Origin of the sequence: Martinezella calliandrae (assembly GCF_030272695.1) — a bacterium.
Lineage (GTDB): Bacteria > Pseudomonadota > Alphaproteobacteria > Rhizobiales > Rhizobiaceae > Rhizobium > Rhizobium calliandrae.
The window spans coordinates 1-115,343 of the sequence record NZ_JARFYN010000011.1 but is presented as its reverse complement, the minus strand read 5'-3'; the positions used below and the strand labels follow the sequence as shown (position 1 = coordinate 115,343).

Annotated in this window: 100 protein-coding genes and 10 pseudogenes (1 of these 110 running past the window's edge); 46 read left to right on the top strand and 64 right to left on the bottom strand. The window is 59.2% G+C overall.

The window, feature by feature from the left end; all coding sequences use genetic code 11:
- A protein-coding gene (locus tag PY650_RS11215) for an efflux RND transporter permease subunit (protein ID WP_285879287.1) crosses the window boundary here: on the top strand, positions 1-2,101 show its 3' portion. Its footprint begins 1,025 nt before the window's first position; the window shows 2,101 of its 3,126 coding nt (coding positions 1,026-3,126); the start codon falls outside the window, past its left edge; its stop codon occupies positions 2,099-2,101.
- Between the two features lie 509 nt (positions 2,102-2,610).
- Here the strand turns inward: PY650_RS11215 and PY650_RS11210 are convergent.
- Positions 2,611-2,715, bottom strand: a pseudogene (locus PY650_RS11210) (inositol 2-dehydrogenase); the annotation flags it as partial.
- A 107-nt stretch (positions 2,716-2,822) separates the two neighbouring features.
- Here PY650_RS11210 and PY650_RS11205 point away from each other — a divergent pair.
- Positions 2,823-3,269 (top strand): helix-turn-helix domain-containing protein, encoded by a 447-nt coding sequence (locus PY650_RS11205; RefSeq protein WP_432761517.1) that lies wholly within the window; start codon positions 2,823-2,825, stop codon positions 3,267-3,269.
- A gap of 15 nt (positions 3,270-3,284) precedes the next feature.
- On the opposite strand, the gene PY650_RS11200 is transcribed toward PY650_RS11205, so the two are convergent.
- The 19 genes from PY650_RS11200 to PY650_RS11110 form a co-directional block, all read right to left on the bottom strand.
- Positions 3,285-3,425: a hypothetical protein gene (locus PY650_RS11200; protein ID WP_285879284.1), complete on the bottom strand. Its 141-nt coding sequence runs from the start codon at positions 3,423-3,425 to the stop codon at positions 3,285-3,287.
- A gap of 250 nt (positions 3,426-3,675) precedes the next feature.
- Positions 3,676-4,827, bottom strand: a complete 1,152-nt coding sequence (locus PY650_RS11195) for an ABC transporter permease (protein ID WP_285879283.1) — start codon at positions 4,825-4,827, stop codon at positions 3,676-3,678.
- Positions 4,824-6,041, bottom strand: a complete 1,218-nt coding sequence (locus PY650_RS11190; RefSeq protein WP_285879282.1) for an ABC transporter permease — start codon at positions 6,039-6,041, stop codon at positions 4,824-4,826. Before PY650_RS11190 ends, PY650_RS11195 begins: the two co-directional genes overlap by 4 nt.
- A gap of 1 nt (position 6,042) precedes the next feature.
- Positions 6,043-7,023: an HlyD family secretion protein gene (locus tag PY650_RS11185; protein WP_285879281.1), complete on the bottom strand. Its 981-nt coding sequence runs from the start codon at positions 7,021-7,023 to the stop codon at positions 6,043-6,045.
- A 119-nt stretch (positions 7,024-7,142) separates the two neighbouring features.
- Positions 7,143-8,138: a cytochrome d ubiquinol oxidase subunit II gene (gene cydB / locus PY650_RS11180; RefSeq protein ID WP_285879280.1), complete on the bottom strand. Its 996-nt coding sequence runs from the start codon at positions 8,136-8,138 to the stop codon at positions 7,143-7,145.
- Positions 8,138-9,553 carry a cytochrome ubiquinol oxidase subunit I gene (locus PY650_RS11175; RefSeq protein WP_285879279.1) on the bottom strand — a complete coding sequence of 472 codons (1,416 nt, stop codon included), beginning with the start codon at positions 9,551-9,553 and terminating at the stop codon, positions 8,138-8,140. The genes cydB and PY650_RS11175 overlap by 1 nt, the downstream gene beginning before the upstream one ends.
- Positions 9,554-9,900: 347 nt before the next feature.
- Complete coding sequence (locus PY650_RS11170) at positions 9,901-12,768, bottom strand: ATP-binding protein (RefSeq protein WP_285879278.1); 2,868 nt, start codon at positions 12,766-12,768, stop codon at positions 9,901-9,903.
- 232 nt (positions 12,769-13,000) lie between these two features.
- Complete coding sequence (locus PY650_RS11165) at positions 13,001-15,859, bottom strand: ATP-binding protein (protein ID WP_285879277.1); 2,859 nt, start codon at positions 15,857-15,859, stop codon at positions 13,001-13,003.
- 486 nt (positions 15,860-16,345) lie between these two features.
- Entirely contained in the window at positions 16,346-16,891 is a 546-nt protein-coding gene (locus tag PY650_RS11160) for a helix-turn-helix domain-containing protein (RefSeq protein ID WP_285879276.1), read from the bottom strand.
- Between the two features lie 167 nt (positions 16,892-17,058).
- On the bottom strand, positions 17,059-17,859 hold the full coding sequence (locus PY650_RS11155; protein ID WP_285879275.1) for an acetoacetate decarboxylase family protein: 801 nt from the start codon (positions 17,857-17,859) through the stop codon (positions 17,059-17,061).
- Positions 17,860-18,032: 173 nt separating this feature from the next.
- Positions 18,033-18,821 (bottom strand): acetoacetate decarboxylase family protein, encoded by a 789-nt coding sequence (locus PY650_RS11150; protein ID WP_285879273.1) that lies wholly within the window; start codon positions 18,819-18,821, stop codon positions 18,033-18,035.
- A gap of 133 nt (positions 18,822-18,954) precedes the next feature.
- Positions 18,955-20,607, bottom strand: a complete 1,653-nt coding sequence (locus PY650_RS11145) for a fatty acid--CoA ligase (RefSeq protein ID WP_285879272.1) — start codon at positions 20,605-20,607, stop codon at positions 18,955-18,957.
- A gap of 36 nt (positions 20,608-20,643) precedes the next feature.
- A complete protein-coding gene (locus tag PY650_RS11140) occupies positions 20,644-21,594 on the bottom strand; it encodes a 3-hydroxyacyl-CoA dehydrogenase NAD-binding domain-containing protein (RefSeq protein ID WP_285879270.1) in 951 nt (316 codons plus the stop codon).
- 2 nt (positions 21,595-21,596) lie between these two features.
- Positions 21,597-22,532 carry an SMP-30/gluconolactonase/LRE family protein gene (locus tag PY650_RS11135; RefSeq protein ID WP_285879268.1) on the bottom strand — a complete coding sequence of 312 codons (936 nt, stop codon included), beginning with the start codon at positions 22,530-22,532 and terminating at the stop codon, positions 21,597-21,599.
- 78 nt (positions 22,533-22,610) lie between these two features.
- Positions 22,611-23,405 (bottom strand): enoyl-CoA hydratase, encoded by a 795-nt coding sequence (locus PY650_RS11130; protein WP_285879265.1) that lies wholly within the window; start codon positions 23,403-23,405, stop codon positions 22,611-22,613.
- 52 nt (positions 23,406-23,457) lie between these two features.
- Positions 23,458-24,684, bottom strand: coding sequence for a CaiB/BaiF CoA transferase family protein (locus PY650_RS11125; protein WP_285879263.1), 1,227 nt, complete (start codon positions 24,682-24,684; stop codon positions 23,458-23,460).
- Positions 24,685-24,723: 39 nt separating this feature from the next.
- Positions 24,724-25,527: an enoyl-CoA hydratase-related protein gene (locus PY650_RS11120; RefSeq protein WP_037115670.1), complete on the bottom strand. Its 804-nt coding sequence runs from the start codon at positions 25,525-25,527 to the stop codon at positions 24,724-24,726.
- Positions 25,528-25,596: 69 nt separating this feature from the next.
- Positions 25,597-26,811 carry an acyl-CoA dehydrogenase family protein gene (locus PY650_RS11115; protein WP_285879260.1) on the bottom strand — a complete coding sequence of 405 codons (1,215 nt, stop codon included), beginning with the start codon at positions 26,809-26,811 and terminating at the stop codon, positions 25,597-25,599.
- Between the two features lie 485 nt (positions 26,812-27,296).
- A complete protein-coding gene (locus PY650_RS11110) occupies positions 27,297-28,637 on the bottom strand; it encodes an NAD(P)/FAD-dependent oxidoreductase (protein WP_285879259.1) in 1,341 nt (446 codons plus the stop codon).
- Positions 28,638-28,828: 191 nt separating this feature from the next.
- Between PY650_RS11110 and PY650_RS11105 the strand changes: the two are divergent.
- Positions 28,829-30,227: pseudogene (locus PY650_RS11105) on the top strand (ISKra4 family transposase).
- 248 nt (positions 30,228-30,475) lie between these two features.
- On the opposite strand, the gene PY650_RS11100 reads toward PY650_RS11105, so the two are convergent.
- Positions 30,476-31,129: a glutathione S-transferase gene (locus tag PY650_RS11100; RefSeq protein ID WP_285879258.1), complete on the bottom strand. Its 654-nt coding sequence runs from the start codon at positions 31,127-31,129 to the stop codon at positions 30,476-30,478.
- A gap of 115 nt (positions 31,130-31,244) precedes the next feature.
- Between PY650_RS11100 and PY650_RS11095 the strand changes: the two genes are divergently transcribed.
- Both PY650_RS11095 and PY650_RS11090 read left to right on the top strand, forming a co-directional pair.
- Entirely contained in the window at positions 31,245-32,450 is a 1,206-nt protein-coding gene (locus tag PY650_RS11095; protein ID WP_285879257.1) for a polyhydroxyalkanoate depolymerase, read from the top strand.
- A gap of 448 nt (positions 32,451-32,898) precedes the next feature.
- Positions 32,899-33,198 carry a hypothetical protein gene (locus PY650_RS11090; RefSeq protein ID WP_285879256.1) on the top strand — a complete coding sequence of 100 codons (300 nt, stop codon included), beginning with the start codon at positions 32,899-32,901 and terminating at the stop codon, positions 33,196-33,198.
- Between the two features lie 1,456 nt (positions 33,199-34,654).
- Here PY650_RS11090 and repC (PY650_RS11085) read toward each other — a convergent pair.
- Positions 34,655-35,723 (bottom strand): annotated as a pseudogene (repC, locus tag PY650_RS11085) (plasmid replication protein RepC).
- A 366-nt stretch (positions 35,724-36,089) separates the two neighbouring features.
- Between repC (PY650_RS11085) and PY650_RS11080 the strand changes: the two are divergent.
- The 3 genes and pseudogenes from PY650_RS11080 to PY650_RS11070 all read left to right on the top strand — a co-directional run.
- A complete protein-coding gene (locus tag PY650_RS11080; RefSeq protein ID WP_285879255.1) occupies positions 36,090-36,356 on the top strand; it encodes a type II toxin-antitoxin system ParD family antitoxin in 267 nt (88 codons plus the stop codon).
- Complete coding sequence (locus PY650_RS11075; RefSeq protein WP_285879254.1) at positions 36,353-36,649, top strand: type II toxin-antitoxin system RelE/ParE family toxin; 297 nt, start codon at positions 36,353-36,355, stop codon at positions 36,647-36,649. The genes PY650_RS11080 and PY650_RS11075 overlap by 4 nt, the downstream gene beginning before the upstream one ends.
- Before the next feature lie 110 nt (positions 36,650-36,759).
- A pseudogene (locus PY650_RS11070) lies at positions 36,760-37,160 on the top strand (plasmid pRiA4b ORF-3 family protein); the annotation flags it as partial.
- 118 nt (positions 37,161-37,278) lie between these two features.
- On the opposite strand, the gene PY650_RS11065 reads toward PY650_RS11070, so the two are convergent.
- From PY650_RS11065 to PY650_RS11055, 3 genes and pseudogenes are all read right to left on the bottom strand, one after another.
- The gene (locus PY650_RS11065; protein WP_285879252.1) at positions 37,279-38,451 is read right to left on the bottom strand and encodes a Fic family protein; all 1,173 of its coding nucleotides are present in this window, start codon (positions 38,449-38,451) and stop codon (positions 37,279-37,281) included.
- 187 nt (positions 38,452-38,638) lie between these two features.
- Positions 38,639-38,932, bottom strand: a pseudogene (locus tag PY650_RS11060) (helix-turn-helix domain-containing protein); the annotation flags it as partial.
- Positions 38,933-38,955: 23 nt separating this feature from the next.
- Positions 38,956-40,356 carry an ISKra4 family transposase gene (locus tag PY650_RS11055; protein WP_285879251.1) on the bottom strand — a complete coding sequence of 467 codons (1,401 nt, stop codon included), beginning with the start codon at positions 40,354-40,356 and terminating at the stop codon, positions 38,956-38,958.
- Positions 40,357-40,497: 141 nt separating this feature from the next.
- On the opposite strand from PY650_RS11055, the gene PY650_RS11050 reads away from it, so the two are divergent.
- Positions 40,498-41,304: a tyrosine-type recombinase/integrase gene (locus PY650_RS11050; protein ID WP_285879249.1), complete on the top strand. Its 807-nt coding sequence runs from the start codon at positions 40,498-40,500 to the stop codon at positions 41,302-41,304.
- Here the strand turns inward: PY650_RS11050 and PY650_RS11045 are convergent.
- A complete protein-coding gene (locus tag PY650_RS11045; protein WP_285879248.1) occupies positions 41,285-42,022 on the bottom strand; it encodes a plasmid pRiA4b ORF-3 family protein in 738 nt (245 codons plus the stop codon). The two genes, PY650_RS11050 and PY650_RS11045, sit on opposite strands and share 20 nt — an antisense overlap.
- Before the next feature lie 224 nt (positions 42,023-42,246).
- Between PY650_RS11045 and PY650_RS11040 the strand changes: the two genes are divergently transcribed.
- A complete protein-coding gene (locus PY650_RS11040) occupies positions 42,247-43,230 on the top strand; it encodes a hypothetical protein (RefSeq protein ID WP_285879247.1) in 984 nt (327 codons plus the stop codon).
- Between the two features lie 183 nt (positions 43,231-43,413).
- On the opposite strand, the gene PY650_RS11035 is transcribed toward PY650_RS11040, so the two are convergent.
- The 3 genes from PY650_RS11035 to PY650_RS11025 form a co-directional block, all read right to left on the bottom strand.
- Positions 43,414-43,620: an IS1096 element passenger TnpR family protein gene (locus PY650_RS11035; RefSeq protein WP_285879246.1), complete on the bottom strand. Its 207-nt coding sequence runs from the start codon at positions 43,618-43,620 to the stop codon at positions 43,414-43,416.
- A gap of 131 nt (positions 43,621-43,751) precedes the next feature.
- Entirely contained in the window at positions 43,752-44,033 is a 282-nt protein-coding gene (locus PY650_RS11030; protein WP_285879245.1) for a helix-turn-helix domain-containing protein, read from the bottom strand.
- A gap of 13 nt (positions 44,034-44,046) precedes the next feature.
- Positions 44,047-44,358 carry a type II toxin-antitoxin system RelE/ParE family toxin gene (locus PY650_RS11025; RefSeq protein ID WP_285879334.1) on the bottom strand — a complete coding sequence of 104 codons (312 nt, stop codon included), beginning with the start codon at positions 44,356-44,358 and terminating at the stop codon, positions 44,047-44,049.
- Between the two features lie 228 nt (positions 44,359-44,586).
- On the opposite strand from PY650_RS11025, the gene PY650_RS37680 reads away from it, so the two are divergent.
- Positions 44,587-44,865: a recombinase family protein gene (locus PY650_RS37680; RefSeq protein WP_490390927.1), complete on the top strand. Its 279-nt coding sequence runs from the start codon at positions 44,587-44,589 to the stop codon at positions 44,863-44,865.
- On the top strand, positions 44,801-45,232 hold the full coding sequence (locus tag PY650_RS11020; protein ID WP_490390926.1) for a recombinase family protein: 432 nt from the start codon (positions 44,801-44,803) through the stop codon (positions 45,230-45,232). Before PY650_RS37680 ends, PY650_RS11020 begins: the two co-directional genes overlap by 65 nt.
- Positions 45,233-45,259: 27 nt before the next feature.
- Here PY650_RS11020 and PY650_RS11015 read toward each other — a convergent pair.
- From PY650_RS11015 to PY650_RS10975, 9 genes and pseudogenes are all read right to left on the bottom strand, one after another.
- Positions 45,260-45,934: pseudogene (locus PY650_RS11015) on the bottom strand (adenine nucleotide alpha hydrolase family protein); the annotation flags it as partial.
- Positions 45,919-46,149: pseudogene (locus tag PY650_RS11010) on the bottom strand (transposase family protein); the annotation flags it as partial. The pseudogenes PY650_RS11010 and PY650_RS11015, both read right to left, overlap by 16 nt.
- Positions 46,150-46,323: 174 nt before the next feature.
- Positions 46,324-46,797 (bottom strand): MarR family winged helix-turn-helix transcriptional regulator, encoded by a 474-nt coding sequence (locus PY650_RS11005; RefSeq protein ID WP_285879244.1) that lies wholly within the window; start codon positions 46,795-46,797, stop codon positions 46,324-46,326.
- A 161-nt stretch (positions 46,798-46,958) separates the two neighbouring features.
- A pseudogene (locus PY650_RS11000) lies at positions 46,959-48,271 on the bottom strand (MFS transporter).
- 152 nt (positions 48,272-48,423) lie between these two features.
- Positions 48,424-49,455, bottom strand: a complete 1,032-nt coding sequence (locus PY650_RS10995; RefSeq protein WP_285879243.1) for a 2,5-dihydroxypyridine 5,6-dioxygenase NicX family protein — start codon at positions 49,453-49,455, stop codon at positions 48,424-48,426.
- 42 nt (positions 49,456-49,497) lie between these two features.
- Entirely contained in the window at positions 49,498-50,139 is a 642-nt protein-coding gene (locus tag PY650_RS10990; RefSeq protein ID WP_285879242.1) for an N-carbamoylsarcosine amidohydrolase, read from the bottom strand.
- Between the two features lie 11 nt (positions 50,140-50,150).
- Entirely contained in the window at positions 50,151-50,903 is a 753-nt protein-coding gene (locus PY650_RS10985; protein WP_285879241.1) for a maleate cis-trans isomerase family protein, read from the bottom strand.
- Positions 50,904-50,974: 71 nt separating this feature from the next.
- Positions 50,975-51,775, bottom strand: coding sequence for an alpha/beta fold hydrolase (locus PY650_RS10980; RefSeq protein WP_285879240.1), 801 nt, complete (start codon positions 51,773-51,775; stop codon positions 50,975-50,977).
- Positions 51,772-52,908 (bottom strand): FAD-dependent monooxygenase, encoded by a 1,137-nt coding sequence (locus tag PY650_RS10975; RefSeq protein ID WP_285879239.1) that lies wholly within the window; start codon positions 52,906-52,908, stop codon positions 51,772-51,774. Before PY650_RS10975 ends, PY650_RS10980 begins: the two co-directional genes overlap by 4 nt.
- A 227-nt stretch (positions 52,909-53,135) precedes the next feature.
- Between PY650_RS10975 and PY650_RS10970 the strand changes: the two genes are divergently transcribed.
- The 13 genes and pseudogenes from PY650_RS10970 to PY650_RS10910 all read left to right on the top strand — a co-directional run bounded on the left by PY650_RS10970 (position 53,136) and on the right by PY650_RS10910 (position 72,463).
- On the top strand, positions 53,136-53,267 hold the full coding sequence (locus PY650_RS10970) for a hypothetical protein (protein WP_285879238.1): 132 nt from the start codon (positions 53,136-53,138) through the stop codon (positions 53,265-53,267).
- Positions 53,264-53,788: a (2Fe-2S)-binding protein gene (locus tag PY650_RS10965; protein ID WP_285879236.1), complete on the top strand. Its 525-nt coding sequence runs from the start codon at positions 53,264-53,266 to the stop codon at positions 53,786-53,788. The genes PY650_RS10970 and PY650_RS10965 overlap by 4 nt, the downstream gene beginning before the upstream one ends.
- Positions 53,785-57,333 (top strand): molybdopterin cofactor-binding domain-containing protein, encoded by a 3,549-nt coding sequence (locus PY650_RS10960; RefSeq protein ID WP_285879235.1) that lies wholly within the window; start codon positions 53,785-53,787, stop codon positions 57,331-57,333. The genes PY650_RS10965 and PY650_RS10960 overlap by 4 nt, the downstream gene beginning before the upstream one ends.
- A gap of 10 nt (positions 57,334-57,343) precedes the next feature.
- Positions 57,344-60,046 (top strand): carbohydrate-binding protein, encoded by a 2,703-nt coding sequence (locus PY650_RS10955; RefSeq protein ID WP_285879234.1) that lies wholly within the window; start codon positions 57,344-57,346, stop codon positions 60,044-60,046.
- Positions 60,047-60,051: 5 nt separating this feature from the next.
- Positions 60,052-62,280: an MGH1-like glycoside hydrolase domain-containing protein gene (locus PY650_RS10950; protein ID WP_285879233.1), complete on the top strand. Its 2,229-nt coding sequence runs from the start codon at positions 60,052-60,054 to the stop codon at positions 62,278-62,280.
- Between the two features lie 373 nt (positions 62,281-62,653).
- On the top strand, positions 62,654-63,730 hold the full coding sequence (locus tag PY650_RS10945) for an ABC transporter substrate-binding protein (protein WP_285879232.1): 1,077 nt from the start codon (positions 62,654-62,656) through the stop codon (positions 63,728-63,730).
- Positions 63,720-64,634, top strand: a complete 915-nt coding sequence (locus PY650_RS10940) for an ABC transporter permease (RefSeq protein ID WP_285879231.1) — start codon at positions 63,720-63,722, stop codon at positions 64,632-64,634. The genes PY650_RS10945 and PY650_RS10940 overlap by 11 nt, the downstream gene beginning before the upstream one ends.
- A 15-nt stretch (positions 64,635-64,649) precedes the next feature.
- Positions 64,650-65,429, top strand: coding sequence for an ABC transporter permease (locus PY650_RS10935; protein WP_285879230.1), 780 nt, complete (start codon positions 64,650-64,652; stop codon positions 65,427-65,429).
- On the top strand, positions 65,416-66,465 hold the full coding sequence (locus tag PY650_RS10930) for an ABC transporter ATP-binding protein (protein ID WP_285879229.1): 1,050 nt from the start codon (positions 65,416-65,418) through the stop codon (positions 66,463-66,465). The genes PY650_RS10935 and PY650_RS10930 overlap by 14 nt, the downstream gene beginning before the upstream one ends.
- A 2-nt stretch (positions 66,466-66,467) precedes the next feature.
- Positions 66,468-67,060 (top strand): annotated as a pseudogene (locus PY650_RS10925) (cysteine hydrolase family protein).
- 52 nt (positions 67,061-67,112) lie between these two features.
- Complete coding sequence (locus PY650_RS10920; protein ID WP_432761514.1) at positions 67,113-67,592, top strand: MarR family winged helix-turn-helix transcriptional regulator; 480 nt, start codon at positions 67,113-67,115, stop codon at positions 67,590-67,592.
- Between the two features lie 51 nt (positions 67,593-67,643).
- Positions 67,644-70,004 carry a beta-glucosidase family protein gene (locus PY650_RS10915; protein WP_285879228.1) on the top strand — a complete coding sequence of 787 codons (2,361 nt, stop codon included), beginning with the start codon at positions 67,644-67,646 and terminating at the stop codon, positions 70,002-70,004.
- Positions 70,005-70,729: 725 nt separating this feature from the next.
- Positions 70,730-72,463, top strand: coding sequence for a COG3904 family protein (locus PY650_RS10910; protein ID WP_285879227.1), 1,734 nt, complete (start codon positions 70,730-70,732; stop codon positions 72,461-72,463).
- Positions 72,464-72,554: 91 nt separating this feature from the next.
- Here PY650_RS10910 and PY650_RS10905 read toward each other — a convergent pair whose 3' ends face one another.
- Entirely contained in the window at positions 72,555-73,424 is an 870-nt protein-coding gene (locus PY650_RS10905; protein ID WP_285879225.1) for a hypothetical protein, read from the bottom strand.
- Positions 73,425-73,591: 167 nt separating this feature from the next.
- On the opposite strand from PY650_RS10905, the gene PY650_RS10900 reads away from it, so the two are divergent.
- The 6 genes from PY650_RS10900 to PY650_RS10875 all read left to right on the top strand — a co-directional run bounded on the left by PY650_RS10900 (position 73,592) and on the right by PY650_RS10875 (position 77,694).
- Positions 73,592-74,074 carry a hypothetical protein gene (locus tag PY650_RS10900; RefSeq protein WP_285879224.1) on the top strand — a complete coding sequence of 161 codons (483 nt, stop codon included), beginning with the start codon at positions 73,592-73,594 and terminating at the stop codon, positions 74,072-74,074.
- Between the two features lie 294 nt (positions 74,075-74,368).
- Positions 74,369-74,608, top strand: coding sequence for a type II toxin-antitoxin system Phd/YefM family antitoxin (locus PY650_RS10895; RefSeq protein ID WP_285879223.1), 240 nt, complete (start codon positions 74,369-74,371; stop codon positions 74,606-74,608).
- Positions 74,608-75,027, top strand: a complete 420-nt coding sequence (locus tag PY650_RS10890; RefSeq protein ID WP_285879222.1) for a type II toxin-antitoxin system VapC family toxin — start codon at positions 74,608-74,610, stop codon at positions 75,025-75,027. Before PY650_RS10895 ends, PY650_RS10890 begins: the two co-directional genes overlap by 1 nt.
- Before the next feature lie 55 nt (positions 75,028-75,082).
- Entirely contained in the window at positions 75,083-76,228 is a 1,146-nt protein-coding gene (locus PY650_RS10885) for a site-specific integrase (protein WP_285879221.1), read from the top strand.
- Positions 76,229-76,610: 382 nt separating this feature from the next.
- Positions 76,611-77,171: a Pr6Pr family membrane protein gene (locus PY650_RS10880; protein WP_285879220.1), complete on the top strand. Its 561-nt coding sequence runs from the start codon at positions 76,611-76,613 to the stop codon at positions 77,169-77,171.
- A gap of 319 nt (positions 77,172-77,490) precedes the next feature.
- The gene (locus tag PY650_RS10875) at positions 77,491-77,694 is read left to right on the top strand and encodes a cold-shock protein (protein WP_285879219.1); all 204 of its coding nucleotides are present in this window, start codon (positions 77,491-77,493) and stop codon (positions 77,692-77,694) included.
- A gap of 867 nt (positions 77,695-78,561) precedes the next feature.
- Here the strand turns inward: PY650_RS10875 and repC (PY650_RS10870) are convergent.
- The 3 genes from repC (PY650_RS10870) to repA all read right to left on the bottom strand — a co-directional run bounded on the left by repC (PY650_RS10870) (position 78,562) and on the right by repA (position 82,138).
- Complete coding sequence (gene repC / locus PY650_RS10870) at positions 78,562-79,776, bottom strand: plasmid replication protein RepC (protein ID WP_285879218.1); 1,215 nt, start codon at positions 79,774-79,776, stop codon at positions 78,562-78,564.
- A gap of 155 nt (positions 79,777-79,931) precedes the next feature.
- Positions 79,932-80,927 carry a plasmid partitioning protein RepB gene (repB, locus tag PY650_RS10865; RefSeq protein WP_285879217.1) on the bottom strand — a complete coding sequence of 332 codons (996 nt, stop codon included), beginning with the start codon at positions 80,925-80,927 and terminating at the stop codon, positions 79,932-79,934.
- On the bottom strand, positions 80,924-82,138 hold the full coding sequence (gene repA / locus PY650_RS10860; protein WP_285879331.1) for a plasmid partitioning protein RepA: 1,215 nt from the start codon (positions 82,136-82,138) through the stop codon (positions 80,924-80,926). The genes repB and repA overlap by 4 nt, the downstream gene beginning before the upstream one ends.
- Positions 82,139-82,749: 611 nt before the next feature.
- Between repA and traI the strand changes: the two genes are divergently transcribed.
- The 12 genes from traI (at position 82,750) to PY650_RS10800 (ending at position 93,625) form a co-directional block, all read left to right on the top strand.
- Positions 82,750-83,373, top strand: a complete 624-nt coding sequence (gene traI, locus PY650_RS10855) for an acyl-homoserine-lactone synthase (RefSeq protein WP_285879216.1) — start codon at positions 82,750-82,752, stop codon at positions 83,371-83,373.
- 1 nt (position 83,374) lies between these two features.
- Positions 83,375-84,346 carry a P-type conjugative transfer ATPase TrbB gene (trbB, locus tag PY650_RS10850; protein WP_285879215.1) on the top strand — a complete coding sequence of 324 codons (972 nt, stop codon included), beginning with the start codon at positions 83,375-83,377 and terminating at the stop codon, positions 84,344-84,346.
- Complete coding sequence (locus tag PY650_RS10845; RefSeq protein ID WP_285879214.1) at positions 84,336-84,707, top strand: TrbC/VirB2 family protein; 372 nt, start codon at positions 84,336-84,338, stop codon at positions 84,705-84,707. The genes trbB and PY650_RS10845 overlap by 11 nt, the downstream gene beginning before the upstream one ends.
- Positions 84,700-84,999 (top strand): conjugal transfer protein TrbD, encoded by a 300-nt coding sequence (locus PY650_RS10840; RefSeq protein WP_285879213.1) that lies wholly within the window; start codon positions 84,700-84,702, stop codon positions 84,997-84,999. Before PY650_RS10845 ends, PY650_RS10840 begins: the two co-directional genes overlap by 8 nt.
- A 10-nt stretch (positions 85,000-85,009) precedes the next feature.
- Complete coding sequence (locus PY650_RS10835) at positions 85,010-87,466, top strand: conjugal transfer protein TrbE (RefSeq protein ID WP_285879212.1); 2,457 nt, start codon at positions 85,010-85,012, stop codon at positions 87,464-87,466.
- 31 nt (positions 87,467-87,497) lie between these two features.
- Positions 87,498-88,238, top strand: a complete 741-nt coding sequence (gene trbJ / locus PY650_RS10830) for a P-type conjugative transfer protein TrbJ (protein ID WP_432761516.1) — start codon at positions 87,498-87,500, stop codon at positions 88,236-88,238.
- Positions 88,239-88,294: 56 nt separating this feature from the next.
- Positions 88,295-89,476: a P-type conjugative transfer protein TrbL gene (gene trbL / locus PY650_RS10825; protein ID WP_285879208.1), complete on the top strand. Its 1,182-nt coding sequence runs from the start codon at positions 88,295-88,297 to the stop codon at positions 89,474-89,476.
- 11 nt (positions 89,477-89,487) lie between these two features.
- Complete coding sequence (locus tag PY650_RS10820; protein WP_285879207.1) at positions 89,488-90,150, top strand: conjugal transfer protein TrbF; 663 nt, start codon at positions 89,488-89,490, stop codon at positions 90,148-90,150.
- Positions 90,151-90,164: 14 nt separating this feature from the next.
- A complete protein-coding gene (gene trbG, locus PY650_RS10815; RefSeq protein ID WP_285879206.1) occupies positions 90,165-90,977 on the top strand; it encodes a P-type conjugative transfer protein TrbG in 813 nt (270 codons plus the stop codon).
- 3 nt (positions 90,978-90,980) lie between these two features.
- Positions 90,981-91,418, top strand: a complete 438-nt coding sequence (locus PY650_RS10810; protein WP_285879205.1) for a lipoprotein — start codon at positions 90,981-90,983, stop codon at positions 91,416-91,418.
- Positions 91,419-91,428: 10 nt separating this feature from the next.
- The gene (gene trbI / locus PY650_RS10805) at positions 91,429-92,733 is read left to right on the top strand and encodes an IncP-type conjugal transfer protein TrbI (RefSeq protein ID WP_285879204.1); all 1,305 of its coding nucleotides are present in this window, start codon (positions 91,429-91,431) and stop codon (positions 92,731-92,733) included.
- Positions 92,734-92,923: 190 nt separating this feature from the next.
- On the top strand, positions 92,924-93,625 hold the full coding sequence (locus tag PY650_RS10800) for an autoinducer binding domain-containing protein (protein ID WP_285879203.1): 702 nt from the start codon (positions 92,924-92,926) through the stop codon (positions 93,623-93,625).
- A gap of 4 nt (positions 93,626-93,629) precedes the next feature.
- Here PY650_RS10800 and PY650_RS10795 read toward each other — a convergent pair whose 3' ends face one another.
- Entirely contained in the window at positions 93,630-93,965 is a 336-nt protein-coding gene (locus tag PY650_RS10795; RefSeq protein ID WP_285879202.1) for a transcriptional repressor TraM, read from the bottom strand.
- 109 nt (positions 93,966-94,074) lie between these two features.
- Between PY650_RS10795 and PY650_RS10790 the strand changes: the two genes are divergently transcribed.
- Complete coding sequence (locus tag PY650_RS10790; protein WP_285879201.1) at positions 94,075-94,299, top strand: helix-turn-helix domain-containing protein; 225 nt, start codon at positions 94,075-94,077, stop codon at positions 94,297-94,299.
- A gap of 112 nt (positions 94,300-94,411) precedes the next feature.
- Here PY650_RS10790 and PY650_RS10785 read toward each other — a convergent pair whose 3' ends face one another.
- The 8 genes from PY650_RS10785 to PY650_RS10745 form a co-directional block, all read right to left on the bottom strand.
- Positions 94,412-94,534, bottom strand: coding sequence for a type II toxin-antitoxin system RelE/ParE family toxin (locus tag PY650_RS10785; RefSeq protein WP_285879200.1), 123 nt, complete (start codon positions 94,532-94,534; stop codon positions 94,412-94,414).
- Between the two features lie 157 nt (positions 94,535-94,691).
- On the bottom strand, positions 94,692-94,952 hold the full coding sequence (locus tag PY650_RS10780) for a type II toxin-antitoxin system ParD family antitoxin (RefSeq protein WP_285879199.1): 261 nt from the start codon (positions 94,950-94,952) through the stop codon (positions 94,692-94,694).
- A gap of 82 nt (positions 94,953-95,034) precedes the next feature.
- Positions 95,035-95,646 carry a TraH family protein gene (locus PY650_RS10775; RefSeq protein ID WP_285879198.1) on the bottom strand — a complete coding sequence of 204 codons (612 nt, stop codon included), beginning with the start codon at positions 95,644-95,646 and terminating at the stop codon, positions 95,035-95,037.
- A gap of 12 nt (positions 95,647-95,658) precedes the next feature.
- Positions 95,659-96,828, bottom strand: coding sequence for a conjugal transfer protein TraB (locus PY650_RS10770; RefSeq protein ID WP_285879197.1), 1,170 nt, complete (start codon positions 96,826-96,828; stop codon positions 95,659-95,661).
- Positions 96,818-97,384 (bottom strand): conjugative transfer signal peptidase TraF, encoded by a 567-nt coding sequence (gene traF, locus PY650_RS10765; protein WP_285879196.1) that lies wholly within the window; start codon positions 97,382-97,384, stop codon positions 96,818-96,820. The genes PY650_RS10770 and traF overlap by 11 nt, the downstream gene beginning before the upstream one ends.
- Positions 97,381-97,851, bottom strand: a complete 471-nt coding sequence (locus PY650_RS10760) for a hypothetical protein (RefSeq protein WP_285879195.1) — start codon at positions 97,849-97,851, stop codon at positions 97,381-97,383. Before PY650_RS10760 ends, traF begins: the two co-directional genes overlap by 4 nt.
- Before the next feature lie 272 nt (positions 97,852-98,123).
- A complete protein-coding gene (locus PY650_RS10755; protein WP_285879194.1) occupies positions 98,124-100,685 on the bottom strand; it encodes a GcvT family protein in 2,562 nt (853 codons plus the stop codon).
- Between the two features lie 510 nt (positions 100,686-101,195).
- Entirely contained in the window at positions 101,196-102,629 is a 1,434-nt protein-coding gene (locus PY650_RS10745) for an adenylate/guanylate cyclase domain-containing protein (RefSeq protein ID WP_285879193.1), read from the bottom strand.
- Between the two features lie 222 nt (positions 102,630-102,851).
- Here PY650_RS10745 and PY650_RS10740 point away from each other — a divergent pair.
- Positions 102,852-102,966, top strand: a pseudogene (locus PY650_RS10740) (amino acid ABC transporter ATP-binding protein); the annotation flags it as partial.
- 145 nt (positions 102,967-103,111) lie between these two features.
- On the opposite strand, the gene PY650_RS10735 reads toward PY650_RS10740, so the two are convergent.
- The 13 genes from PY650_RS10735 to PY650_RS10675 all read right to left on the bottom strand — a co-directional run bounded on the left by PY650_RS10735 (position 103,112) and on the right by PY650_RS10675 (position 114,909).
- The gene (locus tag PY650_RS10735; protein ID WP_285879192.1) at positions 103,112-104,107 is read right to left on the bottom strand and encodes a dihydroxyacetone kinase subunit DhaK; all 996 of its coding nucleotides are present in this window, start codon (positions 104,105-104,107) and stop codon (positions 103,112-103,114) included.
- Positions 104,108-104,168: 61 nt separating this feature from the next.
- Positions 104,169-104,579, bottom strand: a complete 411-nt coding sequence (locus PY650_RS10730; RefSeq protein WP_285879190.1) for a hypothetical protein — start codon at positions 104,577-104,579, stop codon at positions 104,169-104,171.
- A gap of 1 nt (position 104,580) precedes the next feature.
- The gene (locus PY650_RS10725; protein ID WP_285879189.1) at positions 104,581-106,188 is read right to left on the bottom strand and encodes a putative PEP-binding protein; all 1,608 of its coding nucleotides are present in this window, start codon (positions 106,186-106,188) and stop codon (positions 104,581-104,583) included.
- Positions 106,172-106,516 (bottom strand): HPr family phosphocarrier protein, encoded by a 345-nt coding sequence (locus tag PY650_RS10720; protein WP_285879187.1) that lies wholly within the window; start codon positions 106,514-106,516, stop codon positions 106,172-106,174. The genes PY650_RS10725 and PY650_RS10720 overlap by 17 nt, the downstream gene beginning before the upstream one ends.
- Entirely contained in the window at positions 106,516-106,914 is a 399-nt protein-coding gene (dhaM, locus tag PY650_RS10715; RefSeq protein ID WP_285879186.1) for a dihydroxyacetone kinase phosphoryl donor subunit DhaM, read from the bottom strand. Before dhaM ends, PY650_RS10720 begins: the two co-directional genes overlap by 1 nt.
- Complete coding sequence (gene dhaL, locus PY650_RS10710) at positions 106,911-107,525, bottom strand: dihydroxyacetone kinase subunit DhaL (protein WP_285879184.1); 615 nt, start codon at positions 107,523-107,525, stop codon at positions 106,911-106,913. Before dhaL ends, dhaM begins: the two co-directional genes overlap by 4 nt.
- A 31-nt stretch (positions 107,526-107,556) precedes the next feature.
- Positions 107,557-109,197 (bottom strand): dihydroxyacetone kinase subunit DhaK, encoded by a 1,641-nt coding sequence (locus PY650_RS10705; protein WP_285879182.1) that lies wholly within the window; start codon positions 109,195-109,197, stop codon positions 107,557-107,559.
- A 56-nt stretch (positions 109,198-109,253) separates the two neighbouring features.
- Positions 109,254-110,261: an ABC transporter ATP-binding protein gene (locus PY650_RS10700; RefSeq protein ID WP_285879180.1), complete on the bottom strand. Its 1,008-nt coding sequence runs from the start codon at positions 110,259-110,261 to the stop codon at positions 109,254-109,256.
- The gene (locus PY650_RS10695) at positions 110,254-111,351 is read right to left on the bottom strand and encodes an ABC transporter ATP-binding protein (protein WP_285879179.1); all 1,098 of its coding nucleotides are present in this window, start codon (positions 111,349-111,351) and stop codon (positions 110,254-110,256) included. The genes PY650_RS10700 and PY650_RS10695 overlap by 8 nt, the downstream gene beginning before the upstream one ends.
- Before the next feature lie 3 nt (positions 111,352-111,354).
- Entirely contained in the window at positions 111,355-111,567 is a 213-nt protein-coding gene (locus PY650_RS10690; protein ID WP_285879178.1) for a hypothetical protein, read from the bottom strand.
- On the bottom strand, positions 111,564-112,517 hold the full coding sequence (locus PY650_RS10685; RefSeq protein ID WP_285879177.1) for a carbohydrate ABC transporter permease: 954 nt from the start codon (positions 112,515-112,517) through the stop codon (positions 111,564-111,566). The genes PY650_RS10690 and PY650_RS10685 overlap by 4 nt, the downstream gene beginning before the upstream one ends.
- Positions 112,514-113,482: a carbohydrate ABC transporter permease gene (locus tag PY650_RS10680; protein WP_285879176.1), complete on the bottom strand. Its 969-nt coding sequence runs from the start codon at positions 113,480-113,482 to the stop codon at positions 112,514-112,516. Before PY650_RS10680 ends, PY650_RS10685 begins: the two co-directional genes overlap by 4 nt.
- 101 nt (positions 113,483-113,583) lie before the next feature.
- A complete protein-coding gene (locus tag PY650_RS10675; RefSeq protein WP_285879175.1) occupies positions 113,584-114,909 on the bottom strand; it encodes an ABC transporter substrate-binding protein in 1,326 nt (441 codons plus the stop codon).
- A 204-nt stretch (positions 114,910-115,113) separates the two neighbouring features.
- Between PY650_RS10675 and PY650_RS10670 the strand changes: the two genes are divergently transcribed.
- Positions 115,114-115,248: a hypothetical protein gene (locus PY650_RS10670; RefSeq protein ID WP_285879174.1), complete on the top strand. Its 135-nt coding sequence runs from the start codon at positions 115,114-115,116 to the stop codon at positions 115,246-115,248.
- Positions 115,249-115,343 lie beyond the last annotated feature (95 nt).

Sequence of the window (115,343 nt, the reverse complement as noted above, 5' to 3'; positions counted from 1 at the left end):
TGTGGCGCTGGGCGTGGTGCTGTTCATCAGTTTCATCAGCCTGGGCTGGAGAAGCGGCATTATCGTCGCAGCAGCCATCCCGCTGACCCTTGCCATCGTCTTTGTCGTGATGACAATGACTGACCGCGTCTTCGACCGGATTACACTCGGCGCACTCATCCTCTCGCTCGGCTTGTTGGTGGACGACGCCATCATCGCCATCGAGATCATGGTGGTGAAGCTCGAGGAAGGAATGGACCGCGTTCACGCCGCCGCCTACGCCTGGAGCCATACCGCAGCGCCGATGCTGTCCGGCACTCTGGTCACTATTGTCGGCTTCATGCCGGTCGGCTTTGCCCGCTCCAGCGCCGGTGAATATGCCGGCAATATCTTCTGGATCGTCGGTTTTGCGCTGATTGCCTCGTGGCTGGTTGCCGTGGTCTTTACCCCCTATCTCGGTGTCAAGCTGCTGCCCGATATCAAGCCTGTTGAAGGCGGCCATCACGCCATCTACGACACGCCGAACTATCGCCGGCTGCGTCGCCTGATTGGCTGGTCGGTTCGCCACAAGTTCGCGGTCGCGTCCGTGGTGCTGGTGATGTTCCTGAGCGCTGGGGCTGGCATGGGTTTCGTCAAGAAGCAGTTCTTCCCGACGTCGGACCGCCCGGAGCTGTTGGTCGAGGTTCAGATGCCGGAGGGCACAAGCATCGAGGCCACCCAGCGCACGACGAAGAAGGTCGAGGACTACCTGAGAAGCCAACCGGAAGCCAAGATCGTTAGCTCCTATATCGGGCAGGGCGCACCGCGCTTCTTCTTCTCCTATGCGCCGGAATTGCCGGATGCGTCGTTTGCCAAGATCGTCGTGCTGACGCCGAGCCCGGAAGCCCGCGACGAACTGAAGCTGCGCGTGCGTGACAAGATTGCCGATGGGCTCGCACCGGAAGGACGCATCCGCGTCACGCAGCTGGTCTTTGGTCCCTACTCCCAGTTTCCGGTGGCATTCCGGGTGATGGGACCGGATCAGCAGCAGGTCTCGGACATTGCCGACAAGGTCATGACCGTGATGCGCAGCAACCCGCATGCCCGCACCATCAACCGCGACTGGGGTGAGCGTGTCAGCTCTGTGAAGTTCGTCTTCGATCAGGAACGTCTGAAGCTAATTGGTCTTTCCCCGGTGCAGGCCGCCCAGCAGCTGCAATTCCTGCTGACCGGTGTGACCGTCACCGATGTGCGTGAAGACATTCGCTCGGTGGATGTCGTTGCCCGCAGCGAGGGCAAGGAGCGGCTCGATCCGGCCCGGCTGGGTGACTTCACACTCGTAACGGCGGATGGTAAGCCGATCCCGCTCGACCAGATTGGTCATACGGAAATTGTGCAGGAAGACCCGATCCTGAAGCGGCGCGACCGCACACCGACCGTTATCGTTCGCAGCGACGTACAAGAAGGCATGCAGCCGCCGGATGTCTCGGCCGAAATCAGCAAGGCCTTGCAGCCGATCATGCAATCCCTGCCGAACGGCTACCGGATCGAAGTGGGCGCGGATGTCGAGGAATCCAACAAGGCCAATGTAGCGCTAGTCAAGATCTTCCCGATCATGATCTTGCTCACCATGCTGGTGATCATGATCCAGGTCCGGTCCTTCTCCGGCATGGCCATGGTTCTTTTGACCGCCCCGCTCGGACTTCTGGGTGCCGTTCCGACCTTGCTGTTCTTTAACCAGCCTTTCGGCTTCAACGCCATCCTTGCCCTGATTGGCCTTTCCGGCATCCTGATGCGTAACACGCTCATCCTGATGGAGCAGATCAAGGACAATATCGCCGCCGGGCTGGATGATTATCATGCCGTCGTGGAGGCAACCGTGCAGCGGTCGCGTCCCGTCATCTTGACCGCACTCGCAGCCGTGCTCGCCTTCATTCCGCTGACGCAATCCGTCTTCTGGGGTGCGCTTGCCTACACCCTGATTGGCGGTACCGCCGTCGGCACGGTCATCATCCTGATGTTCCTGCCGGCACTCTACGCCATCTGGTACCGGGTAAAGCCAACAGAACCGGCCCGGCATGCGAACATCGAGACGGAGGAAACAGAAGAAGGGAGCGAAACCCCGCACGCCGCCGCAGCATAAGACGAGCAGTCGATAAAGAAGCAGGCCCCGAACCATTCGGGGCCTTTCGCATGTCCAAAGCGAGTTGATGTGGACGCATCTCCAGCGCCTGGATCAAGCGGCTGCGGGAGAGCACCCGGAAAATAATGCTGGCATTCTCGGGGCAGAGTTTGATCGGTTACGCTGGACCTCCCGGCCCGGCAATTCCACAACTCACGAGGAGACTGCACATGAGCACTATAAACATCATTGGATCAGGCGGCATGGCCGCGGAACGACAGCGGATGCTCATCACGTCACCTCAACACTGCTGGGAAAGACGATATGCCGCTTGGCGATCAGGTATTTCAGTTCCTGAAATGTCGCGGGAGGATGATTGTCTCTATCCTGTTCCAATGGCCTTCACCTTACAAAGAGCCGGTGTTCGGCCGTTTCGGCGCGACCGGATAGGTATTAAGGGCGGCATGGCCTCCTCGGTGGCGATGCGCCAATGTGAGGACATCGGCGCATCGCATTTGTTGGCAGAATTACTAGTCGACCTGCATGGGCCCGCCCGTCTGCCAGCTCACGGTGGCCGCCTCCACCAGCTTCTGGGCGTGAAGTCCGTCAAGCCCACCGGGCCGCACAGACCGATTAAGTGCAAAGCGACAAATCCCATAATTCGATTGCAACTCGCGAATATTTTCAGTTGTTGCAGTTAACGGCTACAGGCATTGTCTTAGCCAAGATAGAAGATGTAGCCATAGCCAGCCAAATCGTTCACTTCGCTGGACTGTCGGATCGCGATCGCAAAACAACGTCGCCGCTGCCGAAACTCGGCGCGGGCGACAGGCTGGAACTTCACGTTCGTCGTGAAGGCGGGAAAGAGCAGACCCTCTCGATACCGCCGTCGGCCGCCGCGGCAGTTGAGGCGCTTTTGGCGCACATGCTGCGCGGCGAACATGTTGCAGTGCTGGCCGAAGACAAAGAACTGAGCCCGACCGAGGCGGCAGCTATTCTCCGTATCTCACGTCCCCTCGTCGTCCTACGCATGGATCGCGGCGATCTGCCATTCCGCTACGTGGGCAAACACCGCCGCGCTCTTCTAAAGGACGTGCTCGAGCTAAAATCTAGGCTTGACGTTCGTCAAGCGGCGCTTGACGCCCTTGCCGAAGACACCGAGGACTTGATCGAGACCCATGGCCTCTAAACCGCCTGTCGTTTCTTAGATGCCTGCGTCCTCTATCCCTTTCGTCTGCGGAATATCCTGATCCAGTGCGCCTTCGATGGCTTGGTCGACGCGCGCTGGACCGACGATATTCATGGCGAGTGGATGCGGAATCTTGCTGCCAACGGGGTTGCCCATTGAACGCCTGGAGCTCAGCCGCGACCGTATGAATGCCGTCCTTCCGGATGCGGACCTAGTGAGTTATCGGCCGTAGATCGAGGATCTTGAACTACCCGACCCGGACGATCGGCATGTGCTCGCCGCTGCGATTGCAGGAAAAGCCTCTTTCATCGTCAGGATCGGTCCAAAAAGCAATATTCATGGCGCTATCGTCTCGTCTTCCGCTGGCCGTGACGTCGAATCCTCCCATAGCTCCGCGTGGGCGCTGTCATGACGCGACCATTGACTGCCTGCTCCTGCTTTCGAGCAGGATCGCGATTGCTGTGTAAACAGCCGCCAGCGTCCACAATATCAAGAAGGGTTGGCGAACATCCGGAATGGAGGCGCCCATCTGTGCGACAGCAACCATCCCGTTTATTGCTGAGGTGCTTGGTAGCAATGTTGCCACGACATGCAGGAAGGGGGGGATTGCTTCTGTCGGCCAGGAAAAGCCCGCCAGAAACAAGAACGGTATCCCCAGGGAAGCCGATACCAGTTGCACGGTCAGCGGATCCCGAAACAGGCCGGCAAGCACCAAACCCAAGGCGCTGACGGCTAGCGCGAAAGGCAGGGCGAAGATGAATATCGGGAGCGGCGCTCCCAGGCGCGGAATATTGTAGAGATAGGGGAGCGCGATCAAATAGAACGACATGATGAAGGCTTCGAGGATCAGATAGGCGAGCAGCTTCCCGGCAACGACTGCCACGGGGCCTCCCGATGCCGCAATTTCGGCGCTGAGTTCATCGTTTCTGTAGGTGCCGAGCAACCCGACGCCAATCAAGAGTGTCTGCTGAAGAATTAGAACGAAGGCGGCGGGGAGGATATAGGTTGCATAGCCACCCTGAGGGTTAAAGAGCGTCACCGCTGTCAACGGCATTGGGTCCGCAGCCGCCGAGGCAAGCACAGGATCCACCCCGGCGGCAATGAGCCTCGCCGTCTCTACTTCAGCACCCATGGTACGGGCGACGGCCGTCACGCCACCGGATAAGCGCTGATAGATCAGGAAGTAGCTGGCATCGATATAGAGCGCGATCGGGGATTGGCGACGATGCAGCAAATCCCGCTCGAAATACTGCGGGATAACCAGCACGCCATAGAGATTGCGTCGGTAGATATCTTGCGTTGCGCTGGCTTGGTCGGGAAAGACGGCGCGGATAGCGACGTCGGCTGAGGCGTCCACGCGTCGGGCAAGTTCGCGGCTGCTATCTGTCCCGTCGAGGTCGACGACCGCGATCGGCACATCCCGCAGTGCCTCGGTGCGATAGGGCTGAGGATAAAACCCCGCGTAAATCACCGATGCGACAATGAGGACCGCAAAAGCCGGCTTCAGCGAGAAAATACGCGCCACTTCGATACGGCAGACTATCAGGACCGCCTTCATTCCGGAGCTCCATCGGCTGCAGCTTGCTGAGTGGGATGAGGCTGCCGACGTACGCGAATCCCATCCAGTTTCAGGGCGGTGAGGCTCGCAGACAGCAGCATCATGAAAAGAAGGACGGCAATCGGCGTCCAGGAGAGATAGAGCGGCGTCCCTCTTATGGTTTGATCGATGCGCGCCATCAGATACCAGGTGCCTGGGATCATCTGCCCCCAGTAATAGGCAAAGGCGTTCATGCCGATCCTTGGAAACCCGATCCCCATGAAGCCGAAGGCCGGCGCCATGAGCAAGGTGCCGATGCTGATGGCGCTTGCCATTGGCCGAAGCAGCAAGGCAAGCAGCACGCCGATGAACTGGTCGGCAAGGATAAAGAGGATTCCGGCCAGTATCAGCAGATAGCGATTGCCGCGTAAGGGCATGCCGAGGACGCTGAAAAGGACCCAGTCGGCGATGCCGAGGACCACCAAGAAAAGCAATGTGTAGGGCAAGATCTTGCCAGCCATCGCCGGCCATAAGCCGCCGCCCAGACGCCTCAGAAGGCGGAGACGATGGGAGGTCTCGACGTCAAGCCCTACGGCATAAGCCATCGTCGTCACGACGATAACCTGCAGGACGCTCGGCAGCAAAGCAGCAAGCAGAAAATGTGCGTAGTTGAGCGTCGGGTTGAACAGCGGATTGACCTGGACAGGGATCGGCGCCAGCGCGGCTTGCGCCGCCTCCAGCGGCTGCCCCTCCGCCGTGCGCAGCGAAAGGCGAATGCCCGCGGCGACCGCCGGGACAGCTGAATTGACGCCGCGCAATACGAGGTTGCCCGATGTCATCGCTTGTGTGTTGTAGAAGAAGACGACTTCTGGCCGGCGTCCGCCATAGACGTCGCGCTCGAGGTTTCGTGGCAGCATCAATAGACCGCGTACATCGCCCGACAGGATCAGTTGCCGGCCTTCGGCAAGATCGCTCACACGACGCGCAACGCCCGTATCCGGTGTCGCATCGACCGTGCGGATGATCGTCCTCGAAAGATCCGTGCCGTCCAGATCGAGCACCGCGATCGGCAGCCGCGTGGCAAGCCCGGCGCTGAAAACGACGGCAAGCACTCCCATCAGCAACAGTGGCAGGACGGTGGTGAGGAACAGTAGGAGTCGCCGGCGCGAGAACCGGTCAAATTCCCTTCTGAAAACAACGAGGAAGCCGGGGCGCAGCCGCCCTTTCGCCATCATCTCAATGCCCCGCGGGTGGCCAGGACGCGATCACACTCATGCCGGGGCGCAAGCCCGGCACGGGGTTGACCGGGTTCGCCCGCACCTCGAAGGTACGCAGGTCGAAGTCGCCGGTCGCTCGCGTGGCTCGCCAGGTCGCATACTGGCCCTGCGCATTGATCGTCGTGACCTTAACGGGGATCTTCGCGTCGCCCATGGCCGGCACCGTCACATCGAATCCATCACCGACTTTCAGGCCCTTCAGCAGGTCCTCGCGCAAATTAAACGTGAACCACGGGTTCTCCAGGTCGATCAGCGAAAATAGCGGGGCACCCGCCGAGAAATTCTCACCGAGTTCGGCCACGCGCGTCGTCACCTGGCCGGAGATCGGTGCGTGGATGGTCAATTCCGAAATGTCGACCTGTTGCTGGTTGAGTGAGGATCTTGCCCGCTCGACCTGGGTCGCCGCCAGCGCCTTTTCCTCCTGGCTGGCTCCTGCGACGGCGAGGTCGAGGTTGGCTTCAGCCGACTCGCGCTTGCGGATCGCGGCTTCGAGGTTACGCGTCGTTTCGTCCACGCGTGATTGCGAAGAGGCGCCTGTCGTGATCAGCTTTGCCTGACGATCGAAATCCTCCTGGTAAAGCGTGACGTCGGCGGCGGCGGCGGCCAGTTCGGCCTTCCGGGCGGCAATAGTTTCAGGCCGGGTGCTGTTAACCCGGACAAGATCCGCTTCAGCGACGGCAAGAGCAGCCTCGGCCATATGCAGCCCCGCGACGAGCTGTGGGCTCTCGAGTACCGCGATTACAGCGCCGCCTTGGACATTGTCACCGACATCGGCGTTGAGTGTTGCAATCCGTCCGGAAACACGCGGGCTGATATCGACCCGATTGGCCGACACTTCACCTTGAACGACAAGTGGCGGCGGTCTCGTCGCAAACCAGAGAAGCACGCCGAGGCCTGAAAGCAAGGCTAGCCCGATGATGATGCGGATGATCCTGGCCATGTCTGCTGCCCCTGGCGGATGTGGTTGCGATATCCGGATTCTGACGTTGCTCAAGCGTCGGTGCATGATGCGCCCATTGCTCGCTTGTCAACGGGCATTCTCTACAACCATCAAGACGTTCATTTTTTATTCATCTCCGTCTTTGGAGGTGGCGGAATCTTTCTAAACACGCTGTAGTTGATCGCGGTATGAATCAGCGTCAGCGGGAATACGAAGAGGCCAACGCCCCAGAACATGAAAGCGAGGCTCGAATGGGGCGCTGCGGCCGCGTCGATCGTGATCGAGAACGGGATCATGTACGGCCAGAAGGAGATGGCGAGCGTCGCGAACGCTGCGGCGAAAATCAGGGAGACCATCGGGAATGGTACGCGGTCGCTCCGACGCTGAATGCCGGTGGCCAGCCTGATCGCGGCCACTGCCCCGACCGCGGGAAAGACGAGGAGAAAGGGCCGCTCGACCCACCGGTCCATGATACGGAGGTCTTTGAGAAGCGCGAAGGCGAACACAGCGAGCAGGAACACGAACAGCCCAATCGACAGGCGAGGAATGAAGCGATGGGAAAGATCTCGGACCTCACCGTCGCATTTTCGCACAAGCCAACTCGCGCCCAGCAGGCAATAGCCGACACAAAGGCCGATGCCGCAGAGTATCGAGAAGGTGCTCAACCAACCGAACTCTCCGCCGGAATAGCGGCCATTGGCGATGGGAACACCCTCAACCAACGCACCGACGGTCACGCCCTGCATGAAGGCGGCAACGAGCGAACCCACGGCAAAGCTCGCATCCCAAAGCCACCGCCAGCGACGCGTTCTGTGCCGGAATTCGAAGGCCACCCCGCGCAGGATCAGCCCAGCAAGCATGAAGAGAAGCGGCAGGTAGAAGGCAGACAGAAGGGTCGCATAGGCGACCGGGAAAGCGCCCCAGAGCACCACGCCGATGGCGACGAGCCAAGTTTCGTTGCCATCCCAGACCGGGGCGATCGCGTTCATCATCGCGTTGCGGTTCGCATCGCTGGCTGCTCCGGCACTGAGTATCCCGACGCCAAGATCGAATCCGTCGAGGAGCACGTAGAGCAGCGTGACAACGGCGAGAAAGGCGACCCAATAGAGGACCATTATGATTCTCCGTCGGCGAAGCGGCGCACATCCGCCAAGGTCGAGGGATCGACCACAGACATCGGACGATTCGGTACGGCATTAGCCGGTGGCAGCGCAAGTCTGCCGACGGGACCGACGCGGAGCAGTCGATAGATATAGAGGACGCCGAAAGAGAAGATGAAGAGATAGATCGCGCAGAAGACGATGAGCGATATTGCCGCCGTACGCGTCGTCAGGAATGGCGTCAACGCATCCGCGGTGCGCAAAACACCGTAGACGGTCCATGGCTGACGGCCGACCTCTGCGGTAAACCAGCCCGTAAGGATGGCGATATACGGCAAGGGGAAACTGAGAAAAGTGCACCAGAGCAGCACGCGACTTTGCTCAATGCGATTCTTGACGCTGAGATAGGTGCCAAGCCAGGCAAGCAACAGCATGACCATCCCACAACCAACCATGATGCGGAATGCGAAGAACGTGATTACGACAGGCGGCCGGTCCTCAGCCGGAAATTCGGTCAGGCCGACTTCCTTCGAGCTGAAGCTCATGCTGCCGAACAGGCTTCCAAGGACCGGGATGGATATCTCATAGCGATTGGCTTCCGCACGCTCGTCAGGAATGGCGATCAGCACTTCGCTGGCGGGCTGCTCGGCGTGCCAGCGACCTTCGATCGCAGCAAACTTGGCTGGCTGCCTGTTGTGGACGTAATCGCCTGTGAGGTGGCCGAAGAAGAGCTGCAACGGCATCAGGACGGCCGCGAGATAAAGGCCCATGCGGAGCATGACACGGGCTTCGGCATGGAATTCGCGACGCAGCAGGTACCAGGCTCCCGTGGCGGCAACGCAGGACGCGCCGGTCAAATACGAAGCGAGCAGCATGTGCGGGAAGCGCACCCAGACGACCGGGCTGAAGATGATCGCGCTCCAGTCGGTCGGCGCAAAAGCGCCATTCTGGACGGCATAGCCGACTGGCACCTGCATCCAGCTGTTGTTGACCATGATCCAGAAGGCGGAGAAAGTGGTGCCGACAGCGACCATGACAGTCGAGAACAGATAGAACCATGGGGTCACGCGCTGCCGGCCGAACAGGAGCACACCAAAGAAGCTCGCCTCGAGGGCAAATGCCGTGAAAGTCTCATAGGTCAGGAGCGGTCCCTGGATCGGTCCCGAAAGGCGTGAGAGCTCGCTCCAATTGGTGCCGAACTCAAAAGCCATGACGATGCCGGACACCACGCCCAGTCCGAAAGCGATGCCGAAAATCTTCAGCCAGAACTCGAACACAGTGCGGTAGGCCGGCCGGTCGGTCGCCAGATGGAGCGCCTCGAGCACGGCCAGCCAGGCGGCCAATCCGATCGTGAAGGACGGGAAGACGATGTGGAACGAGATCGTGAAGGCGAACTGTAGTCTCGACAGCAGCAATGCCGTAAGTTCCATCGCTCGCTCCTGTCGCCGCTGATTGATCTCTGCCAGGCCACGATCGCGCTTGGCGCTGGCGGCCCTTCGGCACATGAAAGCCGGTTCATATGTGCGAGGCTACTGGCGCGGCCGACGCATGTCTTTCCTGCGTCTGCTGTCACTTTGACAGTTCTTGCGGGATCAGGATTCACGCAGGACATCGGCCGGTAGTGAAGAGTGTGCAGTTGACGCCGCCTGCAGGACGCCGTGGATGGCGGTTATCAGACCGGAGGCGGATTATCGAGCATTGCGCGTGCCTGGATGAGTTCAGGAGTACCGAAGACTTCGGGGAACCGACTGTAAACCGGCCTGACCAGATCGCGCGCCTATTCGACGGCCAATGCCGACAGGAGAGCTTTTGCCTCGAGCAAGTCCGGAGTTGCAAAGCCTTCGCGGAATTGCCCGTAGGCCCGCAGGAGCAACTCGCGAGCTTCGACCACCCGACCACCCCCCTGCCAGAGCCGTGCCAGGTTGGTCGCGGCTCTCAATTCCCATAACAGTGCGCCGTGATTGCGGGCCAAGTCCAGTGAGCGGAGGAACAGGTCTTGTGCAATTTCGTCGGAGCCTGCACCTCGGCTGATCTCACCTTTGATCCGAAGAAGTTCGGGCAAATACCAGACCTCTTCATGGAATTCACAATACGCGATTGCCTGGTCCACGGTGTGAAGAGCCTCGGTGATTTCTCCCAGGCTTGACTGACCCTCTGCGAGTGCGCCCAGGAAGTGCGGATATGGCGGGGTGACGACCTTCGTTTCAACATTGCCGAAAGCACTCCGCACCAACCGCACGCCTTCCTCCGTCTCGCCCCGCATGAGGTGGAAGACGCCACGGTAGCCGCGTCCTTCAGCTTGCCAAAATGACAATCCTTGCATCACTGCACGTTCCAACAATAAGATGAACCGCTCAGCTGCCGCAAGGTCACGGGCGAACAATGCAACCGGACACGCTTTTGCAAGAACGTTGCACTGGGTGGTGGCGTGATCGATAGTCAGCGCTTCGGCCACGCCTCGTTCGAGCATTTCCATTGCCTGTTCTGGCAAGCCCTGAATGCAGAGTACCCGTGCAAGAGTGACTCGTGCCGTTACCCAGGGATCGAATTGGAAACGAGCAATGTTGTCATATCGAAGTGCGTCATCCTGCAAGGCAAGCATGCGCTCGATGTGACGGCGAGCAGCCGCGTGATCGCCGATATAGTGTCGGACAAATCCTGTCATGCGCTCGCCGATGGCGATATCCACCGGATCGCCAGATCGAGAAGCCAGGCTTCGAAATCTTTCGGCGAGGGATAACGATTCGCGAAATTCTGCGTTAATATTCCGATCGGACCAAAGCCCCCAGAGGACGCGCAGCTGATAGTCGTCATCGCCCACCGCCTCCGCGATCGCGAGGGCCTTTCGGAGGCACGTTGCGGCTTCTGGTGCTGCGCCCTTTGTGAGCATAGCGGCGAAGCCAAGCGCTCCATAGAGCTTCATTTCAAGTGGCCCATCGACAGCTCTCTCCGGCCCCAGAACCCCGAGCGCTTGCTTCACCCGCGAGCCGCACTCCGCGACCAATGAGAGACGCATCCATAGCGGAATCGCGGCAACAACCAGTTCGATGCCGAGCTCCGTATTGCCTGTCGGCGAGAAGGCCCAATCAAGTGCCGAGCGCACGTTGTCAATTTCCTGGGCGTAGCGAGCCAAGTGTTCGGTCGAGGCCGACTCAGAGGCGATCGGAGTGGCGCTACTGACCTTCAGCATCTGGATTGAATAGTTCGCATGCCGGGTCGCAATCGAGCGGTGCTCACCGCTGGCAACCAGTTTTTCCAACGCATAGGCGCGCGTCGTATCGAGCAGTCGGTAGGATGCTCCCCAGGAGTCGATGCGGGCTCCGATCAGCGACTTCTCAACGAGATTGCCCAACGCATCAGTGGCGTCTGGCTGGCTAGTGCCGTCTTGCTGCGCCACCGCCAGCGCTGCTTCCAGCGTGAAGCGCCCCACAAAGATCGCCACGCGCCTCAGAATGGCGCGTTCGATTTCGGAAAGGAGGTCGTGGCTCCAGTCCAGCGTCGCCCTCAACGTCTGGTGCCGTGGACTTGCCGCTCGTCGACCGAGCTTCAGTAGGTCGAGGCGTAAGGCCAGCTTTGCCGCAATATCGCGCACGCCGAAGATTGCAGCCCTGCCGGCGGCGAGTTCGATCGCCAGCGGGATGCCGTCGAGCCTGCGGCAGATTTCCGCCACAAATGCAGCACCACCCGAGCCGAGCGCAAGGTCGACGCCGCGCGCGCCGACCCGCTCCATAAACAGCCGTGTAGCCGGATAGGAAAGGATCTCGTCCGCAGTCTGATCAGGTTGTTCGGGCGGGCAGTCCAAGGGTTGAAGTCGGAAGACCTGCTCTCCGACGGTTTGTAACGCCTCCCGGCTGGTGGCCAGCACGTGGATGTCGGGCGCATGTTGACATATGCGGTCTGCGATCTTGGCGATCTCTTCGATGAGATGCTCGCAACTGTCGAGGAGAAGGAGAGCCCTGCGTGAGTGCAAAAACTCAAGCAATGCGTCTTCGGGATCGCCGGGCTGCGCAACAAGCCCGATTGTGGAGGCCATGGCGGCGATGACCTGGTCCTTGCTTCTGAGCACCGAGAGGTCAAGGAAAAACACTGCGCCCGCGAAGTCGATCAGCGCAGCTTGTCCCACGGCCAGGGCGACGGTGGTCTTGCCAATGCCACCTGCGCCGAGGATTGTGATCAAACGCTCCGCCCCGAGGCGGCTGCGAATTTGCAGGACGACGTCGTCACGACCGATCATCATCCCATCGAGCGGCGCCGGCAGATTCGAACTTCGGACAAGTGCATTCGTCGTGTCGGCTCCAGCTTGCTCACGCGTTACAGGTTCGACAAAGGAGTAGCCTCGCCCCTGCACATTTATGATGTATTTGCGACCAAATTGCCCAGTGCCCAGCACCTTGCGCAACGCCGACAAATGAACGCGCAAGCTGCCTTCCTCAACGTTCACGTCCGGCCATACCTTGGCAATAAGTTCGTCCTTGCCGACAGTCTCGCCCGCCCGATCGATGAGGGTTACAAGAATGTCGAACGCCCTTGCCCCGAGCGGAATTGCTTCGTCTGCCTTCTTGAGAGAGCGCTCGCTCAGGTTTAGCTCGAACGGGCCGAACAAAACTCTAGCGACGCTCCGTGACTCCGGCTGCTCAATAGCCATGACCAGCCCACCAAGGCCTGAGCGACGACTTCGCTTTCCGTCCGGCGGAATGGGCTCCCACCCATCAGTGTCAATCGAAACCTTGCCAGACATCAACCGAAGCGCGTCCTGTTTCTTTGTGATTGCGAATGCATTGTGCCGCTGCAAGGCCCTGCCTGGCGCATGGCATCGTAACGACCATGCAACGCCCTAGAACCACGACATCCGCATATTATGCGCTATGAACCGCAAATTATCCGCTATTAAAATGTACCAAGTTGTGGTGCTCATCGCGGAGCATTTCCCATGCCAGAATGAGATCAGGGGTGCCAAAACCTTCGGAGAATCGATTGTAAATAGGCCCGATCAGATCGCGCGCCCGCTGTACCTCGCCGTTGCCGATCCAGATTCGGGCGAGTTGCAAGGCTGCTCTCAATTCGTATGAAAGCGTCGATTGCTTCCGGGCCTCGGCTATCGACCTCTGAAGATACTCTTCCGCCAACTTGAGATCCGGCGCGTCCCCGTAAATGAATATCATGGCTTTCGTCAGAAGCAGCGCCGGCAGGTGGATGAGCATGTTGACCCGGCGATAGCCGGCGATCACGTCGTCGACGAGAGCCAACGCTTCTGCCCGCTCGTTCTGTTTTGCCAGGCAGAGTGCGAGTTCCACGGCGAAGTCAGACACCAGCATCTTGTAACGCCGGACCGCGAGGCTCTCCAAGGTGTCGCGCAAATACCGCATTCCCTCCGATGTACGGCCAGTTCGCAGCAGGTGCAGGCCCTTCAGCCCATGGGCTACTGTGCGATAGGGGCCGAAGGATGTCTTGTCGGCGATGTACTCGAACTTTACGAGATTGCGCTCGATCTTCTGTAGATCGTCGATCCAGAAATACAGCGACATCATCATGCCGAGTGCACTGATCAGCGTGATCGGGTGCTCCGAGCTGTCCGCTTCCTCCACGGTCGTTTCCGCATAGCACACGGCACGATCGAGATTGCCGGCCAACCAGTGCGAGCGCGTGAGGCACATGAGCGACTGGGATCGCGGGTAGAACATATATTGGCCGGCAATTGACGGCGGCTCGTGCGGCAGGTCGCGTAGCGCCTGTTCGAGATGCTTCTGCGCCAGCAGATGGTCGCCGGCAAGATAGTAGGCCGTTCCGAGCATGCAGTCGGCAATGGCAGCATCGTCCTGGTTTCCGGTTTTCGCCGCGACAGCCTCGCCCCGACGAGCAACATCGAAGGCGCCGGCGACGTCAGCGAGATGCAGGGAATACATCGACAACCCGCTGAGCAGACGCAATTGCTGGGGCGCGTCGCCGCACCGCTCGGCAAGACCCAGCGCCGTATAGAAGGCAGCGCGGATTTTCTTGCTATCTCCATAGATCAACATCAACGACAAGGCAAACGACGCATGAATTTCCACCTGATGCTGCAGGTCGCATTCCGGGGACATTCGATCGATTGCCCTCTCCATCCAGTCTCGACACTCGGCAAGGAGCGGCATGGACAGAAATAACGGCCCGGCGGCGGCGGCCAGTCGGATGGCCAATGCGTCGCTGCCGCGGGGACCGAAGCTCCAGTCGAGGGCGGCCCGGATATTGCCGAGATAGTCCTTGTAGAGCTGCGTATTCTTCCAGGCGGTGCAATCGGCCTTCAACTGATCGATCGAATAGTTCGCGTGTCGGTCGGCGATCTCGTCAAGTTCGCCGCTGTCGACCAGCTTTTCCAGGGCATAGGCGCGCGTGGTATCGAGCAGCCGATAGGATGCTCCGGGTGCGTCGATGCGGGCTTCGATCAGCGACTTCTCCACGAGGCTGGCCACAAGGTCGATGTTGTCCGTCCGGCTCACGCCTTCCCGCTCCGCCATTGTCAGCGCCGCCTCCAGCGTGAAGGGCCCAACGAAGATCGCCAGGCGGCGCAGAACCGCACGCTCGGCCTCGGAAAGCAGGTCATGGCTCCAGTCCAGCGTCGCTCTCAGCGTCTGGTGCCGCCGATTTGCCGTTCGTCGGCTGAGTTTCTGCAGGTCGAGATGCGAGGCCAGCCTCAACGCAGTGTCCCGAATTCCAAAAACTGCCGCCCTTCTGGCGGCCAGCTCAATCGCCAGTGGGATGCCGTCGAGCCGGCGGCAGATCTCGGCCAAGAACGGGGGATCGTCCGGACCGAGGGCAAGCTCGACACCGCGTGCGCTCACTCGCTCCATGAACAGCCGTGCGGCCGGATAGGAAAGAACCTCGTCGGCAGTCTGCCCGGCTTGCTCTGGCGGGCAATCCAGCGGCTGAAGCCGTAAGACGCGCTCGCCGGCGATCTGCAGCGCCTCGCGGCTGGTGGCCAGCAAATGCATGTCCGGCGCACATTGACATATGCGGTCGGCGATCTCGGCCGCCTCGTCAATGAGATGCTCGCAGCTGTCGAGAATAAGAAGAGCTCTTCGGGAGCGCAGGAACTCCAGCAATGCTTCTTCCGGATCGCCGGGCTGCGCAACAGACCCCATCGTGGACGCGATGGCAGCGACAATCTGGTCCCCGCTCCTCAGCACCGAGAGATCGACGAAAAACACTGCGCCTGCGAAATCGGGCGACGCTGCATGTCCAACGGCCGAAGCGACCGTGGTCTTGCCGATCCCGCCTGTGCCCAGGATGGTGATCAACCGCTCCGACATCAGGCGGTTGCAGATCTGCTGGACGACGTCGTCACGACCGATCATGCCGCGATAGGCGGCAGGCAGGTTCGAAAGCCTGGCAGGGCTTCGCTTATGGTCTACGCTTTCCTGGCGCGTGACAGGCCCAACAAAGGAATAGCCCCGACCCTGCACGTTGGTGATGTACCTGCGACCGAATTGTCCGTCGCCCAGCGCCTTGCGCAACGCCGACAGATGAACGCGCAGGCTGCCTTCCTCGACGGTCACGTCTGGCCATACCTTGGCAATCAGCTCGTGCTTACCGACAACCTCACCGGCTCGCTCGATGAGCGTCAAAAGAATGTCAAACGCCCGTGTCCCCAGCGGAATTGCCTCGTCCGCCTTCTTGAGAGAACGCTCGCCCAGATTCAGTTCGAACGGGCCGAACAAAATTCTAGTCGCGCTCAGTGATCCTGACTGCTCAATCGCCATTTGTCCCACCGAGACCTAAGCGATATGCCCGCCGCGCACTCGGCTCAACAGGCGCATACCGTAATTGGGTGTCGATCAAAATTTTCCCGGGCCACCACCTCGTGAACCTCCGAACCACGGGATCACCTTGTTGAAGCGTCGGCAATCAATCTCGGCACCAAGGCAAAGACATTGCTCGATTTGTCTCGCGCCGCATGGCCCCGCCCAAATGCGGACGATGCGTCTGGCGACACGGGAAGAAGCCGACGGGCGAGCACCTACACAGTAGGTGCTCATTCCAAAGGCAATTGTCAACTTGGAATCGCCGCTGTGCTGCATCGTAAATTTGCATGCCTTGAAGCCAAACCAGGCGATTGGCGAGACGACCGGCATTTTTCGACTTGCTGCACGACAAGACACAGTAAGGCATTCCTCGAATTATGAGCGATTCCACATAATGCGCATGCGCTCGCGGCGCGGAAGGGCCGTGGATAGGTATCAGCGGAGTCATAGGATTTCACGTTCGCGCCGCCATCGGGATGGGCTTTGGCCAAAAGCCTTCCTGAAGAGCTTGCACAAATGTCCCTGGTCAGAAAACCCGACACTCAGCGAAATCTCGCTCAGCGAAGCCGAACTGGTCAGCATGAGACGGCAAGCTTCCTCAAGCCTTCGCCTGATCAGGAAAGCATGCGGCGGTTCTCCGAAAGCTTGCTTGAAGGCGCGTGAGAAGTGCGCCGTGCTGCGTTGCGCGACAGCACTCAGGTCACTCGCATGGATGGTCTGGTCCAGATTGCTGTCAATGAACGATCGGATGCGGACCATCTGCCATCCCGCAAGTCCACCCGTCGCGGAGCTCTTGGCGCCCGATCGGCGCTCCATCTCCGATTGCAGGATGAATTGTGCGGTGGTCAGCGACGACTTGGTCGCCTCCCGATCATGCTCGATCTCGCTTTTTGCTGCCTCGAGAAGCAGCATGAGGCTGTTCGCCACAAAACCAAATTCGAGATCGGTTGGAGACGAAACATCTGAAGCCTCGTTGTAGGGTCTTTCCATATCGCACCTCGACGAATACCGGAATCCGGATGTCGGGGAGGATGCTCTGAAAGACCCGGTCTGGCTTGTTAAGAGGTGTTCTGAAGTGTTAATCGCTCAGTCCCGGCGTTGTTGAGTACGCAAAGATTTAAGCCGAGAACGCGGGCAGAACGGCCACTCCACCGGCCTCAAGCCGAATGATCTTCGAGTATCCTGAGGTCGGTGACCGAGTAGGACAGAGAACAGCGAAATCCCGATTCGATCGCGACCGGCGCGAGAACATGCAACTCCTCGCCTCGCGCCTCTGGAAGATTCAATTCACCGTCACCGATCCATGCCTCGGCAACGGTTGGGTTGTCGGTGATCAACATCGTCAGCTCGTTGACGGCTGGCCTGTCCCGATAACCGGCTGCCAGGCGCGGGAAGTATCGCAGCAAGACGGTAGGGCGACCGAAAAGCGACAATCTGTCTTCGGCGGGCTTCCGCAGGGTGATGCGGGCCTCTGCCAGGCGCTGCCCGTGCGCCGAAAGGCTGGCCCCAAACCTAGCGCCGGGCATCAACGGTGCAGCCGCGGGGCTCGCGGCCGCATAGGTCCGTGTTTGGAAAATGCTGCCCATCTTCCTCGGAAACCCCTGGGTCCAGCCTCGCGCCAGGGCGGCGTCGTTGTCGACAAAGACATAGGGACACCATCTCACCGGCATATCCCGATACATGGCGTCGAGCAGCACGAAAGCCTCGCGATACTGATAGCGGGCGGGGTCGAGATATTCGTCATCCTGCGCCGTGAACTGCCATTCCAGGAACATCATCACCGCGCGGCCGTTCGACTTCGAATCGGGAGAGAGCCCGGGCGGCAGGGTTGCGGCTACGGCGCCCGGATCGGCCCAGAATTCCACCCCCATCGCATCGCCGGAATAGTGCCAGGGCGGCGGCGGAGTTAAGGCCGCCTGACCGAATGGCGACTTCGGAAGGGTAAAGCCCTTGAGCATTTTCGTCTCCATTAAACTTCAAACTGCTTTGCGAGCTGACCGGGACCGGCCGCGCTTGGATTTGATTGGCCCGCGTCGGGTTGGTCGTTTTTGGCAGATCAGAGGAACTGACCATGACGCGACATTGCATGTAATTGCCGCGACTATTTCTCAACTCCAAGCAACGAACGCTGCTAGACGGTCAAGTCCGACAAGATCGCGCAATCCGCGATTGAATACGAAAACGAACACCGAACGCCACGCCCAACCTTGATTGGCGCAAGAATGTCGAGCTCTTCGCCAAGCGTCTCGGGAAAAGCGAGAGCGCCTTCGCCGATCCAGATATTTGTGAACACCATATTTTCCGAAATAGGGCGAACGAGCTCATCGACAGCGGACGTTTGGCGCCCGCCCGCCGAAAACCGCGGAAAGTAGCGTCGCGTCACGATCGGGCGATCCAAAAGGCCGGCAAGATCATCCGATCTTTCCCGCAAGGTGATATGTGCCTGCGCCAACAACTGCCCATGGGCGGAAACGCACGCAGCAAACCTGCTGTTGTTGGCGAGCGGCGGGGAGGCGGCAAACGTACGGGTCTGGTGGACGGAACCGAGTTTCTCCGGATAGCCGCAGACCCAGCCGCGTATCAGTGCCGCATCATTGTCGACATAGGCATAGGGGCACCAGGCAACGGGTGCCCCTTGCCATATAGCATCCAGGAGAACGAGGAAGCCGCGGCTCTGGTAGCGGCCCGGATCGAGATGTTCCTCGTTCCGGGCTGTGAACTGGTAGTCCATGAAGATCGCCACGGAATGGCCTTTGGTCTTCGCATCCGGCTCGATTCCCTCAGGAAGAACATCGGTCGACAGATCCGGGTCACTCCAGTATTCCACGGCCAGAACGTCACCGGCAAAATGCCACGGCGGCGGCGGCGTCAGGGCAGCGGCCCCCAAAGGCGACCGCGGGACTACAAAACCTTTCAACATTTCAAGGTCCTCGCGGCAGGCAGCCATCTAGGCCGATATCGCGCGAAAGGTTAGAGTGAAAAGCGTCCGCCTGCTTGTACGGATATGCTACAGTTTACCTCGTGCGAGCTTGGGCCGGAAATTGCATAACTGGCTAAATTTTTTCGTATTCTTCCCTGAGCTGCTTCTTGTCGAACTTGCCGACGCTTGTCTTCGGAAGTGATTCAACGAACAGGATCTTGTCCGGGATCCCGTATTTCGAAATCACTCCGGCATCGGCGAAGGCTTTGAGATGCGCCTTCAATTGCGCGTCGGTAACATCGGCGCCGGTCCGGCGGTCCCTGACAACGAGCGCCAGCGGCCGTTCGCCCCATTGGTCGTCCTTGACGCCGATGACGGCGGCTTCCGATACGCTCTGGCATTGCGACAGCAGGTCTTCGATCTGCAACGACGACACCCATTCACCGCCGGTCTTGATGACATCCTTGATGCGATCGACGATGCGCAGGTAGCCGTCCGGCTCGACGACGCCGATGTCGTCGGTATGCATGTAGCCGCCAGCCCACAACCGCTCGGACGCTTCGGCGTTGTCGACATAGCCTTGCGTCAGCCACGGCGCTCGTACGACGATCTCGCCTCTACTCTTGCCGTCAGCGGGTACCTCGCTCAGATTCGCGTCGACCAAGCGGAGATCCACCAGCGGCGCCGCGAGACCGGCTTTGGTTCGGATACTTGTCTGTTTTTCGGAGTCGCCTGTCAGGTCCGTGGATCTCACCTGCGCCAGACAGAGTAGCGGAGCGCTCTCCGACATCCCATAGCCGGCAAAGACGTCGACGCCCAGTGCAAGCGCCTGCCTAGCGAGCGCCGTCGGCAGTTCCGAGCCCCCGATCACCATTTTCAATCCGGAGAGATCGGTGTTGGCCGCCGTCGCCGCACCAAGCAGCCTTTGCAGGAGCGTGGGGACGCAATGGGTGAAGGTTACGCCTTCGGTTTTGATCAGCTTGAGGAGAAAAGCGGGATCATAACGACCCGGATACACCTGCTTGACGCCGGCGAGCGTCGCCGTCCATGGAAGCCCCCAGGCATGCGCATGAAACATCGGGGTGATCGGCATGTAGACATCGTCGCGGCAGAACCGACCTTGCTTCGCGGCAGCGCCGAGAAAAGCCATCTCGGCCAGCGAATGTAGAACCAATTGTCGATGACTGAAGGAGACGCCCTTCGGCGGACCCGATGTCCCGGTCGTGTAGAACGTGGTGGCAATCGTGTTCTCGTCGAAGTCCGGGAAATCATGGCCGGTTGACGCGCCGGCGAGCAGATCCTCGTATTCGCCGGCGAGTGTCAGCCCGCCGGTCTGGGGCGGCACCCGGTCCGACATCAGGATCAACAGTTTTACCCTGGGCAACTGCTTAGTGATGCCTTCCAGCATTGGCACGAAATCATCGTTGACGAGCAGCACCGACGCGCCGCCGTGATTGATCGTATAGGCGATCTGTTCTGGCGACAGACGCACGTTGACCGTCTGCAGGACGGCACCCATCATCGGAACGGCAAAGTAAGCCTCCAGGAAGCGGTTGCTGTCCCAGTCGAGCACGCCGACGGTATCGCCGGCGCCCACTCCGAGGCTGGCGAGGCCGGACGCCAGCCGCCCGACGCGCTCGCGCAGCCGACGATAGGTGAGACGCCGGATGTCGCGATAGACGATCTCCTGATCGGGCGCCTGCATCAGGGTCGTATGCCACAGCTGCTTTATCAGCAGCGGATATTGGTAGGCGGAACTGGCGACGTGCATGGATTTTCCGGTCATCACGACATCCTTGGAGAAATGTTCAACCGATTTCGGCTAAGCCCTTGCTTCGGCCTTGGCACGCAATTCGATGAGCCCGAGCAGGACCTCGTCGCGCTCCGCGGCCAGGTCGTTGATCGAGCGCGAGCCCACCTCTGCATGAACGCCGTCGATCAGCTTCTGCTGCAACTCCGGCGTCAATTCCGGTGTGCCGAGAACCTTCCACCAGGCGGTCATCGGCCCGGTGAACTGATGCAGGAAATGCTCCATACCGCCCTGGCCACCACCGAGATGATTGAGCAGGACCTGACCCATGATGCCCCAGCGCAATCCGGGGCCCCAGCAGACCGCTGTGTCGACGTCGGCAACGCTGACCACGCCCTCGCCGACCAGGTGATACACCTCGCGAGCGAGCGCCGCTTGCAGCCGGTTGGCGACATGTCCGGGCACTTCCTTGTGAAGGCGCACGGTCTTTTTGCCCAGAGAGGCATAAAATTCGGCAGTGCGCTGGATCGTCGCCTCGGACGTCTTCGCCCCGCCGACGATTTCGACGAGCGGAACCAGATGCGGCGGATTGAAAGGATGGGCGATGACGCAGCGCTCGGGATGGAACGGGCAAGCGGACTGGATCTCGCTCATAGTCAGACCGGACGAGCTCGACGCGATGATCGTCTCGAAGGGTAGCAATTCATCGAGTTGAGCGTAGAGCTTCTTCTTGAAGTCGATGCGCTCGGGTCCATTTTCCTGCACCAGATCGGCGCCCTTCACGGCCTTGGCCAAATCCGCCGTGAAGATCAGCCGCATCGGCGACGCCCCGGGCGCCAGGCCCAACCTTTCGAGCGCGGGCCAAACCGCGTGAACAAAATCCCTCAACGAGGCTTCGGCACCGGGAGCTATGTCCGTCGCCACGACATCGAGGCCCTTGGCCAGGAAAAGCGCCGCCCAGCTCGCGCCGATGACGCCCGTACCGATGATTGTGATCTGAGTGATCGGCTTGTTGCCAGCCATGGTTATTTCTCCTTTGAAGGGATTTCGACGTATGCGACGCCCGACAGATTGCCTTGGGCGAAGAGAAATGGACGCATTTCGGAGCCGTCGAGCTTTGCGGTATAGACGGAGCCGCCGAGGTCGGTCACAAACATCCGATTGCCGGGCACGTCCAGCGCGATGCCGATGCCTTCCATCAGGTCGCCGGCGATGATCTCGGGTTCGTGTCCCGGCGCATCGACCGAGGCACGGTTGACGGTATTGCCGAGCGGAGGGTTGCCGCGATCGGTCCAATAAAGGACCCGGCTTTCCAGATCGAGTTCGAGGTCGATCGGTTCTGGCAGCCCGTCCAACCATGTTTCGATGTCGGTTCGGCTGGCGGCGTTCTCGCCTTTGGGTACGTCAATGCCAGCTCGAAAGATGCGGCCTAGGCTGGCATTATCGGGCCCCTTCTGCGTCCAGTAGATCTGCCCGCGCTTGGGATCGACGGTAATCCCGACGCACCACTTCGTCGCGTCGCGGCTGTCATCTTCGCCTTCGCCAGTCTTGACCAGCGTCTCGATATTCGTGCCGTCGAGATTTGCGCGCATCACCCGCATGCCCTCGCGGTCGCACCAATAAAGCTTGCCGCTGCGCTTCTCCAGATGAATCTGCTTTGGCGTGTGCGTGATGCCCTGAGGAACAATGAACTTGCGATTGCCGCCGTCGAGGTCGGCCCGCTCGATGGTGCCGTCGTTGAGGTTGGGCACGCCCATATTGGTCCAGTAGATATGGCCGGCTTCGACATCGACCACGACGCCATCAGGAAGATGGCAGCCGTTGGCAATCACCTTCTTATCGGAGCCGTCCGGTTTCATCGAATGGATACGCCCTCCGCTCAGTTCGAGCACGAACAGCCGCCCGACCGCGCCCTTTTGGCCGGATACTGGTTTAGACTTCGTCGCGACATCGTCAGTCATAGCTTTTTCCTTTCTGAGATCAGGTCTCAATGTGTCTCTGCTCCAGCGACATCGCCGATGTCACCCGGCGGCGGCCTGCTACTTGGCCGCTGCGATTCTTCTGGTTTTGGTGAAATCAGCCGGGCGCTTTTCCAGGAAGGCGGTCAGTGCTTCCTTCGCCTCGTCCGAACGGACCTGGACGCTGAATGCCTCATTCTCGGCCTTCATTGCCGTCCTGATGTGCTCGACAAACGGCTGCTTCAGAAGCCGCTTGGAGGCTTGCAGCGCCCCAGCCGGCTTGGCTGCCAGATGCCTTGCCGTCTCAGTTGCCACCGCGAGCAGGGTTTCATGGGGTACGACTTCGGTGACCAATCCCAATTCGTGAGCCCGTCCGGCGTCGAACGACGATCCCAGCAGGATCAAGTCAGAGGCGCGAAGGTGCCCGATCGCCTGCGGCAGAAGGCATGACGACCCAAACTCAGGCACCACGCCGATATTGACGAAGGGCATCTGGAACCTGGTTTTTTCTGCCGCGTAGACAAAGTCGCAATGCAACAGCATTGTGGTTCCACCTCCGATCGCGACTCCGTGAACCGCTGCGATCAAGGGCTTTTCGAAATCCACCAGCGCATTCATGAGGCGGGCCTGCGGAGATTCTCCCGCGCCAGGAGGATTCTGTAGAAAGTCCTTCACATCATTGCCCGCGGCAAAGGCTTCGCCGGCGCCGTGCCAGAGCACGACGCGGACGCTCTCATCCTCGGCCGCCTGATTAAAGATGTCCGCGAGCTTCACATACATGCTCGACGTCATCGCATTCATCTTTTCCGGGCGGTTCAGTTCAACACGAAGCACGCCTTCGGAATGTTCGACAACTATATCGTCCATCGTCTTCATCTCTCCGTTCCCCAGCAATGGGGGTAAGATTAAGGGGCTCTAGTGGCTCCCTCTATGCGGCGTGTCCTCGGGCATTCGGAATGGTGCCGCTGGCGTGCAACCCTTCAATCTCCTTCGGCCCGAAGCCGAGTTGATGGAGGATTTCCTCGCTGTGCTCGCCAAGCTCCGGAGCGCGTCGCGCCGGTACCTTGGCAACACCGTGAATGTTGAGGGGACTGCTAACCGTGAAATCGAGATGGCCGCCGGCGCCTTCGAGCGGCACGACGATATCGTTCGCCTTGAGCTGCGGATCCTTGGCCACCTCTGCGGGGGAATGCACGACGCCGAAGGTAAGATGACCCTTCTCGAAAAGATCGTGCCAATGGGCCATTGGCCGTGCGGCGAATGTTTCGTCCAGGATAGCCGTCAACTGGACGGAATTCGCCGCCTGCTTGGCCGGATCGGCAAATCGGGCGTCGGATATTAGGTCCGGGCGGCCAATCCCGTTGGCGAACGCCGGCCATTTGTCGGGCGTCAGCACTATCAAGAACCAGACATCGTCCTGGGCACGATAGACGTTGAGGGTGGCGTTGGGCGGATTGGCGCGATCGTGCAGCGGATAGAAAGTCGCGTCCGCGAGCGCCGCCTGGTTATAGACCGCGCAGGCCCAGACACCGGAGGCAAGCAGGGATGTCGTGACATACGAACCTTTTCCGGTCTTTTCCCGTCGATAGAGCGCGGTAACGATCGCGGAATAGAGGCTGACTGCCGTTGAATGATCGCCGCTGCCGGCAACCGGCAGCGTCGGCGGGGCGCCGGCATCGCGCGTCATCGACAAGAGCCCGCTTCTTGCCCAATAGGCGGTGATATCAAACCCCGGAATCTGCGCGTCGGGTCCATTGTCGCCATAGCCGGTGACGTCGGCATAGATCAGGCGCGGATTCCACGGGGAGACATCCTCATAGCCGAGCTTTAGTTTTTCGCGCGCGGGGTGCGGCGTATTCACGATCACCACGTCTGCCCACTCGACCAGCCGCCGCAGGACCTGGCTCGCCTCGGGCGATTTCAGATCGAGCGCCAATCCGCGCTTGTTGCGATTGTTGAGATGCCATGGATAATTGTCCTTGGCGCGAGGCTGCGGCGGGACCTTGTATCCGATACGCCAAGTGTCGCCGGTGGGCGGCTCAACCTTGATGACATCGGCGCCGAAGTCGGACAGGATCACCGCTGCACCTGGACCGGCGATGAAGCTCGCCAGGTCAACCACCTTTAGTCCGGAGAAAATGTTGTCGCTTGCCATGGGGGCATCCTTTCTGAATTGCCGTATGCGTCGGGTTTTTCACCGTCCGCGGAACTGCGGCAGGCGCTTTTCGAGGAAGGCGGTCGTGCCCTCCTTCTTGTCCTCGGTTGCGGCGCAGAGCCCGAAATAGGAGGCCTCGAGCAGCAGCCCTTCGTTTTGGCTTGTCTCCATCCCCATATTGGCCGCCTCGAGCGCGAGCTTGACGGCAATGGGGGCGTTTGATGCAATGTTCTGTAGGATTGCCTCGGCGCGGGTGATCAGCTCGGCAGGCGGAACGATCTCGTTGACCAGCCCGATCCGATACGCTTCCTGTGCAGTGATCATCTCGCCAGAGAGGATAAGATGAAGCGCCCTCCCCTTGCCGACCAGCCGCGGCAGACGTTGCGTGCCGCCACCGCCGGGGACCAATCCGAGCTTGACTTCCGGCTGGCCGAACCTGGCGGACTCCACGGCGATCCTGATGGTGCACGCCATCGCGGTCTCGCAGCCGCCACCCAGCGCAAAGCCATTCACGGCGGCGATGACCGGCTTGCCAAGGCTCTCGATAGTATCCAGGACTCCCTGGCCAAAGCGGCTGGACTGCTCAGCCTCGAAGGCCGTGACCTGCGCGAGTTCGCTTATGTCGGCACCGGCGATGAAAGCCTTGTCGCCGGCACCTGTCAGAATGACGCCGCGTATGGCGGCATCGTCGCGGGCGTCCTCGAAGGCCTTTCGCAAGTCCGACCATGTCGGCGTATTCAGGGCGTTGAGGACTTTCGGCCGGTTGACAGTGACATAGGCAGTGCTGCCTTTCTTCTCATAGAGGACGTTTGCGAGCGTCAGGCCCGCGTTTTCCGAAGCCATGATGATAAAACTCCTGTTCAGGGAAGGGGGCGAGCCACGGTGGGAGGCGGACCGGTGGCTCGCCATTGCTCACACGAATGCACCAAGCCCGGTGATGGCTTTACCGACGATCAGATTCTGCATCTGATAGGTGCCCTCGTATGAGTAGAGCGCTTCGGCGTCCGAGAAGAAGCGCGCGACATTGTAGTCGGTGACGATGCCGTTGCCACCGAGCAGCTCTCGGCCCCACGAAACCGTTTCGCGCGACTTTGCCGTGCAGAACGCCTTCGCCAACGAGGCGTGATGATCGGCGAGCTTGCCCTCGTCGTCCATCTGCGCCAGGCGGACCATCAGGCATTGGCAGGCGGTGACGTTCGCGAGCATTTTGGCAAGGATATCCTGCACCATCTGGAACGAAGCGATCGGCTTGCCGAACTGCAGGCGTTCCTGCGTGTACTTCAATGTTGCCTCGAAAGCACCCATCTGGATACCGGTCGAGGCCCAGCCGACCATGTAGCGCGTCATCCTGAGCACGCGCGCGGTATCGCGGAACGAATTGCCGCCCTGCAGTCGGTTCTCTTCCGATATCCGCACGTCTTTCAACGTGATCACGCCATTCTGGACGACCTTGAGCGCGATCTTGTGCTCGATCTTCTCGACACTGAATCCGGGCGTCGTCTTGTTCTCGACGATGAAGCCCTTCACCTGGTTGTCGGCGATGTCACGCGCCCAGATGATCGAAACGTCACACCACGTCGCATTGCCGATCCAACGCTTCTCACCATTGAGTACCCAGGTGTCGCCCTCGCGCTTGGCGGTCGTGGTCAGCCCGCCGCTCGTTCCCGAACCGACCAGCGGTTCAGTGAGGCCGAAGCAGCCGATCTTTTCCCAACGCGCCATTGGCGGCAGCCACTTCTGCTTCTGCTCTTCCGATCCGTCGAGATAGATAGACCCCATTGCCAGGCCGCTATGCACACCAAAGAAGGTGCAGAACGAGGCGTCGACGCGGGCTAGCTCCATTGCGACAAAGCCGAAGAGCTTCTGGCTGCCGCCGGCGCATTCGTAGCCCTCATACCCCAAGCCGCCCAAGCCCAGTTCCTTGAACGAAGGCAGCAGTTCGAAAGGAAACGCGTCCTCCGACCAGTACTTGTTGATAATCGGCTGGACCTTGGTTTCCATATAGGTCCGCACTTTTTTGACGATCGCCATTTCGTTGGCAGTCAGGACGTCGGCCAGTTGGTAGAAGTCGCTGTTCGGCGCGGGTAAGGGCTTCGCTTGCCTGTTTTCCATGGTTGCGAGTGCCATTCTCGTTCTCCTGCTCGATATTTCTCGATTTCTCGAAATGAGTACGAGGATGACTATGGCTCCCGTCTGCACTTTCTTCTTGGCGAACTCTGCGGCAGGGAGGACGTCCGTGCCTTATTCATTTTCGCCTTCGAGCATCCGTTCACTCAGCGGGGAAATGAACGTGAGGGCCATCGGGGTGCATTCGTTGACGACTTCAAAGACTTGACCTCCATAAGGCTGCCGTGCGGCTGCCGACGATATTGCAGTGACCGCTTATGGAGGTGACGATTTTAGGTACACCGTCGATTGCCTGCCAACTCCTAACCAAGCGGGTGATCGCGCAAGGTGAAAGGTATCCGAAACTTTCCCCTTCCCTCGGCCTGACGACAAAACCCGCGCGGCGGAGCAGCGCGGGTGATGACCAAGAAGTTTTAACCGTTACGTCACATTCGATCAGCGGCATGATCGTGGTGCGAGGTTGTCACTCACTCGTGCCAAACGGATCATGGCGCGATTGTTTGTTTTGCCGTGACCGCAACGTTCGGGGATTGTGGCGCTTCCGAAATCAGCCGCGAGCTGCGCTGGCCAGTCAGGTACGACCATAGCCATTGCGATTGAACTCTCCAGCGGTTCTGCATCTGCGGCAGCGCCATCAGGTGGATGAAAACCCATACAAGCCAGGTGAGGAAGCCACTCATTCTCAGATGACCAGCCTCCAGGATGGCGTAGTTCCTGCCGACGACCGCCATGTTGCCCTTGTCTCGGTACCGGAATGGGCGCTTTGGTTCGCGCCCCCTGATCTGATCGGCGATTAGGCGTCCAACATAACGCCCCTGCTGGATGGCCGCCTGCGCGACGCCGGGCACGGGTCGCCCGTCCTGCTGTATGGACGCGGTGTCGCCAGTGACGAATACATATGGCCAGCCGTGCAGATTGAGGAAAGGCTCGACCAATGCCCTGCCCGCCCGGTCGGTCTTGACATCGAGCAGCTTGATGATCGGCGATGCCGCTACGCCTGCTGTCCACAAAACGGTCGCGCTTTCAATCCTTTTTCCGCCTGCGATGACGCCGTGTGCATCGACGTTCTCGACCTTGACGCCGGTCATCACCGTCACGCCGATCCTCGCAAGGTGGCGGGCGGCCCTTTCTGACAAGGATGGAGCAAAGCTCGGAAGTACCCGATCGCCGCCCTCGAGCAGGGTAATCGTGCTCATTGCCGGATCGATCTGCCTGAAATTTCTGCGCAGCGTGACACGCACCATGTCTGCAAGCGACGCCGCGAGCTCGACGCCTGTGGGTCCGGCGCCAACGAGCACAAAGTTCATGTAGCGAGCGCGCTCGTTTTCATCATCGGTCGCCTCGGCCATTTCAAAGGCGCTCAGGATCTTCGTGCGGATCGTCTCGGCGTCCGCGAGATTCTTGAGCCCAGGTGCATAAGCCGCGAATTCGTCATGACCAAAATAGCTCGGGCGCATGCCTGTGGCAACCACGAGGAAATCGAACCGCACCTCGCGAACGCCAATCCCGGGACTGACGACTTCAACCGTGCGACGGTTTAGGTCGACGCCGACGACCTCGCCCAGCGCCACATTCAGATTGGCTTGCTTCGCCTCAACCTGCCGGATCGGCGCGGCGATCTCAGACGGCGCCAGCACTGCGGTCGCCACCTGGTAAAGAAGCGGCTGGAAAATGTGATGATTGCGCCGATCGATAAGCAGAACCTCCGCATCGCACTTCCGGAGCGCCCGCGCGGCTGCAACTCCGGCAAAACCGGCACCTATGATCACGATGCGCGGCCTTTCGTCCGGGCCACGATTCTCGAAGAGATGGGTCTTGGTCAACATCACGCTCACGACCTCATGTTGAATTGGAGGTCGCGCAATTATCTAATCTGTCGACCCAGCAATCCGTGTAGCTCTCGAGGGAACCTTTCGCTTGTAAGCGTTTGCTGTAACACGAAGCGGACTGCCGCATTCAGAACCGTCCATTGAAAATCGCCCCTGCCATTCTGGAAAACTCGATGCGGGAAGAGGACATGCGGGCGCGGTTGGTATTGCATATGATGGATGATGACGGCGAGACGATCGCGACCGAGACCGTTGCGGATTTGGCGAAGGTGACGAAAGGTGCCGAGGATCTCGGACTGTCATTGTCGGAGGCGAAGACCCTGCTAGCCAAATTGCAGCAGGCGATCGTGGAGACGCAGGTGGAATTGTGGCTCAGGGAAAACCGCGATCTGGATGGTTGCCGTCTGCGCATCAAGGGAAGCTATCCCGTCACCCCATAAGCTGTTCGGCGACGTCCGGCTGAAGAGCCCGCGCTATTGCTTGCCACGGACGGCCGGAGGGAACGGCCCAGCAACGATCTCACCCTTGCGGAAACTGATCTCTAACCACACCGCACCTGAACGCCTTTACCTGGAGACCCGGTGGGCCTCGCTCGTGCCCTATGCCGCCGCGGCCGAACTACTGGCTGACGTGCTGCCGATTGATTGCGGCGCCAACGCCACCACAGTCCGGCAGCATGCGCTGCGCACCGCGTGCCGTATCGAGCGGGAATTGACGGAAGAGCGGGTGTCCTTCATGCAGGATGCCTGCCCGCGCGATTGGATGAACCTGCCCATTCCGGATGGCCGCATCGTCATCGGCCTGGATGGCGGATACATCCGCGACCGCAACGACCGGAAGAAGAATTTCGAGCTGATTGTCGGCCGCTCGCTGCCTGAAGAGGGTGATCCCCGCTACTTCGGTTTCGTCCACGGCCACGACCCTAAGCCGCAGCGGCGCATCCTCGATCATCTCAAAAAGCAGGGCGTTCAGGCTAATCAGGATATCACTTTCATCACCGATGGCGGCGAAGAAGTTCGCTCCCTCGCCGAGATGATCGCGCCGGCGAGCGAGCATGTCCTCGACTGGTTCCATATCACCATGCGCATCACGGTCCTTCGCCAGTTCGCGCAGGGGCTCGAAAACCACGACGAGCAGGCTGGGCAGGATATGCTTCAGGGCCTACGCAGGATCAAATGGCATCTCTGGCATGGCAACGGCTATCGTGCCCGTGATGAAATTGCCGATCTGCAATGCGACGCGGAAGGTCTCGAAACGGACTATCCAAACATGCGCAAGTTCCTGAGCGCCATCGGCGAGTTCCAGGCCTACATCGCCTCCAACAGCGCGAGCCTGATCAATTACGGCGAGCGCTATCGCTCTGGAGAGCGCATCTCCCCGGCCTTTGTTGAGGCGACCGTCAACGCCGTCATCTCCAAGCGCTTTGCCAAGAAGCAACAGATGTAATGGAGCAGGACTGGTGCGCATCTTCTGCTGCAAACCCGAACGCAGACCCTCGACGGTTCCCTGCGCTCGACCTTCCGGCAGTGGTATCCAGGCCTGGCCAACGACAATCAAGAGATCGACGAAACAGCCCACGCCGCATGATCGCCCCACAAATCCTCATGCTCCCGCGTGAATGGGGCGGTTTGCGGGAGGGGGCGATATACTACCCTAACGGCGGCCATCGATATTCTCCGGTCAGCGTTATATGCTCCCCCACAGCTTTTTCCCGCTCCCCTTCACGGGTGCGCCAAACCGACGGAGCGATGTAAAGGCTCCGCTGATAATGAGCATTCTTCAGCCCATACAATGCGCTATGTTTCAGCCAGGACAGGCTCGATAGTCCCGGCCGCTCAGAATTCCACTTCCAGCTCGACGATTTCGTCCGGTTCGGCGATCGCGCCGGCTGTCCATTCGATCATGAGCGGCCAGGACAAGACGGTGTCGGAGTAAGCTGCCAGTTGCGGTTCGAGTTCCACGGCATAGGTGCGGAAACGCGCGCAGACCGGCGCGTACATGGCGTCGGCAACGGTCGGAGCACCACCGAAGAGCCAGGGGCCGCCGCTGGCATCCAGGCATTCGGTCCAGATCGTCTTCACGCGCTCGACATCCGGCCGCGCGCCCGAGAAGATCTTGAAGCTCTCGTGCTTTGACTTCAAGTTCATCGGCAGTGCCGAACGCAGATTGTGGAAGCCCGAATGCATCTCGCCGGAGACGGATCGGCAGCGGGCGCGTATTGCCTGCGCGGCGGGCCAGAGGCCGGCCTTTGGAGCGATTTCGTGCAGATATTCAGCAATCGCCAGCGTATCCCACACGGTGACATCGTCGTGTGTGAGTCTTGGGACGAGCACCGAGGGCGAAAGCAGCAGAAGCTCCTGGCGGGCATTGTCATCCAGTTCGACGAGCACTTCGGTGAAATCCAGCCCTGCCATCCGGCACAGGAGCCAGCCGCGCAGCGACCACGAGGAATAGTTCTTCGAGGAAATCGTCAGTGTCGCTTGCGTCATTCTACCCACATCCTTCGAACAATATTGCTTTCGCAGACAATCTTCTCGCATCGCAAGAAATATTGCACTAGCATTTTTGCATCGCGAAATTCTTTTGCGATGCAGGAGATGCGTCATGCTCTACCAAGCCTATCAGTTCCAGGAAGACCTCCTCGCCCCGATGCGCGACTGGGCGCGACGCCTCGAGATGCTTTCCTCGAGCTTCTGGAGCGGCGACCTGAGCCGCTACTTCGAGGCGGCGATGGAGATGATCTCCCGGTTCCAGCTAACCCACGAACGTCCGGACTTCGGCATAACATCGGTGACGATCGGCAAGCGCGATGTGCCGATCACCCTGGGGACAGCCCTCGATCTGCCTTTCGGCAGGCTGCTGCATTTTTCTGCGGACGTTGATACGAGACGGCCACGGGTGCTCGTCATCGCCCCGCTCTCCGGCCATTTCTCGACACTTCTGAGGGGCACGGTTCAGACGCTGCTGCGCGACCACGACGTCTATATCACCGACTGGGCCAACGCGCGCGACGTTCCGCTTTCCGCCGGTCACTTCGGAATGGACGATTACGTGGACTATATCATCCGCTTTCTGGAGGAGATCGGCCCCGACGGACATATCCTTGCCGTCTGCCAGCCCTGCGTTCAGACGCTCGTGGCCGTTGCCGTGATGTCGGAAGCTAGGCATGCCGCCACGCCAAGAACCATGACGCTGATGGCCGGTCCGGTAGATCCGCGCGAGAGCCCCACGAAGGTCAACCAACTCGCCGTCTCGAAATCGCTCGCATGGTTCGAGAATTCGCTGATCAGCTGCGTTCCGTTGCGCTTTGCCGGCGGCGGGCGGCGGGTCTATCCGGGCGTCGTCCAGCTCGGCGCCTTCATGAGCATGAACATGGAGCGCCATCAGACCGCCCATCGCAAGCTCTTCGAGCACCTGGCAAAGGGCGAGACGGCCGAAGCCGGGAAGATCAAGACCTTTTACAATGAATATTTCGCAGTGCTCGACCTTACGGAAGAATTCTATCTCGAGACGATCGACCGCGTCTTCCAGAAGGCCGAACTGGCGACGGGCGAGTATACCCATCGCGGGCGCAAGGTGGATCCGGGCCTGATACGCAACACGGCACTCCTGACGGTCGAGGGCGGGCGCGACGACATCTGCGCCCTAGGCCAGACCTCGGTCGCCCACGACCTCTGTCGTTCGCTGCGCCCTCACCTGAAGCGCCACCACCTGCAGGCCAACGTCGGACATTACGGCGTCTTCAACGGCCGTCGCTGGGAGAAGGAGATCTACCCTGTCGTGCGCAACATGATCCTGGCGATGGAGTAGGAGACCCGTCCGACCGTCTGAAGGCCTGCGTCCCTGTAACGACCTTCAACCAGGTTCCAGATACGCAAACGGCCGACAATCAGCGCCGGCGAATAAAGCGGCCACAGCCTTTGGGAAATGTCGCTTGTACAGGCCGGCTATCCCAAGAAGATGCCGATCCGCTTACCTAGCTCTTGATGGGATCCGAACCTAAAACCCGCTTACACAAATTTCATAACTGCCTGATTTCAAACGGACCTAGCGCACGAAATGCGGCTGGCCTTATTTTGAGAAGCGGGTAGCCGATGGCGGATTACGCTCGCTTGCCGAGCTCGGTCGCCGTGAACGTCACGTCGTCGCACCCTGGCTTTGCGGTTACGCGCCGTCCCCGACTGCGGGGCCGTTCGACTTCGCAGCCCTGACCAGCGACGTGCTGGCCCCGATCGACCGCTGGTCTCCGGGGCGGCCCGTGGAGTTGATTGGCCACGACTGGGGCGCTCTGATCACATATGATGCCTGCGTCACCGCTCCGGAGCCGATCGAACGCGCCCTCGCGCTCGCAATCCCTCACCCACTCACGTTCATGGGCAGGCTGACGCACCCTGCTCGGCTGCGCCGGAGCTGGTACATAGGGCTCTTTCAACTGCCAGGAAGCGGCTGGATCGTCACCGCCCGCGATCTCGCCCTCATCGACCGCCTCTGGCGTCAGTGGTCGCCCGGCTTCTCGCTTGATCCAGCTCTCCAGGCAGAGCTACACGAGCGCCTTTAAAGTACTACCGGGAGATGCTGCGACCCGGCATGCTTTGGGCGTCGCGCCGCCTGTCTCAGCCGATCGCGGTGCCCCTGCTACAGCTCCACGGAGCGGACGACGGCTGCATCCTCCCCCGCAGGTCGACGACCGACATCGGTTCGCCGCTCGGCACGCGATGGAAGTCGTTCCCGACGTCGGTCACTTCCTGTACATCGACGCCCCCCGAGACTATCGCCGAACGGATTGCGGCATGGGTCGAGTAGCGTCCTTTCAGCTCCTACGAAAAAGCCTCGAGCGAAAGCTCCTCGATGACGGGGAGTGACCGGGCTGATGCACGGCGGCACGAAAGCAAAGTCCATGCCTCTGAAGAGTAAAGATCATCGATACGGGATCGGTCGCCATTGCCATGCACCGGGTTATGCCCGCGCCGATCATGGTTCTGTTTGCGACCGGACTACAAGCAACGAGCTCAAACGGACGACGCCGCGAAGGTCGCCCGCTGCTGGCTCGTGTTCCCTTGCGGATCGGCGTCCTGCTTCTGACGACCCTGCGAACTGCCTGGCGCCTGTTGGCCGATCGAGGACGTGCCCGTTCCCTAGCTCAGGTCCCAGCGTGGCGGCGGCTTTTGGCCCGCGCGCACGTTGGCCGGACGTCGTCGTGGTTATGACAGCCGTTAGCGGTTTCGCCACCCTTGCGATGGCTGCGATAGAAATAACGTGCTGCCTCCGCGGCGCCTTTACGCTCCGCACTGTCGGCCAAGTCCCATTCGGGCGAGCAAGCGATTACGTAGGATGGACTGACGGTAGAGAGCTGCGCCAATATGCATCGCTAGAAGCGCGATGCATAACGCGTGTTATGATGCCGTGCATCGCGCGGGAAGGGACAGGGTCCAGGTCGGGCAATGTCGCGCCGCTGACGATTGCCGGCCCCGCTCCGGACCGTCTCGCCTGATAGATCAAGATGGGTCGGCCGCCCAAGCCAGCTTGGGTCGACGAGTAATTACTCGTGTGGTCAGCTGACCACAAATGTAAATCGTTAAAAAACCACGCCTTTTGAAGAAATCTAATCTAGGCTCCGCAATGACATCCTGCGTTTGGAAAAGAGAGCCTTTGTGCGGAAGCCAACGGGATCGGATTTCCTCCTAAGCCGAGGTTTCCTTCGGAGATTCCACCTAGCGGCCGATCAAAGGCGACATCGATCGGTAAGAAACGGCTCGGAGCGGCTAAGACTTCCGACTTCTGGACGAGGTGGACATTGTATGCCTGTGATGCCATGGAACCTGTAAATGCCGCGGGGGCAATGGCTCTATGTCGCTCATCGCGAAGCCAGCCACACCTGGTGAATCTAATGCATTGTGTTTACCAGAATGAGAGTTCGTCGCTCCTTCGAAAGTCCTTGTTCTCCAATCTGTTAGATCTGTGGTCAGCTGACCACGCGAGAAATCCTCAGCGAATCCCGAGGCCGACCCGTCGCTCTAGCCAACCTTCAAACTCCCCTGCCCGTTGGCCCTCAACAGCGCCATAAGCATCGGCGCAAGCGAGAATTCCCCACGCTCACTGCGCCGCGTTAAATCCCTTAGGTAGCCTCCGGCGGAGTTGATGAAATTCGTACGTTCCAAGATGCAGGCAACCGCTGCCGCCGCATTCTCCGGCCCCCATGGCTTCGCACGCTTCCTGATAGGCCGACGGGCTCACCCCCAGCACGGATCGAACGACCACCGCAGCCGACATCAAATCGCGCCAGTTTCCGATCGCGCCGCCCGGCCCATAATCAGAAATCGTCGGGCATGCCTTCAGTACGACACTTAGTGGGAAGGCCTTGATCGGCTCACTCGTCAGCCGACGTATTTCGCTCGGCCGGGCGAACAGATCTTCCACCCACTCGATACCGTAGGCTTCCCGCAGATCGTCGCCGAAGCTGGCGTCCTTGGCGTACATCCGCTTCTTGGAAAGCGCATTGGCGACCGACCACCACGCCGCCGTTTCGCCCTTCTTGGGCTTATGAGCCTTCCACACTTCCTTTTGCTCATCGAGCGCGGCGGCGGCGATGGTGCGCAGCTGTTGCTCGGATGGCATGTCGCCCTTCGCGATGTGATCCAGCATGGCCGGCAGGACGTTGGCGAGCAGCCGGAGCTTGCGGATCTGCCGCACCGGCAGAGTGAGGGCGACCGCGATAGCTTCCTCGGTCCAATCGAGCGCGACGAGGCGTTCGATCCCCCGCCATTGGTCGACCGGGTTCAGCGGCTCGCGGGCGATGTTCTTGACCATCGACCGCATGGCGCCGTTGTCGTTGGCGGCCTCGACCACCAGCACGTCGATCTCCTCGAGGCCTGCGGCGACAGCCTGGCGTCGACGCCGGTGACCGGCCTCGATGACCAATCCATTTCCGCCGTCGCGCTCGGGGAAGACAACGGGCGGCTGGATGACACCGACAGCCTTGATCGTCGCCAGCAGCAGCGCATCTGCCTGCGGCGTCGATTTCGACTGGCGCGAGTTGTCGGGATTGTCCTTGAGCGCACGCGGATCGACCTTCATGAGATACATGGGATGCTCATTTTCCGGGATCTGGGACGCGGCGTCTGCCGGTCCTTCCTGTCTTCATTCTTTCCTGAAGACACCTTCCGGACCGCGGAGCGGGCGGCCGGGGGCAACTGCGGTCGAGCATCGCTGCCGCGAAGGACGAGCGGGGCTGATAGCCCTGCGAGGGACGAGTGGCCGGGATGCGGAGACGGCGGTTGAGCGGAAGCGGCGACCGGCGGACTGATCTGCGAACGGGTTTCCCCCCTTTTCATCTTCCATTCCTCTTTCCTGTGTCACCGCACATATTTGGAATGCGGGTGATTGCGACGAGGATTGATAATAGTTGATAAAGGGCCTATCTTATCTCCATCACATCGGATGGAGAACAGCATGATCAGTGCCGATCTGGGAAAGCAGCTCGAAAGCTATATTCAGCAACTCGTCGACACAGGTCGCTATGGTTCGAAAAGCGAAGTCCTGCGAGAAGGTGTACGACTGGTCCAGGACCGCGAAACCCGGCTTGCCGCGCTGGATGCTTCCATCAAACGCGGCATTGCCGATGCGGACGCGGGCCGAACCAAACCGGCGAGCGATGTCTTCGATCGACTCGAGGCCAAATACAGTGCGATCGCTGACAAGGCCGAAAAATCGGCATGATCCTCGAGTTTTCCTACGAGGCGGAAAACGATCTCGAGCAAATCGCCGACTATATCGCTCAGGACAATCCCCGACGCGCCCTCTCATTCGTCCGGGAGCTGCGCAGCAAGTGCGAGGATCTCGTCGATAATCCGAACGGGTTCGCCCTCGTTCCCGGCTACGAGCACCACGGTATCCGCCGGCGCGTTCACGGCAACTACCTGATCTTCTATCGCGTAGAGAGCGTGAAGGTGGTCATCATCCATGTGGTGCATGGCGCCACCGACTATGGCGCTATTCTGTTCGGTGATTAGTTTGGGCCGGTCGATCTGAGGCGATTGGCTGCTCAAAGAGCAGATCTAGGCGGTTTCACTCTGCGGCTCATCATCATCGCGGGCGGATTGCGCCAGCGCCTCGTCGACTGGATGGCTGGCGGCACACTGTTGTGGTGGAGGAGTTCCTGACGCTCGCCTCTAGCCCAAACAAGGAAGTTGCATCGCCGGCGCAAGGGCGCGGCCGCCCGAAGATGTTGGTGGCGTCTCCGGTTATGAGCGATTTCTGGAGATCATCGCCGACAAGGAAGATCCCGAGTATGCCGAAACCATCCGGTGGTGCGGCGGCTACTTTGAAGCGGAATGGTTCGACTTGTCGGTGGTGGACAAAGATCCCCGGGAAGCTGAGGAACTCATAGAGCTCAGGCCGCAGCCCCAGTCTTGCCTTCAGATTGTCGATGGTCGTGGTCTTGCCGACGCCATCCGGCCCTTCGATAAATATGAGCTTACCCGTCACTGCGCCCCTCCCGATACAACTCTTGAGAGACAATAAGTATCCAGCCCGCCACTTTAAAGGTCAAAGGAGCGTTTGATGTAAAAGAATCTCTCTGACCGGCAATCCTGTTCGGCACCGCTGAAGCTGAAGCAAGAATTTTTGCGGTTGAGATTGACTATTGAATGGTCGGGTAGAGACGCGGGAGCCATCGCTCGATTATTTCAACAGGGAAACCGAGACGGACTTTTCCCTTCGGGCTGGGCGACACGAGTACACCGCGGTCCAATAGACCGGATAGGACTGTGCGGGCCTGCCGTTCTTGATATCCCGTCAGTCCTTGTACCTGCGCGCGAGCGAATTCACCGGCAAGAATAGCTTCACGCAATAGCACCCAGCTGCCTTTTGGAAGCCGCTGCATTTGAACTTCTTCGTTGCACCACACTTCGACGCGGTTCAACAGCTCGTCTGGCTTCAGAAGACTTTCCATGAATGTGACCTGGTCCAGGCAGCAGGTCAGAAAGAAGACGGTAAATTCGGCGAGACCGGCTTCCGTTAGATTTCCCCGACCGTCGAGATCTCCCCGCCGGGGCTGATCGGCTTGGGCAAGCAAACGCTTGTAATCGGAGACATTCCTCGCAAGGCCGCGTGACACCGACCAAAGTTCCGAACCGATTCCGAGATCTCGAAGTAGCGCATGAGAAAATAGCCGTGAGACACGCCCATTGCCGTCAAAGAACGGGTGGATCCATGCGAGGCGATGATGAGATGCGCCAACCCCGATGATCTTCTGCAACTTGGAAAGCATCTTGAACGAATAGCCCTCGACAAACCTCCCAATCAGCGGCCTGATCATGTCAGGCTCCGGCGCAATGTGTTCGCCGACCTTCACATGCCGCGTTCTAAGTTGCCCAGGAACCATTTTGATTTCTTCGCCCGTGTCTGGATTGCGGACGGTGAGCAGCTCATCGGGTAGCCGCCGGCAGAATTCTCCGTGTATCCAGCAGATGCCGTCGAGCGACAGAACAGGAAAAGGCATTTCGCTGCTATCGATCAGCTGCTGCACTTCAATATGGGCACGCGCCTCAAGCTGAAGGTTCCGCTTTTCTGGTTCCTGCGCATACTCCCCTGCCATTGCGCGGTCGATGTCGATAGGAAGCGTGTTGTGTCCCTCGATGAGATTCGAGTAATAGCAGTTCATCGAACGCACGAGGTTCCCGACCGACGCCCGCATAATCGGATGCAGCCGTGCCGCGAACCGATTCGCCGCCGAGGTAAGTTCGATGGCGACGTCTTCCAACTCTCTGTTGCTGTCGGGAAGTAGTGGTTCGATGCTCGCCAAGGTGACCATATTTTGCCGCTTTTTATGCCGTTAGATTTCGCTTTAGGAACATAGCGATAGGTTGCCCCTCAAGCAATCATTTTGCCGGTATTTTTGCCGGTCTGCGATAAGTCAGATTCCGCTGAAACCAGAGAGCGTGGACCGACTATGAGTACAGCGATAGCCTGGAGGACGATGTCAGGTCGCTATTTGCTTATTACAATACACCCCATGCCCGAAACCTCCCCCTCCCGGTCATCTCCCTCAACCCAAGCTCCTCGACGATCCTGAGCGCCGCCCGCGGCGTCACCTTGAGCGTCTCGGCGACCATGCCGGCCGAGACCAGTGGCCGAGATATAACGAGCTCGACCAGGCCCGGCAGATTTGAGGAGGAGCGCCGGCCGACCAGGCGCCGCTCCAGCAACGTCCGCGCCAGCGCCAGCCGGTCGTGCTCCCTGAGCCCGAATTCGGCGGCCGCAATGATCCCGTTAACGATCGCCAGCAGTCGGGAGAGCATGAGGAATTGTGTGGCAATCAGGCTGCCGCTTGCTTTTCGGCCCCGTCGTGATTGTCGTTTGTCATGCCCGGATACCATTTCTGGAACGTTGACCGTAGCGAGCCGTCGAGGGCTTGAGCTCTGGTTTGCAGGAGCAGGTGCGCGCCGATCCGGCTCCACTGCATCTGCTGTTTTTTGGCGAAGCGCTTGCTGATGACGGCGTTGACGGTGGCCTCGACGAAAGCGGAGGATATCCGCTCTCCGGAGCGGTAGCGCTCGCCATAATTAATCAGGCTGGCGTAGTTCGCGGCAATGTAGGACTGGAATTCGCCGATCGCTGTCAGGAATTTGTGCATGTTCGGATAATCGGCTTCCACGCATTCGGCGTCGCAATACAAGTCGCTGATCGCCTCCCGCGCCCGATACCTGTTCCCATGCCAGAGATACCATTTGATTCGGGAGAACGTGTCCAGCATATCGTTGCCGGCGTCCTCGTCATGATTTCGAAGTCCTTGGGCAAACTGGCGAAGCACGGTGATGCGCATGGTGATGTGGAACCAATCCAGGACATGCTCGCTCGCCGGCGCGATCATCTCGGCGAGCGATCGGACTTCCTCGCCACCGTCGGTGATGAAGGTGATATCCTGGTTGGCCTGCACGCCCTGCTTTTTGAGATGATCGAGGATGCGGCGCTGCGGCTTAAGGTCGTAACCGTGGACGAAACCGATGTAGCGCGGTTCGCCGTCTTCGGGCAGCGAACGGCCGACGATCAGTTCGAAGTTTTTCTTGCGGTCGTCGCGGTCGCGTACATATCCGCCATCAAGACCGATGACGATGCGGCCGTCGGGAATGGGCAGGTCCATCCAGTCACGCGGGCAGGAATCCTGCATGAAGGATACCCGCTCTTCCGCCAGTTCCCGTTCGATCCGGCCGGCGGCTCGCATCACATGTTGCCGTATTGTCGTGGCATTAGCGCCGCAGTCGATCGGCAGCACATCGACGAGCAGCTCGGCCGCAGCGGCATAGGGCACCAACGACGCCCAGCGCGTTTCGAGATACAGCCGCTCGGGCGCGACGTGATCCGGGATCAATTGCCTTAACGGCGAGATCGTCGCCGGCCCGTTGCTCGTCTCACCGCCCGGCAATCCATATCGGGGACTTTTAAGCCTGATATCGCCGAAAAGCGTGTGGAAGGTGACGGGGTAATAGCCCTTGTGCCGCAGCCGGCGACCATCCGCCTGGCGATTTTCCGTCAGCCATAGCTCCACCTGGGTCTCCACCATCTTTTGCTGAAGGTTTGCAAGCAGAGCCTTGCTCTCGGCCAGAGACAGGCCGAGATCCTCGGCGCCCCTGGTGACTTTCTCCAGATCGGCGACGACCTCGCGGCCGATCATTCTGCTGTCCTCACCAATGATTTCCATGACGATCCGAACCTGCATGCCGCACCTCTTCTACGAGTTTTCCAGAAGGGCGGAGTGGAAAACCGGTCGGGCCCGACCATGCATTTCCGCCCTCCGCATTGGCTGCAAACAGTGATATCTCTCACCAGTTAGCAATCCGGAAATCATCTGGTAAATCGCATGAGTTCTATCGATCGCGCCGCAAGCGCCATTGCAACTATTCTGATCCGCGAGGGTATCGACTACCTGCAGAGCAAGGCAGTCATCAAACGCGCCAGAGCACAGGCTGGTCTGTCCGCGCCGCCGGAGAAAAGGACGTCGATCAACCGGCTGACGATCGAGGAAGAACTGAGGTTTATCGATCATGCCTACGAGGCGAGCGGTGCGACAGGCCTGCTCCTCCAGACATTGCTCGAAACAGGCCTGCGCGTTTCCGAGTTTACGCGCCTGCGCGTTGAGGATGTCAGCCTGGCGGAGCGCGTGATTGTCGTCGTGCGCGGCAAGGGATCAAAACGCCGCGAGGTGCCGATCCGCCGGGAGCTGGCGCAGATACTCAGGCTTCATATCGGTACAAGGCGTGCCGGCCCCCTGTTTCAGAGCAGGGAACGTGGGAACGGACCGCTGCCCTATACTTACAGCCGTCAGCGCGTTGGCCAGATCGTCCGGCAGGTCGCCGGAAAGGCCGGCATCACCAAACGGGTCTATCCGCATCTGCTTGGCCATACCATGGCCACCAAACTGTTATGGCTCGGGATGGACATTACCGACGTGCAGCGTTTCCTCGGCCACGAGAACATCACGACGACACGGCATTATGCGGAAACGACCGCGGCGACCCTGCGCCGCAAGTTCGATCGGGTCACCGCACCGGCGGCGCGGTCGTTACTCACCGGCATTCAGCATCACCAAGGTGACGACGCTGCCCTTCTTGCCGCCGATCTTCTCGCAAACGAACGCGGCTCAGAGGTCACATCTGTTGATACATGAGCGTGAGATGCTCGTCTTGCCGCAGGCGCTCGTTCACCTTCCGCCGCGCGAACGGCCTTCCCAACAACGCCTTGCGGTCTTCAATCCGGAAAAGCGTTTCGCGTAACTCCTCGGCGCGCTCCGGATCCTTCAGAGCCGCGAAAGACTGTGTTTCACTGATCTCTTGGATGAACTCCAGCACTGTGGAAAAATCGTTATCCAGCTCATAGCCAAGCGCCTCGTCCACTCGCTCCATCCAGACTTGCGGTCCGCCGCTATCCTCCGGAGGACAATTGCCATCGCCGCCAATGCAACAGGGATAGCGCTTTCGAGGTGCGTAAGCGAGGCGGTCCTCCAGCCGGACTTCATGCTCCCAGGGAATGTTGAGATCATATTCATACAAAAACCGGCTGCCCTTGCTCAGCTTCAGGTCGTCAAGCACAATGTCGGCGGACTCGGCGGTCAACTCCCATGAGCCGTAGCGAACCGTGTGCACGATGAACTGATAGAGGTGGATGCTGTCCCAACCCATCGCGACCTGGAGAACGCCGTGAAACTCCCGCAAGGTCATCATCGATGGAACCTGTACCCGGCGCCACACCATTGGGCTCAACCCCTTCAGCCAGACCCGAAATTGCAGGACCGACGCCGTGTTATCGGGCGTCGCAGTCTCGCTCGTCGTAGATGATGGGGAACGTTTCTTGCGGGGCGGTTTCAAAGAGGTCTCAACGATAGTCATCGGTCAAATCTATACCGAATTCATCCACACCATCCACCTGCCACACATTTCCTCATGCTCTCGACGCCGACTTGGTCGATGGCAGGGAGTTCACGCCAGGTGAGTGCTATTTTACCCTGCGGCTTTCCGGTCTTCACTTGGCAGATTCGCGCCGATTCGCACAGCAGGTATTGCCCTTGTTCCTATGCTTGGCGGAGTTTCGTTCCCGCGGAAAGCCGCAGACTGTGCCGTTCTCTCTCGGGCCAAATACCATCCGGCAGCGTCTGAAGGAAATCCAGACGGACGCGAGCGATGACGAGAGTGTATGTCCCGGATGGGTCGAGCTTCGCGATATCGAGATCGTGCGTCTAATGCCGGTGTCGCTCGCCAATCTCCAGGCATTTATCGGCCTCTATGCTGTGCCTGGCGACGACATTGCGCGCACCTTGCTCAACGTGATGGGAAGCGTCAGCGGAGCATTAGGCGGCGCGCTCGCGCCGGCACTTGCTGTCGCCGAAAAAGTGTATTCGGGGTTCAGCGAATTGCTCGGGATCAAGGGGGTAACGCCGCAAGTCGAAGCCCTGCATGGAAATATGCTGAAGACAAGTGGGTATCTGCTCGTCTCCAACGCGCCGGAAAATTCGCCGTACAAGGACAAGCTATTCGTGTCGGGAGCGCGGCTCCGGACTGGTGAAGAGATTGACTCACCACTGGTTACCGATTTCGATTACTGCCTTCTAGCCGTCCAGCGGCGGGAGACTGTCATCGAGGCAGGTGGGACCGCGCCCGATCTTTTGGGTGCGCAGTGGGAGGAAGTGATGGAGGCGTTTGAAGGACCGGAGGGTGCCGCACAGACAGCGTTCCGGAAACTTCAACGCACCATCTATGGTTCGGAACTGATCGCCCGGGATCGTGACGCCGCGATCGCAGGCTATCTGTTGGAGTTCGACAAGGCCGCGAAGGTCTTCGGAAAACCCAAAGAATCAGAAGGTCTCACGCGTAGTGGGACAAGGGGAGACTATCTGCTCAGCGCAATCAGAAAGATTCCGCAGATCTTTGAACCACTTTCGGAGCTGGCTCCTGTGAACCTCAGCGATACAGAAAAAGATGAGTTGAGATCGGGCGCAACCGCCTGGGCTCGTGCGGCCGGGCTTCGGGTCGAACTTCCGAAAACTGATAAGCCTGGAACTGTTGCTGACCTTATTATGGGCGCTCAAACTGGTCGGTGAGGTGACATGCGAATCGGTTAAACGCTCTGGGGACCCAAAAGCCAACACCCGAACGTTGAGTGGGAGCACAGACACTTTCGGGCAGCGGTCATTCACGGCCCGAGTCCAAGTGGCCCCTCTCACGGCCGGGCCAGTACGGCTTGCCGCGGCGGCAACGCTGATCGAGATCGAACTTTTTTTGCCTCACACTTGGATTCCTTCCCATCCCATCGCGACCTGAAGAACGCCATGAAATTCGCGCAACGTCATCGTCGAGGCTACCTGAACCCTACGCCACACCATCGGGTTCACGTCCTTTAGCCAGATGCGAAATTGCAGGATAAAGACTTCATCTTCCGAGCCGGGCGTCTTCCCGCGGCTCTTTGCCGCCTTCCGTTTTGCCCTCTTCACACCTGACCGCTCCGCCCAAACTCCGGAACGAAGGCATACGCCGTTTCATCCCGCCCCACAAATCCTCATGCTCCCTACGCGCGTAGCGAGCCTGTGGCATGGCCGGGGTTGGGGTGCGAAACGAAATTATGTCAAGCAGCCTCAGCAATATCGAGCCGAACGGAAAAACCCGCCTGGCTTGCCAGATTGATGAGCGTATCGAGGCTGAAATTCGTGATCCGGCCCCTCAACAGATCGTTGAGACGAGGCTGCGTTATTCCGAGACGGCGCGCCGCCTCGGCCTGGGTCACATTCCAGCCTCGCACGCGCTGCTCGATCGCGATAAGCAGGTTGGAGCGCATGGTCATGTTCGCTGCCTCGGCCGGGGTGTCTTCCAATGCATCCCAGACATTTTCAAAGCTCTGCCGTTCCATCGTCACGTCTCCGCTAGATTTGCCGCAAGCGGGATGTGGCTATGTCCAAATCCCGCTTGGCCGTCTGCTGCGTCTTCTTCTGGAAGGCGTGCAGCACATAGACGGCATCCTCTATCTTGGCGATGTAAAGCACCCGAAATGCGCCGGCATCGTCACGGATGCGGATTTCCCGCACCCCCTGCCCGACGGTTGCCATCGGCTTCCAGTCGCTCGGCTCAATTCCCTGCTGAACCTTGTGGAGCTGAACGCCGGCTTCTTTCCGCGCCGCTTCGGGAAACTCACGTAACTGTGCCAGGGAATCCCCGAGAAATTCGAGCCGCTTCATGTCCGCCATGAACATTTTATATCAAAACCAGTATAGGCCGACAAGCCAAATCGCAATGAAATCCAATGTTGCCACCTCAGTTCCCTGTTCGATCCGCCGGAGGCGAGATCGAACCCGCGCGTAGCGCGGAACGATGTTCCCCGTCCCGATAGTTCGTGCGCACCGTCACGCGCAGCGATAGTCACCCGCAGGGCCGTAGCGGAGCGGAGGACGGCCCGGGAGGCACCTTTGCCGCTTGACTGGCGTTGGTGCACGGATCGTTTATCGCTGATGGGATATGCCCGCATCTCCAAAGCCGATGGTTCTCAATCCCTCGACCTGCAGCACGACGCCCTGCACACTGCCGGCGTCGAGCAGAACAACATCTATGAGGATCGCGCTTCCGGCAGTCGTGATGATCGACCCGGGCTAGCTGCCTGCCTAAAATCCCTACGGGACGGCGATGTGCCGGTGGTCTGGAAGCTATCGTCTCGGACGGTCGCTCGCCCCATCTGGTCAACACTGTGAAAGATCTATCGGATCTGAATATCGGCCTGCGTGTGCTGACCGGAAAGGGTGCTCAGATCGACACCACGACAGCGTCCGCATGGTGTTCGGCATCTTCGCGACCCTGGCCGAGTTCGAGCGCGACCTGATCCGCGAGCGCACCATGGCGGGGCTCGCCGCCGCACGAGCACGAGGCAGGAAAGGCGGCCGAAAGTTCGCCCTCACCAAAGCGCAAGTGCGTCTCGCACAGGCCGCCATGGCGCAACGCGACACTTCCGTTTCTGATCTGTGCAAGGATCTCGGCATCGAGCGCGTTACCCTCTACCGGTATGTCGGTCCCAAGGGCGAACTCAGAGATTATGGAAAGCGTGTCCTCGGCGTGACTTAGGGGTCTGAGTGGCACAGAACAGAAACCCTACATAAGCTCTGATCCGCGGAGGCCCGGCCGCGCTTTACCGTTGCGGGCAGCCCAGCTTTTCAGACGCAGCCCGTTGAGCTTGATGAAGCCTTCGGCATCATGATGGTCGTATGCACCAGAGCCCTCTTCGAAGGTGACTTGATCCATCGAATAGAGCGAGCTAGACGAAGTGCGGGCTACCACGTTTGCTGAGCCCTTGTAGAGCCTGAGTGTGACCTCGCCGCTGACAAAGGTTTGACTCTGATCGATCAAGGCCTGCAGCATCTCCCGCTCCGGGGAAAACCAGAAGCCGCTATAGATCAGCGCGGCGTAACGCGGTATGAGCTCGTCCTTTAGATGAGCCGCAGCGCGATCGAGCGTGATCGATTCAATCCCGCGATGAGCAGCAAGCAAGATCGTGCCGCCGGGCGTCTCATAGACACCACGGGATTTCATCCCGACGAACCGGTTCTCAACCAGATCAACCCTCCCAATCCCATGATTGCCGCCCAGCCTGTTGAGTTCTGTCAGAAGTGCAGCAGGCGTTAGGGCGATGCCATTCACGGAAATTGCATCGCCTTTCTCAAAACCGATAACAACGGTCTCCGGCTCACTCGGCGCATTCAGAGGGTCGACTGTTCGCCGATAGACATAGGCAGGTGCGATCTCCGACGGGTCCTCCAGGATCTTTCCAACTGAAACCTTATCGTCACTACCTTGCCTTGGACCGGCAGGTCCTGAAGGCTGCGATACGACCAGCCGTGCCGACTTCTGCTCTGGTGCTGGCAATCTGGGCATTTCCCAGAAGATCGCCCGCAAGCAGACACAACCCAATCGCCATCACCGTTGGATACGACGCTCTGCCCTTTAATACTCGGAACGGGCGACCAATTTGATCTCGTTCGCATGCCCGCCCATAGTGACACTGTTCCTACCAGCAGATGAATCACACAAAGTGAGGATGAGCCACCCTACTTGGCTTTTGCCAGTTGAGCCCGATGCTCAGCTTCCAACTGGTCAAAAGTCTCATCCAGATGAGCCATTGGTTATCATCCGCGTTGGTGATACGACATGGCCGCATCTCAGTCTTCGCCCGGTTCATCTTCCGTGATCTTTTTCAACAGGAACAGTAGCGCGACCCGTTCGGCAGGGTTAAGCCGTCCCATCGTCTTTTCGCTGATGATATGCGCGTTCGGATACATAGAGCGCAGGACCGCTTCACCCTTCGCCAGCAGCGAGATGATAACCTTGCGGCCATCGGCAGCATCCTTGGAGAGATTGATGAGACCACGCGCCTTGAGGCGCTCCACGATGCCGCGAATAGTTGCCTGATCGACCGAGGTTGCCTTCACCAGCTCGGCCTGCGAACTCGGGCCACGGTCGTGGAGCGTACAAAGGGTGACAAACTGCACGGAGGTCAGGTCGGGATCGCTAGCATTTTCCTGGAAAATCGCAAGATGTCGCTGATAGGCCTTGCGCAACAGATGTCCAACCTGCTCGGTCACCTGATAGCCCGCCCGCGGGTCCGCTTCTCCGATGTCGCAATATTCTGCCATGCTCGCGTCGTCCGCTCCTATTGACGCTTCTAATCCTCCAAAATCCAACAAATCGCAAGCGGGCCGAACCGCACTGTGACATGGAGGAGAGGCGGACGAGCAATCGCTTCCTGAGAGAATTCCCGTGAACGGCATAGGGCCGACCACGGGGGGCTGCTACTCTATTCGAGAGCCATGTTTCTGGATTCAGCATTGATGAAGGCTACGCTGACTGCCGCAAGCAAAAGAAGACCGGAGATGACACCGAGCGCCAGACCAAAATTCGAGGTCATGACCGGCGCGACAATCGACGGCGCCAGAAGCCCCCGAAACGCGCGACGGACCCGGACAAGCCCATACCGCTAGCGCGAAGCGTGGGCGGATAGATTTCCGGCGTGAAGGCGTAGATCGCGCCCCAGGTGCCGAGCAGCGCAAAGCTGAGCAGCAGCGTTGCGGAGATGACGATCTCGACCGACTGGCCCAGCCCATAGCCCAATGTGCCGATGGCGCTCAGGATCAGGAAACCGATCAGGGTCGGCTTGCGGCCCCATTTCTCGACGCCGTAGGCCGCCAGCGCATAACCCGGAAGCTGGGCGATCGCCAGCACGAGGAGGAACAACTGACCGCGCATGAAGCCGAAGCCTTCTCCTGCCAGCCGCACCGGCAGGTAGACAAACACGCCATAGTAGGAAACCGAGATCAGCATCCACGCCAGCATCAAGAATGTGGTCCGACGCCGAAGCTCCGGCGACAGCAGCGCGGCAATTGACTTGCGCTGTGGCGCCTGCGGCGTCAGCGGTGCGATCTCGACGACGTTCCCGTTGGTGGCGGCGACACGCTGAAGAACCTTGCGTGCCTCTCCCGATTTTCCCTGTTGGTTGAGATAGAGTGGTGACTCCGGCACATAAAAGCGCAGGACAACACCGACAAGCGCCGGCAGACCAGTCACAAAGAAGATCGTGCGCCAGGGCTCTCCGCCCTGCGAGCCGGCGACCAGTGCGAGAAGCGCCAGTGCCACAGTTCCCACAGCCCAGAAGCCTTCGAGCAGCGCGAGCCAGCGACCGCGTCGGTCTGACGGAAGAAACTCGGCCATCATGGCATAGTCAACCGGAAGCGTTCCACCCACACCGAGACCTGTCAGGAAGCGCGCGACGAGCAACCAGTGCAGATCAGGAGCAAAGGCCGATGCCACACCACAGATCGCATCGAGAATGATTGCGATGAACAACACCGGCCGACGGCCGATCCGGTCGGCAAGGCGACCAAAAGTGAACGCGCCGACGAGCATGCCGAGAAAGAAAAACGTACCGGTCTGGAGCGCCTGTGGAACGGTGATGCCGAAGCTTGCGGCGATTGAAGGTGCGGTGAAGCCGATTGCCAACACCTGCATGGCATCAGCGGCCCAGACAAGCCCGAAAATGATGAACAGACGCTTCTGGAAGCTGCCGACGCCGGCCGCCCTGAGACCCTGTTCCACGGTGATTGGAGTTTGCATGTTACCCCTCGTTCCTTTTTATTTGGAATTACAGTCGAAGCGGTGATCTTCGCCACCTTGGCGCCAGTGAATTGACGCACGAACTCATCCGTTCCGGTCGCGCGACCGGAACGTTGGGATTGACCGAATTTGCCGGAAACCCGACGCTTCTATCAGTCGAACTTTGCCTGCATTTCCTTCACGGCGATTTTGCCATTGAACACCATCGGCTCGTCATCCAGGAACAGTGAACAACCGCGCATCGGAATATCCAGATGGCAGGCAGTGTCGTTCGGGCCGCCGAGCTCGTTGTTCGGACCGGTGGAGAACATGACGTTGCCGTAGAAGGAGCGAGCTTCCATGCCCATGCCGCCCGGGAATTCTCCTGGCACCATGCGATGCCACTTGGCGTTCTGGTTCAGACCCCAGCCAACATGGCTCATGCCCATGCCGCGCGGATCGTTGAAGCCTTCCATATACGATTTGACCAGGTCGGCATCGAGCCCGCCTCTGATGTCGGTGATCCAGCCCTTTTCGATCGTGTAGGTGATCGGGTCGCGAACGTAGATGTTCTGCGGCAGCAGGATATCGCCCGGTGCAACGACGATCGTGCCGTCGACGCCATCATCGTCACCGCCGGTGAAGACGAAGCCGGACGGCCAGTGGTCCCAGCGACCGGGCTCGTCGGTGCATGCATATTCGGTGATGGCAGGATAGGTGTTGAGCTTATAGGTAACGTCAGTGCCGTGTGGCGATGTGATCCGCATGACCTTCGCCTTGGAGAGCAGGTCGCCGGCGAACTCGACGCGTTCGCGCAGCTCCTTGGTCGGCAGCATGCGAGCGAGAACTTCCGGCGGTTCAACTGCGGTCAGGATACGCGTACCGGCTGCCTGGATCGCCATCTGCTCCGGGCTGAAGAGCAAGAAGATACAGTCGATCAGCATGTCGGCGGCCTTGAGGGCCTCAACCGCTTCCGGCATGGAGGCAAGGCCCGTTTGGCCGACCGCCCATGCACCTGCCGGCGGCACTGGCGGCAAACGCATGTGATACATCTTGGCGCCGAGACGCATGCCCGCGGCCATGAAGGCATCCGCATAGTCCAGACGCTCGTTACCCTGTGTCAGGACGATAAGTTTTTCGCCCTCGTGGACGCCCGACATCTTCAGCTGATGCAGGCAGATTTCCGTGAAGCTGAATTGATCCATGCTCGTTCCCCTTGTTGGTTGAAGGCTCAGGTGCTCTTGCGGTTACGGACAGTTGGGCTTGACCTTGGCGATTTCGGTGATCGCCTCCTCCCGTGAAACGACGTCGCCATACTTGCTATCGATATCGAAGAGGTTGGCATTGTGCGGGTCCGGATGGCGGTCGCCGACGCAATCACGCACGACAATGGCCCGAAACCCGTGCTGCACGGCATCGACCGCGCTGGCGCGGATGCAGCCGCTCGTCGAGCATCCCGCCATGATGACGGTATCAATGCCCTGCGCATGCAGGTGGGAAGCAAGGCTGGTGCCGAAAAAGGCGCTGGCATATTGCTTGACGATGACAAGCTCGCCGGCCGTCGGCTCCACGCCCTCGCAGAATTCGGCCAGCACATTGCCTTCGACCATGGCCTTCATGACTGGCGACTTCTTGACCCACATACCGCCATCGGCGCAGTTTTCCGCAAGATAGAGAATGCGTGTGTGGATCACGGGGATGCCTGAAGCCCGGGCGGAGGCGATCAGCGCCGGTGTTTGTGCCACCGCTTCGACGACGCCGGGTGCATAGAGCGGCGCTCCTTCGATCGTGTATGCCTTGAGAAAATCGATAACGACGAGCGCTGGCCGCTGGCCGAAGCCGATGCGGTTGCCCCAGACACCCTGATAATTGGCTTCGGCAGTTTGCATTGTCGTCTCCCTTAGTGGGCGCCGGACAGAAGCGCGCCGGCGCCCGGCACAACGGCTTCCAGCCCGAGCGATTTCAGCATGCAATAGGTCGTGGCGACAGCAGCGGTCAGCACCGGCTTGCCGGTCATGGCTTCGACCTTCGCGATAACAGGCAGCGAAGGCATCTGGACGCAGGCCGAAAGGACGATCACATCGACATCCGTTAGATCTAGCGTCTGGACGATGGCTGGAAGATTTTCCGGGTCGTGCTGGGCGACATCGAGATTGTCCGGGATTTCCAGCGCGCGCCAGTCCATGACCTCGAAGCCCTCTTCGCGGATATAATTGACTACGAGCTCCGTAAGCGGCTTCATATAGGGCGCAACGACGGCAATCTTCTGTGCATTCATTACCTTTAGGCCCTCGATCAGAGCACCAGCGCTGGTAACGACTGGAATGTTCGCGCCGTTTTCCTGCGTGCGCCCCGTCAGGCGCTTTTCCGACTGGCGGTGGTAGCCGAGACCCATGGCCATGAGGGCAACAAGGCAGGCATAACCCAGCACATCGACGCGGGCATCCGAAAGCTCGACGGCGCAGCGGTCCGATTCCGCATCCATCGCCGCCAGCTCTTCCTTGACGACCTTCTTCATCCGCATGCGGCTTGAATGGAACGTGAAGCGCTCGGGCCGGATGGACTGGCGAGCGGTCAGCATGGCCGGAATTTCGGTTTCCATCGTGGTGTTGGAACTCGGAACGATCTGGCCGATACGGTAATATTTCTGCACGGATGAAATCCTCTGCTGCATGGAAGGCGAAAAACAGGCATGCGGCGAAGCAAAACGCTCCGCCACCACAATCAGCGGGACAGGAAGTCGCCGAGCGCCAGGAAGAAGCCGTCGAAGTCATCCCACGGGATCATGTGACCGGCGTCTGGCACACGGGCGATCTGCAGCGAGGGATTGAGACCCTTGATCTCTTCTTCGTCGGCCGCCTGGATCACGCCGCCGCGGCCCGCGACCATCAGCATCGCGGGAACGGTCAGGGTGGCGAAATCAGGCAAGATGTCGATGTCGTGGAAATCGTTGAACGCCTTGACGATCCCAGGCGCATAGCAGGTATGGAGCCATTCGGCGCGCAGCTGCAACTGTTCTCCGGTCCAAGTCGGGCAGAACGCCTTCATCGCCTCGGCATCCATTCCCTTCTCGGCCAGTGCGATCGAATCGGTATACCACGGCAGCTTGCTCGGATATGGGCGACGACCGGGACCGGAAACCGGCGGATCGATCAGCGCCAGCCGGCTGAAGGAACCGGGCGCGCGGTTGGACGCGCGCATCGCGATGCGTGCGCCCATGGAATGGCCGAGAATGGCGGGCTGTCTCAGTTCGAGCTCGCTGGCGAAGGCGATCACATCATCGGCCATCGTATCCAGCCCGTAGTCGAGGTCCGGGCCTGTCGACGAAAGACCACGGCCGCGGACGTCAAGAACATAAACGTCATGGCGCAGCGACAGGCTTTCGGCAACGAAACCCCAGGTGATTGCCGGCGATGTTATGCCGGGAACCAGAATGACCACCGGCCCCTTGCCGCCATAGCGCAGATAGTGCTGGCGGATGCCGTTGGCGAAGACATTCGCACCATGGAGGAACCGACTGCTCATGCTGCATTCTCCGTGCGCAGCGGTTCGGCATAGACATCATAGCCGTAGACCCAGGACGGATCCTCCTGCGTCAGCAGGAAGGTATTGGCATTGGAGACGCTCTGCACGCGGGTTGCGCGATCACGCCGATTGGCTTCGTAAAGGCCGAACGCGGTGGCGAAATCGTTGATGCCGGTCTCCTGGAGGCAGCGCGTCAACATGGCGGCATCCTCGATGGCCATGGCCGCACCCTGCGCCATGTGCGGCTTCATCGGATGGCAGGCATCCCCCAGCAGGACAAGTCGGCCGCTGCTCCAAAGAGGCAGCGGGTTGCGGTTGAACAGCGGCCACTTGGTGACCTCGTCCGTGCTTTCGATCAACGCCTGGATGATGGGGTGATAACCCTCGAACTCTGACGCCATTTCCTCGCGACTGCTGGGTACGAATGCAGTATCGAATTCCCAGGCCGGATGAGGCACGCCGGTGACGTAGTAATATTCATCGCGACGAGCCGTCGTGTAGTAAACCATCATGTGGCGGTCCGGACCCCACCACTTGACGCAATCTTCGAAGGTCAGGTTGTATTTCCGCAGCTTGTCGGAGGAAATTAGCGCACGATGGCCGACCCAGCCGCTGTAGTTTGGCTTCTCCGCACCCAGCAGCGTTTCGCGGACGCGTGAATTGATGCCGTCGGCGCCGATCACGATGTCCGCCCTTACAGATGTGGCGTCTTCGAACTCGATGAGAACATCCGTGCCATTATCGTCGATACGGATCAGCTTCTTGCCGAAATGCAGCGTTCCCGGCTGCAGCGCGTCGCACTGGATGCCCTGAAGATCACCGCGATGCACGGTGCAGTAGGTCGCGCCGTAACCTTCAAGCGGAATACGCGACAGATAGTCGCCACTGATGCCATCACGGCTGAACCAATGATTAGGCGTGCTGCTAATGCCGACGACCTTTTTCGCAACGCCGATGCGCTCGAAGATCTTGAGGACATTCGGCCCCATGTGGATGCCGGCGCCCAGCCGCGAAAAGCTCGGCGCCTGTTCATAGACGTTCACGTCGAAGCCGGCATGCTGGAGCAGCGCTCCCGCCACGGCGCCGCCGAGGCCGGCGCCAATAATCGCGATTCTTTCCTTGCTGCTGGACATGGCCGACCCTTCTTGCCGTCACCTGGACGCGTAAACTGGAATTGGAAGCATGACAAATTTGTAGCGCATACGCTGTAAATAGCAAGTACAGCAACTGCACTTTTGCAAAAATTCCTTCTGGCTTTTCCGCGAAATATGATTATCGTCGCTGTTGCCGGCACATGCATACGCATGGAGAAACGGTCATATAAAGTGCATACGCTTTATAAATGAGCAAGGAACAGCAAATGCGTGACGTGATCTGCAATCGCGTCATTATGAATTGCAGGCATCAGGAAGAAGCCTTCAGCATAATGGCGTATTTGAGTATCGGTGGCCTCACTTTGGCCGTTGACCGCGCAGTGGAGCCGGGGTTTTGAAAGAGGCCGCCTCATTCAGCCTGAACGTCAACGGCACTGTCAGCGACATCGAAGCCGGCGGCGCAACGCCGCTCCTTTACATCCTCAGGAACGATCTCTGCCTCAACGGACCCAAATACGGGTGCGGCCTCGGCGAATGCGGAGCCTGCGCGGTCCTCGTCGACGGCCGGCCTGTGCGCTCGTGCACCGTGCCGCTGAAGGCGATCGGCGACCGCAAGGTCACGACGCTTGAAGGGCTGGGAAAGCCCGGCCATCTGCATATCGTCCAGCGCGCCTTCATCGAAGAGGCCGCAGCGCAATGTGGCTACTGCCTGAACGGCATGATCATTGCCATCGTTGGCCTGCTGGAAGCGAAGGCGGAGCCCGACGAGAGCGATATTCGCGCGACGCTCCGGCATCATCTCTGCCGCTGTGGCACGCATATGGAAATACTTGCCGCAGCACGCCGCGCCGTCGCCTATGCGAAGGCTGAAAAGCCCGCCGGCTCGGGAACGGAAGACAGGATCGAGGTTTCGCCATGAGCATCCACCGCGAAACGCCGAAGGCTACCTATCTCGCCACATCAGACATCCTGCTCATCCTCTCCGATGCAGCCCTGGGCGATGCAGCCGAGATCTACATCGCCATCGATAGTGTCGGTCGCATCAAGGCATTCAATGGGCATGTCGATCTTGGAACCGGCATCCGTACATCGCTGGCGCAGATTGTCGCCGAGGAACTGCATGTTCCCTTCGAGCATGTGGAAATGGTGCTGGGCGCGACTTCCGCGGCCCCCAACCAGGGCGCCACCATCGCCAGCGAGACGATCCAGATCACCGCCGTGCCGCTTCGGCAGGCCGCGGCAACGGCGCGTCATCACCTCATGGCGAAGGCTGCTGCCCTGAAGGGCACCGCGGTCGAGCACCTTGTCCTTGAAGACGGCGTCATCCGCGCCGGCAACGGAGCGAACTGGAGCTTCACCTTCGGCGAACTCGTTGCGGGGGAGCATGTGCGGCTATCGATCGACGCCAGTGCGGAGCTTAAGCCCGCGTCTGCCTACCGCATCGTCGGCTCCTCGCGACCGCGCGTGGACATCCCGGCCAAGGCAACCGGTCAATGGACGTATGTGCATGACGTGCGCGTGCCCGGCATGCTGCATGGCCGGGTCATCCGGCCGCTCTATGCCGGCTTTGATCACGGCGAACATGTCGGCAACAGCCTCATATCCATCGACGAAGGCTCGATTGCCCATATCGATGGTGTTGTCGGCGTTGTCGCCATCGGTGATTTCGTCGGCGTCGTCGCAACGCGCGAGGAGATCGCCATCGAGGCTGCGAAGACGCTGAAGGTCTTGTGGCGGGAACCTCCGCAGCAGCCGGATCTGAACGCGCCGGAGATGGCGCTGCGTGCTAATCCCTCCACGCCGCGCAAGCTGATCGATCGCGGCAATGTCGAGATGGCGCTCGCCGGCAGCGCAGAACCCATGAACCGCACCTATATCTGGCCCTATCAGATGCATGGCTCGATCGGGCCGTCCTGCGCCGTGGCCGATTACAGCGAGACCGGGCTGACCGTCTGGTCGGGCACGCAAAACCCCTTCCCCATGCGTCGCGATCTGGCACTCCTCCTCGACATGCCCGAGGACATGATCCTCGTGGAGCGCCTGGAAGCCGCCGGCTGCTATGGCCGCAACTGCGCCGACGATGTGACTGCCGATGCAGCGCTTCTGTCCCGCGCCGTGCGTGCGCCAGTGCGCGTGCAGCTCACGCGCGAGCAGGAGCATGTCTGGGAGCCAAAGGGCGCTGCCCAGATCATCGACGTGCGCGGCGGCCTCGATCTTGAGGGCGGTCCTTCGGCCTATGATTTCGAGACGCGCTATCCGTCCAATCTTGCGCCGACATTATCGCTGATCCTGACCGGCAAGGTCCCGCCGGTGTCCGACGTAGTGCAGATGGGTGACCGCACGGCGATCCCACCCTATGCCTATGGCAATCTCCGGGTCACCGTCCACGACATGCCGCCGATTGCCCGGGCCTCGTGGTTCCGCGGCGTTTCCGCCATGCCGAACACCTTCGCGCATGAATGCTATATTGATGAACTTGCGGCCGCGGCCGGCGTCGATCCGATCGAATACCGGCTGCGATACCTTCAAGATCCCCGTGCCGTGGACCTCGTGCACGCCCTGGCAGAGCGGGCGAACTGGGTGCCCCACACAAAATGGGGCACGCTCGGCGGCGAAGGCGACCTGCTTTACGGCCGCGGCTTCGCCTATGCCGCCTATATCCACGGGCCATTTCCGGGTAAGGCTGCCGCCTGGGCGGCCTGGGTGGCCGATGTCGCCGTCAACACCAAGACCGGCGAGATCGCCGTAACGAAGGTGACCTGCGCACAGGATTCCGGGATGATGATCAATCCCGACGGCGTGCGGCATCAGATCCACGGCAACGTCATCCAGTCCACCAGCCGGGTGCTGAAGGAGCGCGTCGAGTTTTCCTCCACCGCCGTCACCTCGAAGGAATGGGGCGGCTATCCGCTGATCACCTTCCCCGAATTGCCCGATATCGACGTGCTGATGGTTCCAAGACAGGACGAGCCGCCGCTTGGCGTCGGTGAATCCGCTTCCGTCCCGAGCGCATCGGCCATCGCCAACGCGGTCTATGATGCCACCGGCATACGCTTCCGCGAACTACCGCTGACGCCGGAAATGGTGCTGACGGCGCTGAAGGGCGATACGTCCACGCCGCCTCCGGCACCGCCCGCGAAAAGGAAGCGGTGGTGGAATATCGGCTTATCCGTAGCTGGAGCCGCCGCGGCGATCTCCGGACTTGTGACGATGGCATCGCCATGGCGGTCGGCGATCGCCACGATCGAGCGACCGGACGTGAATGTCTACAGCACAGCGACGATCGAGCGCGGCCGCCTGGCCGCAGCGGCGGGCGCCTGCAATGTCTGCCATGTCGGCAACGACGGTACGCCCTTCGCCGGCGGCCGACGCTTCGACACGGCATTCGGCACGGTCTATGCCACCAACATCACGCCGGACGTGAAAGCCGGCATCGGCGCCTGGTCCTATACCGCCTTCGAGCGGGCCATGCGCGAGGGTGTCAGCCGCGATGGCTACCATCTCTATCCGGCCCATCCCTACACATCCTTCGCAGGCGCTGAGGATGCCGACCTGCAGGCGCTCTACGCCTACATGATGACGCAGACGGCAGTGGCGGGAAAGGCGCCAAAGACAAAACTGAAGTTTCCCTACAGCATCCGCATGATGATGGCAGGGTGGAATGCGCTATTCCTGAAGTACGCGCCCATGACCTACGACCAGACGCGCGATGTCACCTGGAACAGGGGCGCCTATCTCGTCGAGACGCTCGGCCATTGTTCCGCCTGCCACACCGAACGTAATGCGCTGGGTGCTGAAAAGACCGGAAGCGCCCATCTCTCGGGCGGCTTTGCCGATGGCTGGGAGGCGCCTGCGCTCAACGCCATGGCCAAGGGTCCGGTTGGCTGGACGGAGGATGCCTTCTACGACTACCTGCGCACGGGTCATTCCCGCGACCACGGCAGCGCTGCCGGTCCGATGGCCCATGTGGTGGAGGTCATGCAGCCATTGCCGGACTCGGACATCCGCGCGATGGCAAATTATCTGGCCAGCCTCGATAGGGACAGCGACCCTTCGAAGGCCGTGGCCCAGAGCCAAGCAGCGATTGCAGCCAGCGAGGCGGCAAAGGTCAAAGCGGGACTGGTTTCGCCCAAAGGCGAGCGCATCTTCAATGGCGCCTGCGCCACCTGCCATACCGGCAACACGGTCCTCTCGTCGCTGGCGCTGAACAGCAATCTGCACGCTGATACGCCAGCCAATCTCATCCAGGCGATCCTCGGCGGTGTCGAGGCCCCGGCTATCCTCGCGAAAACCACTGGCCGCGAAGCGCCGGAAGTCATGTCCATGCCGGCATTCCGCGATACGCTGAACGAGACGCAACTGAAGGATCTCACCAATTACCTGCGCGCCCGTTTTGCGCCGGACAAGCCGGCCTGGAGCGACACATCAGCGGCATTGCAACGCGTTGCCGCCACCGCACATTGAGGAACACACATTGCCTGAAACAGCGGCCATTGCGGATGCGGCCATTGCGGATTTGGAAAGTCGAGCCCTCTTTGAGCGCCCGACTGCCGCATTTCGTCCTTCAGCCTACTGGTTCTGGCATAGCATTCCCGATGAGGCGACCTGCCGGACACAGCTTGCCGATTTCCAGACGAAGGGCATCGGCACCATCCTGATCCAGGCGCGGCTCGCCCTGCCGCGCGAGCAGTACCTGTCACCGCACTATCTGTTAGCCTACAGCCTGGCCGCCGACATCGCGGCCCAACTCGGGCTCAAGCTTGGCATTTATGACGACTATAACTGGATCAGCGGCCATGCCGGTGGCAGGACCGTGGAAGGGCGTGACGAACTGCGCGAGCGTCACCTGTTTTGGTCGTCTTCGGCAGATACGCAGGGCACGATAAGCAGAATCCATCCGGCATTCACACTGAAGATGGGCGCCGACATCATTGCCTGGCAATATGAAGGCGGGCGCATCGAATGGTGCGAATGGACTGTCGAGGCAGCAGTGCTGCATTCCTCCGGCCCAATTGCGGCATATGATCAGATCGTCGACGTGACATCGCAGGTCAGCATCGCAGGTTCCGATCGTGCGTCCTGCAGCTATTCCTATGATGGCGCGGTTGCATTCGGCTGGACGCTGACAGTCTTCATAAGCGCGCGCTCCGCGACATCACGGATCATCAACTACCTGCTGCCGGAGGCAGCCCAGCGTTTCATCGACGTTGGCCTCGAACCCATCGTCACAGCCCTTGGCAAGCGCGTGCCCGATCCCGTTGGATCTGTATTCTACGATCAGCCGGCCCCCGGCTTCTATCGCTGGGACCAGATGGCGGGAAATCTCGGCAACAGCCTGCTGTTTGCGCCTGCGCTGAAAGACTGTGTCCTGTCCAAGACGGGTGTGCCGTTCGCCGTCGCCCTTCTCGCGGTAGTGCGCAACGTTGGACCGGAAACCTTGCGACTGCGTGCGTTGTTTCACGCAGCCTATTCCACCTTGATGAACGAGGCATTCTTCGGCAGGCTCAGGGGCTGGGCGGAAGGAAAAGAGATCGTCCTCACGGGGCATGAGATCCTCGCTCATGTCAGCTCATGGGCACCCAATGGCGGCTTCACAAGCATCGATCCGCGTGTTGCGCCTGCGGTGGATTTCTTCGGTATCGATTCTATCAGGCATGAGACGGCGGTGGATGCGAACAATCTCGTTCCGCAGCTCGCTCCCAAGATGGGTGATTCCGTCGCCCGCTCGAACGGACGCAGCCGCTGCGTCGTCGAAACCTATTTCAGCGCCGAACGCACCGAAGTGCGCGCTGCCGGCCAATGGGAGGTGACGCTGGAGGCATCGCGCGCCCAGGCGATCCGGCTTGCCTGCCTTGGCGCACGGCAGTTCCTCTGGCACGGCGTCTACCAGACCGATGGGCTCGACAACGACCCGACGCCCTTCACCAATCCGCGCTTCGACTTCGCGCCTGGCATCAACTTCGAGCCGTGGTGGCCCTATCATGATCTTTTCGCCGAAGAGATCGCACGCGTTTCCGCCTTCATAGAGGCTGCAAAGCCGCGAGCGCCGGTTGCAATTCTCTATCCTCTCTACACCGCCTTTGCCGAAGGGCCTCGCCACGGCCATGCCACCCATATCGGCGCCTGGTGCGAGCAACTGTTGGCGCAGGGCTGCGATTTCATGTTCGTGAGCGAGGCGGATATCGCAAACGCGGCTATAGAAAATAGACGTCTGCTTGCATCCGGTCTCGCGTTCGACGCGGTGGTGCTGCCTTCGGTGACGGTGCTGGAAACGACTGCTATGCTTCAGAAGCTCGATGCCTTCACGAACGCCGGCGGTCGGATCTGGTCTTCGGGCGAAACCGTCTCCACGGTTTGCACGGGCGAGAGAGTCTCCGGCTCGGTCGGCGTCACGTCGCACACCACAGCGATGCCCAACGCCGAAATGGTGTTTTCCCTCCTGTCGACCCTGACGCCCGACGGTCCGCAGATTTCGGGCCAAAGGCCGTGGCAATGGATCGGTCATGATGTTGACGGCTGGTGGAGGATGGTCGTTTTCAACGATGGCGCAGAAGATATCAGCTTTGACATCTTGCTCGGAGATGGCTTCGATTATGCGATATGGGACGCGGAACAAGGGTCTGTCGAAGCCTTCGCAGCCGTTCACAAGCTGACCGTAGAGTTGGAACCGCACGAAGTTCGCTGCATCCGTCTCCGTAAGAACGGACGGGCGGCAGTCACAACAAGCATACTATCGAGCCGAGCGGCGCTTGACCGAAGCCAGCTCATCGCCTTGGCGGAAGGTTGGACATTCGCGGCCGGTGAAGGTCGGGCCTTCGCACCCATCTCCGTTGACAACGGCTGGGAAGAGCAAAGCTTTCCGGCCTTCAGCGGCACCGGCATCTATCGGCTTTCCTTCACAACGGAAACCGAGGCCGACTGGATGCTGGAACTGCCGGCCGTTCATACGGCGGTCACTGCTTATACCGATGGAACCAAAGTGGGACGCCGCGGCTGGCGGCCTTATCGCTTAGGGCTCGGCCACCTTGCCGCCGGCAGCCATGAACTCGAGCTTCACGTCGCCAACACGGCGGCAAACCGTTATTACGACAACACGCCCTATCTCGGCAGCGGCCCGGACAAGAGCGGGCTGACAGCCAGCCCCCTCCTCATACCGCTGCGAAACAGACCGGAATAAGAACGATGCTAAAACATTCTACCGTTCCCTTGATGCGCGCCTGGAACAGCTGGTCCGACAGACCGGCAGAACTGGTGTTCCTGCCGCTCGGTGTGCGCATCACGCCCGTTCTCTATTCCACGCGCAGCCGGACGACGTCAGCCATCGAGACGCGTCGCGACACGGTGCGGCTCGGCCGCCATGCCATCGACGGATCGTTGATCGAACTGGAGACGGAGCATAACGGAACCACCGTCGCCTTCAGAACCGAGAAGTCCGATCCCTTCGCGGTTCGCGGAAATTGGGAGGGCAAGGCTGGTGGCGAGTGGGGACTGCGCTTCTGGCTGACCGTGGCGATTTCGGCAGACAGCGGAGAAGTGGTCACACATGAAGCTGATCGCAACGTCACACTCGTCAAGATCGGCACGCGCTTCGTCGCGGTTGCAACGGCGGAGGCTCCGGTGCATGTGACCGGCCATGACACGATCGACGACCTGCGCGCCGATTTCGAGGCGAACGGCTATTTCTACACTGCGAGCCGGAAAAACGAGGCGCCAGTGATCGCCCTGCGCTTCAATCTGGAAATGATGCGCCGGGGAGCCTATGCCGCCGCCGTGGCCGACAGCGCCGAACTTGCGGTTCTCAAGGCACAGACCTGCCTTGCGGCTGACAACCCAAGCACCGCTCCCACCGCCCATAATGGCACCTACGAAGGATCCCTGGACGCGATCCGGGACGTGGTGGCTTGGAACACGATCTGGGATGAGACCAACTCCCGGCCCTATACGGCTGTGACGCGCATCTGGAATCTTGGCAAATTCGCCGTCTGGTACAACGACCAGCTGTTTGCCGCTCTGCTGGCCGGTGTCTTCGACGCTGATCTCGCCCGCGAGAATATGGCAACGGCGATGGCAAGCGCCACCCCCCAGGGCAATATCGCCTGCATCGTCACCTCGAATGATGCCTGGGTGGACCGCAGCCAGCATCCAAACGGCGCGCTCGTTGCCTGGCAGCTTTACCAGCGCACCGGCGAGCGTTCGCTTCTGGCGGCAAGCTACGATGCGCTGGCCCGCAATCAGCGTTGGTGGCGCGAACACCGCGATCCCGACGCTTTCGGCCTGCTGTCCTGCGGCACATCGGATGTCGGCGAAGGCCTCTACAAGGGCACACATTTTGCCGCGCGCAACGAAACAGGCATGGATAATTCGGCCACCCATGACGAGGCCGTCTACGATCCCATCACGCGTACCCTGTCAACATTCGATCTCGGACTGAATTGCGCAGCGGCGCTTGATGCCGAAATGCTGTCGAAGATGGCCGAGGTTCTCGGCAAGGAGGATGATGCCCGCGAATTCGCGGCCATCGCCGAACGCTGCCGCAAGCTGATCTCGGAAAACCTGTGGGATGAAAGCCGCGACATCTTCGCCAACCGGCAGCGCCACGGCGGCTTTGTGCGGTCGCTTTCGCCGACCAGCTTCTATCCCCTGCTATGTGGCGCAGCCACGCCCGAGCAGGCCGATAAGTTGCTCCAGCACCTCAGCGACGAAACCACCTTTGGCGGGGACTACGTCCTGCCTAACGCCACGCGTGACGATCCCGCTTTTGCCGACAATGTCTACTGGCGTGGCCGCATCTGGCCGAACGTCAACTACATGGTCTGGCTCGGGCTGCGCCGCTACGGCTTTGCGGCGGAGGCGAGTAGGCTTGCGCGGCAGAGCTATGAACTCTTCATGGAGTCCTGGAGCAAAGACCGGATCGCAGCGGAGAACTACAACGCCACGACGGGCGAAGCGATGGACCAAGGCGATACGGATCCCTTCTACATCTGGGCCGCCATGCTGCCGCTGATGGCTGTCGGCGAGATCATCGACTTCGATCCGTGGAGCGGCTGGACCCTTCACAATGCCGGCACTGACCTTTCCGTCGGTCCGATGCTGTCGCCTTCAGGAATGCTTTCGATCTCGATCGCCGACGGCCTGCTGGAAATGAGCCTGGACGGCCGCGCATCGCTGAAGACTAACCTGCAAACATCGTTCATGCAGATTACTGTCAGTGATGCACGTTTCTCCTGCACCATCACTCCGGCGGGCAGCGACGGGTTTGTCGCGCTTCCGAATGTCGAGCCAGATCGCATCGTGGCAGCACGTCTCGATGGCCAGGAAGTTCGGTTCGAGGCGAGTACCGATGGCGCGCGTCTCGAAATCGCAAGGGCCGCACACGGCCGGAAACTGGATGTCTATTTTTTGACAGTGTGAATGGTATTGGCGTCTGATGGAACTTGACAGGCGTCGATCAGCCATATTACTTTGCATACAAATAAAAAGAATGCCGGAAGAGCATGAGGGTTGAACGGAATTGCCTATCGGGAGCGACATGCTCGCGATAGCAACTTCATAACGACGACGCCTGATAGAATGGCTAGGATTTAATGCTGTGCCGAAAGGCGCTGGGTGAACCCGTACGTTCCAATTGGGTGTGACCGTCGTCAGCCTCACGTCAATTTAGTTTGTATACAAATCATATGCCGCGCTTTTTAATAGGCGGACTGCCGATGATTTGTGTGAAGCCTGAGGTCGTCGGCTGCCGCCGCGGCCGTTGACAAGAGTAGATTTTCAAGAGGGGTTCCAAATGACTGAAATCACAAGACGCAACACGCTGAAGCTGATGTCCGGAGCGGTCATTGCCGGCGCTGCCTTCTCGGCCATGCCGCGCATGGCCTTTTCCGCCGGTAAGATCACGGTTCTAAACTGGCAGGGTTACGGTACTGACGAAGCCTGGTCGATCAAGGCCTTTGCCGAGAAGACCGGCATCGAGGTCGTCCACGACTACTACAGCTCCGAGTCGGAAATGCTGACCAAGCTGCGCACCAACCCCGGCGCCTATGATCTCGTCGTTCTCAACGCTGCGCGCTGCGCGCAGGCAACCGCGGAGGACCTCCTGCAGCCGATCGATTTCAGCAAGGTTCCGAACGCTGCCACGATCGACGCAAATCTGCGCTCCAACGCCAACTTCCTGAAGGATGGCAAGGGCTATGCCGTGCCATGGGTCTGGGGCATGACTTCGCTCGCCATCCGTGACGGCATGCCTGTTCCAGACAGCTACAAGGTTCTGGCGGATCCTGCCTACAAGGGCCGCGTTGCCATGGACGACGATGCGATTATCTGCGTTGCCGCCGGCGCCCTGATGACCGGTCAGGACATGAATAACCCGAAGGATCTCGGTGCCATCCGCGACGCGTTGAAGTCCATCAAGCCGAACGTCAAGCTGCTGTGGTCGACGGAAGACCAATGGAACAAGTCCTTTGCAGCCAAGGAATTCGACCTTTCGCTCTTCTGGTCGGGCGGCTCGGTCCGTTCAAAGCGCAATTCGAAGCTGCCTGTCGATTTCGTCGTTCCCAAGGAAGGCGGCATCGGCTGGGTCGATGGTCTCGGTATTCCGGCGTCGGCTCCCAACGCCGACGGCGCACTGGTCTTCGCAAACTGGCTGATCGACCCAACCTTCTATCTCGAATGGGCCACCAAGGTCGGCGCACCGGCATCGTCCAACTCCGCAGCACTTGCAAGCCTGCCGGCCGACGACCTGAGCCGCCAGGTTCATAAGCCGGAATACCTGAAGACCATGGGCATCATGTCGGCTCTGCCGGATGACCGTCGTGAAGCCTTCAACAACCTGTGGCAGGAAGTGAAAGCCTTCTATGCAGAATGACAATCTGACATCGGCGTCAGAGCGCGGATCTTCGGGTCCGCGCGTGCGGCGTCCCCTGCCGTCCTGGGTGTCGACGACGGCGCTGCTGATGCCAACCTATGGCTGGCTGACGCTTGCCGTCTTTCTCCCGCTGCTGACCATGCTGGTCTTCAGCTTCATGGCGGCAACCCCGATGGGCAAGGCGCCGATCGTATTCACCCTGAAGCAGTATCGTGCTTTTATCGACCAGCCCTATCTGCTTGGCATTGCCGTGACGTCGCTGCTAATCGGATTCTGGACGACGTTTTCCTGCGCGGTGCTCGGCTTCCTGGCAGCCGTTGCGCTTGCTCGTTCCACCTTCGGCAAGACGCGCGAGATGCTGCTCATCCTCATCCTGCTGCCATTCTGGACGAACGGCCTTGTCCGTATCTTCTCATGGACAATGGTGCTGCGCGAAAACGGCTTTCTCGACACCATCTTCCACATGGTCTTACCGGATGCTGGATCGATCGGCTTCCTCTATACGCGCTATGCAGTCGTTGTTGGCCTGGTACATGGTTACCTGCCTTACATGATCCTCACCTGTTATATCGCGCTGGTTACGATCGATGACGCGATCATCGAAGCGGCCGCCAGCCTTGGTGCGCGGTGGTGGACAATTCTCTTCAGGATTCTCGTGCCAATGGCTGCTCCCGGCCTCATCTCAGGTGCCGTATTGACCTTCATCCCGGTCATCGGGTCCTTCATGGAACCCCGAATTCTGGGCGGCCGCGTGGGCGTCACCATGGGCACCGTCATCGAGGACCAGTTCACGCAAGCTTTCAACTGGCCGCTCGGCGCCTCGCTGTCCTTTACGCTGCTCGCCGTCGTATTTGCAATCTTCGGCACGTTCTCCGGCGTCCTACGCCGCGGCATGGCAGCTTAAAGGAGGGAACACTGAATGAGATCGCTTGGTCGTTTCTATCTGATCGCCGTACTGGTCTTCCTCTACACGCCGATCCTCGTGATGATGGCGATGGGCTTCAACGCCTCGCCGCTCTACGAACTGCCGTTCAGCTTCTCAACCCGCTGGTACGAGGCGCTTTGGAACAACAACATCCTGCTCACTGCTGGCATGAACAGTATCATCATCGCCGTCATTACGGCGGTTCTCGCAACCACACTTGGTACCATGGCATCTGTTGCCCTGTCGCGCAGCACCTTCCGGGGCAAGAGCTTCCTGCAGATCATGCTGCTGCCGCCGATCGCCATTCCGTGGCTGATCACCGGCACGGCGATGCTGATCTTCTTTTACTGGACCGGCATCGGCCGCGGCATGCACGCGATTATCATCGGTCACGTTGCACTTGCCATCCCTTATGTAGTCCTGGTGGTGGGAACCGGCTTCCGGACAATCCGGGCCGATCTCGAAGAAGCAGCCATGAGCCTGGGGTCTACACCCGTTCATGCGTTCTTCTCCGTCACCCTGCCGCTGCTTTACCCCAGCATCCTGGGCGCCGCCCTGTTTGCCTTCGCGGTCTCGCTCGACCAGTTCGTGATTTCCTATTTCCTCGCAACGCCCGGCTTCACCACGCTGCCGGTTCAGATCTACTCCTCGATCCGCAAGGGCTTCACCCCCGAAATCAACGCCATATCGACCGTCCTTCTGCTCGGCTCGATGACCGTGATCCTGATTTTCGCGCGCTTCGCCAAGCCCGGAGACACCCGTGACAAACGTTAACGTCAATTCCGTCGCCAAGACCTACGGCACCACGCCGGTTCTGGCCGATATCACCACAGAGTTCTCCGAGGGCTCGTTCACCAGCCTTCTTGGGCCTTCAGGCTCCGGCAAGACGACGCTCCTGCGCATCATCGCCGGCTTCATCAAGCCCAACCAGGGTGTGGTGACCATCGGCAGCAGGGATGTCACGAACGTACCCGTATGGGGCCGCAACATCGGCATGATGTTCCAGTCCTACGCGCTGTTCCCGCACATGACGATCGCCCAGAACGTGGCCTTCGGTCTCGAGCGGCGCGGCATCAGGGGTGCCGCAGCCCGCAAAGAAGTCGATCGCGCTCTCGAAATGGTTCGCCTGCCGGGCTTTGGCCACCGGATGCCAAAGCAGCTTTCGGGCGGCCAGCAACAGCGTGTAGCGCTGGCACGCGCCATTGTCATCAAGCCAAGCGTGTTGCTGCTTGACGAGCCGCTGTCCGCGCTCGACCGTAGGCTGCGGCAGGAGATGCAGGTCGAACTGCTGCGGATCCAGCGCGAGAGCGGCCTGACGACGATCTTCGTCACCCACGACCAGGAAGAAGCTTTGACGCTGTCCGACAAGGTAGCCATTCTCGACAAGGGTCGCATCGTTCAAATCGGCGCGCCCGAGACTGTCTACGAGAAGCCTCTGACGCGTTTCGCCGCGGAGTTTCTGGGTGATTCCAACTTCCTAGTCGGCACCGTCGAGAACGGTGCGGTGCGGCTTTCTGACGGCACGACGGTGCGCGGCGCAAGCCCCCTGCCCGGCAATGGGACCAAGGTCACGCTCGCAGTGCGCCCGGAGAAGATGTCGATCATGGCGGGGAATGCTGAAGGCAACAGCCTCACGGCGCGGATCACCACGGTCATCTACGCTGGACCGGTGCTCTCCTATCTCCTGGAGACCAAAGACGGTCTGCCACTAAAACTCTTCGTTCAGAACCGAGACGGCACCGTCCTCAAGGAAGGTGACAGCGTGACGCTGAACTGGTCGCCAGAACATACCGTCTGCGTTGTGGATTGACAATGACGAGGGCACCGTTGTCCCATAACACGTTGCATGCCGTCATCGACATGCAACGGCTCTTCGCCGAGGAAACGCCCTGGTTTACCCCAGCCCTCGCAAGCATCGTGCCGAATGTGCAGCGGCTTGCCGAGGCCAGGCCTGAAAGGACGGTCTTTGCCCGCTTCATCGTCGCGCAACGTCCCGAGGAGGCGAAAGGCCGATGGCAAGCCTATTATGAGCGCTGGAAAACGGTAACTCTGGACGAACTCGATCCGGTGATGCTGGATCTCGTTGCACCGCTGGCTGCGCTCGCGCAGCTGGGGTCAATCGTCGACAAGGAAACCTTTTCGATCTTCGGAGCTCCCGGCTTTATCGATCGTCTTGATAGCGAAGGCGTCGATACGCTTGTGTTCACCGGTGTCGAGACTGATGTCTGCGTGTATGCGAGCGCATTGGACGCGGTCGATATCGGCTACAGGGTGGTCCTCGCTAGCGACGCTCTGGCGAGCGGCGACATGACGGCACATGAGATGGTACGCGGCTGGCACCGAGGTTTTCGGAGCAGATTGAAATTTTGACAACTGAAGCCATTCTGGGTTTGTGGCCTGCATGACGTTGATTTGGACTGCCCGATTCGGCGGCGGCAAGCCCGGCTGAGAGACAAGATGGATATTCCAATCAAGGACAAGGCCCGGGGAGCGAAGGGTGCAGATATGGCAGCGAAACCGAACCACCCCCAATATGCACTGGGCGAGCAGATCGGCTTCTTCCTGCGCCAGGCGAACCAACGCCACGTCTCGATCTTCGCCAGCCTGATCTCCGAGAAGCTGACGACCACCCAATGGGCGGCGCTCGTCAAGCTCAAGGATCTGCAGCCCTGCTCGCAAGGTAATCTCGGCCGCGAAACGGCAATGGACATGGCGACCATCAAGGGGGTCGTCGACCGCCTCGTCAAGCGTGGCCTGGTGCACACCGCGCCCGACACCGCAGATGCACGACGCCTGGTCTTGACGCTGACCGACGAAGGCGAGGCCACTGTAGATCGTAATCTCTCCATCGCGCTGGAGATTTCGCAAGAGACCCTGGGGCCGCTGACAGCTGCAGAGCGCATGATGCTGATGGAACTGCTCCAGAAGATCTGTTGACGGCATCACATGTGGTCCGCGCCCATTCACTCAGACGGAGGAAGACACACCATGCCCGAAGCGGACGATGGGGAAATCCGATCGCTGGTCACCTCCATGACCACGAACGAGAAAGTCGCTCTCGTCAGTGGCCAAGGCCTCTGGAGAACAGCCGCAATCGAAAGACTGGGAATCGACTCGATTCTGATAACGGATGGCACCTACGGCGTGCGCTACTCGACAACCCAGATAGATGTCGGCACCGGCGATGAAGAAAGCCTCGCCGCATTCCTCGACCTGATTAACCAGCAGGCCGACGATAAAGGCGGCATGTTCGGCACGACGCAACCAGCCACCTGCTTTCCGAACGGCAATCTCGTCGGCTGCTCCTGGGATATGGACCTGCTGTATCGCATGGGCGAAGCGCTTGCTCTCGAATGCCGCAGCCTGGGAATCCATCTCCTGCTCGGACCGGGTATCAACACACGAAGGACGCCGCTCGCCGGTCGCGCCTATGAATATTACTCGGAGGATCCGGTCATTAACGGCGATCTTGCCGCCGCTCTGATTTCCGGCCTGCAGAACAAAGGTATCGGTGCCTCGCTGAAGCATTTTGCCTGCAATAACTCGGAAATCGATCGGACAACGACCAGTTCCGATGTGGATGAGCGAGCCCTGCGGGAGATCTATCTCGCAGGCTTCGAGCGGGCGATCCTCAAGAGCGCGCCCTGGACCGTGATGAGCGCCTATAATCCGGTGAACGGCGTTCAAGCGGCGGAAAACCACTGGTTGCTGAAACACGTCCTGAGGGATGAATGGGGATATAACGGGCTTGTCCTGTCTGACTGGCACGCGATCAAGGATCGGCCCGCATCCCTTGAAGCCGGTACCGACCTCGACATGCCGGAAAGCAAACCTCGCAAGGCACGGCTTCTGTTGGCTATCGAAGATGGCAAGGTCGCCGACGACATACTCGATCGGGCTTGTGAGCGGGTTATCGGCCTCGTCCGCCGCTGTCATGCCGAGAGGCTGCCCGCAGCCCCTGTCGATCTGGATCGCCATCACGCCCTCGCCCAACAGATCGCAGCTGAGTCCATCGTGCTGCTGCGCAACGAACAGCAGACACTGCCGCTCGATGCGGCTGCTACCGGCGAGTTACTCGTGGTGGGCGATGGCGCCTTGGTCCCGACGATCCAGGGATCGGGGTCAGCGACGACCAATCCTTATCGCGTCGACAGCCCCTTGGAGCGGATCGCAGCGCGTGCGGGAGAGCATCTGAAGGTACGTCATGTGCCTTTCCCGACGGCGCAAGGCATTCCGATGGAGAGTGAAACACAAGCCGTTCTAGATGCTGCAACGACAGCGGACGCAGTCATCATCTTCACCGAGAACGAGAAGTCGCGCAACGGCGAAGGCAATGATCGCGACACCTTGAAACTGGCGGCCGGCCACGACAGCCTGATCCGCTCGCTCACTGAGGCCGGCCGGAAAGTAATCGTCGTTCTAACGACGCCGGATGCGGTCGAAATGCCGTGGCTGGGTGCCACGCAGGCCGTGTTGGCCTGCTTTTATCCTGGCCAGGGCGGCGGCGAAGCCATTGCCCGCGTTCTGTTCGGCGAACAGAACCCTTGCGGAAAACTGACGACGACGATGCCCGTCCGCATCGAGGATATTCCGGGTTGGCACACTTATCCCGGCGAAAATGGCCGGCATGTCTACAGCGAAGGGATATTCATCGGCTATCGCTTCTACGACTTTAAAGCTGTGATGCCTCTGTTCGCCTTCGGCCATGGCCTAAGCTACACGCGTTTCTCTTACGAGAGCATGGCACTCGACAGGCAGGAAATCGGCCCGTCGATGGGCTGCAGGGTGAGCGTCACCATCCGCAACACCGGCGAAGTGGCTGGCAAGGAAATCGTCCAACTCTACGTCCGTCCGATAAAGCCCGGCCTCCGGCGGCCGATCCGGGAACTAAAGGCCTTTGCCAAGGTCGAGCTTCAACCGGGCGAAGCCAAGGTTGTGACCCTGACGCTTTCCGCGCGGGATTTCCAATATTTCGATACCGCGCGCGGTGCATGGGTGCTCGATGCAGAGGCTTTCATCATCGAGGCGGCGGCTTCCTCGCGCGATATCCGCCTCGAAAGCCGACTCGCTTGCCGTTCCCAGCGTTTCCCTCCGGCAGCCCTTTCCGCGCTTTCGCCGCCAGCGATGGTTTTCGCGAATGAATTGGCGATACCTGCGTTGACAGAATTGCTGGCAAGGAAGCTCCGCATCTCCGACGAGGAGGCGATAGCCATCCTCGAAAAGCTCAACGGCTCTTTCCTGGGCTTCTATGATACCTTGAGCTGGTATGTCGGTGACGCTATCAACGAAGCTGATATCACCGCGGTTCTGGACGCGCTGAATAGCACGACAGAAGGGATTTCCTCTTGATGCAATCCTTCGCCTCCGATGCTGCCATTGAACCTCCGCGACCGGCTTTCCTCACGGATGATCCTGGGGAGATATTGTGTTTTCGCGGCAGATGCTTTTTGACGAACGAACGGAGCGGCGCCTGTCACCCTTGTCGAAACTCGTGGCGGGGCAGTTCGAGTAAGGGGCGATTTCAGCCGAAAAGCAAAAGCCACAACACAGCAGCTTAGCGGTCGGCAAGCGCCCCACAACTAACCTTTGATGAGAATCGAACTTGCAACCCAGCGGCTTATGTCAGGCTGCAAGGCGCTCCGTTATCAACGGCCGATGTGAGGGCGCAAAGCAATCGTCCCCTCGCTCGGCAGCGACTCCACTCTTTTAACGACGACAATCTATAGCCAAAAAAATGAGATCTTTATGATGTGAAGGGAATCGAACCAACGACCATGTGGTTACAAAGCGTTCCCACCCTCAAATTTTCCAATAGTATGCATCGACTTAGCCTCGATAAAATGACCGATCGGGCGCTTGCGGCCCCCACGGGCGAACTGCAACGACATGCCGATCTCGGTTTCGCTTGGGAAGTGCAGCTTAAAAAACGCTTGGTGATTTTTCGAGCTCGAGGGCCATGCGCAACTCTCCAACCCGTTTTGACATCCATCGAAGAGGCGAAATATCGCCTTTCATATTGCGCGTTACAGTTGATGCGATAACATGCATCGGGCGTTCTTTCGGGGTGAGTACCGGTGTTTCTGCGTCAATCCGTCCTAGCCATCATGGCATCTGCAACCTTGTTCGGCGCGGCGCATGCGGACATGACGATACAGCGCATACCAATCGAAAACGCCGCTCCCGTTCTTCTGCTGAAGGGTGAATTCAGCCAATCCGACGATCCGCAGCAGCTCTCCCGGGAGGTCGCCGCAAGCGGCGCTAAGGCTGTTACCTTTGACAGCAACGGCGGCAACATCCTTGCAGCCATGGCCTACGGCAGGATGATCCGGTCGCTCGGGCTGGCGACCCTTCAGCTGCGTGCCAGCCAATGCGCATCCGCCTGCACGCTGGCGTTCGTCGGCGGGGTGATCCGGCAAGCAGAGCCGGGCGCCATCGGTATTCATCAATCTTCGTTTGCGCCAGGGGCCGGGCTCGACAGTCCCACAGCCGTAGCTGCGATACAGACGATGACCGCGCAGATAATGTCGTATTTTACGGAGATGGGCGTCGATCCGAAGCTGCTTCAGGTCAGCCTCTCCGTATCCAGCGACGATATGCGATATCTCACCGCCAGCGAGATGCAAAGCTATGGGGTAACGTTCGGCAACCTCAACGATATAGCCGGTCGGCTTGCCGCAGCAGGAGCGGCTGTGCCGGCAGTTTCCACGTCCGCGACGCATGAACCTGCCGCACAGACAGACGAGCAGAAGGCCAGTGCCTTCATATCTGCCTACTATGACGCTTGGTCTCGCGGAAACGCCGACGCGGTCGCATTCATGGAAAAGGCGTATGGCGATACCGTGGATTTCTACGGAAAAGCGACGCCTAAAGTTGAGGTGGTCACTGCGAAGCGCGACTTTGCGACACGATGGCCGATCCGGGCATACAGCGAAAAGCCGCAGTCTCTGAAGATCAATTGTTCCGATACCTGTAGGATCGAAGGAAATGTCGATTGGTACGCAAAGCGCGCCGGCGATCGCATATCATCGGGGACGGCGGAGTTCGCCTTCGTCTGGGATGTGAAGACCGGAACAATCGTATCGGAGAGCGGAAAGGTTAGCGAGACCGACAAAGGAGCCTCCGCGCCGGTCCGCCTGATATCGCAGTGGCAAGAACAAAACGGAGCATGCCGCGGCGGTAGCGGAGATTCGGCTGAAACACTGGCAGCCTGTGATCGGCGCGAGCGTATCACAGCGAAGCTTCAGACCGTCGGCTGGTGCTTCGGTCGCAAAGGCGAGTATGGCTATCAAATGGACTGGCATGCGTGTGACGCCACATCATCCCAGCCAATAGCCACGGAGGCGAACGCATCGGCCGTATCAAGCGTTGTGCGCAAAAACCCGGCCGACTTTCCGACCTCAGGTCGATTTGCCGGAAAGACGATGCTGCCGGACTTCAAGGGCCGAGATCGTCAGTTCAATTCCTTCAGAACGCGTATCCGTGACGGGATGCGCCAGGGCCCCAACTTCGCGGGGCACTACACCCTCATTCAGATCGGCTGCGGAACGGGATGCTCCTTCGCGATCGTCGCCGACAACAAGACTGGCCGGCCGGTGAGTTTCCCACGCGGCGGCGAAGCCAACATGTATCTTGCATTGGAATACAGTCTCGAAAGTCGCTTGCTTGCCGCTCAATGGTTCAGCTACGATGCCGGCCGCTGCTTCCTTGAGTATTTCGACTTTGATCGCGATGAATGGAAGTCTCTGGCTAAGGCCGACATCGGGAATAACGATACCTGTTTCAAGACGATCGAAGAAAATCTTCGCTGATCCCTCGGAGTGCTGGAAGTGAAAACTGTTATCCGAGGCTCGAATAGCCGCCCACCTCGATCCAGAATTTCCGTGCCCCAGTAGGATTGATCTAATCCGGAGCTCCCCGCAACTGCTTTGGACCGTCTGTCGATACGGGATCTGCCGGACGGGCATTCTCGACATAGAGACCATAGCGGGTGCCGTAGCCGGCAACACTTAAGCGCATGCCAGGTGCAAGGCTGTGTCTAAAACTATCCGGAAAGCCGCACAGTTCTCTGAACATCAAGGGCATTCCTTCGAGTTTGATCGGTCGGCGGCAGCCTTTGCTCTCAAACCCGTCAATTTGCACCACCATGTAAGGCAGCTCCACATGCGCCCCGATGAACAGCGGAAAGATCATTGGCACGATAAGGATGGCGATATTCCTACCAGCGGCGAAGGCGAGCAATGCCGCGCCTCCGACGATAATTGGGTAATCATCGCGTATTTCCCGGTAGGCTCGCAGTACCAGAACATAAATTGCCGCCGATACCAGACCGATCGCAACACTCGGTATGCTCATCAGCGCCGCCCACTCTTTCGACGGCAGAAATAATGGAATGAACACACCGACGATCATCGGCACCGCGACACCGATCCATAGCCAAAGCCAAAGCAATTTCCCGGCAAGCCAAGGAAGCTTCCGCCGTGCTTGACGCTGTTCGCCACGTGTTCTCGCCGGTCTATTCGCAGCGATAATACGCCTCGCCTCCGCCGCGGTCATGGCGTGCGGGTAACGCGGCGGCACCTCGATTTTGCCGGACGCGATCCAGCGCTTGATTTGCTTGATCTGGTTATCCGAGGCAGGATCGTGGATCTTGATCCACGCCGACAGCTCTTTATCGTCGCCCAGCGCGCCTTCCGGGATCGTCTGTTCGGTGCGGAGTGCAATCCATTTCGCACGCTCGATTTTTGTCGAAGAGGGCCGACGAACTGTCATGCGTTTGCGCTGGCTTCGTCAGGCTTTTTGATACCGCACTTCTTCATAAGCAACTTGCATCCTCTCCTTACCGAAATCTCGTTAAGATTGCCGTAGTCAGTTATGGTGAAAGAGCGCCCGCAGCACAATGCCTTGATCGCCGGATCTCTGGTCAGTCGTGCAATTTCATGACACTTACTGGCCAGCTATGGTGCGGCCAGTTCAGAGCGATAAGCTTCAGTGATCTGTCGCAGCCATCTGCGCCATTTCGTCATCAGGTATGCGCAGGATCCCGTGCTCCGCCACATCGAATTAGGCATTGCCAGAACCGCCTGGCATTGCGCAAGCGGCTTTCAATTGCGATGAACAGCGAAACCTGTTTATCTGATGAGAAATTGCAAGTGGCTGGACAGCAAAAGGCTGCGTTTGAGATGGCCCCTTATCTGCTATTATTTTTCATCTTCGTCACATGCGGCCTCGTCAATATGACGCGCCCTCGAAACTCCATTAGACCAGTGACTGACCGAGACATCGAGAACGCTTACAAAGCGGCTTTCAAAATTGAATCCAAGGAGACTATGGAGCGACGAAAGCTCATAAGCCTCCTTCTGGTGATTGTATTGCTCATCGACATGCTCCTCATCGTGTGGATAGTTCGCTTCGCCTACTAAATAGGCTCGCTAAACGCCACGAGGCCCCTGGATGCGCGGGGCAGCCTCCCCACGGACGTCGAAATTTTGGCCTTTCCACTTCATTAACCATATGAATTAACGCTGTTCTTTTCTGTATCGGAAGCAAACACGCCTCTCGCTACCGCCACTTCGAATGATGGTGCGAACCACTCATCACCATCGATAAGTACCCCTTATCGGAAGTGAGATAGTCCACCCGTTGACCAATCCGGCGTGAATGACTATGGTTCGGGGAAAGGGTCGCCAAGCGGCCACCGTCACAGGGAGTCTGCCATGACCGTCACCGTCAAGGTCGCCGAAGCCAAAACCCACCTGTCCGAATTGCTGGCGCGCGTCGAGGCCGGCGAGGACATCATCATCGCTCGCGGTAACGATCCAATCGCCCGTTTGGTCGCCATCGACGAGCGTCGCCAACGCCTGGCCGCCATCGAGGCGGTCCGTGCGCTGCGCGTTCAGGCCAAGCCCGTCACGCAGGACGAAATTCAGGCCTGGAAGCAGGAAGGCCGTCGCTGATGGCCTTCGTCGTCGATGCCTCGATCGCCGGCGCCTGGTTGCTGCCGGACGAGGAAAACGTGATCGCCGAACAGGCGATGGCGCGTTTGGCCGACGAGGACGCCTGGGCGCCCGACCTGCTGCGCCACGAGATCCGCAGCATCCTGTTGAGCGCCGAACGACGTGGCCGGATTTCCGACGATCTCATCCATTCGGCGCTGGCGCGTTTGCGCGCGCTGCCGCTGAAACTCGTCGGCCCCGGCGACGACATTGAGGTCGTCCGGCTGTTGCGCCAGTATCGTCTCAGCGCCTATGACGCGGCCTATCTTGCCCTGGCGCTGCTCGAGCAGCTGCCGCTGGCCACGCTCGACCGTAGATTGGCCGAGGCGGCCCGTGCAGAAGGGATCACACTTTTCGGAGCGGCTGGGGATAAGCACTGATCAGATCTCCGGCCGCTCCGAAAACTGAGTTTAATGGCGCTCGGAGGACTCGCGCGTGACAGGTGACCGTGAGGGACAGATTTCGAACCGCATAGAGACACTCGACACGATCGCCGCAGTGCTGCCGATCGAGCGGCGCGACAAGCTCGCCGAACTGCTGACCGATCAGGACGTCGAAACGCTCCGCCATCTCGTCAATGCGGGCATGGGCGAAAATACGTTGCGGGCACTGACGTCCGACCTCGCTTATCTCGAAGCCTGGTCGCTGGCGGCCGTCGGCAGCCCCCTCCCCTGGCCGGCGCCGGAGGCGCTGCTGTTGAAATTCGTCGCCCATCATCTGTGGGATCCGGCACGACGCGAAAGCGATTCCGAACACGGCATGCCAGCCGAGGTCGACCGAGAATTGCGGGACGGCGGCTTTCTCCGGTCGATCGGGCCGCACGCGCCCGACACGGTACGGCGACGGCTGGCCAACTGGTCGACGCTAACCAAGTGGCGCGGTCTCGATGGCGCTTTCGCCTCCCCTGCCCTTAGGTCGGCCATCCGTCTCTCGGTGCGCGCCGTGCCGCGGCCACGCCGCCGCAAGAGTGCCAAGGCGGTAACCGGCGATGTGCTGGCCAAGCTGCTGGCGACCTGCGGCAGCGACAGCCTGCGCGATCTCCGCGACCGTGCCATCCTGATGGTCGCCTTCGCCTCCGGCGGTCGTCGGCGCAGCGAAGTCGCCGGCCTGCGAAAGGACCAGCTGACGGTCGAGCCGCCGGTGAAAGCAGAGGACGGGAGCGCGCTGCCCTCGCTGTCGATTCACCTCGGTCGCACCAAGACCTCGGGCGCCAATCAGGATGAGGTCGTCTATCTCACCGGCCGGCCCGTCGAGGCGCTGAACGCCTGGCTGGCGGCTGCGAAGATCGACGGCGGCAGTGTGTTTCGGGCGATCGATCGTTGGGGCAATGTTTCCAAGCGGGCGCTCGATCCGAAGGCGGTCAACGATATCGTCAAGCAACGGGCGGAACTGGCTGGGCTGGATCCGGGGGAGTTTTCGGCGCACGGGCTGCGATCCGGTTATCTGACCGAGGCAGCTAACCGAGGTGTGCCGCTGCAAGAGGCGATGCAGCAATCGCTACATAAGTCGGTGACGCAGGCAGCCAGCTACTACAACAATGCGGAACGAAAGAACGGTCATGCCGCTCGTTTGATGGTTTAGGTCATTGGCGAAAAGTGCGCTCTGGCTGTCGGAATTTAAACAGGAAGGGAATGTCCCCCGTCTATCCTCTCGATAAATTTCATAATCGCGCCGGTCCGAACCCAGTTTCGCGTTGGTGTCCATTCATTCCGTCGGAAATGGATTTCGAATTTCGCATTGATGCGCTAGAGACACGCCGTATCGATTTGGTTGGCCTGACCTGCGTGACGTGTTTGCGCCCGCGGTCTGGCCGTTTAGCTTGAAGTTTTGCGGGTCCACAATGTCCAAGAAGGGTTCAGTCCGATTCTGCCGCTGGGTCATCGCGTTGCTGGCGCTGTCTGGCATAGCCATCTCCTATGCCGCCATCATACCCGCAGCGCATATCTCGCGATTGAGGCTGACTATGAATTTTCTCAGCTATTTTACGATCCAAGCCAATATCCTGCTGGTTATGGCGCTGCTGTCGGCCGAAATCGCCCCAGCATCGATGATCGGACGATGGGCCAAGCGCTCGTCAACGAAAACTGCGCTCATGATATATGTAGGGGTTGCGGGCGGCATCTATGTGTGGATGCTTAGGAGTGTTTGGCACCCGCTTGGCTGGCAATTGCGAGGCGATCAGCTGCTTCATTACTGCATTCCCATACTTGCTACATTGGACTGGTTGTTTCGGGTTGAGCGTGACAGGCTTTTTTGGCGTGACGCGATCTGGTGGCTGTTCTTTCCGGCACTCTACTCGGTGTATTCGCTGGTTCACGGTCACTTCTCGGGCTTTTATCCCTATCCCTTTTTGGACGTGAGCGACATCGGCCTGCAGGCTGTTTTGGCCAACATGGCTCTCTTAGGCGTGTTGTTCCTCGTCCTAGGAGCTGCAGTCATTCTTGTCGATCGTATCGCGGCCAAGGTCGGCCCGCGCCGTGAACTTATCGGATCCGCAGGCGGGCTCCCACCTGCCGATGGCTAGATGTAGCGGCGTACAATCATCTGAGTTTTGGCGCGATCTTACTGCCAATTTTGACGCGGTTCGCGGGTGGTGGCTCAACGATCCTGGCTCGATAAGTCCGGGCCCAAGCGAGAAAGTCCCTTCAAGCTGAACGCCGCCACACCCGCTATTCACTGAACATGCCAGCCCAGAGCGATAGAAGAGGAACGTACTGAAACCGCCTCCTTCCATTCGATCCGACGAGTGTGTTATCAAGCGGCTAAGGCGGAACGGCTTGATCTGTCGCTGGCCGGCCGTTAGCGTGATGCGGCGATCAATCTGCAAAGACACGAGGGTTATTATGCCGACTGGCAAGGTTAAGTTCTTCAACGCCGACAAAGGCTATGGTTTCATCACGCCAGAATCCGGAGGAACTGACGTATTCGTACATGTCTCCGCCCTGCAATATGGCGATACACTGAGAGAAGGACAGTCCGTCTCCTACGATCTGGGCCAGGATCGAAAGACCGGGAAGTCAAAGGCGGAAAACGTCAGACCACTTTGAAGACCATAAACTTACCACCACCCGAACACTCGGGTGGTGGCGCCCGTGATGTCTCTTCAATAAAGCCAAGCGCTGAGCGCGATGTGCGCAATCTGATATGGGCGGCGGTTCTGGCCGCCTACGCCATTGCTCTCTACCAGGAAATCCGCGGGCTTTTGAAACCAAATGTTCCCGCGACCGCGCTCCGGCGCGCGGCGGGTGCCACCGTTCATTCCAAGCGCTACTGCCTCGCGAGCTCAACCGGGTTCACTGCGCCATGACATAGATGGAGCGGTTTTGGAACCGTTAGGTGCCGAGGGCCGGATGATAGCGCACAGCAGTTTCCTTGCATTGAAACAATAGCGCCAAAAGACCGAGGCGTCCGCCAGAGGAAGCAGTCCCGATAACATCTGCGATATCGATGAGTGCGCGAATACGAGAGGCACTCCTCGGCGGCCCGCCGGCTAAATAACGCGTCCGATTCTGCCGAAAGACCCACATAAATTCGCAGATGCTATCGCATGCGGGATGGCTAAGACGGCCCGCTTTTTCAAAAGCGAAACCCGAGTCACGCGCCGATGTTTCACCCCATCCGAGTGGCCTTGCAATGAAATCGAGCACAGAGACCAAAGTTTGCCGCGGCAAACTTTATTCGAAGATGCACGCTCTCACCGCGATCGGGCCTTCAACGGAACGTTGATCAAAAGCCCCAGCGATAACCCGCTCATCTCGGCTCACCTGGTTGAGTTTATGAAGCACGCCCTCCGGGATTCAAGCGATCGCCGACCCTGGATGCTCCTGCCTATCACAAACGCCGATGTCCCACTGTGTTCGACTGACCCAGTCGCGCCATGGAGCGCAGAGACCAAAGTTTGCCGCGGCAAACTTTTATCCGGTACGCGCACCCTCACCTCCATTGGCCTTCAACAAAGCCATGATCATTGGCCCAAGTGAAAATTCGCCAATCTCGGCTCGCCTCGTCAGATCGCGCAAATAACCTCCGGCCGAATTGATGAAGTTCGTCCGCTCCAGGATGCAGGCCATCGCCACTGCAGCATTTTCCTGCCCCATCACCTCGCAAGCATGTTGATACGCAGACGGGCTGACCCCAAGCATCGAACGAACGACGATCGCCGCCGACATTAGATCGCGCCAACTTGCAATCAGACCAGCTGGGCCATAGTCCACAATCTGGGGGCAAGCTTTTAGCACGATCCCCAAGGGGAAAGCCTTCAGCGCCCCACTCGCCGGTCGCTGCTCTTTACTCGATTTCGCCCCCTGCTCGTTTCGAGAGCATGGTTCAAATTCAGAAGGGTATTCGGGTTTTGAATTCTGTATGTGCAGCCCATCATGGGCAGCATTGATGCTAATATTTTGTGGTTTGTCATGCATTTCCAATCGGTTGAGTACTTCTTCACGAAGAAGCTCCATCTCGTCTAAAATACCTGCGACGTCATTTGCCTTCGGCGAGCGTGGTAGCCGTGCGACCAAGGCAATATAAATCGCCTCGACGGCCTCCCAATCGCCGTCCGCACCCTCTTCCAATGCTGCCGATATGAGCTTTCGGACGTCGCGCCGGCAGATCGTAAGGGCTTCCTTCGCTTTTCTGAAGGCCGCGCGTGCCCCGACGACGTCGTTGGCCATCATCGCCAGCTCATCTGAGCGAGCCAGAAGCGGAGAAAGATCGAAACCATAAGCGGTTTCGATCGCGCCCTCTTCGTCCTTTCGTGCATATCGTTTGCCGTTTGCGCTGTCCCGGCGGACAATAAGACCGGCGTCGACCAGAAGCGCCAAGTGCCGCCGCAATGTCGCGCCGGCCATGCCATGGGCCCGGAGCATAAGCTGTGCGTTTGATGGGAAAACAATCAGCTGCGCACCCTCGCGGAGCTCATTATCCGGATGGAAGCTTAGGAGCGCATCGAGAACCGCAAGGCTGCGGTCTTGAAGACCAAGGCGTTCCCTAGCTTCTGAGGCATCTCGAAAGACCTTCCACTTCTGCGCAGTTTTGCCCGCTTCGATTTCTGCCACTGACTGTTGCCGGCGCACGAGCGCAAGCGTCACCGGCCGCCGCCCAAACGGCGTTGTCACACTCCCGGAATGCATTTTCTTTCACCTTTCGAAAGGCAAAAGAAAAGCGCTCACCAAAAACGGTGCCAAAGACTCTTGACGATGATTCCCGGAAATGCGAATCTCTGCTTCGCTACAAGTGAGATGAGGCTTCCGGAACGGCGACGTTTTGGGGCCTTTTCTTTTTGCGGTTACTCTCCGTTTTTCGGTTGATCCGATTGTTTTGAGCGAAATTCATCGAACAGCGTCGGTAGGCGTTCGAGAACGAAGGCCGCAAACTCCGGTGATGTTTTTCGATCGATGGAAATATCCAGCTTGCTTCTGCTCGCTCTGATCTGACCAAGACGAAGGCCATTTGGCGTCGCCCAGTCGTCGGCAGGCTGAACCGCAGAGCGGGGCTTAATTTCCTTCATGATCGCCTTGAAGCGTTCGTCAGAGGGGAGGGCCCTTATCTGTGGCGAGCCGCTGATCTCGATCGCGTTATCTATGTTGCTGCCGACAGCAAGGTAGTCAGCAAAATCGACCCAGCTCCGGCGCCCAATGCCGGGCGCCGGGCCAATCGCCTCGATGAGTTCAGCCGGAACACGAGCCACGACCGACAACATCAGAGACAGATCTCCCTTCTGCACCGATAGAGCCGACATGATGGTGTCGCGGGTGAAACGGGCTTTGAGCTGATCGGCAAAGCGCGCTTTCTCGATGTAGGTGAGATCCTGGCGTTCGTTATTTTCTTGTCCTTGCGCAATGACCAGTTGCTCATCCGACAGTTCGCGGACGACAGCCTTGACGGGCCGTCCGAGCTCGGTGACGGCACGCAGACGACGGTGACCAAACGCCACCTGATACCGACCGGCGTGCTCAGGGTGGGGGCGCACCAGGATCGGCACCTGTTGGCCTTGCTCGCGGATCGCGGCAACGAGGCTATCGATGTCACCCGGCATGCGATCGCGTACAAAGGACGGATCGATCTGGGAGACATCCATTTCGACGACGGCCTGGCCTTCCGCCAACCGCTTTTCGATATCATCAGCCCGACGACTGCGGTCGTTGAGGTCGCCAAGCGATTTCGTGACGGCCGACATCGGCTTCGTCCTGGCGAGCAGAGGACGCTCGAAGTCTACGGGCCCCTCTGCCTCGACAGGATTGGCGTTGGGTTTCAGATTCGCAAATATGTCCTTCCGGCTCATGCTGCTCTGCCCCATGCTTTCTTAATCAATGCCTCGATCTCACCATTGACATTGTTCATAGACTCGAGCGCCCGATCATAGGTCGTGCGCGTGAACTGACCGCGGTCGACTTCGAACAGTGTCTGGTTGGTGAGGCCTGCATCAGAGATTGCGGTGCTCTTCAACATCGGATTGATCATGACGTTTTCAGCAAACATCGACCGCAGGAATGCGACCATTTGGTTCTGAGGGCCGTCGGTCGGTTCGAAGCGGGTGATCAAATACCGCATCCACTTGTGGCGATCCTCGGCTCCCGATGCCGATATCTCCTCGAGAAGATCGCTCGTCATCGACAGGAACTGATTCATCGACATGACGTCGAGCATCTGTGGATGAACCGTAATCAAAACAGACGTCGCGGCAGTGAGCGCCGACAGGGTAAGAAAGCCAAGTTGGGGAGGGCAATCAATCACCACGACATCGTAATTTTCTTCGACCTGCGCGATCGCCGCCTGGACACGCGCGAAGAACAGCGTATCTCCGGCCTGTCTCGTCATCAGAGCGCGCGGAGTGTCGTGCTCAAATTCCATCAGTTCAAGGTTACCCGGGACAAGATGGAGGTCGGGAATATAGGTTGAGCGGACCACCTCGCTCATGTGGCGCTGCTCTTCGTCGTAGCGAATGGCGCCATAGAGCGTCTCGTTGGGACCGACATGAATTTCCGGCTGGTTGCCGAATAACGCGGAGAGACTAGCCTGGGGATCCAAGTCGATAGCAAGAACGCGGAAACCACGCAGAGCGAGATATTGCGCGAGATGGGCGGACGTCGTCGTCTTACCCGACCCGCCTTTGAAGTTCATGACCGCGATCACCTGCAGATCCTCGCCGTCCCGACGATGCGGCAAATAACGGCCACTGGCCCGTGAGCCCTGTTCCAGATGCTTTCGAAGGGCAGCAATGTCGTCGACCGAGTACATCCGGCGTCCGCCGGCACCCTGCGCGACATTAAAATCAGGCATTTCAGATGCCACGGTGCGCAAGTACCCTTCAGCAACACCGAGGAGCTTGGCGGTTTCGGCGGGCGAAAAAGTGCGAATGCCCTTACGTGCATGCGGCGGAAAGATATTCATATGATGCGCCTGCAACTGCGCTGAAAGCGTTGAAGCGTGACGCGCAATCACGGACCTCAGTCCGGGATATTTCGTTATCTTCGCTTCTGCGGTCTCTGCCATAATGTTGCCTGTTCGCTTTATCTGCGGTTTTTCGCGAACCACTCGCTCAACTCCGCACCTGGGCAGTAAGGCCCGATTCTCATTTATTGGCAAGAAAAATAGGGTTAACAAAACCTTAGCGGCAATTCCAATGACAAAAGGTTTTTGGCCGCGCATTTCGGCTTACCCTTTAAATGCAATAACTTAGAGAGCGAGGTGCGCCGAAAACTTAGCTCCTATCTCTTGTGGATCATTGCAACTCCCGGTCTGAAGTAGTCTGCAGTTACCATTTCCGAAGGCGACGCCAAAACGAATCTGAGCCCGACTCGGTATCGCAATTATCCCCAAAGTTCGTCGCTGCACTTCAAAATCAAACGCTGCTGAATGGCCGCGCCCTGCTGAAGGAGACGGCACGTCCGCGAGAAGGTCGCGCCGACCAACACCCCAGGCGCCTGTCGAGCGGAGATATTGTTGAAAGGCGTTGGCTGCGCCAACTCGCATTTGTGCGAGCGGATCAGTTACAGCCGTCAACGCGCCAGATCGACACCAACCTCCGCTAACACTTTTGCGACTAGATTGCGCGACCGCCGTCCGGCAAATCTCTGTCCGTCGCCATCTAGGAGATTTGCAAGATGCATGTCATCGCCATCCGCAATCCAAATAGCCCGGCAGAACATCATATCCTTGATCAGATGCATTGCCTCAGAGCGCGCATCTTTCAAGGCCGCCTCGGCTGGGACGTCCGTTCGGTCGATGGCCGCGAATTTGATCAATTCGACCTGATGTCGCCCACCTACATCATTACCTTGGGGGTCGGGGATGCCGTTATCGGCTGCGCGCGCCTCTTGCCCGCGGTCGGGGCCACCATGCTTGCCACCGTATTCCCGCAACTCCTTCGCGGCGGCAAACTCGTCGCACATGAGCAAATGATCGAAAGCTCGCGATTCTGCGTCGATACAAGCTGCGCAGACGGTAGGGGTGCCTCGCTTCACCACGCGACCCTGACCATGTTCGCGGGTATCATCGAGTGGTGCCGTCTGAACGGCTTCGTCGAAATTGCCACTGCGACCGACGTCCGGTTCGAAAGAATTCTCGGCCGCGCCGGTTGGCCGATGCAGCGACTCGGAGAGCCTCTGACCGTCAATGAAACGCTGAGTGTCGCGGGCATCCTGCCTGCTGACCGCGCGAGTTTCGAGCGATTGAGGCCCAATGGCTACTCGTCTGGCTTCGTCGCGCACAGGCATGAGGCGGCTTGATATGACGAGTAACCCATACCCGTCGCTCCCCCGCCTTGTCAGCAAGTTGCAGAACGCCCTCGGCGACCATCTCTGCGTCGCCCTTGACGATCCGAATGTTGTCGAGATCATGCTCAATCCGGATGGACGGCTCTACATAGAACGTCTTGGCCAAGGCATGGCCGCCTCCGGCGAAATGTCTCGGGCCGCGGCCGAGACTGTCATCGGCAGCGTGGCGCATGCACTCAATACCGAGGCCGACGACACTCGACCGATCATATCGGGAGAGTTGCCGATCGGCGGGCACCGCTTCGAAGGTCTTCTACCGCCCGTGGTCGCGGGTCCATCTTTCACCATCAGACGTCGGGCGTCACAGCTCATCCCTCTCGAGGACTATGTGAGCAAAGAGGTGATGACCGCCCATCAGGTGTCGGTCATTCGCAGCGCCGTCGCCTCCAAGCTGAATATTGTCGTCGCGGGCGGAACGGGTTCCGGGAAAACCACGTTGACGAATGCTATCCTTGCGGAAATCGCCGCACAGGCGCCGCAAGATCGCCTCGTCATCCTGGAGGATACGGCAGAAATACAATGTTTCGCCCAGAATGCGGTGTACCTGCACACGAGCGACGCCGTCGACATGTCGCGATTGCTGAAGAGCACGATGCGCTTACGGCCGGACCGCATCGTCGTGGGAGAGGTAAGGGACGGTGCGGCGCTCACCCTTCTTAAGGCCTGGAATACGGGGCATCCGGGCGGGGTCGCGACCATCCATTCGAACTCCGCGCGCTCGGCGTTGCAGCGCCTCGAGCAGCTCACGGCAGAGGCAAGCCAGCAGCCGATGCAGGCCGTGATTGGAGATGCCGTCGATCTCATCGTTTTTATCGAGCGAACGCCCCGCGGTCGACAGGTGTCGGAAATCCTTCATGTCAGCCGCTTCATTGGCGGCCAATATCAAATCGAGCCCTACGCAGAGGAGGGTCGTGATGCGGCCTGAAATTAAGTTTTCAAGTCAATGGCTTTCGGCAACCGCCGCGGTTCTTATTGCGCGACCAGCCTTCGCAAGCTCGGGAGGCGGCGGCCTACCGTGGGAGGGACCGCTCCAGCAGATACAGGAATCCATCACTGGCCCCGTCGCCGGATATATAGCGCTCGCGGCCGTCGCTATCGCCGGCGGCATGCTGATCTTCGGCGGCGAACTCAACGATTTTGCCCGGCGCCTAGTGTACATCGTTCTCGTCGCCGGCGTTCTTCTCGGCGCGACCCAAATCGTCGGGCTCTTCGGCGCAACGGGAGCATCGATTGGTATGTCATCTGATAGCGGTCCGGCGACGGTAGGGGAGGGGGCTCATGGCTGACACTCGTACCGAACTTCGAAGCAATCGCATCCACAGAGCGCTCTCGCGTCCCAACCTTCTCATGGGCGCCGATCGGGAAGTGGTCCTGATTACCGGCTTGGCGGCCGTCATTCTCATCTTTGTCGTCATGACCGCATACTCGGCCGTCCTCGGGCTCGGCCTGTGGACCGTGATCATCGGCTTGCTCAGAATGATGGCGAAGTCGGATCCGCTTATGCGTCGGGTCTATATCCGCCACATCTCCTATCAACCCTATTACAAACCAACAACTTCGCCGTGGCGCAGATATTGAGGAGCCCATGATGGTCGCGCTGAAACGCTTTCGCACGAGCGGCCCCTCGTTTGCCGATCTCGTCCCTTATGCCGGGTTGATCGACAATGGCGTCCTACTTTTGAAGGACGGGAGCCTGATGGCGGGCTGGTATTTTGCCGGCCCAGATTCGGAAAGCGCTACCGATCAGGAGCGGAACGAACTCTCGAGACAAATCAATGCGGTGTTATCGCGGCTCGGGAGTGGCTGGATGATCCAGGTTGAGGCGGTTCGCATTCCCACCATCGATTACCCGTCCGCGGGTAGTTGTTATTTTCCGGATGCAGTGACGCGAGCCATCGACGCCGAGCGCCGCGCCCATTTCGAGCGCGAACACGGACACTTCGAAAGCAAGCATGCAATTGTGCTCACCTATCGGCCCCTCGAACCAAGGAAGTCGGGTCTCACGAGGTATATCTATTCCGACGAAGCGAGCCGGAAGGCGTCGTTTGCCGAGACAGTTTTGCACTTTTTCAAGATGACGATCCGGGAGGTCGAACAATATCTGGCGAACTCGCTCTCAATCCAGCGCATGCAAACGCGCGAGATTTCGGAGAGGGGAGGGGAAAGAACCGCTCGCTATGACGAGCTGCTGCAGTTCGTTCGTTTCTGCATCATCGGCGAAACCCACCCGCTTCGTATTCCCGGTGTCCCCATGTATCTCGACTGGGTCGCCACCGCCGAGCTCGAACATGGTCTGACACCGAGGATAGACAATCGTTTTCTAGCCGTGATTGCGATTGACGGGCTACCTGCCGAAAGCTGGCCCGGGATCCTGAACAGTCTGGATCTGATGCCGCTCACATATCGCTGGTCATCCCGCTTCGTGTTCCTGGATGCTGAGGAGGCGCGTGCCAGGCTGGAACGGACCCGAAAGAAATGGCAGCAGAAGGTGCGCCCCTTCTTCGACCAGCTCTTTCAAACGCAAAGCCGTTCAGTCGATCAGGATGCATTGAGCATGGTCGCCGAAACTGAAGATGCGATCGCTCAGGCATCCTCCCAGCTCGTCGCCTATGGCTATTACACTCCGGTCATCGTGGCATTTGATAGGGACAGGGCCGCGTTGCAGGAAAAAGCGGAAGCAATCCGTCGGCTGATCCAGGCTGAAGGCTTTGGCGCTCGCATCGAGACGCTGAACGCGACCGATGCCTACCTCGGAAGTCTTCCGGGCAATTGGTACTGCAATATTCGCGAGCCGCTGATCAATACCAGCAATCTGGCAGATCTGGTGCCACTGAACTCCGTTTGGTCCGGCAATCCGATCGCGCCATGCCCATTTTATCCGGACCATTCGCCGCCACTGATGCAAGTCGCCAGCGGCTCGACGCCGTTTCGCCTCAACCTGCATGTCGACGATGTCGGCCACACCTTGATCTTCGGGCCGACCGGATCAGGCAAATCCACGCTGCTGGGGTTGATTGCCGCGCAGTTTCGTCGCTATCAGTCGGCGCAGATCTTCGCCTTCGACAAGGGAAATTCGCTATTGCCGCTGACGCTGGCCGCTGGCGGCGACCACTACGAGATTGGCGGATACGGCGCGGACGGGGCAACACGGCTCGCCTTCTGCCCACTGGCTGAGCTTGAAAGCGATGGTGACCGGGCCTGGGCGGCGGAGTGGCTTGAAATGCTGGTCGCCCTTCAAGGGGTCGCTATCTCTCCCAACCACCGCAATGCGATCTCCAGACAGACTGCTTTGATGTCCACCGCGCCCGGTCGCTCCCTGTCGGACTTTGTCAGTGGCGTGCAAATGCGGGAAATCAAGGACGCACTGCATCATTACACCGTGGATGGCCCGATGGGACAGCTTCTCGACGCTGAGAAGGACGGGCTGCTGCTCAGCGCGTTTCAGACCTTTGACATCGAGCAGTTGATGAACCTCGGTGAGCGCAATCTGGTTCCCGTGCTCACCTACCTCTTCCATCGCATCGAGAAGCGCCTCGATGGAAGGCCGAGCCTCATCATACTGGATGAGGCCTGGCTGATGCTCGGGCATCCGGTGTTTCGCAGCAAGATCCGTGAGTGGCTCAAGGTCCTGCGCAAGGCCAATTGCGCTGTCGTACTTGCGACGCAGTCGATCTCCGATGCCGAGCGGTCCGGAATCATCGATGTGCTCAAGGAGTCATGCCCGACAAAGATTTGTCTGCCGAACAGATCGGCACGAGAGCCGGGCACGCGCGAGTTCTATGAGGGCATCGGGTTTAACGACCGTCAGATCGAGATCGTTTCGACCTCGATCCCGAAGCGCGAATATTACGTTGCAAGCCCCGAAGGCCGTCGACTGTTCGACATGTCGCTTGGTCCGGTCGCTTTGAGCTTTGTCGGCGCATCCGGCAAGGAAGCTCTCAAGCGCATAAGGGCCCTCAAGTCCACACATGGCCAGGAGTGGCCTATTCATTGGCTGCAATCGCGAGGAGTCCAAGATGCTGCGGCGTTGCTTGCGTTCGAATAGATGGCTCAGCGGAATTACCGCTCTTGCCTTGATGGTCAGTGATGAACCATCTCGCGCAAGCGGCGCACTCGAAGGCGCGACCGAATTCACGCAAATTCTCAATAATGGGGAGCTGGTCTCCCTCGTCGGTCAATCCGGTGAACAGATCCAGAACCAGATCACGCAGATCAGTCAGCTCGCCGAGCAAATCGAAAATCAGCTGAAGATCTACGAGAATATGCTGCAGAACACCGCGCAGCTCCCCAATCACGTCTGGGGAGAGGTCGAGGGAGACCTCGACCAACTCAGAGGGATTGTCGCGCAAGGGCAGGGCATCGCATTTTCGATGGGAAATGCCGATGATATCCTCAAACAGCGTTTCAAAAGTTATGCCGATCTCAAGACCAACCTTCCAAACGCCACAAGCTTCTCGTCATCTTACCAAGACTGGTCCGACACCAATCGCGATACGATTGCCGGCACCCTCCAGGCTGCCAGTTTGACAGCAAACCAATTCGACAGCGAAGAGGATACGATGGCCTCGCTTCGCTCGATGTCGCAGAGTGCGGACGGGCAGATGAAGGCGCTGCAGGTCGGACATGAGATCGCTGCTCAGCAAGTAGCGCAGATGCAAAAGCTTCGTGGACTCGTATCGCAGCAAATGACGATGATGGGTACCTGGCTGCAATCCGAGCAGAGCGAGAGGGATCTGGCGCAGGCGCGGCGCGAGCAATTCTTCAACGCCAGCGTTAACGCTATCCCCAGTGGCCAGCAGATGGAGCCGCGGTGGTGAGGCGGATCCAGATGAGCGTTTGCCCGCGCGCGTCCAGCTAGAGACAGGTCGAAACGATGACCGGCAAACTTCGACGCATATCTGTACTGGTGGGACTTTTCTGTTTCATCCTGACTGTTCCGGCTTTCGCACAGGAGGGCCAAGTTCTCACGGAGGTCGAAAATCAGATTGCGGCGGCCGCGAAGGGCTGGGAAACCACGGTGATGAGCGCGGCGAAATCGCTCTTCTGGATCCTCGCCGCGATCGAGATCGGCATCGCGGCGATCTGGCTTGCCGTTCAGGCTGCCTCGCTCGACAGCTGGTTTGCCGAGCTCGTTCGCCGGATCATGTTCATTGGCTTTTTCGTCTTTGTCCTCGAACAAGGACCGAGCTTTGCGCGCGCAGTCGTCGACAGCCTCTTTCAGATCGGAGCCGGGGGTGGCTCGGCCTCACCAGCTGAGGTTTTCGACGCAGGGATTCTTGTGGCATCACAAATGTCGCAGCAGGCGAAATTCGGGGTCTTCGAGGACAATGCGCTTGCGATCGCCGCCGTGCTGGCCATGGGCGTTGTCGTCATTTGTTTCTCGCTTGTCGCTGCGATCTTCCTTTCCGTGATGGTCGAGATGTATGTGGGTTTGCTCGCGGGAATGATCCTCCTTGGTCTTGGCGGCTCCTCCTTCACCAAGGATTTCGCGGTCCGCTATCTTGTCTACGCATTCGGCGTCGGCATGAAGCTGATGGCCTTGGTGATGATCGCCAAGATTGGATCGAGTGTACTGGTCGGACTGGCACAGACGCCGGCTACTGACTCCAACCAGTTCATAACCACCCTCGCTATCGCGGGTATCTCGGTGGTTGTCTTCATCATCGCAATGTATGTGCCCAACATCATGCAAGGTGTCGTCCAGGGCGTATCGGTGACGGGCGGTATGGAAGCCATTCGGCATGGCGGCGAGGTGGCATCCTTTGCCACTGGGGCGGGCTTTCTTGCCGCCGGCGCGGCCGGTGCGGGTTTTGCAGAAGGGCAGGCATCGAGAGCGGCTGGCTCCACGCTTGGCGGGGCGGCACTTCGTGGCATGGGCGTTGCGGTTGGATCAGCCGGAAGGGCAGCCGGTTCTGCGGCAAAGGAAAAGGCAATTGGTGCGTCTGGCGCCTATGCGGGGTCAATCCTTGGATTGGCCAACGCCAAGCTCAAGGAACGGGACACCGGTCAAAGCGTTTCGGCGCCACCCCCGCAAGACAATAATCAACAGGGATGAACGGAAGATCGATGGTAGCAAACCGCACTCCGGAAAATCCGTATCTTGCGGCGCGTCTTGAATGGACCGAGCGATATGGATCCTTCATTAAAGCTGCCGCGGCCTGGCGGATCGTCGGTGTTCTCGGTCTCTCGATCGGCGTCATCAGCTTCGGATATGCGCTCTATCTAAGCACGCAGGTCAAGCTCGTCCCGTATATCATTGAGGTGGACAAGCTCGGAACCGCGGTTGCAGCGGGGTTCCCGCAGCAGATCGAGTATGCAGACGCGCGCGTCGTTCGCGCCACGCTCGGCAATTTCATCTCGGCGTTCCGCTCCATAACCCCCGATGCAGTCGTCCAAAAGCAATACATCGATCGCACATACGCACTTCTTCGCAGTTCCGATCCCTCTACCGAGAAGGTCAACGCCTGGTTCCGCGGCAATTCGCCGTTCGAGAAGGCGAAATCCTCGACCGTGGCGATCGAGGTGAACAACATCGTCGCGCTTTCCAATCAAAGCTACCAGATCGACTGGACTGAGTACGAACGCGACCGAACAGGCAAGGAACTCGCAACACGGCGGTTTCGCGGCATCGCGACGGTTGCGCTCACTCCACCACAGGATGAGGCGACGATCCGCGTCAACCCCATTGGCCTCTACATCCGAGATTTCGATTGGACAGCACAGCTCTAAGCCAAGGAGATTCCATGCAGACGCTACTACGTATCGCAGCCGCCGGCTGGCTAAGTGCCCTTGTTATGGCTGCAAGCGCGCAGGCTCAGAGCATGACGAGCAACGAGGCAAGAGGCACGGCAATTTCGGGCAAATGGCGCAGTACGCCAGGCCTCGTCACCACGGGAGCCGATGGGAAGGTCGTCTTCCTGTTCGGCGAGACGCAGCCTTCGGTGGTCTGTTCCCCTCTTCAGGTGTGCGACATCGAACTTCAGGGCGGCGAAATCGTCCGCGACGTGCTGGTCGGCGACACCGTCAGATGGAAGGTCGAGCCTGCGACATCAGGGGCCACAGGCGGTCAGGCAATTCACCTCATCGTAAAGCCGTCCGAGCCCGGTCTTTTGACTTCAATGGTCGTGACGACGTCTAGACGAACCTATCATATCCAGTTGAAGTCCCATCCAAGCCAGTACATGGCGCGGGTCGGATTCGCGTATCCCGAGGACACGTCGACGAAGCTTGCGGACATCAACGCCAGGCTTCAGACCGAAGTGACGCCCGGGGTGACCAATGACAAGCTCAATTTCTCTTATACGGTAACTGGTGGCGCACCCTGGAAGCCGAAGCGTGTCTATTCAGACGGCGTCAAAACCTACATTCAGTTTCCAACGTCAATCGCGGGCCAGGACGCTCCGGTTCTGTTTGTCGTTTCCGGTGGCCAGAACCGCATCGTCAATTCTCGAATGAAGAACGACTTGATGGTCGTCGACTATGTGGTCGACAGGGCAATTCTGATCTCAGGCGTCGGCTGGCATCAGCAAAAAGTTACGATCCGGCGCGCGGGCTAAACAATGCGGAAGCTTCTTACCGCGCTTTTTGCCGCCGCCGTCCTTTCGGGATGCCAGACACCGGATGAAGAGGCGCCGGCATTTTCTCCGAATGTGACCGTCACTCCGATGGCGGCTGGTTCTATCGCCGGCGATCTGGCGGCCCGACTTTGCGAACAGCTCGGCGAGCCTGCCGGGACGACAATCGTGATGGATAAGGGTCATTCGGATTTTGAAATGTCGCTGGAAGCTGCCTTGAGGGGCTGGGGTTACGCGGTGATCAACGATGGAAAAGGGGCAAAGGTCGGAAAGTCGATCGAGCTTCAATACGCAATAGGCAGTTTGGACAATCAGATACTTGCGCGGGTGACCACGCCTGATCTTGCCCTCGGACGCCTCTACGCGCCTTCGAGCGACGGAGCTGTCCCGGCCAGCGCCCTTTCCATCACGCAACGCAATTGAGGCGAAACCAATGGTTCAATCGCTCCAGCTCGGCCCGGCCAATTCTAACGCCGACCAAAAGGGCATGCGTCGTCTCAATCGCCTTCCGATCATCATCTCAATCTTGGTCGTCGCACTCTTTCTCGGCGTGGTCGTGATCGGCCTTTCCTGGCGTGGGCTTTCTTTGGGTCGCGGCGAGGATCCCAACAGCGGCCTGAAGGCGACAGCCTCGAATTTCGGTGATCAGCTGAAGCGCGGCATATCCGACGGGATCATCGGCGAGCCGGCGGAACGAGAGATCTTTCAACCAGCACCAGTCGAAAAAAACGGGGTGGAAAAAACCTCACCCCAACCGAAACGCGACGTCGCACCGGTCGAGGACCGGAGAATGGTGGTCGATTCTGACGAGGCATGGAGGGCCAGGCTTAAAAGGGAGGAAGACGAGCAATATCTGCGCGAAGCGCAGAGACAGCGTCTGGCGCGCCTGCAAGCCAGAGCGGTTGCTCTCGACTCGCCGCTTACGATCGACCTTTCCGGTCTTGTGAAGGACCAGGCCTCCTCGAGGAGCGGCGACCAGAAGCCTTCAACGTCAATGGGCAATGATGCCTCCGACCTCTATGCCGCAGCCCTGAAATCGGGCCTGGTTGGCCAGGATACGGACCCCAATGGACAGTCCTCCAAAGAGCGCTTCCTCAACCAGGATTTCAACGAGCCTGGCTATCTGCCCAATCGCCTTGTCTCGCCAATCTCGCCTTACGAATTGAAGCGCGGTTCCGTTGTTCCTGCCACCCTGATTACGGGCCTCGATTCGGATCTGCCCGGCAGGATCATCGCGCAGGTCAGCCAGGACATCTATGACAGCGCCACAGGTTATCACCTGCTTGTCCCGCAGGGAGCAAAGCTCTTCGGTCGCTACGATTCCAGGGTGTCCTTCGGACAGGGGCGTATTCTGGTCGTCTGGACCGACATCGTCTTTCCTGACGGCAGTACCCTCCAGCTCGGCGCGATGGCTGGAACTGACGCGGAAGGATATGGCGGCTTCTCGGACGAGGTCGATCGACATCTCCTGCGAACCTTCGGCTCGGCTGCGCTGGTTGCGATCATCGGCACAGGCATAGACATGTCCATTCCCGAGAGCTCGACACTCGCGACCCAAAACACTGCCTCCGATGCGGCACGGCGCAACTTTGCCGATACGTTCGGTCGGGTAGCGGAGCAGACGATCTCAAAGAGCCTGAACGTCCAGCCGACAATCCGGATACGTCCCGGCTTCGTGTTTAACGTGATCGTTGATCAGGACATCGTGTTTCCGAAGCCCTACGTCAAGGCAGAGTAGCCGGTGATCGACTGCGAACATGCAGGGCGCTGAAACAAAACTGCAATCATAAAGGATTAGTTTTGTCGCATAATAATCTCTTAGGTTGACTGCATATCATTCTATCAAAGCCTTTTGACCACCGATACGAACTTGCCCGTTACTCCCAAACCCGGGCGTCGCATTCATACCTCACACAGGAGGCCGTGAAGTGAATCAATGGTTTGTACATTTGACTGAACAAGTTTCCCTTGCCCGAGATGAGGCCACCGTCAAAACGACGCTGCAGCGACTTGCACTCGAAGGCGGCTTCAATTCATACGCCTATCTGAACTTGCAGGCCGAGACGCAGACCGCGATTTCGAGCTATCCGGAACCATGGCAGGAAATCTACTTCCGCCGGTCATACGTAGCGATCGACCCCGTCATTCGCAGCGCACGAGATCAAATCGAAGCTTTTTCCTGGACCAACGTCTTGTCCCCTCGAATTACCAAGGAACGCCGCGCCTTTTATGAAGAGGCAGCACAATTCGGAATTCGCTCGGGGATCACTGTGCCCATCAGGACCGGATTCGGCGGACTGGCAATTTTGACCTTTGCATCCAGCGAGCCGAACGTTGCGTCCAACCAGATCCTCAACCCAATCATGGCCGCCTCGGCCGTTGGTCAGGTCCATTCGCGTCTCGAGATGATGGGGGTTCATCCCACCCACCACAGTCCCATCCGGTTGAGGGCCGACGAACTGACCTGCCTGCGATGGTCGGCGGAAGGCAAATCGATGCGAGCAATTGCAACGATCGAAAATACGACCTATGCGAACGTCGCATTCTTCCTACGAAACGCCAAGGCGGCGCTTGGCGTAACGACCTTGCCTCAAGCCACAGCATTAGCGACGAAGCTTGGCCTGATTTGAAGCATCAATGCGCGCGGATTGCTGATGTGTCGGGAATATGGCCGAGTATGTCCAGGAGGGTGGATACGACGGTTTGCTGGGCATGGACCGCGATCATAGCCGAAACAAAAGCTCTCGAGCGCCGCGCCCGCTCTTCGACATCATCGGCAGAAGCGGCTTCCGCCTCAAGCCTGACGGCTTCCTCTCGGAGCCGGCGATGCTTTTCGAGCTCGGTGAGACAGTATCGCTCGATTTCATCCGGCGACAAGCCGCTCATCAATCCTATCAGCGGCCTTAGAATAAGCTTGGCTTCTGAGGTCTCCTGATCGGGACCGATCCTCAAACGATTTCCCTTAGACATTCGCAAATTTCGCACCGCCATATTCATCTATATTTGCCAAAAAGCTCCGAAGTCTAATACATACTATAGTTGATAAACTTCGCGCCTGTAAGCGGCAATCCTTTGCGGCATGGACATGCGCAAACTGGTCGGTCGCAATTTTGCCCGCCTCCGTCGGGAAAAAGGCCTGACACAGGAGGATGTGGCGGCGCGTTCCGGCTACAGCCAACAATATCTCAGCGATCTGGAGCGGGGGAGGCGGAACCCGACGGTGATCACCCTTTTCGAACTGGCGCAGGCGCTTGGTGTAAGCCATATGGATCTGGTTGCGCCTGAAGCTACATCGGATCACTAGGGGACGCTCGAGCGCCATTTTCTGGCGGCCCAATCATTTTCATTGCGCTCAGTGTTTCGATCAGGTGCCATGCGGCCCCAATCTAATATGGTCGCAGCAAGCGCTCCGGATATCAATCGAACCAGCTAGAGGGATCGCGCATTCCGTGGATCACGACAACGATCTCGACGCCGTAGGCTGCCGGCACGTAAATGGCCAGATAGCGACCCTCGATCAGAACACGGGCTTCAAGCACAATGTCCGGACGCGCCTGTCGATCTCCGGATGGCTGGCCGCGAGTTCAAACTATGGAACAGATTGCCAATAAGATCGTCGGCGGCCTGTTCGTTATGCGGGGCGATGTTGCGCCAAATATCGCGCAATTGGCGTTTGGCACGCGGAGAAGCCTGTATTTAGGTACGCTTGCCGTGCCGCGCGAATTTTAGCCTCTTAAGGAAATCGTCAGGATCAACGTCCACGAGCTCCCCACTGGCCTTTCCCTCGGCGAATTCCCGCCGGAGGTACTCCAGTTCAAGCGCGCGAACTTCCTCTCGCTGCTCCAGAAGTCGAAGACTATCGCGAAGCACCTCGCTGGCGCTCGCGTAGCGCCCACCTTCAACAAGCGCGCGGACGAACCCCTCATAGTGATCGCCTATGTTGTAGCTCGATGGCATAGTGGCTCCTTTCATGAGGCTTTTGTATTCTCAATTTTTGCTAACCCAACAAATGCTGCCTTAGGTAGACCGGCTTCCAGCCTCAATTTCGTCCGTCGATCCGGGACAAATCGATCCGGATACCGGCATTCTCCAGTTCGATTTTTGACGCCGATGATGGCCCCCCCGTCGGCGGCTCCTCGGAAGGAGCTTCGCCTTCGTCGGGATCGACAGGGCCGGGCCCAGATTGTGTTCTCCCAGGGTCTGGTGCGTCAAATACGCTCCTGCCGTCGAAATATCCTGTCTTCCATGCGTCGAATGCGTCGTCGAGGATTTGCGGAAGTGCATTCTTGTCCTTGGGATTGCCATACCATTTGGAAACAATTCGGACGATCTTGGCAAACATCGTTGTGCCGATGCGCAGGTTTTCGCAGGCATCGAATAGCTCGCCGTGCAGTTGCGAAGGGTCCTTCACGCCGATACCGGCGGGATATTGCGTGACACCGATCCGCACGATCGCGCTGGCGACATATTGACGCGACGTTTGCAGTGCTTCATCCGAAGTTCGGGATTTTGGCAGAAGTATCAACCTGCCCCCTTGCTTGACCGTGACGGCAAGGGGATCGTCGGAGCCAACCGCAGCGACGAACTGCTCGACGATTGGTGGGGTGAGTGTCGGGTTTGCACATCTCTTGATCAGGTTTGTGTCCAGCATCGAAATCTCTTCTCAGGTGTTGAAGGACAGCGCGAGGGGTTTGTCGAAGAGCAGCGCCCAGGCTTGGGTGCTCGCTTTCTGGATCTGGACGATGGATGTTCCTGCCGTCCACCAGCCGTTCCCCACCGCGATGATGATGTTGGGATCGTGAAGCGCCGATTGCAGGATCGGCCAAACCAGCAGCTGCTCATAGCAGATGAGGGGCGCAGCACGGTATCCGCCAATATCGATAATGGGATTGGCAAAGAAATACGCTCGCGCTCCCCCAATTTGTCCGCTCCACGTCCGCCAGGGCTGCCACATTGAACCTGGTACCGGCATTCTCTCACGGTAAAGGATACTGCTACCGGTCTTGGAAACGCCGATAAGTACGTTGTCATAGCCGACGTCGCCGACCACCGTGGCGCCCGCCACGACCGTAAGGTCCGTCGCCGCAAGCTGCCGCTGCCAGAACCGCGCCGTGGTCGGGGTCCAAAAACCGAGAGCACTTTCCGGCAAAAGGGCGATCTTTGAGCTGGGCGGCGAACTGCCGCTAAGCAAAATCGCGGCAATGTCACGATGGCGAGATAGCGTGTTTTCGCGGCCGAGACTTGCCCCTTCGCGGAGATCGACCGAATACCAACCGGCCGGTAGGATTGGATTTGTCCAGTGTGCGGCGGACCAGAGCCAAAATCCTCCCAGGGCGACAGTCACAAGTGACCGATGACGCGTCGTCAAGATCGAGAGACTGGCTGCGGTTGCTATAAGTCCGCCCCAGCCAAGCTTTGGAAACAGGACGCCGGCCGCCGTCAACGGATGCGCCCATCCCAAAATCCCGAATGGTGGCACAGACATCACGATGCACACGACAAGATAGCGAAGCGGTCGTTCCCATCCCTCTTGCTTTGTCCAAAGCACCGTGTGTACGAACACGAAGGCTCCAGACGCGACGAACCACAGAAGCAGTCCCGGCCAAACATCCGTATGGTAATACGTCGCTACGCCCAATGGCAGGCCGCGTGACGCCGCGAGAAAATAACCGGCCGACGTCGCCGCGGCCATGCGGCGGCTAGCTGACTTCGCCCAGATGAACGGAAAGACGCAAGCCGTGGGGAGGAGCAAGACATGGCCGCTCCATCCGATCAGGCCACAAGCGATCGATCCTGCCAACAGCGCAGCCGAGACATAAAGATTACGGCGCATAGGTCAGGACCTCCTGCGCCAGGCCAAGAATACCGGAGGCAGGGACTGGCCCGAAGTAGCGGGAGTCCCAGGACGCTGGATAGCGCGAAAAAAGAAAAACTTCCGCCGGCGGGACAATGCCGCCAGGGGTAGGTGCAAGCGGGCGCCCCTTTCCGTCGATTGGTCGAAGCGCCGAGCCCACGATCTCAACTCCGTTCACCCTGACCGCAGGTCCGATTTCGATGCGATCTCCGGCGAAGGCGATGACGGTCTTGATCAACGCGGCGTAGCCTCCGGGGCAGAGACCGCGGCGCAGATAACCGAGCCTTAAACCCGCAGAAAACGCAGTGGTTTGCGGCGGGCAGATGAAGACGCGGTCGCCGGCGACGATGGGCCGGTCTGGGTCAGCGATGCGCCAGAGCCCCAACGGCTCGCTCGGTGTCATGTTGATCCGGAGGCGACCTGCCACAAAGGCGGCGAAGATGAATGTCACAAGGGTCGCAAGGATGCAGGGAACTACGAGCCCGGTGTGCCCGATGCGCAGGACACGATGGTGCGGACGGATCGCTTTTTTCATCGCAGAGTCAAACCCTGGCTATTGCCCGCTCTCAACCTCAAGGATTCCTTCAACCCCTCGGCCCTCTGTTCATGAATGGCAAGGATCTGAGAGGCTCGCATCAGGTCCCAGGCGGCTCGGAGTTCACTTATTTGCACCGGGCTCATGTCCGCGGCGATGGTGCGATAGGTTCCGCCATCTGGATATTTTGCTGCTGCGTTGCCAAGGAAGGTTCGCTCGCCAAAGCGTCCCTGGCGGTAGGCCTCCGACAGGACTGCGCTGCGAGCGGCGCCGCGTGAGATGATGCCGACGGAAAAATGCGGGACGGCCAAGGCGATGAGCTCCTGAGGGTCGGTAAATCCGAAATGTTCGTCGGTGGCAGCCACCTTCTTGGAGGGGCCGGAGGCAAGGCGTCGCGACAGCGACGTCCTTGGATGCCACTTCTTCGGAACGGCCGGGATGATGGACAGAAGTGTTGGCTTCGCCAACTCGCATTTCTGTCAGTGGATCTCCGGGTCAGCGGTTCCTAACAAGGATTCCGTCCCGGAGTTGATCGGAATGATCATGGGCGCGAACTAAGCGCATTGTAATGAGGTGGCTCCGAATGGGGCCACCCGCCGGCACGTCTGGAGCGTCGCCAATACGCAATCGATTTTCAGTCATGACGAAAGACACCCACCGCATTTCGGCGGCGCCAAGCAATTGCTTCGATCAGTGCCGTCAAAGTAACGGCACTGATGCACTGTTTTAGACCAAGCGCTTAGCTTTTCGGCTTGAGATTTTCAGGGTCATAGATTGGCTTGTAACCGATGCCGACCACCTCGACTGGATATGTCTGGGCAAAATATTCAATGTTGAGCTTGCGACCCTCCTGGCAATAGTTCCACGGCAGGTAGGCCAGCGCAATGTTTTTGCCGATGGTTGGGCCGAAGGCGATCGACGTCGTGTATGAGCGGCGGCCGAGTTCGTCCACCAGCACTTCGCCGGTTTCCGGATCCATGACCGGAAGGTTGCCGAGCGGATAGCGGGCGACACCCTTGCTATCGACATTGTCGGTCATGACGAGGGTGCACAGCATGGCCGGCTGATGGTCACGCGCCTTGTACTCCAGATGTTTCGCCTTGCCACGGAAATCAGCTTCCTTGACCTTCGGACGGGCGAGATCGCATTCGATCAGGTTGTACTGGGTCAGGAGGTCTGCGTTCTGTAGACGCAAGCTTTTCTCCATGCGGCGCGAGTTGGCATAGGTCTCGACACCGAAGGCCATGACGCCCGTTGCACGCAGCGCATCCCAGACGGCGAGGCCATCCTCGTACGCCATGTGCAGTTCCCAGCCCTGCTCGCCGACATAAGAGATACGGAAGGCGGTGACCGACTTGCCGGCGATCTCGATGGGCTTGATGGCTGCAAAGGCGAAGTTTTCTGGATCGAGTCCTGCCGGATCGGCAACGACCTTCTTCAGTGTGGCGCGGGCGTTCGGACCCCATAGGCCAATGGTGACGAACTTCTCGGAGACGTCGGTGACGGTGACGTTGAAACCCTTATCCTCGGCAATGCGCTTTATGTAGTGGAAATCGCGCGGACCGGCGTCGGCTCCGTCAATCACTCTACAGCGATCGGCCATGCGAATGACAGTCAAGTCGGCACGCACCATACCCTCATCGTCGAGGAAGTGGGTATAGATGCCCTTGCCGATATTGGCATCGCCGCCGATCTTTGCGGCGCAGACCCATTCCATCAGTTCGACATGGTCAGGCCCTTCGACATCGAACATGTAGAAATGGCTGAGATTGACGATGCCGCAATCCTCGCTCATCGCCAGATGCTCGGCATTGGACACGCGCCAGAAGTGGCGATTGTCCCATTCGTTTTCGCGAACAGGAACGCGGTCGCCGTATTTCGCCAGCAGATGTTCGTTGGCGGCATAGCCGTGGGCACGCTCCCAGCCACCGAGCTCCATGAAATGGCCGCCAAGCTCCTGTTCGCGCGCGTAAAACGGCGAGCGCTTGACGTTGCGGCCTGACGCATAGGGTTCGCGCGGATGGATCGCCGGGAAGTAGATTTTCTGCGCGGCCTCGAAGCAGCGACCCTCGATGAACTTTTCTTCGAGCTGGTGCGGGTAGAAGCGGGAATAGTCGATGCTGGCATGGTCGATCTCGGTACGGCCATCGGTCATCCAGTCGGCAATCAACTTGCCATAGCCGGGTCCGTCCTTGACCCAGATGGCGACGCAATACCAGAGGCCGCGCACTTTCTGGCTCTCGCCGCACGACGGGCCGCCGGCGGCCGACACTTGCAGGAGGCCGTTGAAGGAATGGCTTTCGTTATAGCCGAGTTCGCCGAGGATCGGCGTGAGCTCCATGGCGCGCTCCAGCGGCTCCAGGATCTGTTCCATTTCCAGGTCGCGCTGCGAGGGGGAAAGGCGCGCCTCATGCTTTTCGAGAAGCTCACGCGGATGGCAAAGGCGCGGATTGGTCGTCTCGTAATAGCCCCATTCGATCTGCCCGCCTTCGGTGGTCTTGGGATCGCCGGTGTCGCGCATGTAGGCGGAGTTGCCTTGGTCACGCAACAGCGGCCAGCCGATCTCTTTGCCCGTGCCTTCGAATTCATTATAGGGGCCGAAGAATGTCAGTGGATGGTCGACCGGCATGACCGGCAGATCTTCGCCAACCATTTCGGCAATCAAGCGCCCCCACAGACCGGCGCAGACGACAACATGGTCGGCCATGATGGTGCCGCGATGGGTTACGACTCCCTTGATGCGGCCGCCTTCGACAATCAGGGACTTGGCCGGCGTGTTGCCGAACACCTGAAGTTTGCCGGATTTCTCCGCTGCATCAACCAACTTGCCGGCAACGGTTTGCGAGCGCGGAACGACGAGGCCGGCATCCGGATCGAACATGCCGCCCATGACCTGATCTTCCTCGATCAGCGGGAACATCCTCTTGATCTCGGAGGGTGTAACGAGATGGGCGCGGGTGCCGAAGGACTTGGCCGATGTCACCTTGCGCTTGATTTCTTCCATCCAAGTGTCGTCGCCGGTGCGAGCGACTTCGAGACCGCCGATACGAGCATAGTGGCCGAACTTTTCGAAGAAATCGATGGAGTACTGGGTTGTCCAGACCGAGAGATAGTCATGGCTTGTGGTGTAGCAAAAATCCGAGGCATGCGCCGTCGATCCGATGTCCGTCGGGATCCCCGACTTATCGATGCCGACGATGTCGTCCCAACCGCGTTCGATCAGATGATGAGCAATCGACGCACCAACGATACCTCCGAGACCGACGATGACTACCTTTGCTCTTTCAGGAAACGCTGACATTTTACCCCTCTTTCTAATGAGTTTAAAATTCGTTGCATGGGACAGGGTCTAGCAGTGTTTTCGATGGATCGCTTGATAGACTCTGTCAGCCGATGTTCAAAGCGCGCCATTTCAGTCGCGCTTATACAATTCTCGTGGGTGCGGTCGTTTCTGCTGGCCGCCGCAGCAAGACTGACGGCGCGCGATGGACATCATTTTCTCGAGAGGGTTAACGTTACTCGGATGAGTCGAACGTAGCCTATCTGACATTTGAGTTGCTCGGTCTCTTCTGGGGTCGAACTTCATCTACATGCAAGCGCAGGCAAGCTTTTGATCTTGCCACCGCCGGGACTCGTCAATGCCGTGTGTGGACGCTTCGCCGAGCTTGGCATTGTCACACCACTGGGCAACCGCAATGTTCGGCCGTTCATCGCCTGCGAGTATGCATTGGGCAGTAGTGGCCCCGGTCGCCTTAGCGAAAACAATTTCTTACGGTGCTATTGGCAGCGGGACTCCAAGCCTGTTTACAAACTAGGATTCCATCCGGGCCAAATGATAGACCGACATGGCCTTGCTGACGCCCTTGAGCTCCGCCTCGCTTTTTGCCACCGGGTATGGTGCGATAATTTCCGCCACAGCCGGCGCGCCATAAACGTCTTCGGTAATGCAAATCTCGTCGCCATCCGCAAGGTTTTGTACCCGCGCCGCTATATTCACCGTCTGACCGAAATAATCGAGACGTTCGTTGAGCGTGACCGCGATCGCCGCACCTCGATGCACGCCGATTTTGAGGATAAAATCACGTTGCAGCCGGTCTTGGTTTAGCTGATCCACGGCCTCGCGCATATCAAGCGCCGCCTGTACCGCATCGGCCGACGTCAAGAACGCCGCCATCACAGCGTCGCCGATCGTCTTGGTGACGGCTCCATTGTGCCGAACAGTGGCATCGAGAAGATGCTGGAAGTGCCGCTGTACCTGAATGTAGGCGTTAAGATCGCCGATCCTCTCGTAGAGTGCGGTAGAACCTTTGAGATCGGTGAATACGAGGGTAATGTCGAGAACCGAGATGCCCTCGGTCGCACTGATCACCTCTGAGCGGAAGACGTCTCGAAAGGTTTGCGTCATCAGCAGCCGCTTGCCCGATAGGGACGGCCCGAAGTGAAGCTTCGGACGCTGAGCAGTCGCCATCGGAAGCTGGAGGATGCCGAATACTACCGGCAGCTCACCGGCGTTGCGAACTTCGAACACAACCTTACCCGGCGCAATGTTCACCGTGGCAGCCACGCATTTGCCGCGGTCGAGTATGACAGAAATATGCGGCGGTGTTATACCCGCCCCACTTGTGACGGGGAAGAGAAATTGGGCGTCGCTCTCGAAGTCCTGGCCCAGCAGCGCGCCTTCGGCGGCATCGACCTCAAGATTGGCCGTGGAACCTGGTTCTATGCGGGTGAGCACCCTCACCAGCTGTTTGGCCGCCTCGCTCCATGGCATGCCATCGGGCAATACGCCGCCCGAGGTCAATTTGTAATGGAAGACGTAATCCCAGGCCGAAAGCGCATCCGGTTCATGGAAACGGATACTGCGCACGGCGGGCGAAACCGTAAACGTCACCGTGATGTAATCGTCGAGCGCGGCCTCATAATCGCTTTGACAGAGGTGGCAGTGAAAATGCGTATGCAGCTTGCGTAGGCTGCGGAAGCTCTCGACAACGTCGGAGCACATCGGACAAACGAGTAGCCAGTCCATATCGAATAGCCCAGCCACGCATGCATGGAGGAAAAGATCGATCGCTTCAGCCTCAGCAATTGATTTCTCCTTGGCGAACTGGATGGGATTGATGCGATAAAGTGCCTCGTCCGTGCCAGAGCGCAACAGCGTCTCCAGCCGCGAGACGACGCGCGGACTCCAGGATTTGGCCGTTTCGACCACGAGCAAGCGCTCTTCAAGTTTCTTTTCATCGATCATCGCATTGCACCGCGATAAAGCCCCGATCACCCATCGACGTTCCATTGAACAGGAATACACAATTCATGAACTCGGGGCGAGCCCATCGAAGCTTTCTGGATCTACGGAGGTGCTACCTCCAGATCGTGCTCGAAATATTTGTGGATGATCTCTAATCGGTGTGTCGCTTTGCACTTAATTGCAAGAATGCGGCAGTTTTGTTCGAAAGACCTCTAATCCCCAGGCAAGGTGCTGTTCACCGGGTTCGCCCCAGGAGGTCTTCAAGAAGCCGAGGAACCCGCGTCTTGAGCAATTCCTCGATACCGATCTCGATCGCGGTGCCTCGATGCTGCTTTAACGTATCGGGGGTCCCGCGGGCATTAGCCCAAACAGCTCGTCAATTCATCGCCGTGAATTTCATCTTGCCGATGCGATGGCAACGAATTGCTGCAATACCTATCCGGCATACTGAATTGTGTCCCGGGCGGGGCGCCGATTGATAGTTACGACGACCAGCGCAGCGCCGCTGTTGCCACGGGAGAATCCCACAAGGATATCTCCTCATCGGTCAGCAAAGCTAGCGTGACCGACAATCCCTGCATGTCGAGCGAGGTGACGTAGGTTCCAACCAGTGCGCGCTCGATAGGAATCGACCGCTCCTCCATGAATCGGTGCGCGGCATCGTAGGCGAGGTAGAGCTCGGCTGGCGGGGTGCCGCCAAGGCCGTTGACGAAGAGCAACGCCTTCGCGCCAGGCGGCATGGAGATGTCTCCACAGATCGTCTCGCAGAGACGACGGACAATAACATCAGAGGTAGAGAAATACTCCCTTGAATGGCCCGGCTCTCCATGAATACCGACGCCCATTTCCATCTCGGCGGCATTCAATGAGAATGTCGTGCGTTGGGTTTGTGGCACTGTCACGCCGCTGAGAGCGACCCCCATTGTCCGAACTCGCCCGTTCAATCGATCGCCAATCCGCTTCAATTCATGGAGCGCCATGCCTCGTTCCGCAGCCGCTCCGATGATCTTTTCGACGACAAGCGTTCCCGCAACACCACGGCGCCCCCGGCCTTGGCCGATCCCGGCCGTCTCGATATCATCGCTGACAATAACAGCTTCCATCCTGTGGCGATCGGCTACCATTTCCATCGCCATCTCGAAGTTCATGATGTCGCCGTCATAGTTCTTGACGATGAGCAAGCAGCCGGCGCCGGTGTCCGCCTCCTCGATGGCGCTGATGATCTGGCTTGGTGTTGGCGACGTAAAAATGTGCCCGACGCAGGCGGCGTCCAACATTCCTTTGCCGACGAAACCGATATGCATCGGCTCGTGACCGGCACCCCCACCGGAGATAATAGCGACCTTGTTCGGCGTGAGGTGGCGACGACGGATGCATTTCCGCTCAGCCCCGAACACGACGAACTCCTGATGGGCGCGCACGAAACCTTCCATGCTTTCGGCGACCATGGTTTCCGCGGTGTTCATGAACTTCTTCATTGAGCCCCTCCCAAGGCGGCGATATCGTTCGCGTCCCTTCAATGCATCCTTGAACCGTCGATCAATCTGTTCCTCCAGAGATCGCGACAATCTTTTGTACCAGGTCGGAAATAGCCTCCTCCAATAGACGGTTTTTTCTCTCGTCGCCGAAATCCGGAACCATAATGGAAAGTTGCCGCAGTTTTTCAGCAAAGCCAAGTTCTGGAAGTTTTCCCGGGTGCGCAGTTTGATAGGCATCCAGGAAACGCTCCTGTTCGGTGGCGCTAAAGTGGCAAACCCGAAATATCGTCGCCAAATGTCGAGCCGGCAGTGGTGTTGCGTAGGTCGGACTTGTGATTTGCGTCACGAAGCTGCGATGCTTTCCAAGTTCCGTCGCAAGCCGCTGGCGCATACCGGAAGGTCGGTTGTCGATGATCTGCGCCAAGATGGATTTGTAGGCGATAATGGCGTCTTCGGTGTCTTCGCGCGCCATTTTACTCTCCGGCTACCCTTGTCCCATCAGCTCTCAATCCCATGATTGCTGATCTTATCGCGGGAAATCGTTCGGGCGCCACGGAAAAATGCCGTAAGCCGACCGCAAGCAGCGCCGGAAGCCATTGCGGATCGCTTGCGATGTCTCCGCAGATGCTGACCGGTTTGCTCCCCTTTCCTGCAAGTTTCATCGCTTGTCCAAGCAGTCGGAGCACAGCCGGTGTGGCCCTGCGATGGAAAGGTTCCGAGTGTGAGCTATCGCGGGCGCAGGCGGCCAGATACTGTGTGAGGTCGTTGGTCCCGAACGAGAAGAAGTCCGCCGTTTCGAAGGTGTCCAGCATCAGTGCAGCAACCGGCACCTCGACCATCATGCCAATGGGAGGAATAAGGTGGGGCAGGCCGCGGCGAGCAAGTTGTGCAGCCTCCTCGCGAAATATCTGCCGCATCTCGTCGACCTCCGATGGAAAGGTCACCATCGGCAGCATAACGCGAAGATTGCCGGCGACTGCGGCACGAAGCAGGGAACGTGTCTGTACACGGGCAATCTCCGGTCTTGCGAGGAGGAGACGGATGCCTCGCAAGTCCGTCGAGGATCCGGATGGCGGATCGCCGAGCCCGGCAAGCGGCTTGTCACCGCCGATGTCCAGCATGCGGATCGTCACTGGCTTGTCTACCGCCCAGCTCAGGACGTCGCGATAGATGGCGAGCTGTTTCTCTTCGTTTGCTGCATCCGCTACCGACGAAACCGCGAATTCCGACCGCATCAACCCAATGCCCGCCGTCGTCGCCGGGTCTAAAGCGTCTATCTCAGCTGGATCATTGAGATTGACGGACAACAGAATGGGAGTGCCATCGGCGGTGCGAAGTTCGCCCTTGTCGGAACGACCCGCATCGACTGGCACAGGGCTTGAATGGAACGGGAGGGGCGCGGCGGTCGCATTACCTGCCTGGATGACGACCGCGCCCGCATCGCCGTCGACTTGAACGAAATCGCTTTCTGCGGCGGTGAAAAACCCCACGCCGACGACCATTGGAATCGATTTCGCCCGCGCCAACAGCGCGACATGGCCCGCGGCGCTGCCATGGAAGAGCGCGATGCCTCCGCCAGCCGACCAGTCATGGGCCAGAAAGCGGCTCGGCTCCATGTCCTTGCCGACGAAGATCGAGCCGATAGGAAAGTCTGCGACCGATGTTCCGGTCAGCGCGCGGAGCACGCGGCTCTTGATGTCGACAATATCGACGGCGCGTGCGCGCACCTGCTCTTCGTCCGCCGTTTCCAGTTCGCTGATGTAGGCGTCGAGGGTGCCGACCCAGGCGAAGACAACGTTTTCTCCGGCGCTTGCACGTGCTTCGGCCGTTTCGGTTATGGTTGGATCGCGAAGAACTTCAATCTGGAAATCGATCATGTCCCTGCTTTGCGCGTCGGATTTCCCAGCAAGGCTTTCAAGCTCGCCGATCGATGTCTCGATGGCGCCGGCAAGGGCTTCGTATCCGAGAGCGACCTGCGATACAGGCGAAAAAGGGGCGCCAGACAACTCGGCCAGATAGGCCGGTCCGGACGCGATGCCGGGAGAGGCGCTCGTTGCTCTCAGCCTATGCGTTTCGGTCATGCTTCTTGTCCTCATCGAAATTGCGCTCGACGAGTTCCTTCAACACCTTGATCGCCTCTTCCGCTCGAATTCCGTCAGCCCTTAATCGCAGAACTGATCCTTTCCGGATTCTAGCGCTCATTATTTTGATTATGCTCTTGCCGTTCAGCCAGATATCGCTGTCGTTGACCGCAACTTCGATCGAGCACGGAAACGACTTTGCAAGTCGGGTGAACGTCACGGCGGGGCGAGCGTGCAGTCCTACGCCATGCTTGACTTCCACAACCGTCTGGTAGTTGGCATGCAATGGCCCGGCCTCCGGCGTCTCTATTTGCAATTCGCTGTTCATCAGGGCGAAAGCTCCTCGGCCGTGGCGACGACCTTCGCAAGCGGTGCGCCGCCGGATGCTTCGGCCGCAGCAATAATCGCGCCCTCGACCAGGGGGGCGTTGCAGATCGATACGAGCGCCGAGCGCGGCGGGCCAAGCATCTCGATTGCCATCTCACTGTTGGTTTCCGCGCCGCCGAGATCGACGAAAACGGCGACGCCCGCATCGGACCAGGCTGCCTCGATCGCCCGCAGGATACGACCGGCGTCGGTACCGAGCTCTCCGTGAATGTTGCCTCCGGACCAGGCCAGCGGCACGCAATCACCCACCATCTGCCGCACCATGTCGGCAATACCCCTCGCCACAAGAGGCGAGTGGGAGACGACAACGATCCCCACATTTGCGATATTTCCACTCATTCCAGATGGTTCTCCCCGAGATAACGACAGATGGCCGTGGTCAGCAGTGCGCAGCTTGACGCACCTGGATCCACGTGGCCGATCGAACGATCGCCGAGATATGAGGCGCGCCCGCGCATGGCCTTCATCGCGGCGGTGAGGCTGGCGGAAAGTTCGGCTCGCCGGGCGATATCGTTCAACGGCGAATGTTGTGCAAGCGCGTCCTGAACCGGATAAAGAACGTCGAGCAGGGTCTTATCGCCCGCATGGGCTCGCCCGCGTTTTGCGACTGCATCGATCGCGCTTTTCAGCACGACCGGAAAATCAGCCGCCCCGTCCCGCGCACGAAGCTCCCGGCCGATTTCCATCAGAAGCGTTCCATACAGAGGACCGGCGGCACCACCGATATTCATCACCAGCGTCATGCCGATCTTCTCTACAGCGTCAGGAAAGGGCAGGCTGGAAAGGGCAACCCGTTCAGCGCTCACCGCCTCACATCCCCGCTGCATGTTGGTTCCGTGGTCTCCATCGCCGATTGCGCAATCCAGCGCGCAAAGATGATCGGTGTTTGCCGCGATGGTCGCGCGGCAAGCTTCGATCAATCCCGCAACAAGCACTGGTTCTGCCTGCACCTAAGATCCTCCCTAACGGCGGCGCTGATCCTTACACGATAGCTGCTGCAACCTCGAATACTTTCGCCACAGCAACCGCACCAGGATCTGGCACTCCCTCCAGATCCTTCTCGCCAACGTAGGAGGCGCGCCCGGCTTTTGCCCTCTTCATGGTCTTGGTCGACTCCGCACCCGCCGCTGCTGCCGCTGCTGCTGCCGCGATATTGCCTGAGCCGAGGGTTTTGAGCGCAGGCGCGAGCGCATCAACCATCGTCCGGTCGCCGATTCCGGCTCCCCCATAGAACGTCATCCTGTCGAGCCCGGCAAGAAATGCTGCGGCGATATCGGCTTTTTCCGCCATCGCCTTTGCCGCGGCAGTAAAGAAGATCGACAGCAGCACGCCGCTCGATCCACCCATGCTGGTGCTCAAAATGTCGCCGAAAGAGGCCAAGGTTGCGGCCGGCTCGGTGAGTGGCAATGTATCGATGCGAGCGATGATGCTGCGGGCGCCTGACGCGACTGTAGCACCTGTGTCGCCGTCGCCGATGCGGCTATCCAGCCGGTTGAGTTCGTTTTCGAGCGATACCAGATGCTCGCAGACCGCCAAAATCAGTCGACGGTTCTGGTTGTCATTGCTGGCGGCGGTTGCTCCGTTCGGTTTGCTTGCTATCCGGGGGGCGGCGACGACTGTAATTTCGTGGCGTTCGACCGCTGGCGCCCAAGCATGCGGGTCGACAGCTGCTGTCAACGCCGCCTCGCGGACCGCGTCCAACCGGATCAGCGAGAAGGAGAAGCCGTTCATGTTGAGTGCGGTCATCATCGCTGCTGGTCCGATGATCAATCTGATGTTGTCTGCCAAGGACGAAGATAGCACGGCATTGGCGATCACGTTCATTTCGAGTGGCGGAACGGCGCCAAGGTTGTTTATCAATAGGGCGTGGCGTGCCGTTCCCCGCAGTTTCGCGGCAAGCCGTTCAGTCATCGTGGCAACAATATCTGCGACCGGTTGGAGAGCGATTCGCTCGGCGCCCGGTTCGCCATGGATCCCAAGGCCGAGTTCGCCCTCATTGGCGCCGAGGCGATCTTCGTGCGCCAGGCCGGGAACACTGCAGGTAGAAAGCGTCATGCCGAGGGAGACGATATCGGCGGCGGCGGCGGCGGCGTGTGCGGTGACGGTCTTCAGATCCGCGCCTGCCTCCGCATGGTATCCCGCGATCTTATGAACGAAGAGCGTGCCGGCGACACCGCGCGGCTGGGTGATGTCGGGGATGGCAATATCGTCGGCGACGATGACCATCTCGACGTTGAAACCTTCGGCACGAGCCTTTTCCGCTGCGAGACCGAAATTCAGCCGGTCGCCGGTATAGTTCTTGACGATCAGCAGAGCGCCTCTCGGGCCGGTCACGGCCCGGATCGCCGTCAATACCGCTTCGACGCTCGGCGAGGCGAAGATCTCGCCGGACACGGCGGCCGTCAGCATGCCCCTGCCGACGAAGCCGGCATGAGAGGGTTCATGACCGGCGCCGCCGCCGGAAATGATTGCCACTTTCGATTTGTCCCAGTCCGCGCGCAGGATCACCTTGATCTCAGGGAATGTGTCCAAGCGAGCAAGACGCCCAGTGCCGCTTGTCAGAAGCAGTCCGTCCAGGGCTTCAGTGACGATATTTTCCCTGCGATTGAAGAAATGTTTCATTGATCGAGACCCGTCTGTTTCTTTCCAGGAGCCATTATTGGTTCAGTTTCTGCATGTCAGGCGAGCCGCCGCCCGCCTGCATCGAAATAGAGCGGATCGCGCAGCGTCAGATTAATTCTGTCGCCCCGCTTGATCGCGAGATGCGGGTCCGCGAGCGTGACGAGCTTCTGATCGCGAACGCGGATATGCAGGTGGTTCTGGTCGCCTAGATGTTCGATCCAGTCGATCTCGGCATTAGCATCTCTTCCGACGATAATATCGAGATGCTCGGTACGCGCGCCGATGGTTTTCGTACCCGCGGGAGGATTGGCCCCGGGGAGCAGATCTGTCGGCAGCAGATTGATGTGCGGCTGGCCGAGCCGCGCCGCAACGTGAAGGTTGGTGGGATTGCCATAGATCTCCCGCGGGCTTCCGACCTGCATCAGCCTGCCTTCGGCGACAATCCCGATGCGGTCTGCCATGGTCATGGCTTCCACCTGATCATGGGTGACATAAAGCAATGTCGAGCCCAGTTCCTTCTGGATGCGCTTGAGCTCAAGCCGAAGCTCTGCCCTAAGCTTGGCATCGAGGGACGAGAGCGGTTCGTCCATGAGGTAGATTGCTGGTCTGCGCACCAGCGCCCGCCCGATCGCAACGCGCTGCATCTCGCCACCCGAGAGATGGGTCGAGCGGTTTCCAAGCTTGTGATCGATTCTCACCATCCTGGCGATCTCGCGCACGCGACGGTCGATTTCGTCATGGGTCAATTTTCGAACCGGTGCTCTCAACGGGAAGGCAAGGTTTTCGTAAACCGTCATGTGGGGATAAAGCGAATATTGCTGGAAGACGAAAGCTACGTCGCGTTCGGCTGGTGCCTCGCCGGCCACGTTGCGACCGCCGATCTCGATACGCCCCTTGTCGGGCCTCTCCAATCCCGCAATGAGCCTGAGCGTGGTCGTCTTGCCGGCGCCAGTCGGCCCAAGCAGCACGACGAATTCGCCGTCGCCGATCGCAAGATCAAGATCGCAGAGCGCCTGTGTTTCGCCGAAACGTTTGCTGAGGCCTTTGAGAACAACATCAGACATGCTTGGCCTCCGAATAGAGCGATGAAGCGACCGCGCGGCCCGACTTGCAGTCGAAAAGCGCGAGATTGGCAGGGTTGAATTCAAGGCCGACCGTTTCGCCGATGCGGAAGCTACGGTTTGCCGGAACGCGAGCCTTGATCATTCCGCTGGACGTTTCCACCGCCACAACCTGGTTTGTTCCCAGATATTCGCTGCCATAGATCGCACCGCGCAGGGGCGAGGCGTCGCTGAAGCGGATATGCTCGGGCCGTACGCCGAGCGCCAGTTCGCCCTCCGCCATCTCCTGGCGGATCTCGGGAACGGCGACGTCTACGCCGTCGAGTGAAACGAACCGGGCGCCCCTTTGGAGGCGCGAAGTAAATCGCATGAAATTCATCGGCGGTGATCCGATGAAATCCGCGACATACATGGTCGCGGGCTTGCTGTAGATTTCCTGAGGTGTTCCGAACTGTTCGATCACACCATGGTTCATCACTGCGATCTTGTCGGCCATCGCCATCGCTTCATGCTGATCATGGGTGACATAAACGGTCGTCGCGTGGATGCGGTTGTGCAGCTCGCGCAGTTCGTGAACCATCACCTCGCGGAATTCAGCATCGAGTGTGCCGAGCGGCTCGTCCATGAGGAAGCATTTCGGACGCCGCACAATGGCACGGCCTAGCGCCACCCGCTGGCGATCGCCACCAGCGAGACCCGAAACGGACTTGTTGAGGATGTGATCGATCTGCAAGAGATGCGCAGTCTCTTGCACGCGCTTGCGGATTTCCGCTTTCGGCATTCCCTGCGACAGCAGCGGGAAACCTATGTTCCTGCGGACATTCATGTGCGGATAGAGCGCAAAAAGTTGAAAGACGAAAGCAATGTCACGGGCGCTGGCACGATTGAAGGTGACGTCCTCTCCATCAAGGTAGATCCTACCGCTGGTCGGCAGCTCGAGGCCTGCGATCATGCGTAGTGTGGTCGTCTTGCCGCAGCCAGAGGGCCCGAGAAGCGCCAGGAATTCGCCGTCATCGACCACGAAGCTCGAATCCTCGACCGCGACGAAGCTGCCGAACTGCTTGCGTAGATTTTCGATTCTGATGTCCGCCATGACTCACTCCGAGAATTTCGAAACGATGATGAACATGATCGTCCCGGCAAGCAGCACAGCCAGCGAGTATGTATAGAGCACCAGCAGGAAGGGCTGGAACAGCATCAAGAATCCCAACGCGATGATGACCGTGGCGATATTTTCCATAGGGCCCCGCCGCAGGAAGAACGGGCGTTTCGGATGGGTAGAGTGGGGCGTTTCGATCAGGTGTGTCATTTGCGGACCGCTCCAAAGGTGATGCCGCGAAGCAGTTGCTTGCGCAGGAGAATGGTGAAAACGAGGATAGGAATGAGGAAGATCGTCGTCCCAGCCGCAACGGCCGGCCAGTCCTGCCCTCCTTCTCCGATGATGGTCGGAATGAAGGGCGGCGCGGTCTGCGCCTCACCTGACGTCAATAGAGCTGCAAAGGCATATTCGTTCCAGGCGAAGATCAGGCAGAAGATAGCTGTTGCGGCGATGCCGGTCGTTGCCTGCGGCAGGACGACTTTGCGGAAGGCCTGCAGCCGGGTGTAGCCGTCGATCATCGCGGCTTCTTCATATTCGCGCGGAATCTCGTCGATGAAACCTTTGAGAAGCCAGACGGCGAGCGACACGTTAACTGCGGTGTAGAGCAGGATCATGCCCAATGCCGTGTCTGACAGCCCAAGCTGCCGGTACATCAGAAAGATCGGGATCGCGACGGCGATCGGCGGCATCATGCGGGTCGACAGGATGAAGAACAGTAGATCGTCGGCGAGCGGCACCCGGAAACGGGAGAAACCATAGGCGGCCAGCGTTCCGAGGAAGACCGCGAGGAACGTGGAGCCGAACGCGATCACCAGCGAATTGACGAAGCGCGGCAGGAAGTTCGAGGGGCCGGCAATCACCATGTTACGCTTGCGCGTCACCTCATCGCAGGTGCCGGTCGGCGCAGGCAAGGAGGAAATGTACTCCGGCGTCTGGCGCGTTCGCGTGGTGAGAAGATTGCAATAGCCTTCGAGCGTCGGCGTGAAGACGATCTTCGGTGGATAGCTGATCGAGTCCGGCGGCGACTTGATGCTGGTCAGAAAAATCCAGGCAAGGGGGATTAGCGTGATCAGTGCATAAAGGATGACGATCGCGCCGGCCACCCGCTTGCTGGTGAGGCTCGGCTCGACGACCGAATGGGCGGAGTTTGCGGAGCTCATCGTTGCTTCACCTTATTGAGAGCCTTGACGTAGATGTTGGCAAGTCCGAACACCGCGACGAAAAGCACGATCGCGAAGGCGGAGGCCCGACCGGTTGCCCAGCTTTCGAAAGCCGCGCGCTTGAGCGTGATCGAGGCGACCTCGGTGACCGATCCAGGCCCGCCGCCGGTCAGCAGTGTCACCATATCGAACATCTTGAAGTTCTCGATGCCGCGGAAGAGGACAGCAAGCATGATGAAGGGCAGGGCCATCGGCACGGTGATCGACCAGAACTGGCGCCACGCCGAGGCGCGATCGACTTCGGCTGCCTCATAGATATAATCCGGGATCGAGCGCAGGCCGGCGAGGCAGATCAGCATCACATAGGGCGTCCACATCCAGGTATCGACAATGATGATTGCCCAGGGGGCAAGCGAGACATCGCCGAGCATCCGAATATCCGATGTTGGAATGCCGCTAAGCCAGGAGACAGCATAGGCGAAGAGGCCGATCTGAGGTTCATACAAGAAGCGCCAGAAATTGCCGACGACGGCGGGGGACAGCATCATCGGGATCAAGATGATAGTCGTCCAGAAGGCGTGGCCACGAAACTTGCGATCGATCAGATAGGCAAGCGTGAAACCAATCACGGTCTGCAGCACAATCGTCCAGAAGACGAAATGCGCCGTCGTTTGCATCGCCTGCCAAATATCCGGATCGGTCAGGACGCGCTGGTAATTGCTGAGGCCCACCCCTTGAACAGGTGCATTCGGTCGATTGGCGCGATAGTTGGTGAAGGAAAGATAGATCGCCCAGATGAGCGGAAAAATGTTGATCGCGAGCAATAGGGAGATGGCGGGGGCGATAAACAGCCAGGCGATCGTCCTGTCAGAGAGACTGCTGACGCGCCGGGCGACCGATACCGGCGTTGCCCTTGCTGTCACATCCGCAGCCTTCGCGACGATAGTGGAGTGGGAAATATTCAAGATGTCACCTAGTCTTTGGGTACATGAGACATCTGGCGGCTCGGTTTTTTTGCCGATCCGGGCCGCCATTCTGACAAGGATGTCGCGTGTCCAGCCGGACACTAGATTTTACCGTCGTCCTTAAAAACCTCGGTCCAATCCTTCACCAATCCGTCGAGCGCTTCCTGGGCGGTGCCATTGCCGGCCACCACATAGTTGTGGACGCGTTTCTGCATGTCCTGGAGAAGAGTGGCGTAGCTCGGCTCCGCCCAGAAGTCCTTGACGATGGCCATGGAGTCGAGGAACGCCTGTGCGTAGGGCTGGCTGGAGGCGAAGTCGGGCGCATTGACGACGGCTTTCAGGCAGGAATAACCGCCGAGTTGCCACCACTTGGCCTGTACGTCAGGTTGCGCGAACCACTTGATGTATTGCAGCGCGGCGTCCCTTTTGCTGGAATAGGAGACGACCGAGATACCCTGTCCGCCGAGCTGAGCGAAATGCTCCTTTTCCGCAGGATTGGGAAAGAAGCCGATCCGGTCGCCGCCGACCTTCTCGTCCTTGTAGAGGCCGGGCCAGGTGAAGGCGAAATTCATCTGCATCGCGACCTGACCGGATTTGAACGCATCGGCGGCTTCAACCATATAGACATTGGAACTGCCGGGCGGTGTGCAGCAGTCATAAAGGGACTTGTAAAATTCCAGGCCCTTGACCGCGTCGGCGGAATTGACGAAGCCTTCCATCTCGTAGGGCTTCTTGGGGTTGTCATATTGGAAGCCCCAATCATAGAGGACGTTCGTCACGCCCATGGTGATGCCTTCGGAGCCACGCTCGGTATAGATTGACGCGCCGTAGACGGTTTTTCCGTCGATCTGGCGCTTCTGGAAGAACTCAGCAATCTGCTTGAGTTGATCATAGGTCTTCGGCGCGGCCAGATCCCAGCCGTACTTATCCTTGAACTCCTTCTTCAGTTCAGGCTTCTCGAACCAATCCTTGCGATAGGTCCAGCCGACCACATCACCCATGGCCGGAAGCGCCCAGTAGTTCGGCGTGTTCTTCGGCCACTCGGAATAGCCAACGACCGTAGCCGGCACGAAGTCATCCATCTTGATGCCTTCCTTGTCGAAGAAGTCGTTCAGCTTGACATAGTGTCCATTCTCCGCCGAACCGCCAAGCCATTGGCTGTCGCCGATGATCAGGTCGCAGAGCTTGCCATGCGAATTGAGTTCATTGAGAAAACGGTCGGCGTAGCTGGTCCAGGGCACGAATTCGAATTTCATGCCGATCTTGGTCTTGGCGGTAAAGTCCTTGGACAATTCGACCAGCGCGTTTGCCGGGTCCCACGCAGCCCAGCACAGCGTCAAATCTTCTGCTTTTGCAAAATTGGGCATTGCCGACGACAGCACAAACGCCGAGGCCAGCCCAAGAAGGGCTTTCGATTTCTTTTGCATAAGTTCCTCCCAGAACCAAAGGCCGGCTCCCGCCGGCGTCGCAAGTTCACCCACTTCAGAGAATGCTCACATGAACTCCTCGACCATCATGTTTAGCAATATGTTTAGTAATACGCAGTTTTATAAACAATGCAAGCGCCAACTTGGAGAGCTTAAAGAATTGTGTTGCAGCTTCCGGAGGTGTTGAATGCGGGGGGCTGGGCAATGACTTTCGTCGAGGCCGACGTTATTGAACCGACCCGCAAGAAACCCCGTCCATCATCGGTGACGAGCGAACCTGCAACGCTGGACGAGACACCGAGGGCGACAGCCAATGCTCTCTCGATGTTATTGATTTGAACCGCGCCGGGTTTGCCGGAGGCCGTTTGGTTTAAGTTATGCGGCCATGGCTGGCGCGTCCAGCATGGCATAGTAACGTTCTTCGGCTTCGGCAG

What these genes read in the sequence shown, in the direction of transcription:
- PY650_RS11200 (WP_285879284.1), bottom strand. Translation starts at nt 3,425, where the DNA reads ATGGGCAACCCCGTTGGCAGCAAGATTCCGCATCCACTCGCCATGAAT.
- PY650_RS11195 (WP_285879283.1), bottom strand. Translation starts at nt 4,827, where the DNA reads ATGAAGGCGGTCCTGATAGTCTGCCGTATCGAAGTGGCGCGTATTTTC.
- PY650_RS11190 (WP_285879282.1), bottom strand. Translation starts at nt 6,041, where the DNA reads ATGATGGCGAAAGGGCGGCTGCGCCCCGGCTTCCTCGTTGTTTTCAGA.
- PY650_RS11185 (WP_285879281.1), bottom strand. Translation starts at nt 7,023, where the DNA reads ATGGCCAGGATCATCCGCATCATCATCGGGCTAGCCTTGCTTTCAGGC.
- cydB (WP_285879280.1), bottom strand. Translation starts at nt 8,138, where the DNA reads ATGGTCCTCTATTGGGTCGCCTTTCTCGCCGTTGTCACGCTGCTCTAC.
- PY650_RS11175 (WP_285879279.1), bottom strand. Translation starts at nt 9,553, where the DNA reads ATGGAACTTACGGCATTGCTGCTGTCGAGACTACAGTTCGCCTTCACG.
- PY650_RS11170 (WP_285879278.1), bottom strand. Translation starts at nt 12,768, where the DNA reads ATGGCTATTGAGCAGCCGGAGTCACGGAGCGTCGCTAGAGTTTTGTTC.
- PY650_RS11165 (WP_285879277.1), bottom strand. Translation starts at nt 15,859, where the DNA reads ATGGCGATTGAGCAGTCAGGATCACTGAGCGCGACTAGAATTTTGTTC.
- PY650_RS11160 (WP_285879276.1), bottom strand. Translation starts at nt 16,891, where the DNA reads ATGGAAAGACCCTACAACGAGGCTTCAGATGTTTCGTCTCCAACCGAT.
- PY650_RS11155 (WP_285879275.1), bottom strand. Translation starts at nt 17,859, where the DNA reads ATGCTCAAGGGCTTTACCCTTCCGAAGTCGCCATTCGGTCAGGCGGCC.
- PY650_RS11150 (WP_285879273.1), bottom strand. Translation starts at nt 18,821, where the DNA reads ATGTTGAAAGGTTTTGTAGTCCCGCGGTCGCCTTTGGGGGCCGCTGCC.
- PY650_RS11145 (WP_285879272.1), bottom strand. Translation starts at nt 20,607, where the DNA reads ATGACCGGAAAATCCATGCACGTCGCCAGTTCCGCCTACCAATATCCG.
- PY650_RS11140 (WP_285879270.1), bottom strand. Translation starts at nt 21,594, where the DNA reads ATGGCTGGCAACAAGCCGATCACTCAGATCACAATCATCGGTACGGGC.
- PY650_RS11135 (WP_285879268.1), bottom strand. Translation starts at nt 22,532, where the DNA reads ATGACTGACGATGTCGCGACGAAGTCTAAACCAGTATCCGGCCAAAAG.
- PY650_RS11130 (WP_285879265.1), bottom strand. Translation starts at nt 23,405, where the DNA reads ATGAAGACGATGGACGATATAGTTGTCGAACATTCCGAAGGCGTGCTT.
- PY650_RS11125 (WP_285879263.1), bottom strand. Translation starts at nt 24,684, where the DNA reads ATGGCAAGCGACAACATTTTCTCCGGACTAAAGGTGGTTGACCTGGCG.
- PY650_RS11120 (WP_037115670.1), bottom strand. Translation starts at nt 25,527, where the DNA reads ATGGCTTCGGAAAACGCGGGCCTGACGCTCGCAAACGTCCTCTATGAG.
- PY650_RS11115 (WP_285879260.1), bottom strand. Translation starts at nt 26,811, where the DNA reads ATGGCACTCGCAACCATGGAAAACAGGCAAGCGAAGCCCTTACCCGCG.
- PY650_RS11110 (WP_285879259.1), bottom strand. Translation starts at nt 28,637, where the DNA reads ATGTTGACCAAGACCCATCTCTTCGAGAATCGTGGCCCGGACGAAAGG.
- PY650_RS11100 (WP_285879258.1), bottom strand. Translation starts at nt 31,129, where the DNA reads ATGACGCAAGCGACACTGACGATTTCCTCGAAGAACTATTCCTCGTGG.
- PY650_RS11095 (WP_285879257.1), top strand. Translation starts at nt 31,245, where the DNA reads ATGCTCTACCAAGCCTATCAGTTCCAGGAAGACCTCCTCGCCCCGATG.
- PY650_RS11080 (WP_285879255.1), top strand. Translation starts at nt 36,090, where the DNA reads ATGATCAGTGCCGATCTGGGAAAGCAGCTCGAAAGCTATATTCAGCAA.
- PY650_RS11075 (WP_285879254.1), top strand. Translation starts at nt 36,353, where the DNA reads ATGATCCTCGAGTTTTCCTACGAGGCGGAAAACGATCTCGAGCAAATC.
- PY650_RS11065 (WP_285879252.1), bottom strand. Translation starts at nt 38,451, where the DNA reads ATGGTCACCTTGGCGAGCATCGAACCACTACTTCCCGACAGCAACAGA.
- PY650_RS11055 (WP_285879251.1), bottom strand. Translation starts at nt 40,356, where the DNA reads ATGCAGGTTCGGATCGTCATGGAAATCATTGGTGAGGACAGCAGAATG.
- PY650_RS11050 (WP_285879249.1), top strand. Translation starts at nt 40,498, where the DNA reads ATGAGTTCTATCGATCGCGCCGCAAGCGCCATTGCAACTATTCTGATC.
- PY650_RS11045 (WP_285879248.1), bottom strand. Translation starts at nt 42,022, where the DNA reads ATGACTATCGTTGAGACCTCTTTGAAACCGCCCCGCAAGAAACGTTCC.
- PY650_RS11030 (WP_285879245.1), bottom strand. Translation starts at nt 44,033, where the DNA reads ATGGAACGGCAGAGCTTTGAAAATGTCTGGGATGCATTGGAAGACACC.
- PY650_RS11025 (WP_285879334.1), bottom strand. Translation starts at nt 44,358, where the DNA reads ATGAAGCGGCTCGAATTTCTCGGGGATTCCCTGGCACAGTTACGTGAG.
- PY650_RS11020 (WP_490390926.1), top strand. Translation starts at nt 44,801, where the DNA reads ATGTGCCGGTGGTCTGGAAGCTATCGTCTCGGACGGTCGCTCGCCCCA.
- PY650_RS11005 (WP_285879244.1), bottom strand. Translation starts at nt 46,797, where the DNA reads ATGGCAGAATATTGCGACATCGGAGAAGCGGACCCGCGGGCGGGCTAT.
- PY650_RS10995 (WP_285879243.1), bottom strand. Translation starts at nt 49,455, where the DNA reads ATGGATCAATTCAGCTTCACGGAAATCTGCCTGCATCAGCTGAAGATG.
- PY650_RS10990 (WP_285879242.1), bottom strand. Translation starts at nt 50,139, where the DNA reads ATGCAAACTGCCGAAGCCAATTATCAGGGTGTCTGGGGCAACCGCATC.
- PY650_RS10980 (WP_285879240.1), bottom strand. Translation starts at nt 51,775, where the DNA reads ATGAGCAGTCGGTTCCTCCATGGTGCGAATGTCTTCGCCAACGGCATC.
- PY650_RS10975 (WP_285879239.1), bottom strand. Translation starts at nt 52,908, where the DNA reads ATGTCCAGCAGCAAGGAAAGAATCGCGATTATTGGCGCCGGCCTCGGC.
- PY650_RS10970 (WP_285879238.1), top strand. Translation starts at nt 53,136, where the DNA reads ATGCGTGACGTGATCTGCAATCGCGTCATTATGAATTGCAGGCATCAG.
- PY650_RS10960 (WP_285879235.1), top strand. Translation starts at nt 53,785, where the DNA reads ATGAGCATCCACCGCGAAACGCCGAAGGCTACCTATCTCGCCACATCA.
- PY650_RS10950 (WP_285879233.1), top strand. Translation starts at nt 60,052, where the DNA reads ATGCTAAAACATTCTACCGTTCCCTTGATGCGCGCCTGGAACAGCTGG.
- PY650_RS10945 (WP_285879232.1), top strand. Translation starts at nt 62,654, where the DNA reads ATGACTGAAATCACAAGACGCAACACGCTGAAGCTGATGTCCGGAGCG.
- PY650_RS10940 (WP_285879231.1), top strand. Translation starts at nt 63,720, where the DNA reads ATGCAGAATGACAATCTGACATCGGCGTCAGAGCGCGGATCTTCGGGT.
- PY650_RS10935 (WP_285879230.1), top strand. Translation starts at nt 64,650, where the DNA reads ATGAGATCGCTTGGTCGTTTCTATCTGATCGCCGTACTGGTCTTCCTC.
- PY650_RS10920 (WP_432761514.1), top strand. Translation starts at nt 67,113, where the DNA reads ATGGATATTCCAATCAAGGACAAGGCCCGGGGAGCGAAGGGTGCAGAT.
- PY650_RS10915 (WP_285879228.1), top strand. Translation starts at nt 67,644, where the DNA reads ATGCCCGAAGCGGACGATGGGGAAATCCGATCGCTGGTCACCTCCATG.
- PY650_RS10905 (WP_285879225.1), bottom strand. Translation starts at nt 73,424, where the DNA reads ATGACAGTTCGTCGGCCCTCTTCGACAAAAATCGAGCGTGCGAAATGG.
- PY650_RS10900 (WP_285879224.1), top strand. Translation starts at nt 73,592, where the DNA reads ATGACACTTACTGGCCAGCTATGGTGCGGCCAGTTCAGAGCGATAAGC.
- PY650_RS10895 (WP_285879223.1), top strand. Translation starts at nt 74,369, where the DNA reads ATGACCGTCACCGTCAAGGTCGCCGAAGCCAAAACCCACCTGTCCGAA.
- PY650_RS10890 (WP_285879222.1), top strand. Translation starts at nt 74,608, where the DNA reads ATGGCCTTCGTCGTCGATGCCTCGATCGCCGGCGCCTGGTTGCTGCCG.
- PY650_RS10880 (WP_285879220.1), top strand. Translation starts at nt 76,611, where the DNA reads ATGAATTTTCTCAGCTATTTTACGATCCAAGCCAATATCCTGCTGGTT.
- PY650_RS10875 (WP_285879219.1), top strand. Translation starts at nt 77,491, where the DNA reads ATGCCGACTGGCAAGGTTAAGTTCTTCAACGCCGACAAAGGCTATGGT.
- repC (WP_285879218.1), bottom strand. Translation starts at nt 79,776, where the DNA reads ATGCATTCCGGGAGTGTGACAACGCCGTTTGGGCGGCGGCCGGTGACG.
- repB (WP_285879217.1), bottom strand. Translation starts at nt 80,927, where the DNA reads ATGAGCCGGAAGGACATATTTGCGAATCTGAAACCCAACGCCAATCCT.
- repA (WP_285879331.1), bottom strand. Translation starts at nt 82,138, where the DNA reads ATGGCAGAGACCGCAGAAGCGAAGATAACGAAATATCCCGGACTGAGG.
- traI (WP_285879216.1), top strand. Translation starts at nt 82,750, where the DNA reads ATGCATGTCATCGCCATCCGCAATCCAAATAGCCCGGCAGAACATCAT.
- trbB (WP_285879215.1), top strand. Translation starts at nt 83,375, where the DNA reads ATGACGAGTAACCCATACCCGTCGCTCCCCCGCCTTGTCAGCAAGTTG.
- PY650_RS10845 (WP_285879214.1), top strand. Translation starts at nt 84,336, where the DNA reads ATGCGGCCTGAAATTAAGTTTTCAAGTCAATGGCTTTCGGCAACCGCC.
- PY650_RS10840 (WP_285879213.1), top strand. Translation starts at nt 84,700, where the DNA reads ATGGCTGACACTCGTACCGAACTTCGAAGCAATCGCATCCACAGAGCG.
- PY650_RS10835 (WP_285879212.1), top strand. Translation starts at nt 85,010, where the DNA reads ATGGTCGCGCTGAAACGCTTTCGCACGAGCGGCCCCTCGTTTGCCGAT.
- trbJ (WP_432761516.1), top strand. Translation starts at nt 87,498, where the DNA reads ATGGTCAGTGATGAACCATCTCGCGCAAGCGGCGCACTCGAAGGCGCG.
- trbL (WP_285879208.1), top strand. Translation starts at nt 88,295, where the DNA reads ATGACCGGCAAACTTCGACGCATATCTGTACTGGTGGGACTTTTCTGT.
- PY650_RS10820 (WP_285879207.1), top strand. Translation starts at nt 89,488, where the DNA reads ATGGTAGCAAACCGCACTCCGGAAAATCCGTATCTTGCGGCGCGTCTT.
- trbG (WP_285879206.1), top strand. Translation starts at nt 90,165, where the DNA reads ATGCAGACGCTACTACGTATCGCAGCCGCCGGCTGGCTAAGTGCCCTT.
- PY650_RS10810 (WP_285879205.1), top strand. Translation starts at nt 90,981, where the DNA reads ATGCGGAAGCTTCTTACCGCGCTTTTTGCCGCCGCCGTCCTTTCGGGA.
- trbI (WP_285879204.1), top strand. Translation starts at nt 91,429, where the DNA reads ATGGTTCAATCGCTCCAGCTCGGCCCGGCCAATTCTAACGCCGACCAA.
- PY650_RS10795 (WP_285879202.1), bottom strand. Translation starts at nt 93,965, where the DNA reads ATGTCTAAGGGAAATCGTTTGAGGATCGGTCCCGATCAGGAGACCTCA.
- PY650_RS10790 (WP_285879201.1), top strand. Translation starts at nt 94,075, where the DNA reads ATGGACATGCGCAAACTGGTCGGTCGCAATTTTGCCCGCCTCCGTCGG.
- PY650_RS10780 (WP_285879199.1), bottom strand. Translation starts at nt 94,952, where the DNA reads ATGCCATCGAGCTACAACATAGGCGATCACTATGAGGGGTTCGTCCGC.
- PY650_RS10775 (WP_285879198.1), bottom strand. Translation starts at nt 95,646, where the DNA reads ATGCTGGACACAAACCTGATCAAGAGATGTGCAAACCCGACACTCACC.
- PY650_RS10770 (WP_285879197.1), bottom strand. Translation starts at nt 96,828, where the DNA reads ATGCGCCGTAATCTTTATGTCTCGGCTGCGCTGTTGGCAGGATCGATC.
- traF (WP_285879196.1), bottom strand. Translation starts at nt 97,384, where the DNA reads ATGAAAAAAGCGATCCGTCCGCACCATCGTGTCCTGCGCATCGGGCAC.
- PY650_RS10755 (WP_285879194.1), bottom strand. Translation starts at nt 100,685, where the DNA reads ATGTCAGCGTTTCCTGAAAGAGCAAAGGTAGTCATCGTCGGTCTCGGA.
- PY650_RS10745 (WP_285879193.1), bottom strand. Translation starts at nt 102,629, where the DNA reads ATGATCGATGAAAAGAAACTTGAAGAGCGCTTGCTCGTGGTCGAAACG.
- PY650_RS10735 (WP_285879192.1), bottom strand. Translation starts at nt 104,107, where the DNA reads ATGAAGAAGTTCATGAACACCGCGGAAACCATGGTCGCCGAAAGCATG.
- PY650_RS10730 (WP_285879190.1), bottom strand. Translation starts at nt 104,579, where the DNA reads ATGGCGCGCGAAGACACCGAAGACGCCATTATCGCCTACAAATCCATC.
- PY650_RS10725 (WP_285879189.1), bottom strand. Translation starts at nt 106,188, where the DNA reads ATGACCGAAACGCATAGGCTGAGAGCAACGAGCGCCTCTCCCGGCATC.
- PY650_RS10720 (WP_285879187.1), bottom strand. Translation starts at nt 106,516, where the DNA reads ATGAACAGCGAATTGCAAATAGAGACGCCGGAGGCCGGGCCATTGCAT.
- dhaM (WP_285879186.1), bottom strand. Translation starts at nt 106,914, where the DNA reads ATGAGTGGAAATATCGCAAATGTGGGGATCGTTGTCGTCTCCCACTCG.
- PY650_RS10705 (WP_285879182.1), bottom strand. Translation starts at nt 109,197, where the DNA reads ATGAAACATTTCTTCAATCGCAGGGAAAATATCGTCACTGAAGCCCTG.
- PY650_RS10700 (WP_285879180.1), bottom strand. Translation starts at nt 110,261, where the DNA reads ATGTCTGATGTTGTTCTCAAAGGCCTCAGCAAACGTTTCGGCGAAACA.
- PY650_RS10695 (WP_285879179.1), bottom strand. Translation starts at nt 111,351, where the DNA reads ATGGCGGACATCAGAATCGAAAATCTACGCAAGCAGTTCGGCAGCTTC.
- PY650_RS10690 (WP_285879178.1), bottom strand. Translation starts at nt 111,567, where the DNA reads ATGACACACCTGATCGAAACGCCCCACTCTACCCATCCGAAACGCCCG.
- PY650_RS10685 (WP_285879177.1), bottom strand. Translation starts at nt 112,517, where the DNA reads ATGAGCTCCGCAAACTCCGCCCATTCGGTCGTCGAGCCGAGCCTCACC.
- PY650_RS10675 (WP_285879175.1), bottom strand. Translation starts at nt 114,909, where the DNA reads ATGCAAAAGAAATCGAAAGCCCTTCTTGGGCTGGCCTCGGCGTTTGTG.
- PY650_RS10670 (WP_285879174.1), top strand. Translation starts at nt 115,114, where the DNA reads ATGACTTTCGTCGAGGCCGACGTTATTGAACCGACCCGCAAGAAACCC.